The sequence below is a fragment of the Shewanella sp. NKUCC05_KAH genome (assembly GCF_019345585.1).
Taxonomy (GTDB): Bacteria; Pseudomonadota; Gammaproteobacteria; order Enterobacterales; family Shewanellaceae; genus Shewanella; species Shewanella oncorhynchi.
The window spans coordinates 1-115,343 of record NZ_JAHKQZ010000018.1 but is presented as its reverse complement, the minus strand read 5'-3'; the positions used below and the strand labels follow the sequence as shown (position 1 = coordinate 115,343).

Here is a 115,343-nt window from a genome sequence, read left to right as displayed (position 1 = left end):
GTTGCTCACAATCCTGAACGGTATAGTGGAAAAATTGTTTATTTTGGCAAAGAGAAATTAGAAGAGCTTGGGATTAATATCCCAGATGAAGTTGTATCCAACATTATTATTATTAGAGAAACTAGAAACTGTTTAGTACACAACTCCGGTGTATGGGATGATAAATCCGCGAGAAAGTTATCTAAGGCAATAAATGGTGTTGAAAATAATGAATTTCAGTTGGCAATTGGTTCATCTTCTGGGGAAATTTATAAGACTCCTGTTGGTGTCAGTATAAATACGGCGCTAAATCAGACAGCCAACATAAAATGGATGACGGCTGTACTGCAAATTTTCTATTCCGAAGTAGCACGTACCTAACAAATTGTTGCACGCGGACACGATGCAGTTGTCGAGGTTTTTGCTAAAAGAAAAGGCAGCAAAAACAGCACCAGCTTGCTCACCGGCGAATAAAGCGTTATATGGTTTCAGTGGGAACATCTATGCAAGCGGTTTTTAAACGGTTAATTAATTTAATAAGTATTATTGCTATTTTAGCTTTGGCATTATTTATTGTCATGATGGTTTCTGGATCTGTTTCTAATTGGGTCGTTTTCACAGAAGCAAATTTGATCCCACTAGCATTAGTTTTCATCTGTATTGTTGTAATTAACTATGTGGCTTTCGGTAAAATAACTATATGGCATAAGAGTATAAAATAACCATATAAAAAGTTACTCAAACGGACGCTGAACAGTTGGCTAGCACTCGTTCCTCGTACATTTTAGCCAGCAATTTCGCGCCGCTTAGTAAGGCGTTAGCTTTCTTTATACTCTAAAAAAATATATTAAGGAGTCTATGTGACTTTAGAAGAATTAGGATTTAGTAATCACGATTTGTTTTTGTTTATTATTTGCCCTATTTTAGGCGGATTAGTAGGCTTATTTAAAGGAGCTTCAAAAATAAATCCTCTTGATGGAGATGCACCTAAAGTAGGCGAAAGTGGAAAAACGTCATTAAAACAAGCAGACTGGGTAATGGGTTGGTGCATTTGGGGAGCATTAAGTGGCTTGTTGATAGCGTGTTTATTTTTAGGAGCTATTAAACCCGATCCAGGGTCATTAGGACGAGTTATGGCATTAGCTATGTTTGCTGGTTATTTAGGCCCACAACTGTGGAGTAAGCAGGAAAAAACAATGTTAAATTTAATAGATAAAAAGCTTAAAAATGTTGAATTAAATGAAAGGGACAACGACAAAAACGAAAGCTAACAAGAAAATAAACAAGGGCAAGTAACAGTTGTCTACGCTTCGCTACACAATTTTAGCCAACCATTACTTAACCTGTTATTTAGGTGTTAAATCCATAAATTATATAATCTGTGACGCATGTTGAAAGGCGCATCATAATTCACTTCTGTTCAACAAATGTTTTTATAAGTGATCGCGCGGCAGTATTATCGAACAGCAAATCTTTAAATTATCGAAAAAAATGCCAGAAATTTTAATGGATCGGGTGTGATCGCTAAATGATCGCTATCGCGTTTTTTTGCGTTTTTTGTAATGGGGTTTCGTCAGTGAAAGCCTCCAGCGCTGGCGCGGTTTTAGGGGATTGCGTTACTGCGTTTTTTTCACCCGATAAAGCGCGCAGGCGTGGCGTGGGTCTGACGGCGCGCGCTGGGTTGAAAGTGGGGGTAAATCGCAGGCAATAAAAAACCGCCCGAGGGCGGTTGATGGGAATGGGGTTCCGATAGTTACTTGGCTTCGGTTGCGACCGCCAGTTGGTAAGGCTTGAAGCGGACTATCTCTTCGCCGGCCCATTCGTTGATGGCCAGTAGTGATTGGCGAATACAATCCAGTTCGTTAGCATCAAATACCTGTGCGGCCTTGCCGGCATCACCAAAGCCGCCGGTATTGTTGGGCACAATTCCCATTAGCTGAGGCGGTACGCGGTGTGATGCCAGCTGGTCGTCACGGCTGACGTTCTTAATACTCAAAAACTCATCATTCGCGGCAACTTCTGCCACTGGGATTAATTTGATCCCATCCTTATTGCCACCTGGTGCATGCAGAAATAGATTGCGGAAGTTACCAGGGCCTTTGCTGTTTCTTAGGGATTCACGCAGCTTGTCGACGTCTTTCTCATTCACGGTTGAGTCGGTGAGGTACATGATAAATCCAGCGTGACTACCGTTCTCATAGTACCGACGCCTAAACAGGGTCGCGCTCTCGTTTAACAATGATGAGTTCATGCTAGCCACATAGTCGGGGATACCATAAACCTCTTGGTTTAGGTCTGGATCTTTTACATGAAAGATTGATGCTTCGGGAAACTCCATTTCCTCGTGAAAATTAGGTACCCACCAATACTGATTAGGTTTAATGCCTACTCGAGTATATTTAGCCGGCGAGGCTTGATACTTCAATGCTCCGCCAAGGCGATTCTTAATGACTTGCACATAGGCATTATCAAAAACCAAATAGTCGAGCACAATGGCGGAAAAGTCATACAGGCTGAGCTTAGGATGCGGGATAAAACAACTTTTTAGAATGTTGCGCTTTACCTGAATTGCGCTGGCATGATGCACAGAAGCACGATAAATCCGACTTAGGCCCGTCAAGGACAGCGGCGGCTCATAGTACTTGCCGTTAGACATGGCCTCAAGATAGTCGAAAATCTCCCGCTGGCTCAGTACCGGCATGGGGGCGCCAAAGGTAAAGGTCTCAATTCGTTGCTCTTGCGGCCCTTGCTGCTGTTGCGGTTTGGCTGTCATAGCTCGAGCCTTTCTATATTTTGCCATTAGTCGTAAATCTCCAACGTCGATGTACTGGTGCCGCTGGTATCCAGTGGCTCATTGTAAAGTGCATGCATTGCCGCCCACGCGATATCGGCGTGGCTAATTTCTTCGCTGCGAGCGGATTCATAGGTAACTTGTTTGCCGCTAGCTGTCAGGGTTTTACGGATGCTCATAAATGCCTGGGCGAGGTCGGTCCAACCTGCGTCATATTCCAAGCGGCCTTTGCTGATCACGTCATAGGCCTTGATCACCATCTGACTTTTCAGCACAGGGTTGTAGAGGAATGGCGTGACCTGTGGGAAAAACTTCTTCACCAGTTGATACACTGCCTCACCAAGACCCGTGGTATCGATACCGATAAAGGTCACGTTGTATTTATTGCAGATATCCTGAATTGCTTTGGCCTGCGCCTCAAAGTCCATCCCGTTCCAGCGGTGTTTTTCAATCACGCGGAACTTACCGCCTGGCACAGCAGGTGGGCAGATCACAATGCAACCGGCGCTATCACCTTTGCCGCCTTTGTTCGGGTCATAACCAATCCACACTTCACGGTGAGCGAGCGGTCTTGGTGCAAAGGGTTTGTAGTCTGTCCACACTTCCCACGAGTCAACCATGCAGCGCTGCATCATCACCATAGGGAACACTGACATAGTGTCGTCGATGAACTCGCACATCAGCAGGTTTGAATATTCGTCAGGGCTGTACTCTAAGTGCAGGGTATCGGGGTCGAATAAGTTGCAACCTTTACGGATAGCATCATCGACCGTAACCACTTGCCGCCATTGACCATCCTCACATCTGCGGCCATTTGCAAGAGCACTGTGGCTCACATCAATCTCAATACGATCGGCTTTAGGGCGGCCACGGTTAAACAATGTGCCAGTCCAAAACGGGTAGGCGTCGTGGGTAATCGATGACGGGGTAGATATGTAGGTTTGGCGCCATTTTGCATGGATAGCCATACCTGAGGCGACCTTGCGGAACTCTTGGAACTTGTGGATCCAGAAGTACTCATCCAAATACAGGTTGCCGTGGTACGACTGAGCCGTTCTGGCATTGGTGCCCAAAAAGTACAGAATGGCGCCATTGTGCAGCACAATCGGGTCGCCCTTGAGTTCAATGCCGGTAACATCCTTCACGAACTGAATGATGTACTGCTTAAACACATGGGCCTGCGCTTTACTGGCCGATAAGAAGATTTGGTTACGGCCCGTTACTAGGGCATCGATAATGGCTTCATGGGCAAAATAGTACGTCGCGCCAATTTGGCGAGACTTTAAGATGTTGCGTATACGCTGAGTTAAGCCTGCGGTGTACCATTCCTTTTGATAGGCAAACATCGAGCCTTGGAACGCATCAATCAGCTTTTCCAAATCCTCTTCGCTTACATGGTTCTTCACCGGCGGCTTTTTAGGTCCAGCATTGCGGTTTTGTACGTTCGGATTGAGGTCTGCCTCATTACCGCCATTGTGATAGCGAGTGATGCGCGCAATTCGTTCCAGCTGCCGACCGAGTAGGTCTATCTCCTTAAAATCCTTGCCGTCTTTATCCTCTTTGTTGATGAGCTGCAGCATGCGCATTTCAAGCGCAGAGTCCACCCTGTCAATGGGTTTGGCATCTTCCCAGGCATCGCGTTTTTTCCAACTCGACACGGTACTTTCAGGCAGTTGTAAATGCTGGCTAATCTCGCGGACAGCCCAGCCTTGCCAAAAAAGGGTTTTGGCAGATTGGCGTTGATTCTTATCTGTGGAGATTTGGGGATTCAGTTTCATGGCGCCAGTGTAAATAGCCCAATACCGAAAACCCTGCTGTTTAAGCGGTATCGGTTTCCTTATACCGCCCGAAGCCCTTGCCCATCATCGCCTTGCTCTTGACCATACAGGCAGCAGTTAACAGACCTAATTCAACCCCAAAGGGCGACAAAATGGCTAAGAAATCGAAATTTTTCCGTGTATTTACTGAAGGACATACGACCGACGGCCGAGTCGTTGAGCGTCAGTGGATCTTGGACATTGTAGAAACCTATAACACCGCAAAGTATGGCGCCCGTATTTGGCTTGAGCATATTCGCGGTATTACCCCTGACAGCGCATTTAAAGCCTATGGCGATGTGACCGCCGTAAAGGCTGAAGAAGTCGATGGCAAATTAACTCTGTTCGCGCAAATTGAGCCAACAGACGAACTGATCGCCATGAACCAGAAAAAGCAAAAAGTGTATACCAGTGTCGAGATTGATCCCGACTTTGCCAAAACAGGCAAATGTTATCTCTCAGGCTTGGCAGTCACCGATTCCCCCGCATCCCTTGGCACTGAAATGCTGGCGTTCTCCGCAACCTGCAAAGTCAACCCGCTTAACTCGCGCAAGCAACGCCCTGAAAACTTATTTACCTCTGCCGTGGAAGTGGATTTTGAATTTGAAGAGGTCAGCGACGAGCCCGGGCTATTTGCCAAGGTTAAAGCGCTGCTCGGTAAAAACAAGGCAGAAGCCAAAACCGACTTTGCCGATGTGCATCAGGCCGTTGAAGAAATCGCCCAAGCCGTTGCTCATGCTGAAACGCAATTCGGCAGCAAGGTCACCAAAGGCATGGAAGATTTGACCAAGTTGCAAACGGATTTTAATGAGCTCAGCACGCAATTCAATGCACTCAAGACTCAGCTCGAAAAAGAAGAGCCAACAGGCCAACGACGTTCACCCGCAACCGGTGGCGACACCAACATGAAAACCGATTGCTAAGGAGCAAACATGCGCAATACCACCCGTACACTTTTTAACGGTTACCTAGGCCAAGTCGCCACGCTCAATGGCGTAGAAACAGCAACCGCCAAATTTACCGTTGAACCAACAATCCAGCAGACGTTAGAAACGCGAATGCAAGAAAGCTCGCAGTTCTTGACGATGATTAACGTGGTACCTGTCACCGAAAAGTCAGGCGAAAAGTTAGGCCTTGGCGTTAGCGGTACGATTGCCGGCACGACCGACACGACCCAAAGCGATCGCCAAGCCATTGATCCAACCGATTTGGATGCGCTGGGTTATGACTGTACCCAAACCAACTTCGATACGGCGCTTCGTTACGCCAAAATCGATATGTGGGCCAAGTTCCCTGATTTTCAGGCGCGTATTCGCGATGCTATTTTGAAACAGCAAGCGCTCGACCGCATCATGATTGGCTTTAACGGTACCAGCCGTGCGGCTACCTCTAACCGCGCAAATAACCCATTGCTGCAAGATGTGAATATCGGCTGGCTGAAAAAAATTCGCCAGCATGCACCGCAGCGCCATATGGCTGAAGTGATTGAAGGCTCGGGTAAAATTGTTATCGGCACCGATTACGCCAACCTCGATGCTTTGGTATTCGACATGGTGAACAACATGATTGACCCATGGCACCAAGACGATACTGAACTGGTTGTGATTTGTGGCCGTAAGCTATTGGCTGATAAGTATTTCCCAATTATCAACAAAGACAACGTCCCCACGGAAACCATGGCCGCTGACATGATCATCAGCCAAAAACGCATTGGTGGATTAGGCGCGGTGCGTGTGCCGCATTTCCCTGCTAACGCCTTGCTGGTCACGCGCCTGGATAACTTAAGCCTGTACTGGCAAGAAGGCGCTCGCCGTCGCAGTGTGATTGATAACCCTAAACGCGATCAAATCGAAAACTACGAATCATCAAACGATGCCTATGTAGTTGAAGATTATGGTTGCACAGCGTTTGCCGAAAACATTGAGATGGGAGCATAGCCATGACATCACCCGCCCATAAACGCTTTCATGGCGTGTTAGCGGCAGCGCGGGGAACGGATTCCCCCTTAAGCGCTCGCTCCGAAAACACCTACGAACTCATGCTTATGCAGCTTACCGAGCATCGCCGCATCCTAAAAACGGTGCAGGCGCTTGCACGTAAGCTGCAGGCCAAGTCGCAGTTCTTACCTGAATATGATGCCTATATCGATGGCACCATTAAGGGCGACAGTGGCGTGCAGGATGAAGTGTTCGTCACTGTGCTGCTGTGGCATATCGACGTTGGCAACATCGACCGCGCGATAGAGCTGGCCGCATACGCGCTAAAACATGATCTGGTGATGCCAGACCGTTTTGAGCGCAATCTGGCTTGCACCATTGCTGAAGAAATTGCTGAAACTGCCGCGCGCGTGATTGAAACTGAAACCCCAGTAAAAAGTGAGCAATTAAAGGCTGTGCTTGAGCTTACGGCCGAGTGCGACATGTACGACGAAGCGCGCGCTAAGTTGCTGCGTCAAATGGGGCAAGCATTTGAAGCTGAAGGCGAGTTAACCGCTGCGCTCGACGCCTATCAACAAGCATTAGCCCTAAACGATAAAGTAGGCGTGAAGAAGTTTATCGAGAAAGTCACTCGTGATCTTAAGAACGCCGACAAACAAACAACCGAAAGCACTGAGCCGGCAACGGCAGGCAGTGCTGGTTAACCGAGCGACCCTCGCAACCCGTGCGGCGCTGGCCAAGTAGCGTTATCCAATTTCACTACTTAAGCCAGCCCACCGCACAACCTAGCCGCAAGCAGGTAAACATGAGTTTTATTGCCCCAGCCACTAGCGCAGCACCAAGCACGATTACCAACAGCCCGTTTTGGCCTGATTTTCAGTTAGCGACATTGCGCGATGCCATGCGCCTTGATGGCACAGTGACAAACGCACGACTTGAGCACGCAGTCATCAATGCAGCACTGCAGGCAAACAGTGATCTCAAGGATTGGCGCATCGGGCAGCAAATCTTGGGCTTTGACGATTTAGAACAAGTGCCAGCCGAGCAAATCAATGGCCAGAGCATCTATTTGCAATTGTATTTACGTGCGGTGTACTGCCTCACCAAAGCCAATCTCATTGAGCGTTATAGTGATTTTGATAGCACTGCTAAGGGGCTAAAGGCGGGTGAAGTGCTTGGTGATAGCGTTGACGATCTTCGCCGTGATGCACGCTTTGCCATTCGCGACATCTTAGGCGAAAGCCATGTCACGGTGGAACTGATTTAATGAGCAGCTTGCAGGCAGTGCGCAGCATAGAGGGCGATACCGTCGATAAGATTTGTTATCGATACCTTGGGGTAACGGCGGAGATCACTGAGCAAGTGCTAGACGCTAACCCGCAGCTGGCCGCCATCGGCCCTATATTGCCAAACGGTACGCTGGTACTTCTTCCTGTGCAGGTGGCCGCGCCGACACAGCCAAACTTTATTCAACTATGGGATTAATGATGAGCGAGCCAATTTCAGCGACATCAGCCACATCTGCAGTCGTCACCGCCAGCGTGCTTACATTAGTGCCAGGGGCTGAACCTGCAGTCATGATCGGCGCGTTTACCGGTGCAGTGTTGTTCATTATTTCGAATGACGCTGCGGGGAATTACCAGCGTATCGGACTGTTTATCGTGTCATTTTTGGGCGGCGTACTGTGCGCCAATTGGGCCGCCAATGCCTTGAGTGCATTACTGCCAGATGCCTTGCAGGTCAATGTGGGCATGGCGGCACTCATTTCATCCGCCTGTGTTGTGCGCATGCTGCAGTATTTTATGAAACTCACCAATAACCCAGAAAGTTGGCTCAATGCCCTGCGTGGGCTTAGGGGGAAATGATGCTGATCATCAATGCCATTATTTGCAGTTTGATTGTGTTGCGCCTGGCGTTGTTTGTACGAACAGGGCGGCATCGAATCTTCATCAGTATTTGCGCCTATCTCATCACCGTTGCTGCAGGCATTGAGGTCATTCTCACTGTGTATGGCGTCGCCACAGTGCCGAGTTATGCGGAGGTATTTCTAAAGGCCACGCTCTGCATCGCCATTTTCCAAGTGCGGGGCAATGTTGCGCATCTGCTGCAACTTAATACGAATAAAGCCGGCAGCAGGCTAGTGCGCATTCCCCGCCCACAAACATTCAAAACCAAGCATAGGTAATTGAGATGACGCTAAGAAAAGGCAGCAATGGCACGGCAGTGCGTGATTTACAACAACGGCTCAATGCCGCTGGCGCATCATTAGTCGTGGATGGTTGGTTTGGTGATGCAACCCAAAAGGCCATCGAGCAATTCCAAGACAAGCAAGACTTACCGCGCACCGGCTACGCAGGGGTAAGAACGCTGGCGTTGCTCGCCGGCGAAAGCCGCAGCAAGTTTATTCAGCACTCACAATTAGCTGATGCTGCAATCGTGCTGGGCGTCTCGTTTGCCGCCATGGCCAGCGTGGCAGAAGTGGAATCTAACGGCTTTGGCTTTTTCGCCTGTGGTAGGCCCACGATTTTATTTGAGCGGCACGTATTTTATCGCGAGCTATTAGAACAAGGCGCCGCAGCGGCAGCAGAGCTTGCGGCTAAGTACCCGAATATTTGCAACCCAGCCCGCGGCGGTTATACCGGCGGCAGTGGTGAGTATCAGCGGTTTGCTATTGCGTACCAGCTTAATCCAGAGGCCGCGATTTGCGCCTGCAGTTGGGGCATGTTTCAGATCATGGGCTTTCATTGGCAAGCCTTGGGCTATCCGTCGCCGCAGGCATTCAAGCAAGCCATGGATATTTCAGAGGGGGAGCAGCTCAAGGCTTTAGTTAAATTTATTGAGGCAGACCCTATTTTGCATAAGGCACTCAAAGCGCGTAAGTGGGCCGAGTTTGCCAAGCGCTACAACGGCCCCGCCTATAAAGAAAATGACTACGACATTAAATTAGCGCGCACACATCAGCAGTTTACTGCCGCGAGTCAGCAGCAGGGCGCCGATAATGTTGTCGCTGCTTAGCCGGTTTATTCAGCCATTTGCAGGCTATTTAATTGTCGCCGCTATCGGGATTGCGCTCACTATGGCGGGCGTGATTTATCAGCAGCAAGAGCGGCTTAGTCAGTTGCAGCAGACGCAGGGCGCAATGCTGCAATCGCTGACACAAACATCACAGTCCTATTTTGACTTAAAGCAGCTATCAGCCGAAAACCAGCAAGCGCAGGCAGAGCTGCGAACGCAGCTAGCCAGCGTGAGCAGCACTAGCCAATACCGGAAAAACAAAATCGAGGAGCTAAAACGTGAACTTAGTGATGTTAAAGCCTGGGCTGATACTTTGTTGCCTGATGCTATTCACCGGCTGCACCAGCGCCCCGCCATTAGTGGCAGTGCAGAGTACCGTCGTTGGTTGTCCACTCGTGATCCCTTGTCTGTTGCCGGCGAGCAATCCTATCAACAATCAAGGGATAAGCAGTGAGCTCGATACCTGCGAAACGGCATGGCATGACTGCGCTGCGCAAATCGATATGATCATCGACTGCCAGAATAAGCAGAAAGCTAAACAGCAAGCTAAAGACTTAAGTCAGAAAGAAGGGAAACGCCATGAATAAGCCGGCGCAGCTGCGTGAGTTGTTATCCAGTCACGTTCCCCACTTGCAACAAAACCCTGATTGCCTACACGTCTTTATCGAGAACGGCAGCATCATCGCCACCGGTGCAGGGCAAAACCTCAGTTTTGAGTATCAATTCAACTGTGTATTAATCGTGACGGACTATGCCGCCCATGCTGATACGCTTATCGTGCCGATTTTAGGCTGGTTGGCCACACAGCAACCTGAGCTATTATTGAATCCAGACAAACGCGAGACTGGCTTTAAATTCAAAGCCGAAATCATTAATCACACCACTGCTGACATCGAAATTGTGTTGGCATTAACTGAGCGAGTAAAAGTTGTTGCGGGTGATAATATGCAGCTTGAAGTGACACACTTACCTGAGCCAGTTTTCAATGACGAAGCGATTGATTGGACGCTTTACACCAATGGAATTGAAGTGCCATGGCCTCCGACGATTTAACCCGATTAAATGAGTTGTTCGATGGGCTAATACAGCAATTATCTCCTGCAGCGCGCAAGCAACTAAGCCGCGATATTTCAAGGCGCTTACGAGCAAGCCAGGCGCAGCGGATTAAACAAAACAAAGCACCTGATGGCGCAGCGTTTGAGGCTCGAAAGCCTCAGCCAACATGGGCGAAAAGGCTTGGGGCTATCAAAAAGAAACTGATGTTCCAGAAGATCATCAGGCAAAAATACTTAAAGCCTGAGTATTCAGCATCAGCAGCCAGTGTTGGGTTTACGGGGTTTATTTCCCGCGTAGCGACCGAGCATCAATACGGCTTGAGAGGGCGGATAAACGAGCGGATATCGGTTCAATATCCGCAGCGGGAGTTGTTGGGGTTCACGGTTGATGAACAGGATATGATAGAAGATATTATCGTCAGGTTTTTACTGATTAGATAGTTTTCTGTAAATCCAAGAACACGTATTTTTAAAAAATGGCTCACTCTGGTTGCTTTTAATTTCTACGCATCATTTTTTTGATTTTTCAATTCAGGATAGTTTTTACAGGCATCATTAGAACCATTGCTTTTTGCATTAAGTCTTTGACCTGTAAGTTCAATATATTTGTAGGTTATATTGGATATTGCAATAACTATCATAACAATAAATATAACTACAGCATTGTTTGTAAAAGTGTGTCCGAAATCCAAAAATCTAATGCCATCTTTCATGGTCGTAAATGCGTTACCTGTTACTTTATGCAAAATGATCGCGATTGAAGTTAAGCAAAAAAGAACAGCAGTATGAGTCATATATATAGAATATGATAGTTTTCCTAATAACTGAAAACATTTGGCTCTAAGTAGTCTAGATATGGCACCAAACTCGAAGGCAAAGAAAAACACAGTGATCATAAACAATACTGAGGAAATTGATGAACGATGATTGAATTGTGATTGCACAGCAAAGATGATCATCGACAACAACAGCAACTCCAAGCATGTACCAACGATTACACTTAGCTTAAATGTAGTTACGGTTTGCAAAAACAACCAATAGGTAAAAGCACCACCAAAGAAACAAGATACTCCGCGTAGTACCTCTGATGTAATGAGTGATGATTGCGAGTATATTAGAGAAAAAGCAATGATTGAAGTGATCGCCCAAGCAATTACCTTGTAATTATTGAAAGCAATTATCGAGCAAAAAAACAAAGCATACATGTAAAATTCAATACTGATACTCCAAGACGGATAGTTGAATGATAATGGGTCGGTGTATGAGCTCCAAGACTGTATAAGCAATAAGTTAGGGATTATTTCATTAATAGCAAAGCTATTTGTAAAAGGTATATTGTTAAATATAAATCCGCCAAACTTATAGGCAATTAATTTACCCAGTTCAAGCGTAAATATCACCAAAAACATAAATATATGTAGCGGGTATATTCTAAAAAATCTAGATCTCATGAAGGATGTAAACTTCAAATTTTTTTTATAAGCATATCCATGAGCCAATACAAATCCACTTAACACAAAGAAAAAATCTACAAAAATAGAACTACCTCTAAAAAATTGCAACTCAGTAATAGAACCTACTAAATGCATGTGAAAAACCACAACCGCAATTGCGCAAATACCTCGAAATGCATCCAGCGCCTCAAATCTTTTGTTCAATGTTTTATGCTCAAAAATTATTTTGCTTTATTATACACTTTTATTTTTGAAAAATGCGAACCTAGATTCCCAAGCACTGGCCCACTCTAAATAAATCGTAAATGATAAAATCATGGCCATTCCCTAACGGCTAGGCTAACGACACTCTGTGGCATTACTAAAATTTGGTACACAAGTTAGCTCATTAACCAATCCCCAAGTTAACTTGGCACTTATTGGGGGGCACAAATGAGTTTAAAAGATGTAAAATAATATTTTGCGCTATAACTTCTCACATACCACCCAAAGCCTTTGCGGCTAGCCATACAACTGGCAACCATAGCTGCATGAACACGACCGCTGCGATTGCCGAACTTACACGCCGTATCGATAACCTTTTACGCATTGGCACCGTTGCCGAAGTAAAGGGTGATTCGTGCCGCGTAAAAACTGGCGAGTTACTTACCCAGTTTCGCCCCTTTTTTACTCGTCGTGCCGGCACGGCAAAAACCAGCTGGCGCCCTACCGTTGGCGAGCAAGTGATGCTGTTATCGCTTAGTGGCGACCTCACAAACGCTTATATACTTCCCGCCCTTTATAGTGATGAAAACCCAGAGCCTGACGATAACGACAATCGTGAGCGCACTACCTATCCAGATGGCGCAGTGATTGAGTACGACCCAGATACCAGTTCGCTTAAGGTGACCGGCATTAAAACTGCCACCGTACAGGCTAGCGAGAGGGTGACTATTGACTGTCTTAATTCAGTATTTACGGGCAATGTGCTGGTCAAGAAAAAGCTCACAGTGGAACAGGGCGCAAAAGTTACAGGGGCGATTGACCATGCAGGCAAGCTGACTAACAACGGCGGCATGGTGATTACCGGCGGAGCAAGCATCGATGGCATCAATTTTGGCACACATAAACATGGTGGTGTCGATGCTGGCTCGGGCACGTCGGGAGGCCCGCAATGATCACGAACAAAAATTGGCAAGGTATGAATCGTTTCACCGGCCAAAGTATTAGCGAGTCGCAGCACATCAGCCAAAGTATTCAGGATATTTTAACCACGCCATTAGGTTCGCGCGTGATGCGCCGCGACTATGGTAGCGCCATTTTTGAACTTATCGACCAGCCCCAAAGCGCCGCTGTAAAGCTGCAGATTATGGCGGCAGCAGTTATCGCGCTAACCCGTTGGGAGCCGCGTATTCGCATTACTGAGATTGAAATTATCAGTGGCGGCAGCGACGGTAAAGTGCAATTCAACTTAGTGACCGACCGCATCGACACTCAACGCGCCCAATTATTCGAGGTCACATATGGCTGAGCTAATCGACTTATCTAAAGTTCCTGTGCCTGACATTATACAGCTGCTGAGCTTTGAGCAGCGCTTTGCTGCGCTCAAGCAATTACTGATAGATATCGACCCCAGCTATGAAGCTGTGGTGGCACTAGAGTCGGACCCTATCACCAAATTACTGCAAGTATTTGCCTATCGTGAAATGCACTTGGTTGCGCAAATGAATGATGCCACTCGCGGTAATATTTTAGCCTCATCAACGGGCAATAACTTGATTGCACTTGGCTCACGTTATGACCTCGCGCCACTAGTTATCCAAGTGGGAGATGCGACTGCAGTACCGCTAATCCCTGAAATTTTAGAGGATGAGCAATCCTTTAAGCGCCGCGTGCAAATGGCATTTGATGGTTTAAATACGGCAGGCAGTATCGACGGTTACATTTTTTTTGCATTGGGCGCTGATGGCCGTGTGGCAGATGCTAAAGCCGTGAGTCCTGAGCCCTGTGAAATGGTGGTCACCATTCTATCTATCGAGGGTAATGGCACTGCCAGCAATGAGCTTCTTATTAAGGTACGTGACGTCTTCGGTATGAGTGCCGATGGTTTATCCCAGTCAAATACCCCATCAAAAGTACGACCGCAGGGCGATAGAGTCACCATTCAAGGTGCGAACATTATTAGCTACAGTGTGCAAGCAGTGCTGCAACTCTTGCCTGGACCTGATGCGCAAGTGGTGTTAGCCGCAGCCAATCAAGCCTTGGCACTCTACCAAAAAGAACAGCGCCGCTTGGGGGCTGATATTACCCGCTCGGGAATATATAAAGCGCTGCATCAAAGCGGCGTCAATAACGTCAATCTGATTAGCCCATCCGCTGATGTAACCGTACTTGACCATCAGGCTGCGTATTGCACCAGCGTTACTGTTTCTATTGGGGGCGTAGGTGAATAATTGGGTTTCATCATTACTGCCACCCAACGCTTCAAAACTTGAGCGCGATATTGAAAAAGTGATAGCCAGTTCTCTAGATTTACCTTTGTCTATTGCTGATCTGTGGGATCCGTTTCGCTGCCCATTGTCTTTGCTGCCTTGGCTAGCATGGGCCTACTCAGTCGATCAGTGGGCAGACAGTTGGCCTGAGAGCGTTAAGCGCCAGGTGGTTAACGATGCTTTCGATATTCATCGCCACAAAGGCACTCCCTACGCGGTGCAGCGAGCACTTAACAGCCTAGGTATTAAAACCAATATCCTAGAGTGGTGGGAAAGTGCCGGCAGCAATGTGCGCGGCACGATGAAAGTGCTCGCGTTAGTTAACGACAATATCACTGATGAAAATGAAGGATTGATCACCGCCAAAATGCTCGCCATGGTGACAGAGGCAATTCGCGCCTCAAAGCGTGGCTCGATCCATTTTGATGTTGAGCTTGGTATCTCATTTGAAGAATCGCTTTCCATTGCCGCGGGTATTAGCCCTAGCGTTGGTATATCTGATATCGATGCTGATTCTAATGGCGTTCGCCCTGATGATGTTATTGCCTTAGCTGGCGTATTTGGAACCTCGCATCGTATCGACTGCATCGATATCGATTACCTGTTATCTCCAGTGCTACCTGACGAATTGTTATTTACCCACAGGCTTGCGGCGGTGTCGCATCAACTAATTATCTCTGAACACGAATTAACGGGAGTTGTGTAATGGCACTCACACTGCAATTTACCGAGGCTGGCCTTGCCGCTTGCTTATCAGCAAAAGACAAAGGGCTGAGAGCCGAGATCACTCACATGGCGTTTGGCTCAAACGCCTATACGCCCTCTAAAACCCAAACCAGCTTGAGTGCTGAAAAAGAACGCATTGCCATTTCTGACTATCAAGATGGCGGTAAGAGTCTGCGGATGGCTGGCGTATTTGATGGCGAACTGGAGTACGCCATCAAAGAGATAGGGTTTTACATTGGCACGACTTTGCTGGGCGTATACAGCGCACCGAACAAGACGCTGGGCTACCGAACCCCAGCTGTAAAAGTCGTGCAGTGGTTTACGTTAAATATTGAGTCGCTGCCAACCGACAGCATCACAGTGGTGGTGGGCGCTGAAAACCTGAACCTGATTTTAGACAAAGAGTTTATCGCGGGCTGCACAGCATTTTTACAAAATGCGGCGGCAGTTATTAAAAATGCTCACTGGAACATGCAACTCAGTGAGCGCATTAGACAACTAGAGGGATAATTATGAGCTCGATTGCTGAAGAAATTGCGGGGCTAAAAGTCGCGTCCGCAACACAAACTGCCGCATCACAGGCGTTATCGCAAGAAGTCGCTGGCAAGATGGCGGCTATCGATAAAAAAACTAATGACTCCATTGCTAAGGTCGAATCAACCTACGAGCAAAAAGCGGTCGGACTGACCATTATCGCCACCGACGGCTACAAAAAAGCTATCGAGCACAATTCTGGCGGTCGCAATACGGTGGTGTATGACGCCCAGGGCAATCCTAATATTATGTGCGTTATCCCACGCTTCAATATTGAAGACCTAGGGCTGGTTGACTTAAACCTTGGCACAGGGGTTCATCCTGCGTTCCAGACTAACGGCGTACCACGCGGCGAGATATTAATCGGCAAGTATTTAGCCTCAACAGCCGCGAATGGTAGCGCAGTGATTGGTGGCGTACAGCCGCGCACATCCGTTAACTACGATGTCGCAAAAGAGTTGTGCACGCGCAAAGGCGCAAATTGGCACATGATGTCTGTACATGAATGGGCTGCTATTGCGCTGTGGTCATTAGGTAATGGGACAGTACCGCGAGGCAACACAAACGATGGTCGTTCACACGAGAAAAAATGGGAAACCGCTCGGCGCTCTGATAATGGCACACCAGGGGACCTGAGCGGCACGGGTAGGACTGACACAGGCAAAGGACCCGCAACTTGGAATCATGACCATACCAATTTTGGCGTGTGTGATTTAGCGGGCAACGTCTGGGAATGGTTAGATCAAATGAAGTTAGACGATGGTCAGATTATTACAACTTTGGACAATAACCCCGCTGTGGCTGAAGCAAACTGGCATAAACACACGGCTTATTTTGATTCAGCAACTGATAATCAAGTTGGTTCTGGTAGTGCAGGAGCCCCCATCCTCAGCAATGCAGTGACTAAGCGCAACGGTCCGATGAATGATGATTCAAACGATTATCCATATCTAACAGCACCGCACTTTGCAACTATCACGAAATCGGTAAGTTATGTACCTAACGAGCTAATGCGTAAGCTGCTAATTGAATCAGCTGTTACTGCAACGGTGCGGGGTTACATTGGAGCAAGAAATTATGGCGACCGATTCCCCCTCCGTGGTGGCGGTTGGTATGATCACTCGAGCGCAGGACTGGGGGCGCTTAACTTACTCTATTCGCGCGGAATCGCCTACAGCAGCTTTGGTTTCCGTCCGGCTTTATTTGTGTAGTGTCATTTAAATTTGTGGAGTAACAACAATGAATTTTACGTATCTTTTTAATGGTGCCTTACACTCTGACGTCTCACTCGAGTATATGGAGCAACTGGGAATGAACCCCGAGCAAATTAAATCAGTGCTCGCCCAGCGCGACTTTGAGTTGTCGCAAAACATCGAAAAACGTAAGGCTGCGTATCGAGAAGAGTCAGATCCGCTTTACATGGAATGGCAATATGATGTAACAGCTGAGAGTGAACAAGCGTGGCGCGATAAGGTGGGGCAGATAAAACAACGCTACCCAATTGCAGAGGCTGAATAATTTACAACACCCCTAAGTTTTTAGGTCAATAAACGACTCTTACCACTCAAACCAGTAGCACCGCTCCGGTGTGCTCTGCAAGCTTAGCCCTGCTTAGTTTTGCAAAACCCACAGCACCGGAGCTTATTATGGATTATCACCACGGGGTCCGCGTCATTGAAGTCAATGATGGCACCCGAACTATTCGTACAGTATCAACCTCAGTCATCGGCATTGTCTGCACCGCTAGCGATGCTGATGCAACACTATTCCCGCTAAACACCCCAGTGTTGCTAACCAATGTCATGCAAGCCATTGGCAAAGCTGGCACCTTAGGTACGTTAAAACCCACACTCGAAGCCATTGCCGCTCAAGTGAATACACTTACCGTTGTGGTTCGTGTTGAGCAGGGAGCGGATGAAACAGCCACAACGGCGAATATTGTCGGCACTGTAACCCCACAAGGGCAGTACACAGGCCTTAAAGCATTGCTGGCTGCACAGTCTTTACTTGGCGTTAAGCCTCGCATTGTTGGCACTCCAGGATTAGACACCTTGCCAGTTGCAACTGAACTTGCTGCGACCGCTAAAAAGCTGCGCGCCTTTGCCTATATCAGCGCTTATGGCTGCGCCACCAAAGAAGAAGCCGTGGCTTACCGTGAAAACTTTGGCGACCGTGAAGTGATGATCATTTGGCCTGAGTTTGTTGCTTTTGATACCGTTGCCGCCGCAAGTGTAAACGCGACCGCGACCGCTCGCGCATTAGGTTTACGCGCACGTATCGACAAAGAAGTCGGTTGGCACAAAACCCTATCGAACGTCACCGTTAACGGTGTTACCGGTTTAAGCAAACCCGTGTATTGGGATTTGCAAGATCCTTCTACCGATGCTGGCTACCTAAACAGTAATGAGATCACCACCTTGATTAACCAATCAGGTTTCCGTTTTTGGGGCTCGCGTACCTGTTCGGAAGATCCCTTATTCCAGTTTGAAAACTACACCCGCACCGCGCAAGTGTTGGCTGACACCATTGCTGACGCACACATGTGGGCTGTTGATAAGCCAATGACCCCAACATTGGTTAAAGACATTATCGAAGGTATTAACGCTAAGTTTCGCGAGTTAAAAGGCCTAGGATATATCGTTGACGGCCAAGCGTGGTACAGCGAAGACGTTAACGACGTCAGCACGATTAAGGCCGGTAAGTTGTATATCGATTATGACTACACCCCAGTGCCTCCGTTGGAAGATTTAACCTTCCGTCAAAAAATTACCGACCGTTATTTGGTCGACTTCGCGTCCGCAGTCGCTGCGGCCTAAGGATAACCCATGGCGTTACCAAGAAAACTCAAGCACCTCAACCTATTCGGTGATGGTCAAAACTGGATAGGTGTGGCGGAAGAATTTACCCCCGCCAAACTAAGCCGCAAATTTGAAAAATACCGTGGCGGCGGCATGCCCGGTGCGGCTGATATCGATATGGGGCTGGATGATGATGCCTTAGGTGTTGAATTCACTTTAGGCGGCTATGAAGCCCAGCTCGTTAAGCAGATGTCGGCCAGCAAGATTGACGGTGTTCAGCTGCGTTTTGCGGGTTCATTCCAGCGCGACGACACCGGTGAAGTGCAAGCCGTCGAAATCGTATGCCGTGGCCGTTACAAAGAGCTTGATCGCGGCAGTTACAAAACCGGCGACAACAGCCAAACCAAAGCCACTATGACGTGCACTTACTACAAAGAAACGGCAGGCGGCGAAGTGCTTGTTGAAGTTGATACCGTTAACGGCATTGAGATCATCAATGCCGTCGACATGATGGCAGAACACCGCAAAGCCATCGGGTTATAACTCGGGCTTAAAGCATCAATACCAATCTTAGCCCGCAATACATAGCCGTATGCGGGCATTTTTTAATTAGACAGAGGGCCTAACAATGACAGTCACTATCACTCATAAAGAAGTCACACTCGATCAACCGATTGCACGCGGCAAAGAGTCCGTTACCAAAGTCACCTTGCGCAAACCTAAAGCTGGCGAACTGCGAGGATTATCGCTATCTGATTTGCTCAACCTTGACGTTAACGCTATCTCGACAGTACTGCCTCGTATCAGTTCGCCAATGATCACCAAAGATGAAGTACTCAACATGGACCCTGCTGACTTAGTGCAGATTGGTGGAGAAATTAGTAATTTTTTGGTGCCGAAGAAGTTACAGATGGACAGTCAGAGCGAGAGCGACAGTCAAGCCTCCCTGAGTGCATAGATGACACCATGGCGGATATCGCCATTATCTTTCATTGGCCGCTATCTGAGATGGCGGCAATGGACATCGATGAGCTTCTAGGCTGGCACGATAAAGCGCTGGATAGATGGGAAAGAATTAACAAGGTTAAGCATGACTAAAAAATTAGAGATGAGCGTGTTATTGGCGGCAGTGGATAAGATCACTGGGCCATTAAAAAAAATGCGCCAAGCCAGCGGCATAACCGCCACTCAATTAAAAGAGACGCAAGACCGAGTTAAGTCTCTTAATAAGCAGTCTGCTCAAATCGATGGTTATCGCAAGGTGAGCCGCAGCCTTGGTATTACTTCAAATGAGTTGGCCAAGGCACAAAAGGAGGTGAAACGCCTTGCGCTTGAAATGCAAAGCAGCCAAGCGCCAGCTAAAGCACTGGTTAAGGAATACGAACAAGCCAGGGCGGCAACAGTTAGGCTGAATACTCAGCATAAAAACTTAACCATTAGCCAGCACCGGCAGCGCGAAGCGCTTCGTGCTTCAGGTATCGATACCCGTAACCTTTCCAAGCATCAACGCACGCTAGCCGATGATCTTTCTCTGGCGAACAAACACCTCGAACAGCAAAAGCGCCGTTTACAACAGGTTTCAGAGCAGCAAAAGAAACTCAACGCAGCACAAGCCAGCTATCAAAAGAGCAAGGCATTGCAGGGCGACCTTGCCGGAAAAGGCGCTGGCATGGTGGCCACTGGTGCGGCCGTTGGTGCTGTCTCTGCAATCCCTATCATTGAGTTTTCAAAAGCAGAAACCGCCGCCACCGGGCTCAAAGTATCGATGATGGGCGCGGGCGGAGTTGTGCGTAAAGAGTTTGCCGAAATCAATGCGCTAGCAACTCAGCTCGGTAACAAACTCCCAGGTACTACTGCCGACTTTCAGGACATGATGACAACCCTTATTCAGCAAGGTATGTCATCAAAAGCAATTTTAGGCGGTCTAGGTGAAGCGACCGCTTTTTTAGGCGTTCAAATGAAGTTGCCATTTAATGAGGCGGCAGAATTTGCGTCTAAATTACAGGATGCCACTGGCACAGCAGAAAAAGACATGATGAGTCTGATGGACGTGATTCAACGTTCATATTATCTCGGTGTTGATAAAAACAATATGCTGCAAAGCTTTACTAAAATGGGTGCCGCACTGCCGATTCTGAGAAAAAAAGGGCTTGAGGCAGCAAAACTACTGACTCCGCTGACCGTCATGGCTGACCAAGCAGGGTTAGCGGGCGAGGTTGCAGGTAACGCTTATGCCAAAGTATTTAGACTCTCAATGGATAAGTCAAAGGTCGGTATTGCTAACCAAATGCTTGAGGGCATGGGCGTTAAACTCGATTTTACCGACGGTAAAGGTGAGTTTGCTGGGCTAGACAACATGTTCAAACAATTAGAAAAAATCAAAGGGCTGAGCACAGAAGACCGCCTACCCATTCTCAGCACTATATTCGGTAACGATGGAGATACCTTATCAGTGCTTAATCTAATGACTGACAAGGGCATTGCCGGCTACCGTGAAACCGCCGCAAAGATGGAAGCGCAGGCATCACTGCAACTCAGGGTGAATGCGCAACTAAATACCCTGACCAACCTATGGGATGCCGCCACAGGCACTTTTACCAACGCGCTTGTTAACGTAGGCGAAGCAGTAGCACCAGAGCTTAAGCAGTTGGTTAACTGGCTGGGCGAAATGGCCGAAAAGCTCGGCACATGGATAAAAGCCAACCCCGAACTCACTGGAACTCTATTTAAAGTCGCTATGGGCGTGGGGGCGCTAGCTGTTGCTGGCGGTACGCTGACGTTAATGCTTGCGGGTATCTTAGGGCCGATCGCTTTACTCAAGTACAGCACATCCGTGCTGGGCATTAATTTGATGGGGGCTGTAGCGCCAGCAGGATTACTAACAACAGCCTTTGGAGGATTATCTAAAGGTGTCACAGGGATAATTGGTAAAGCCACTAATTTTAAAGGCGCATGGGCAGGTATCGGTGCGCTATGGAAACAAAGCGATCCTAAAAATACCTTGCCAGCTTTTAAACAAGTTGCTGCAACACTCGACCGGTGGAATGGCTCATTAAAGCGCATTGGGCCACGCTTTTTTCAGGCTAGATCTGCAACGGTGGCATTCGCTAAATCTCAGTGGCTAGCCGTAGTCTCGGGCTCAAAACTGGCAGCGGTCAATGCAGGGATGGCAATCAAATCGACTGCGAGTGGCATACAGAGTTCCACTGCGGCAATGCGGGCTTATGTCCAAACTCATGGCAAAGTGGGCACTTTGTTGAATGGCTTTAAAGCCAGCGCGCGAGGAATTGGCCGCGTACTACTTACCAGTGTCACGTCACCGCTTCGCCTCGTTGGGCAAACGCTGCTATTTGTTGGCCGCGCCGCCTTACTTAACCCTATCGGCTTACTGGTAACGGCCATCGGTTTGGGGGCGTTGGCCGTTTATAAATATTGGCAACCCATCAAAGCCTTTTTTGTCGGATTTTGGCAAGGGCTGCAAGAAGGGTTAGCGCCTGTAGCGGAAGCACTTGGCCCTGCTTTTACTGCACTAGGTAGCGCATTAATGCCGCTTAAGCCAATTTGGGATGGCATCGCCAGTGTGCTCGGTACTGTTTGGAAATGGGTAACAGAGTTACTTACCCCGATTAACGCCACCGCCGCCGAGCTTGATAATGCCACCGGCGCAGGTAAGCGCTTTGGCTTATGGCTGGCTGACATCATTAATTTCTTCCCACAAGTCATCGGCAATTTTATGAGCTTTGGCGCCAACATTATGGACGGCGTAATAAACGGCGTCGTGAGTAAAGTTGGCGCACTGAAAGAGGCTATATTCGGTGCAGCCAATGGTGCGATTGATAGTTTTAAAGACATGCTCGGCATTGCTTCACCCAGCAAAGTGTTTGCGGTAATGGGCGACCAAACCATGCAAGGCTTAACCGTTGGCATTAGTAGAACCCAGCAGGAGCCGATAGCCGAAGTAAATAAACTTAGTAAACAACTGGCAGGCACTGCCTTTGTGCTGGGAATCTCAGCGTTGCCAGCTGCGGCCATGCCGAATGATGTAACTAACCTGCTGTCGCCAGTGCCCAGTGCTAACCGTGAGATCATTGAACAGCTGTCGCCGGCTAAACTGAGTCAGCCAGAGGATATTGTGCGCCAGGTGCGCGAGGAATATCTGGGCACATCATTGCAGGCAATCCCAGACCAAACCCGCACCATTCGGGATGAATACCAAGGCGCTGATTATTCGGTGCCGGATGCAATCCGTTTGGTAAAAGAGGGTGAGCTACCAGCCAGAAAAGCGAAGAGTGACGACTTAACGCATAACGGCAGCGACTTAGCGCTTAACAGCAATGGCTTAACGCATAACGCAGCGCCAGATAGGTTAAGCGCCGGCAGTGCCTTTGCGCAGCGCCAAGCGCCGCAGCCTCAAACTGTTCACATCGATGCGGGTATCCATGCACCCATTACCATCCACGCTACCGCTAATATGGATGCGCAGGATGTCGCGCGCCTAGTCGGCATCGAACTAGAAAAGCGTGAACGATCCCAGCAGGCACGCCTGCGCAGCAGCCTAAAGGATCTTAACTAAAGTGAGCCAACCATTATGATGATGACACTCGGTTTTTTTGTATTTAGTCGGCGAACTGTGCCGTACCAAACATCACAGCATGACATGGTATGGCGCCATCCAACCAATAGTCGCGTAGGTGCGCGGCCGTCAGCGCAGTTCTTGGGGGTTGGTGATGAAACGCTAACGCTATCTGGTGTGCTAATGCCCGAAATCACCGGCGGAGAGCTAAGCCTTGAGGCGCTGCGTAAAATGGCCGACACAGGTAAAGCCTATCCGCTTATCGAAGGGCGCGGCACTGTGACAGGCTTTTTTGTAATCGAGAAAATAAGCAAAGGCCGTAGCGAGTTTTTTAGTGACGGTGCGGCTAGGAAGATTGAATTTACAATTGAGCTGAAACGGGTGGATGAAAAGAACACTAGCTTAATTGGCACTGAAAACCTCATCGGCATGGGTATCAGCAAGCTAATAAGGAAGATTTTGTGAACCTACTCGAGCAGTTTAACCCGCTGGCATCGAGCGACCAGCCAACGCCAGACTATCAAATATTGGTCAATGGTAAAGACATCAGCCCCAAAGTGAAAGCGCGGCTTATGTCGCTGCGCCTGACTGATAATCGCGGTTTTGAGGCCGACACCGTTGAAGTGCAACTCGATGACGCCGACGGTGAGCTGGCGATGCCACCCAAGGGCGCAACCATGCAAGTGCGTATTGGTTGGAAGGGGAGCGCACTGGTTGATAAAGGCACTTACATCATTGACGAACTTGAACACAGCGGCCCGCCAGACGCCATAACCATCCGCGGCAAATCAGCCGATATGCGCGGCACTTTGCAACAAAGCCGTGAGCAAAGCTTTCATAAACAAAGCGTGAGCAGCATTATCGATGTCATCGCAGCGCGGCATCAGCTAAAGGCTAAAATCAGCGATAACTTAAAAATGGAGTTTATCGATCACATCGACCAAGCCAACGAGTCCGATGCTAATTTTCTAAGCCGCCTTGCCGAACAGTTTGATGCCATAGCAACGGTAAAAAATGGCAACCTGTTATTTTTACAGGCGGGTTTAGCCCACAACGCCAGCGGCATCGCGCTCGACCGTGTAGACATTACCCGCCAATCAGGCGACAGCCATCACTTTGGCGTAGCCGATCGCGATGCTTACTCAGGCGTCGTGGCCTATTGGCAAAACGATAAAGCCGCCAAGCGACAGACTGTTAAAGCTAAAAAGCCTTGGCAAAAGAGTAAGCAAAAAGCTGAGCCTGAGCAGCCCCTAGACCAAAACGGCGCGCCAGTAGCTGTGGGCGAAAAGGAGATCATGGTTGGCAGTAACGATAACGTCAAAACCCTGCGGCATACCTATGCCAACAAGCAGAACGCCGAGCGCGCAGCGCGTGCCATGTGGGACAAACTGCAACGCGGCGTAGCTACATTCACCATCACCTTAGCCATGGGGCGACCGGAGCTATTCCCTGAGCTGCCTGTTAGCGTCAGTGGTTTTAAACCGCAAATAGATAACAGTGACTGGCTACTCACTCGCGTCGAGCACAACATCACCGACACGGGTTACACCACAGGGATCGAGCTAGAAGTAAAAAACAGTGAAGTGGCTGAGGTTACCAGCGGCGAAGATGAAACAGGTTAACCGTCAAATGTATCGAGCACAGACGCCAATAACTATGTTGGCTACAGCGGAAGGTAAAAATTTTGCAAAGACACACAATATGTTGTGTATATAACCCTATAGCCACCCTTTAGAATGGTTGTACGCAGTGACAATAAGGAGTTAACCATGACCTCGCATAAACCATATAAAACCAACACCCATAAAGAGGCAGTGTAATGGGTTGCGGTGCAGGCATGACCTGCCCACATTGTGACAGCCGCGCACTACAGCGCCGAACTCGCGCTATTACGCCGCTCACCCGTGAGAAAACCTACCGCTGCAATAACGACGAATGTGGTCACATATTCGTTAGTATTGAAGAAATCCAGCGCACCGTCGTACCGCCACGCATTCGCCGTGAAGGGATAAACCTGCAAATGAGCAGAATATCCAAGCCACAAGTAGAGCCAAGCCGAACAGAAGCTAACCCAGCTCAGCTATAACCAGCAGTAAAAACAAAAAGCCCACATCAAAGTGGGCTTTTCAGTATATAGTTTGTAATTACTTTCAACACGCGATAGCGCGTTCTTCCTCATATGATACTTCGGTTTCAATTGCTTTTTTCATCGCGTCCCGCGCAATTGCCTTCATCTCTGCTTCGATGAATCGCTCTAAAACGCGTCGAATTAGGGGCTGATAACCACCGAGATTGTTCACCTGAGCGATGTTCTTTAAATCTTGTATCATTGATTTCTGCAGTCTGATTGAGATCATTTGCAAAGCAAGCATATCGTCAACAGACTCAGAGGTTACATCTTCAGCAATTGCTGCAAATTGTTCGTCATTGCCGAGCAATTCGTTATCCCAATTATCTGTAGAACCTTCGATTTTTTGAGTCTTGTTACTCATGACGGCACTCCTATTTTTTGGATCTGCTGTAATTAAGTTTAGTACAGGAACTAGCATTCTTTAGCTATACGGTAATAAATATCTATAGCCCTAGGTGTGGACGGCTCATAAGCCGTCTTAATTTCAATAACATCATCTCTTTGGACAAAGCACACTTTCAACTTACGGCCTAAGTCCGTTTCAGAAATAAACCATTGGGTTATTGGATCTGTTAGATGCTCTTCTCTTGTATCCATTAAAAAAGAGTGAGTCCTATTGAAAAAGCATTCAAATATTTCTTTATTCGAGACATTATGCTTATCACGAAGCTTTAGCCTAACCGCGGTTGACATTATAAATCGCAATTAATTGTCCTCTTTAGTCCTATCAAGACCGCCTCAGTCACCGTGAGCGCTCACTATACACAAGCAAAAACCCATTGTATATACACTGTGTATATACAATGGGTTTAAAGTCGATCATATATTCGATGTTAGTTAATCTTCTTTAAACTTGTCATGCAGCTTATGCGGGAACAGCTGTGTATAAACTTGCCATAAAATATTCAGGTTTCTATGCCCTGTAACCTGAGCGACTTCCTCAATCGAATATCCCTTTTCAAACAGTCTACTAGCCCCTTCGCGGCGGAGATCATGGTAACGCAAATCAGTAATACCGAGTTCATTACGAACACGCTGAAAGCCAGCCGTCACGGATGTTGCGTTATAGGGGAAAATTAAGTCATCAGAAACAGGTTGGCGCATAACAATGTCAAACGATCCACCAAGCAAAGGCACAATCATATGGTTGCCTTCCTTTTTTCTTGGATCCTTTCTATCACGGACTAAAATCGTTTTATGGTCTTTATTTAAATCGACCCATCTTAATTTACATACTTCGCCAATGCGCATGCAGGTCAAAATACTGAAATCCAGCATGTCGATAAACGGGATGCGATTAGCCCCGTTTGGGCGGTAGCTCATTCGCTGCTCAAGCCCTTCTTTTAATCGTTCAAGCTCATTCTCTGTTGGTCTACGGGTTCGCTTTTGGCTTTTACCCACTAACCCCATTTCAATGAGAACAGGCACGGCCTCTTCAAAAACCTGAAAGTTAGCATCAATATTCCAGACGGGGGCGGCTTTTTTCATCACACTACGCAGGTAAGCAATATCGTGATAAATCGTCGCGGGGCCTGCGCCAGCCATACGCCGATTTTTACAGTGCTCAATTAAATCGCTGGTCTTTAAATTGTTACTTCTTACTTTTGAAATATCGCAGTCAATCAGCATGCGAATAACATATTGCTTGGTGCGGCCGGTTCTTGACCACAGGTCAGCATCTTCAAAAAAACGGTTAAGTAACTCACCGATTAGAATCGCTTTATTCTTTTGCAGTACAGAATCATTTTCAATTGCATCACATCGGGTTTTGCCCCAAGTTCTAGCAACTTCCTTTTTACTGAAAGTTTTAGACTCACGATGTATAATTTCCCCACTTTCTTTAACGCGTATAGTGCAACGGTAGCTAAAATCCCCGTTCGCCTTTGCGCGTTTCTCAATAGTAAATGACGCCATAGAATGAGATTAACCTTAATTCGTCCTACCCCAAAAAGGGGCCTATATGGGGCACCATATAACGAAATTGACGGCAATTACAAGCAACTAGAAGTAACTCAAGATAAACGATGAAAATTGAAAACCACCACTTAAAGCCATGTACACCAACGAAATTGCTTGATAGAACATTTTCCATTGCGCCCATGTTGGATTGGACGGACCGTCATTATCGTTATTTTGCACGTTTGATGTCGGCTAATGCTTTGTTGTATACGGAAATGGTGACAACAGGAGCGATATTGCATGGTCGCGGTGATTACTTGGCGTATAATCAGGAAGAACATCCTTTGGCGTTGCAGTTAGGTGGCTCTAATCCCTTAGATTTGGCTCGTTGCGCTAAACTCGCTGCTGAGCGTGGCTACGATGAAGTTAACCTCAATGTGGGTTGTCCTTCCGATCGAGTGCAGAATGGTCGCTTTGGCGCGTGTTTGATGGCGGAACCTGAGTTAGTGGCTGAGTGTGTTGACGCCATGAAACAAGTCGTTGATATTCCTGTGACTGTGAAAACGCGTATCGGAATTGATGAACAAGATAGTTATGCGTTTTTAACCCAGTTTATTGATGTGGTCAGTGCAAAAGGGTGTACGGATTTTACTATCCATGCGCGTAAGGCGTGGCTTCAAGGGTTAAGCCCAAAAGAGAATCGCGAGATCCCGCCGCTCGATTATGAGCGTGTGTATCAACTTAAGCGTGATTATCCTGCACTTAATATTGGTATTAATGGCGGCGTAACAACTCTCGAGCAAGCACAAATGCATTTAGTGCAGCTCGATGGAGTAATGATGGGGCGCGAGGCTTATCAGAATCCTTATATTCTGGCGCAGGTGGATCAAATATTGTGTGGCAGTCAAAAAGCAGTGATTAGCCGCGAGGCTGTGATTGAGGCTATGTTGCCTTATATTGAAGCGCATTTGCAGTCTGGTGGGCGACTTAATCATATTACTCGCCATATGATCGGGTTATTCCAAGGCTTACCGGGTGCCCGTGCGTGGCGTCGTTATTTGAGCGAAAATGCCCATAAAAACGGCGCTGGGATAGAAGTGGTAATGCAGGCTTTTCAGAATATTCAGGCTGAAGTTGTAGAGTAATTCCACTCGACTTAAAAGATGGTGAAATTTACTAATTTGAGTAGTATTTTTCACCACTTGTTATTTTCCAATCCATCCCTATATCTCATCTTGTCCACATAAAATTTTTTAAAATGATTAAAATCATAATCTTAATAATATTTTTATAAGTTGGCACGCAGTTTGTAATACTCCTTTCGTCAAGTTAATTAATCGAAAGGGATGCCATCATGTTTACGTTAACCATTAAAAAATCAGTACAAATGAGTGTGTTATTAGGCGCGTTAGTCGGTAGCGTTGCAGCACACGCAGAAGCCGCACCAATATCAGATGTTGTGGGAACTATTGAGCAAACATTAACTGCGCAGACACAAGAATTGTTCGTCAGTGTAAAGCGTGAATTTGTGATGTCATTGCAAACACAACTGGCTGAAAGTATTTATGACTTCAACAGTCAACTTAGCTTAAACGCTGAAAATAAAGGTGAATCGGCAGGTGCCGATGAATATAGCGCTAAGTAAAGGATCTGCTTATGTGGTTTGTAGCACCTTTGATGACATTGCTACTGTTACCTGTAATTAGTCTTGCGTTGTTTTCAGGCATTATTTGCTGGTTTCAGTGGCATAGTGTTAGTGATAAATAAGTTAGCGATGAACTGAGTCGAGGTTTTAGATGAAACGATTAAAAGTGCGTATGGAGAGTCCAGAGCGGTTAGTGTGTGGTGTTGCTGCTGGCATGGCGTGGAAATTTGATTGGTCTTGTTTTTGGACTCGTGCGGTGTGGGCTGGTGCAGTTGTATTTATGCCAGGTGTGAGTTTGTTAATTTACTTTGTTTTAGCATTGTTAGTTGACCAATGGAAAAAACCAGCCTAAGCATGCAGTGATGGCTTGTGTTGATGAGCTCATAAGTGGCTTGTTTTGATTTAAAATGATGCAGTTAAACCTATCAACAAGAGGGTACTTTGACCCTCATGCGACATGTATGTGCATAATGCCTTGCAGGCTACTTTTTCAAAAAAGCCTGAAATCTGCTTTTGGCTTCATCACTTTTTAGCCTAGCGCTAAATTGTTCAAGTTCTTGGTGCATTTGGTGTTGTACACGATTTTTATGCGGACGCATTAATTGACGTGTGATTTGTAGTGCTTGTGGCGGTTGATTGGCCAATTTTTTTGCCTGAGATAGTGAATAACTGAGTAAATCTTCATGGGCCACAATTTCGTTGATCATATTGAGTCTATGGGCCGTCTCGGCATTAAAACTTTCACCAAGTAGCAGTAACTCAGCCGCTTTTTGATAACCAATGAGTTCTGGTAAGAGTAGGCTAGCCCCCGCTTCTGGCACGAGAGCCAAGTTGACGAAGGGAAGTTGAAATTTCGCCGTGTTGTCAGCGTATACCAGATCGCAATGTAGCAGTACGGTTGTACCTATACCGACGGCGGCACCAGAAACAGCAGCCACCAGAGGTTTTTTGAGTTCGAGCAGACAAAATAAGAAACGTACTGCGGGATGATTTGGCCCTAAGTCACTATTTTTCAAAAAGTCAGCAACATCATTGCCTGAGGTGAAACAATTATCTTGGCCATGGAGCATAAAGGCACGAATGTCGTTGTCTGCTTCACCTTCGATCAGGTATTCTGTCAGTTGTTTATACATATTAAGATCAAGTGCATTGCGTTTATCAGGGCGATTAAAGCTAATAATACGCACGCCCTGATCATCCTGAACCTGTATATGACTCATGGGTTGTTTCCTTTACGACGACATTGGGTAGACATGGAGTTTAAGACATTGAAACCAATATTCAAACAGCTGTTTAATTGTCTAGTTTTATCTTGTGCATCATTTTCAGCGTTGGCGAACGTAGTCATGACTGAAGGTCATATACGCGCCATGCCTGAGACAGTACCAAATACTGCCGCTTACTTTACGCTTGAAAACCACACAGATAAAGCGATTCGTCTTATCGGTGTCAGTACGACTGTGGCAAAGGATGCCCAATTACACACGATTATCGAAGACCAAGGCATGGTGAAGATGCGCCATGTTGAAGGTTTTGACATCCCCTCCCATGGCACATTAACGTTAACGCCGTCAGGGGATCACGTCATGTTGCTTGGCTTAAAAGCGCCATTGGTGTTAGAGCAACAAGTTGAACTGCAATTAGAGTTTGACGGTGGCGAGAAAATGGCAATTACCCTGCCTGTTAGTAAAGCAGTAGAAAACGCCGCAGAGCAAGAGCATCATCACCATCATTAAGGAGTCGCTTGATGCAAATTACATGGAAAAAAGTTACCGGGGTCGGTTTATTTTTAGTATTAATCGGTTATGGCGTGAGTGTATGGTGGAGTATCGAACCGGATCCGATTAGCCCTCAACAATTAACAGCATCCAATAAGAATATTGTTGGGTACGCTACCACTACATCGCTAATCCTCACTGTCGAAAATTTACTCGATAAGCAAGGTGGTTGGTTATCAAACGATGTGATGCCACCTTCCATCTTCATGGATAACATGCCCGCATTTGAATATGGTGCTTTGGAGCAAGCCCGTGATTTAGCCTTGATTATGCGTAAAGAGTTTAGCCGCTCACAGTCACAATCTGCGGCGGACAAAGATTTAGGCGAAGCCCAATCTAAGCTCAATATTGACCACACTAGCTGGTTAGTACCCAGTGCCGAAAGCGAATATCGCGATGCAATCAAATTGCTGAAGCTTTATCGTGCCCGCATGATGGACCCAAATAATCAAGATGCACAGTTTTATGCCCGTGCTGACAACCTTAATGAATGGTTGAAAGAAGTGCAGAAACGTCTGGGTAGTATGTCGCAGCGTTTATCTGCCAGCGTTGGCCAAGAGCGCTTAAATACAGATCTAGCTGGTGACAATTCGGCGCGTCAATCAACCCCAAATTTGACCAGCCATCAGGTAAAAACCAGTTGGTGGAAAATTGATGATGTCTTCTATGAGAGCCGTGGTGCTTCATGGGCGTTGTTGAACTTTATGCGTGCTGTTGAAGTCGATTTTGCAGATGTCTTAAAGAAGAAAAATGCTGAAGTGAGCCTAAGACAGATCATTCGTGAACTGGAAGCGACTCAGCAAACTGTCTGGAGCCCTGTTGTGCTTAATGGCAGCGGTTTTGGCTTAGTCGCTAATCATTCATTGGTTATGGCTAACTATGTATCCCGTGCGAATGCCGCGGTGATTGATTTAACGAACTTGCTATCTCAAGGTTAATTATGAAAAAAACTCTCCTCGCCAGTGCGGTATTAGGATTCTGTATGGCCTCATCTGCCCAAGCGGCAACTGTGGTTGGTTTTACGATTGGTGGTGATTACTGGCGCGCCGATACTAGCGGTACTTTTGCTGATAAAGGTCAACCACAACAAACATTTGATTACAGTTCATCTGCTCAAGGCAGTTATTGGATTGCAGTTGAGCACCCATTGCCATTTGTCCCTAACATTAAAATCCGTGAAAATAGCCTAGATCAGAAAGGCAGCATGTCTGGTGCTGATTTCAACTTCAATGGTCATGATTTTAAAGGTAATGTGACTGCTTATACTGATTTGAGTAACACAGATTTCGTGCTGTATTACGAAATATTGGATAACGACATAGTGTCATTGGACCTTGGTGCTGCATACAAGTTAATGAATGGTTCACTGCGTGTTCAAGACCCTGGCCATCCAGAAGAGAAAGATGTCGATAGTGGTATTGTGATGGGTTATGCCAGTACGCATGTGGGTATGCCTGGCTTAGGCTTGTACGGTTTTGCTGATTTGATGCAGGGCGTTAATGAGTCAAGCGTGCACGACTATGCTATTGGTTTAGGTTGGCAATTTGATGGTTTGGCCGTCGATACCCGTGTGCGTGTAGGCTACCGTGAATTTTTATTCGATGTGAGTAATTTCTCGGGTGTGAGTGCTGATACTAAATTTAAAGGTTATTTTGCGGGTGTTGAAATCAATTTCTAATTTTGTTGATTTTAACTTTTAAGCATAAAAAAACCGCCAAATGGCGGTTTTTTTATATTTAATGACTGAGAGCGTTGTTACTGTGCAATCAAGCCATTATTGATGGCGATAACATCATCTTCATTCAATGTACCCGCAGCTTGCTTTAGTGCAACAACTGAGTTGATGTAGCTATAGCGCGCATCGGATAATTTACGTTTTGAGTCGTACAAGTCACGGGTACGGTTCAAAACATCAACGATAGTACGAGTACCCACTTCGAAACCCGCTTGAGTGGCTTTTAGGGCACTTTCTGATGAAATAACAGATTGCTCATAAGCTTTGATTGAGCTGATAGAAGCACCTACGTTGTTGTAGTTATTACGAACGTTTTTCACTACACCACGGTAAATTTGCTCAAGCTTTTCACTTGCTTCAACATACTGGAATTGTGCTTCATTAACTTGTGAGCTGACTTTAAAACCTTCGAAAATCGGAATGCTTAAGTTGACACCAACGCTGACATTATCAAAATCAGGTTCGTTGAGATTACCCATTTTTTGCTCAAGACCTTTGTTGTAACCGGCATTTAAGCTTAAAGACGGCATGTGGCCTGCTTGATAAAGCTTAATGGTCTCTTGGGCAATATCTTTACCAATACGTTGAGTCATTAAATCAACACTATTGGTTTCAGCAATTTTTAACCATTCGCTAGATGACGTTGGCGCTGGCGTAACGGCTGAGAAACGGTTGGTATCTAGCACATTAATCGTCTTGTGATCGATGCCAGTGATTTCACGTAAGGCTTCATAACTATTGGCGAGCGTGTTTTCGGCTAAAATTTCAGTGGCTGAGGCTAAGTCATATTGCGCTTGAGCTTCATGCACATCGGTAATCGCGGTTAAACCCACTGCGAAACGTTGTTTAGTTTGTTCAAGTTGACGCTCGATTGCGCGTTTTTCTGCACCTTGGAACTCGTAGTTGTCTTTCGCCGTTAATACATCGAAATAGGCTTTAGTGATACGAGTAATCAAGTTTTGTAATGCTGAAGCATAAGCGGAATCAGCTTGAGAAGCGGCTTTCTCAGCAAGACTTAAACCAACCCAAGCACTGTGATCATAGATGACTTGATTTAATTTCAGGCTACCTACTAGACCACTTGCATCATCCTTCGGATCATTCCAAGCTTTGTCATAACCGACGTTTGCACTAATGGTTGGCAACAGCGGAGCGCGGTTTTGCTCGATTTTCTCAAACAAACCATTACGCTGGGCTTGGGCTTGCAATACGAGCGGGTCGCTGGTCAGTGCTTGCTGATAAATTTGCAACAAATCATCTGCTTGCACCGCTGAAGTGGAAGCCGCAAGTGTTAATGCTGCGCATAAATTATGGATCTTAAATTTCATTTGCTGTCCTTATTAGACAAAATCCCCCCACGGAGGAATATTTTAACTTCGTTTAGACTAAGTAATGCCTTTACCAAGGCGGTTTGCGCTTCCCGACGCTTCCCGATACAGCTAAAACTTAATAACCTAGAGTCTAAGAACTCTGACACTTTCAAGTCAAATTCGAAGTGTAACAGATTTTATTTTAAAAATGTGCTCAAATTGCCTTGATTATAAGCGCAAATTTAACTTTTAAGGATAGAGTATGAAACCCCCTGTTTTTTCGCAAACGGATATTGAGATCTTAGGAAAAAAATCCCTTTATCAAGGTTTTTTCTCAATGGACGAATACACTTTCAAGCATAAATTATTCGCTGGTGGCTGGAGTAAGCCTGTCACTCGCGAAGTGTTTGAACGGGGTCATGCTGTGGTCGTCCTTCCCTATGATGCCAAGCAAGATAAAGTCGTACTCATCGAACAGGTACGCTTTCCTGCATTAGCAACCGCTAAATCTCCTTGGCTTCTTGAGTTAGTCGCGGGTATGATTGCGCCCGCAGAAACGCCTCTGGATGTTGCACACCGAGAATTAATGGAAGAAACTGGCTTAATGGCTAAGCAAATACACAGTGTAAATAGCTATTTAGCGAGCCCAGGTGGTAGTACAGAACGTTTCTATTTCTATTGGGCTGATGTCGATTCAAACGACGCCCGTGGATTGCATGGATTAGCTGAAGAGCACGAAGATATTCGATTGCATGTCATGAGCCGCGAGCAAGCTTATGAGCGAGTGGTTGCGGGCGAGATTGATAATGCGTCGACCGTTATTGGATTACAATGGTTACAATTAAACTATCAGCAACTGGTTTAAGTTGGGATGAATTTGGCTACTTCGAGTCTAAAACGGCGCTATAAACCCAACGTCAGTGATTTTTTAGCACTGTGCGGGCGTAATTATGGCTACATGTTGAAATGGTTACCGTTAGAGATAGCTATCGGTGAGTCATGGCGACTCGAAGGTGAGTTTGGTATATTAGTAGTGCGAATTTTAGAAAATACCAAATATACTCAGCTAGTTGAGATATCTCGTCCCATCGAAATCAAGGAGTTTATCAATACTCCCAAGGTGTTAGTGAGAATTTATCACGATGCTAAATTAGCAGAAGTGTTAACTGGCCAACAGATTTACCAATTACGCCCAGTGTATGATTATCCCAATGTACGCATGTATCAAAGTGATGAAAAGTACCAGGTGAATGCATTCCTGGAAGAGTTATTAAAGATTGGTTACCAACACAGTGTCGTGTGCCAGTCTTAGAATTGGGTATTCAATGTGCTGAAAGAGGCTGTCTCTTACTCCATAGCTGAAGGGGAAAGCGTGCGTATCGTGCAAGTCACAGATCCGCATCTTTTTGCCGATCCTGAAGCTCAGCTATTAGGAGTTAATACTAGCAAAAGTTTTGCTGCCGTATTAAATACGATTAGAGCTGTGGACTATCCTGCTCACTTGATGCTCGCCACGGGCGATTTGAGTCAAGACTATTCGGCTGAGTCCTATCAGCAATTTGTGAAAGCAGTCACCCCTGTTGGCTTACCTTGCCATTATCTTCCTGGAAATCATGACGATCCACGGATCATGTATCTGCACATGCAGGGTGAACAGATTTTTGGGCAGCAGCGTATTCTGGCGGGAAACTGGCAAATCCTCATGTTGGATTCAACCGTGCGGGGAAAGCCTGGCGGCAATATGGCCGAGACTCAGTTCGAATTAATTGATGAAGCCATTGCCGCACATCCTGAATGCCATACTTTACTGGTGATGCATCACAATCCCATCGTTGTGAATTGTACTTGGTTGGATCAGCACTGCATGGACAATGGCGCCGAGTTTATCGCGCGAGTGGCAAAGTATCCGCAGGTCAAAGGATTGCTCTGGGGACATGTGCACCAATGTATTGATACCCATCATAATGGGCCCCATGGCACGTTGCAGTTGATGGCGACACCTTCCACTTGTATTCAATTTAAGCCGTTATCGCCTTATTTTGCCTTGGATGGCGTTCAACCGGGTTATCGTTTGCTGGAGTTGAAAGCCGATGGTAGCATCAACACTAAAGTGTATCGCGTACCGGGTAACCATTTTTCCCCCGACAACAACTCTAGCGGTTATTAACGCGAATAGCCGCAGCCTGAGGAAATATGCTGCTTTATATTCACGGTTTTAATAGTTCTCCATTTTCAGATAAAGCTGTGATGACGGCTAAGTACATGACGCTGCATCATCCTAGTGTGGTCTTCCATCAGCCCCAATTACCCAATACACCTAAGGCTGCGATGGTGCTCTTAACCGCTTATGTTGAGGCTGCGATTGATGCCAAAGAGCCATTAGCTTATATAGGCTCATCTTTAGGTGGGTATTTCGCCAGCTATTTAGCCGAAACCTATGGTGGCAAAGCGGTGTTAGTTAATCCTGCGGTAAAACCCTTTGAGTTGTTCGATGAGTTTATGGGGCCGCAATTCAATCCTTACACTGAACAGCATTATCTTGTCTTACCTGAGCATAAGTCTGAAGTCGCTGAATTTAATACGGCTGTGATCCGCAATCCGGATCGTTTTTTGGTATTATTGCAGACAGGTGATGATGTGCTGGATTATCGCGAAGCGGTCAATAAGTATCATCACTGTCAATTGCGAGTTGAAGCGGGTGGTGATCACAGCTTTGTTGGTTATGAGTCGCATCTGCAAACTGTAAGCCAATTTTTACACTTACCTTGACAAACTGACATGCCGAGCCGCAACATGGCCGGATATAACAACCTATAGCGTGCCCTATGACAAATCAATACACCTCTGACGCCATTGAAGTTCTCAACGGACTCGATCCTGTTAAACGCCGTCCAGGTATGTATACCGACACCTCCAGACCGAACCATTTGGGCCAAGAGGTCATAGATAACAGTGTCGATGAGGCATTGGCAGGTCACGCGACAAAAATTGAAGTTGTTCTACATACAGATAACTCCCTCGAAGTCACTGATGATGGCCGTGGTATGCCAGTGGATATCCACCCAGAAGAAGGCATTCCTGGGGTTGAGTTAATTCTGACCAAATTGCATGCCGGCGGTAAATTTTCGAATAAAAACTACCAGTTCTCCGGTGGTTTACACGGTGTCGGTATCTCGGTGGTCAACGCTTTGTCGCGCCGTGTCGAAGTCACGGTTCGCCGTGATGGCCAAGTGTATGACATCGCTTTTGAAAATGGCTTTAAAGTTGAAGATTTACGCCCAACAGGGACCTGTGGCCGTCGTAATACGGGGACTCGAGTGCATTTTTGGCCCGATGCGAGCTATTTTGATTCGGCTAACTTCTCAAATTCAAAACTGATTTATCTGCTTCGTGCTAAAGCGGTACTGTGCCCAGGTTTACGGATCAAATTCACCAATAAACAGACAAACGAAGTCCATGAATGGTTCTATGAAAGCGGCCTAACTGATTATTTAAAGGCGGCTATCGGTGACAATTTAAGATTGCCAGATGAGCCGTTTGTCGGCTGTTTTAAGGGCCAGCTAGAAGCCGCAGATTGGGCGATTACTTGGTTGCCAGAAGGCGGTGAATCCATTGGCGAGAGTTATGTAAACTTAATTCCGACTCCGCTCGGTGGTACCCATGTGAATGGTTTCCGCCAAGGTTTATTGGAATCGATGCGCGAATTTTGTGAGTTCAGAAATTTAATTCCCCGTGGCATTAAACTTTCACCTGAAGATATCTGGGATCGCGCCGCGTTTATATTGTCGGTGAAGATGCAAGAACCGCAATTCGCTGGTCAAACAAAAGAAAAGCTTTCTAGTCGCCAATGCGCTGCTTTTGTGTCTGGCGTTGTGCGTGACGCATTCTCACTCTGGTTGAACTCAAATACCGAATTAGCTGAATCCTTAGCCGAAATGTGCATTAATAATGCCCAGAGTCGTTTAAAGGCCGCCAAAAAAGTGGCCCGCAAAAAGGTGACTTCGGGACCTGCACTGCCGGGTAAGCTGACAGACTGTAGTGGCCAAGATCCGATGCGCGGAGAGTTATTCCTCGTGGAAGGGGATTCTGCGGGTGGCAGTGCTAAACAGGCCCGCGATCGTGAGTTTCAAGCCATCATGCCGCTGCGTGGAAAAATCTTGAATACCTGGGAAGTCGATGCTTCGCAGGTGTTAGCTTCACAGGAAGTCCATGATATTTCGGTGGCGATTGGTTGCGATCCCGATAGCAGTGATATTTCTGAATTACGTTATGGCAAGATTTGTATCCTTGCGGATGCCGACTCAGACGGACTGCACATTGCTACCTTGTTATGCGCGCTATTTTTGAAGCATTACCGTATCTTAGTTGAGCAGGGTCATGTGTATATTGCTATGCCGCCGTTGTTCCGTATTGATATCGGCAAAGAGGTTTATTACGCCTTAGATGAGGCAGAAAGAGCGGGTATTTTAGACCGTATTGCCGCTGAGAATAAAAAGGGTAAGGTACAAGTCACCCGCTTTAAGGGCTTGGGTGAGATGAATCCTTTACAACTTCGTGAAACAACGATGGATCCAAACACCCGTCGTTTAGTACAGTTGACGATAGATGACATCGAAGAAACGGATGCTTTGATGGATATGTTGCTCGCTAAGAAGCGTTCGCCGGACCGTAAAAACTGGCTTGAAGATAAGGGTGACATGGCTTTACTTTAATGTTGTGCACTATTGCCGATAACAATAAAACATAGGCATAAAGAAAATTACAATGTTGTATATTAAAACTAATAATTATAATTGCTTAAAGGTGTTTTCTGCCGGTTTTACGCTCTTAGCGAGTGTGACGTTATTGCTCTGCAATAGCGCCTTTGCGGGTTCCCAATCGATCATGATTACCGTCGCTAAGGGGTTTGGTTTATCGCTTTATGCCTCGGATATTGGCGATGCTAAGCAGATGGCGATGGGGGCTAATGGCACTTTATTTGTCGGTTCCAATAAGAGCGGCACTATCCATGCTCTCGTTGATAGTAATCAAGATGGTCGTGTCGATAAGCGCTATGTGATAGCTAAAGGGCTTGAATCACCCGATGCGATTGCATTCCGCAATGGTGACTTGTTTGTCGCCACTGAAAATCAAATAGTGCGCTTTGTTGATATTGAGCAAAGATTGCGCCGCCCGAGTCGACCCAAAGAGATTTACAGTGACTTGCCTTACTCAGAGAAGAAAAGTTCTCGGGCAATTAATTTTGGTCCAGATGGCCGTTTATATGTGTCTATTGGTGCGCCCTGTAACGTCTGTGAAGCGCCAGTGCCTTACAGTAGCATCATAGCGATCAATGTCGATACAGGTGCGAGTGAGCAAATTGCGGCTGGTGTGCGTGATGCAAGTGGATTTGATTGGTCGCCAATAGACAAAAAATTATGGTTTGCCGATCAAGGCCGTGATTGGATGGGGGACAACTTGCCACCCGATGAGATTAACCGCATCGATGTGATAGGGAGTCATTATGGCTTCCCTTATTTACATGCCAGTAGTGTTGTTGAACCCGCCTATGAAAAACCGAAAAACTTAAAAATCACTCTGCCAATGTATGAGTTGCCAGCCCATGTTGCACCCACGGGACTTGCATTTTATCGCGGCAGTCAATTTCCCGATATTTACCATAATCAGTTGTTTGTCGCCGAAAATGGCTCGTGGAATCGTTCGAGTAAAGTTGGCTATCAAGTGGTGATGTTGAAGATTGAAGATCAAAAAGTGGTGAGTCGTGAAACGGTTGTTAGTTTCCTTGACGGTGAATTTCCCGTTGCTCGACCCTTTGCGCTGTTATCGGCATCCGATGGTGCTATGTACATCTCCGATGATTTAAAAGGTAACGTGTATCGCTTGTTTTATAAGGGCGATAGTACTGAAGAAACACAGGAACTAGAAGAAAATGAGTGACGCTATCAAGTTAAGTCTCGATGGGGTAGAGCAAATGCCATTGCGGCGCTTTACCGAAGAGGCTTATCTGAACTATTCCATGTACGTCATTATGGACCGAGCCCTGCCACACATTGGTGATGGACTTAAACCGGTACAGCGTCGAATTATCTATGCGATGAGTGAGTTAGGTTTATCGGCTCAATCTAAGCATAAAAAGTCGGCCCGTACGGTTGGTGACGTATTAGGTAAATACCATCCTCACGGCGATAGTGCCTGTTATGAGGCTATGGTATTGATGGCGCAGCCATTTTCATATCGCTACCCGTTAGTCGATGGCCAAGGTAACTGGGGTGCCCCCGATGATCCTAAGTCATTTGCGGCTATGCGTTATACCGAAGCACGTCTCTCTAAATTCTCTGAAGTGTTACTCAGTGAACTGGGACAAGGTACGGTTGAATGGGGTGCTAACTTCGATGGCACTTTGAAGGAACCTAAAGTACTGCCTGCACGTTTACCGCATATCTTACTCAATGGTATTACTGGTATTGCCGTAGGTATGGCGACGGATATTCCGCCGCATAACGTGAGAGAATTAGTCTCCGCCTGCGTAGCATTGCTCGATGATCCTAAGCTTGAACTCGAGCAATTGATGGCCTTTGTACCAGGCCCTGATTATCCAACTGAAGCCGAGATTATTACCCCGTCTGCCGATATTGCAAAAATTTATGAGTCGGGCCGTGGGTCATTAAGAGCACGTGCGGTTTACACTGTCGATGGCGGTGAAATCATCATCACGGCGCTGCCGCATCAAGCCAGTAGCGGTAAAATCTTAGAGCAAATCGCCGGTCAAATGCAGGCGAAGAAATTGCCTATGGTGGCCGATTTACGCGATGAGTCGGATCATGAAAACCCAGTGCGTCTTGTGGTGGTGCCGCGCTCCAATCGCGTCGATTGCGATCAACTGATGGCGCATTTGTTTGCCACCACGGATTTAGAAAAGAGCTTTAGAGTTAACTTAAACGTGCTGGGTCTCGATGGACGTCCGCGAGTTAAAGGGTTGAAAACCTTATTAACTGAGTGGTTAGAGTTCCGCGTTGATACGGTTAAACGTCGTTTAGAATATCGTTTAGATAAGGTGGTATCGCGGTTACATATACTCGAAGCCTTAATGATCGCTTTCCTCAACATTGATGAAGTGATCGAGATTATTCGTTTTCACGATGATCCTAAAGCCGAGTTGATGGCCCGTTTTTCACTCAGTGATAAACAAGCTGAATCGATCCTCGAGTTAAAGTTACGGCATTTAGCTAAGTTAGAAGAATTTAAGATCACGGCCGAACAAAATGAGCTTGAAGCCGAACGCGAAAAACTGGAGCAGTTATTGGGCTCAGAGCGTCGCTTGAAGACGTTGATCAAGAAAGAATTAATTCAAGATGCGCAAACCTATGGCGATAATCGTCGCTCGCCAATCGTATTGCGTAATGAGTCTAAAGCATTAACTGAACAAGAGTTAACGCCGACAGAAGCCGTGACTGTTGTCTTATCTGAAAAAGGTTGGGTGCGTTGTGCTAAGGGCCACGATATCGATCCTTTGTCGCTCTCCTATAAGTCTGGCGACCAATATCTATGTAGCGCGATGGGACGTAGCAATCAGGCCGCAGTGTTTATTGATTCGTCTGGGCGGGCTTTTGCGACTGATAGCCATACTCTGCCATCGGCCCGTAGCCAAGGTGAGCCTATTACGACTCGCTTCAATATGGCACCTGGCGAAACCATGCAGCATGTGTTGATGGGTGAAGAAGACCAATGTTACTTGTTAGCAACGGATGCGGGTTACGGTTTTATTTGTTCATACAACGATATGGTGTCGCGCAATAAGGCGGGTAAAGCCTTGCTGAGTCTACCAACAAACGCTAAATCATTAACGCCTAAGTTGATCGACCGCACTAAAGAAATGTCACTGCTAGCGATTACAAACGAAGGGCGGATGTTACTGTTTTCGCTAGAAGCGTTACCGCAATTATCCAAGGGTAAAGGTAATAAAATTATTGGTATACCAACCGAAAGAGCCAAGAATCGCGATGAACTTATGACGCATTTACAATTAGTGCCGAGTGATACGCCGGTTACCTTGTGGGCAGGTAAGCGCAAGCTCACACTGAAGCCAAGCGATCTTGAGCATTATCGAGGTGAACGTGGTCGTCGTGGTGCAAAATTGCCTAGAGGATTACAACGTGTCGATAGCGTTGAATTAGGTGACGGTGGTGATGCTTTAGCGAGCATCTAATGCTTTGTAATGGTTGCAATGCTGTAAAGAATTAAATGGGTTAACTAAAACCACCTCAGTTTGGCTTAGGTGGTTTTTTATTTTTTGCGTTTTGGATTAGATTATGAGACATAAAAAACCTACTGTATTACTACAGTAGGTTTCTATTATCTCTTAGGTAAGAGATTAGAAGTCGTAACGTACGCCTACAGAGAATACGTTGTCATCTTGTAGATCTGTTTTAGCATTAGCAACAGTAAAATCACCACGGTACATAGCGTATTGACCATAGATCATAGTTGATTTCGCTAAGCGATAATCAGCACCAATGTTGAAGTTTTGGAAATTGATGTCATCAGCACCTTTTACGCCGCCCAGTTTAGTGTAAGCGCCACCTAAACCAGCTTCATCAATGCCGTATTCAGCCTTCAGGTTTACACCGTTCAGATCATAAGAAACGTTAACAAAGTAAGTGTTACCTTCGATGTCATTGTTCACAACATCTTCAGAGTTTTGGAATAAACCACCAACTTTGAATTGACCGAATTTTGCTTGGCCAACTAAACGGTATGCATCAACACCAGCAATGCCTTTGTTATAGGCTACTGCAGCATAGTAATTCTGCTCTTTAAACTTGCTGTCACCTAGAGTTGCGCTTAATGCATATAGGCTTTCAGAAGTCTTAGCTGTAGTGTCGTTATCATCAAATTGATAGTTAGCGTTTAATGTCACTAAGCCTGCAATTTTTGGTGAATAGTACCAAGCACCATCGGCAGTACGAGTTTGGGCACTGACTAAACGGTCGATATCGGCGTTAGTGTTACCGAAAATATCCACAGCACCTTCGGCTTGTTTGAATACTGAGTCATTACGACCCACTAACACAGTACCAGCGTTAGTTTTTAAACCTAAGAAAGTGTTACGTGCTTTGAAAACATCACCTGCACCAGAAGTGTTTTCAACTTGGAATTCCATTTGGTAGATAACGTCAAAGCCATCAGCAATTTTTTCTGAACCTTTAACACCTAATAGAGAGAAGTTGTTTTCTAAATAAGTACCTGCGTTATTCTCATCGGCATAGTTTGCTTCTAAGCCGTTAGTACCTGATTGTAGAGTGGCACCTGTGTCAGTATGGGTTAGAGCAAGCTCTAAACGACCATAGAAGCTTGGGCCTTCGGCTAGCGCACCGAATGAAGCCAATGCCAATACTGATGCAACTGATGCAGAGATGAATGTCTTTTTCATGTTTTGTGCTCCCTCGAACCTAAGTTCTTATCCATTTTTCATGGTTTTTGTGTGGTTTAACGCATTTGCTACCTGAGTCGGTAACAAAGTTGCCGCCGATTTTTACAGTTTTACGACTCGCAGGCTGTGGCGCAGATCATGTTTTTGGCTCTCCTTGCCTATATTCGGGCCATTTCTGGGATCTTTCCTTATATCTTGACTGCAAATTTACCTGAAAGGGGTAAAACTCTATTTTTCACTTACTACTTAAGTGGTAGGTAAGGCGGATTGCCTTAGATAGTGCGTCGGCGAGGGTAACTGTAGCATATACTAATGCTGTAGCAAGTCTGTCATATTGGTTATAGATTTGTGTTTGGGGGCGATATCTAAGCAGAAAAAGCGGCCGAAGCCGCTTTTTTATCAATAAATAACCTTGGGGTTAGTTGATTAATCTATTTAAAAATCAACGCGTAAACCGACAGTAAAGATGTTGTCATTCAGGTCTTGCTTTACATCGGCCAACATAAGATCACCATCGAAGCGCGTGTAGTGACCATAGACCATAGTCTTAGTGCTCAGGCGGTAATCTGCGCCCACACTGAACTGTTGCAGGTCAACATCACGGACCTGTTCTAGGCCACTGTTGTCTTGGTCACCAACATAACGGCTCACGTACTTGCCTAGACCTGAGTCATCTTTGCCGTACATCATCTTTAGTTTTAAGTCGCCAATTAAGTAGGCCGCGTTGACAAAATAGGTATCGCCTGAGAGATTGGCAAACTTATCATCCACATGCTCACTGTGTTGATATAAGGCACCTAAGATTACGTCACCGAATTTAGCTTGGGCTACACCACGATAGGCTTCAACGTTATCAATACCATCACTATAGGCGGCAGCGACATAGTAGTTTTGTGCTTTAAAGGCTTTATCCCCTAAGGTGGCGCTCAGAGCATACATTTGATCTTTGCTATACACGTCGTTGCCATTGCTATCCACTTGGTCATAGTTATCACTCATCAGATAAGTGGCATTAAGCGTCACGAGATCGGCAATTTTAGGTGAATAGTAAGAAATGCCATCGGCGGAGCGTGTTTGGCCTGCAACCAGTAAGTCGATATCAGCATTGGTATTACCGAAAAGATCGAAGCTACCTTCAGCTGCTTTAAATACGGTATCGTTACGACCCACTAAAGCCGTACCTGCGGCACTTCTGATACCTAGGAATGTATTACGGGCATTGAAGGTTTTATTTGAGTTGTCAAAGTTTTCGACACCAAATTCCATTTGATAAATGATGTCAAAGTAAGGGCTTACAGCTTCAGAACCTTTTACGCCTAACCAAGAGAAGTTGTTTTCAAGAACAGTGCCCTCCTTTTGGTTTTGAGTTGCATAACCTGTGTCTGAATTGGTAATGGCAAGATCAGCATGACCATAGAATTCAGGGCCATCGGCGAGTGCTGTGAATGAATAGAGTGTGAGGCTAGAAATAATAGCCGTCGTCAGTAGATTCTTTTTCATCTTCATTTTCCTGTGCTTATCGCTGTTATATGCATTGATAACTTCAGTATCTATGCATGCTGTTGAGCTTTTATGCGGCAAAGTCTGCACAGACTTGAAATGATAAAGTGTGATCTTGATCAAGTTTCATATAAAGGATGGCTTATTCAACATATTGTTTTACAAGTGAAATACATGTTTTTATTAAGTCGATTACCAAATGACTCGGTGGTAAATGATGGGCCTTTGCTTTTATTACACTCATTTAGTATTCGTATCCCTTTGCATCTAGTGTTTGGTGGCTGAGGATCTGATTTCGGTTTATGTCGATATCGTTTAGAATCCACGGCACATTTCTGGTGTTGCTATTAAGCTGCCCCTGTTGGCATCCATTCGATGCTAGGGCAAGCGCTCCTGCTGTTATTGGGTAATATAAGGTAAGTATTTATGACTGAGGCCTATCTAAATCGATTTGGCGGAATTGGCCGTTTGTATGGACAAAAGGCGTTGGCTAAATTTGCCACATCCCATGTGATGGTGATTGGCATTGGTGGCGTCGGTACTTGGGCGGCAGAGGCCTTAGCGCGGAGCGGCATAGGGCAGATAAGCTTGATAGATTTAGATGATATCTGTGTCACTAATACTAACCGACAAATACATGCTCTTAGCTCCACCATCGGCGGTTCTAAAGTTGCTGTGATGGCACAACGGATCCGTGAAATTAATCCTGATTGCCAAGTGAATGAAATTGAAGATTTTATTACATTAGATAATCTAGGCGAGTATTTGCTTGGAGCTAAAGAGGGGGGCAATATTGATTATGTTATTGATTGTATTGATGCCGTTAAGCAGAAGGCTGCGTTAATTGCTTGGTGTAAACGTCAAAAAATTAAGATAGTGACAGTGGGCGGTGCGGGTGGACAGACAGATCCGACGCAAATTCAGTTAACTGATCTCGCTAAAACCTACCAAGATCCTTTGCTAGCCAAAGTGCGTAATATTTTGCGCCGCGAGTATAACTTCTCTAAAAACGTGCAACGCCGGTTTGCTATCGATGCTGTTTTTTCCAGTGAGCAGTTAGTGTATCCCCAAGCCGATGGCTCAGTGTGCGGTACTAAAGCGGCGGCTGATGGCAGCATGAGGATGGATTGTGCTTCTGGTTTTGGGGCTGTGACTATGGTCACTGGGACATTTGGTTTTGTGGCGGCAAGTCGCGTATTAGCGCGATTGGCACAGCAGGCTCAAGAGGCGGTTTAAACTCTTAACCTAGATTCAGTCAAGATATCACCGCTTTCAAGGGCGGTGATGCCCCTTCAATATTATGTAATTTCATTAGGTTATACCTAGATATAAAAATCTTGTTGATTATTGACTGGTTCACATTGAGTGTATGGAAATTTAATATCAAATTGTGGGCCGCCTAGTTTTGAGTCTGCGCGATAACTCATAGTGCCTTTCAACAGTGTTGCGGCATTAAAGGCCGCTGATAATCCTAAGCCAGTACCACCTTTATTACGATTTGTAGTAAAGAAGGGTTCGAACATGTGCTCAGCAACATCGGCTGGAATGGCTAAGCCATTATTTTGAATGCTGATTTGAATTGATTCTTCATCCAAAGTCGCATTAATGTGGATAAGATTGTCTTCATGTCCTTGGAATGCATGGGTAAAGGCGTTCGAGAGAATATTACTAACAATTTGATTTAACAAACTGATATTGGTTTTGATATTGAGTGTAGGCTCCACGTTGATCTCCGTTGAGGCGTTAACATTGGGATGCATAATTAATGTCGACTCTAGGATTTCATGTAGCTGCTGGTTTAGATTACAGCATTGGTGTTCTTCATGACTGCGATCGATGGCGATCGTTTTAAATTTTTGAATTAAACTACTGGCTTTAGTGATATTACGGACAATGAGTTCACAGCTTTCTTGGTACTCATTAAGTATTTCATTTATCTCATCTAATGTAGCTTGATCGCTGTGGATCAGATCGATCAGTTCTTCAATATGGCTGAGCTGCGCACTCGCTGCCGTCAAACAAATGCCAATTGGGGTGTTTATCTCATGTGCAACCCCTGACACGAGTCCACCCAAGGCCGCCATTTTTTCTTGCTCAACTAAAACCTGTTGTGCTCGTTTTAGTGCGCTAAGGGATTGTTCTAACTCTAGTGTTCTTTCTTTAACTTGTCTTGCTAGCTCTTCTTTATAGCTACGTTCGAGCTTGAGTAGCCGCTCTCTATCTTCTAAGGCTATTTGCAGTTCCGTCTTAGAATTCTTTAAGGCGCTAAATGAGCTTCTAAGTTGTACTTGCATGCTATTGATGGAATCGGCGACTTGTTTGAATTCATCAATTTTTTCATGACGGTCAAATTGTAGTGGCTCATATTCATGGTCTATGTCGATATTTTTGCAGTATTGGCTGAGTTTATCTAAGTGTTTAGTAATGTTGAACCACACTAAAAATAGAATAAACCCAGCCACTAAGAAGGTTTTAATGCCATTAGAAAGCAGAATGATAATGGCCTTATCATACAAGCGTTGATAGATAGCATCGACATCGACTTGTATTTCGAGTGTGCCGACATTGATGTTTTCAGTCGGTGATTTATAGACTAAAGGAAAGGTTTTATCTAAGGAGTGTTCTTGTTTCTGCTCGCCTGCATTCCATGCTTGGCCGCTGTCATCTTTAATCGAAATATAGTTAATATCGGGCAGCTGAATTAGCCCATTGAGCTGAGTGTTAATGAGCCGCTCGTCAATAACCCAAATACTGGCGGCGAGCACATCTAAGTTCACCTTTTCCATGTTGGAAAATACTCTATCGATACGCACGACATCATTGCGATAATCACTGATCAACTGATACGCAGTGGTGATTAAGGTGATAACAGAACTAAAAAGTACAATAGACAGGGTAAGGTGCCTGCCTATGGGGCTTTTGATAAGTTGGCTAAAGAATGTCAGCATCTTAAATTTTCTTTATGCAATAGCGGCTTGAGATGCTTATAAGCATAGACCTACAGATCCAGAAAGTGCATTTTCTCGCAGATAAAATCAACGAAATATGTCTTCATTTGTGGCATTAAATTTGCTTATTAGCCGATAAGTTCAATTTTTTGTCACTGGGATAGCACTATGTTTAAACTCAAGCTGGATTCAGTTAAGTTTTTTAGCCCGAAGAAAATGATGTTTAGAGTCATGCTGTGGCTTATGGTGAGTTGTTCTGTCTTACTTCTTATTCCTCCTAATGTGCTGGCAGTGCTGGCGCTCGATAAATTTGTGCCAGAACATGCACAGTTTGTTGGATTAGGTCTAATCGTTTCTATCGCTTATTTTTTGAGTCAATTAATTAACTTAGGCTTAGATGAGTCTATCCGTCATTTAAGTGATAAGCGCGTTATTGAGACGATTGAAGCTAAAGTGAATCTACTTGATCCCGCTGAGCGAGCTTTAGTGAGGGAATTCTTTCTTCAAGGCGCCACGATTTTGACTCTGCCGCAAAATGAACCCGCTGTAAAAAGTTTAGTGAATGCCTGCATCTTAGAAAAGCTCGGTAACGAGCGCCATTATGCGATTCAGGGACCGACCGCCGACTATAAGATTGCCATGAAAGCGCGTATGTACCTTAACCGTGATGTGCTGCGTTTGCCAGCAGGTGAGCCGAGCCAAGAAGAAATGCAGTCGTTGATTAAGGCGCGTCCGCAATTTTTGAATGGATTAGTACAAAACAGAAAACACGCAGCATAGGCGTGTTCTACCTCACTCGGATGAGTGCTAGCTATGGTTTAGTTAGCATTTTTAACATGCGAGACAACAAAAAATGGGGGTGATAAAACCCCCTAGATTTTGCATTTATACAAGAAACATGAAGAACAACTGGAGCAAAAACTATGGTTTCGGTGCCGACTTCACAATGAACATCCAAGTGATATAAGACACTATCCCTATTGTGCTAAAGATAACGATCATTGAAAGTAAGCCTATGGGGTTACCAAACATCAGATCTAACCAAAATGCCATGACTGAAATCCTCTTTCCTGTGAAGTCCTCGCTAAATTAGCGGTATTCGATAGCTAAAATACTGATCTCGATCAATAAAAAATCGACATAGGAATACAAAGTTATAACCCTTAGTTAACTCTGTGATCTTGGTCAAATTTAAGGGTATGCTTAACAGTGACGAGTTCAAATAATTTAGCTTTGTTTCTTCTTCCGTTAGCGTCTAGGATTAACCTATTCAACTCGATCGATATTCAGTTAACGCGCTATTCCATTTATTCGTTCTTGTTTTTATATGAAGGCGCGATATCAGTTTTTTAAAGGAGTAAAAAATGGATTATAAAAAAAGTCACAAGGATTCAATGGGATATAATTCTATCTTTGCGCCACTATTGTTGCTGATTTATCCCCTCTATTGTTTGGTGATCACAGGGCACTTTGTTGCCATTTTGTGTTTAAGCGTGCTCGCCGCCATTTTAATGTTCAACATCAATAAATTAATCCGTAATTTGAGACAACTTGAGCGTGCAGCACACCACTTAGGCGAGGGAGATTTGAGTTATCAATTGGAAGAGAAAGATGCGGGTGTGTTCATTAAGGTAGTACATAACATTAATCGCATGGGTGAGGATGTCAGCCGTACGATTTTGTCTTTATCTGATACCTGTGAAGGGATGAAAAAAGTCGCCTCGGATATCAAGGTTATCAGTGAACAGGCAAAGCAAGGCGTGTTAGAGCAAGAGCATCAAACTGAACTGGCAGCCAGTGCAATGACACAGATGGTTTCAAGTGTACAAGCCGTATCGCAAAATGCGGTGAGTGCTGCGCAGGCAGCTGATATTGCCCAAAGTTCTGCTAAGCGCGGCGATCAAATCATGAATGGCATAGTCACTAAAATTGGCGCTATGTCGCAACAGATCCATGATACTCGAACCGTGATCGAGCACTTGGCCGCCGACAGCAACAATATCAGTAGCATTATTGAAACCATTTCGCAGGTGGCCGAACAGACCAATTTACTCGCCTTAAATGCTGCCATTGAAAGTGCGAGAGCGGGTGAACATGGTCGCGGTTTTGCTGTAGTCGCCGATGAAGTGCGTAATCTCGCTAAACGAACATCCGAAGCCACGGTTGAGATCCAGCAGCAAATCGCCGCATTACAAAAAGGCGCACAACATGGTGTTGAAGTCATGTTGAAAAACGTGGCGATTGCCGACGAAACGGCTGATATGGTTGATCAAGCTCACAGTGCACTCGGGCAGATTGTCGCTCAGGTGGAGACCATTACCGATATGTCCCACCAAATCGCCACGGCATCGGGACAACAACATACAGTAGCAGAGGAAATTAATAAAAATATCAGTGTGATGGCTGAGCTAGCCCTGAGTAATGCCTCCCACACCAACAACACTAACTTATCGAGTTTGAAAGTGTATAACATGTCGCAGGAAATCGGCTCCTTGCTGCATCGGTTCCATGTGAATGCGGCATTTTTTAATTCGAGTCAGGCGCAAAATAAACTCTTTGTGAAATGGGGGCCTGAGTTAGACATAGGAATGCCTGAGATCAATCGTCAACATCAGCGCTTAGTCTCATTGATCAATGAATTACACCGCACATTAAATGAAGAGTATGGACTTGAAGCCATCAAACGAATCGTGCAAGGGTTAGTAGATTACACCGCCAATCACTTTGCCTATGAAGAGGAACTTTTTGCGCGTTTTGGTTACCCTCAAACTGACAGCCACAAGGAAAAACACGGCAAGTTAGTTGGGCAAGTACTTGATTTTCAAAAGCGGGTTGTTAGAGGTGAAGATGTTGCCGACGAATTAATGGCTTTCTTGAAAGCTTGGTTGGTAAACCATATTCAAAAAAGTGATAAAGAATATACCGTTTTTTTATTATCCCATGGCGCAGAATAACCCCAAGAGCATGATTTTTGAGCGGTTAAATGCAATTTGTATTAAAGTCGCGGCAAAAGACTTGCCATTGTCATAAGCAAAGGTATAATTCCCAGCACTTAGAGACAGCCAGTTGTTTTGATTGCTTCTAAGTGCATATTTGATATGCCAGTGTGGTGAAATCGGTAGACACAGGGGATTCAAAATCCCCCGCCCTTAAAAGCGTGCCAGTTCGAGTCTGGCCACTGGTACCAAATCCTTCTGATGAAGGAACTAAAACCGACCTAGAGTCGGTTTTTTTGTGCCTGAAATTTGGTTTTCGCTCGGTGCTCTAGGTTGAGCTAGTGGGATTCGGCGATATCCATTTGCGTCATAGTCACGCCTTTGATTTGTGCATAAATCGCTTTGCCATGAGTGAGTTGCAGTTCGTCGCAGGCCCAAGGGGTGATGTTGGCCCAAAGTTCATCACGGCCTAAGGCGATTTTTAATTGGATTTGCTCGCCGTTATCACTGGGGTATAACTCTTTAATTTCTCCCTTTAGCAGGTTACGGATACTTGAGCCTTTGGGGATCTCAGTGCAAACCGAGACATGATTTGCCTGAATACGCACTTTGAGTTTCTTTGCCGTTTCAGCCAGATAGCCACTTACCCACAAATAGTTTCCATCATCCATCACGAGTCGCGTCATGGGGTAGTCGGGATGTCTGTCGGCGACCTTTGCACTGAGGAGTGAGCTGAGTTCCTGCAATGGCACCCAAGGGCGCATTTGCTCGCTATTCCACACTTCACTTAAGGCGCCTTGGGCAATCAATTTTCCCTGATGCAGCACTAGCATATAATCCGCCAGTTGTAAGATCTCATCTAGGCTGTGGCTCACATACACTATCGGCAGTTTTAGTTCCTGCGATAAGGTTTGCAAGTAAGGTAGTAACTCGCGTTTACGGGGTAAATCGAGCGATGCCAACGGCTCATCCATCAACAGCATATCGGGCGATGTCAGCAGGGCACGGCCAATGGCAACCCGTTGTTTTTCACCGCCCGATAGCGTGCTGGGATAGCGACTGAGGAGTTTTTCAATTCCCAGTAACTGCACAATTCTATCGAACAAGACTGGGTTAGCTTTACGCACACCATAGTTGAGATTGCCCTTTACGCTATAGTGCGGGAACAGTCGTGCTTCTTGAAATACATAGCCAATTTGGCGCTTCTCTGGGGGAAGGTTCACTTTGCCTTGTTGATAAAGCAGTTTGTCGCCGAGGCGGATTTCACCGCTATCTGGGGTCGAAAGCCCGCCAAGTAGGTTCACGAGCGAGGTCTTACCCGCACCCGAGCGGCCAAAAACGGCTGTCACGCCTTGCAATGGCAATTGGGTATCGACTTTCAGTTGCAGTTGTCCGAGTCGTTTTTCAATATTGATTGTTAACATACGCTTGCCGTCCTCTGCAGGGCTTTTTTACTCAGCCATTGGGAGGCGAGTAAAGACGCGAGCGCGATAACGATCGAGATAATGCACAGGCGCATGGCCTGATATTCTGCCCCTGGGGTTTCAATAAAAGAGTACATGGCGAGCGGAATTGTACGAGTTTCACCGGGAATATTAGAAACGAAGGTAATGGTCGATCCAAATTCCCCTAGGCTGCGGGCAAAGGCGATAATCATGCCCGACACTATCCCTGGAGAGGTAAGCGGCAGTGTGATGGTGAGAAATACCCGCCATCGACTGCTACCTAAAGTGCGTGCGGCCTGCTCGAGTCGAATATCAACGGTTTCAAAGGATTGGCGTATGGCTCTGACCATCAGAGGGAATGACACTATCGCCGCCGCGAGTGCCGCACCGCGCCAACTAAAGCTAAAACTGATGCCAAACCAATTAAATAACCATTGGCCGATAAAGCCTTGGCGGCCCATGCTGATCAGCAAGAGGTAACCCACTACCACGGGCGGTAACACCAGTGGTAGATGGAGCACACTGTCGAATATAGCCTTGCCAGGAAACTCGACTCTGGCCAGCACCCAAGCGCATAAAATACCCAAGGGTAAACTGGCGATAACGGCAACGGATGACACCTTTAAACTGAGTAGTAGTGCGGCAATTTCATAGTCGCTTAAAAGAGAGCCACTTAGCATAGAGCCGCTTAAAAATGAGCCGCTTAACAAAGAACCACTCAGCACCCTAATTCACTCCAAAGCCATATTTCTCAAACACATTTTTTGCGCTTGGGCCCTGCAGATACTCATTGAACGCTTTGGCGCTTGCGGTCGATTCTTGTTTGACTAAGGCGATAGGGTATTCAATTGGGCTGTAACTCGTTTCTGGGAAGGTGCCAACGATTTTGATCTTTTGGGCGACTTTCGCATCGGTTGAATACACTATGCCAAGCGGTGCTTCACCCTGTTCAACCAAAGCTAGGGCGGCACGGACATTGTTAGCACGGGCGAGTAAGGGCTCAGCAGCTTGCCACAGCTTGAGGTTTTCGAGGGCTTGCTTGGCATATTGTCCAGCGGGTACATGATCTGGATCGCCAACAGCCATACGACTGCCTTTTAATGCGGTTTTAATATCCCAATCGCCATTGAGCACGACTTCTGTGATGGGACTATTTTTCTCGGCAATCAAGACTAAGGTATTTTTTAACAAGGTTTTTCGGCTGTTAACATCGACCGCTTTAGCATCGACCAGATAATCCATCCACTTTTGATTCGCCGAGACAAACAGATCGGCGGGCGCACCATTGGCGACTTGTTTTGCCAGTGTTGAGGAAGAGGCGAAGGAGAATATCACCTTAGTATTGTGTTCCTTTTCATATTGCTGGCCGATTTCGTTAAGTGCATTGGTGAGCGATGCCGCTGCAAAAACAGTCACTTGCTCATTGTCTGCCGCAAAAATTGGGCTAGATGTCAGTACCATTGTGAATAACGAAGCCGTGGTAAAACGCAGTAATTGCTTAAGGTGAATGGATTTCATTGTGTTCCTCCGTGATAAAAAGTTATCGTTATATATCAATCTATATATCGATCATTCAAGCCCTAAGCAATCAATTAGTGATCTGTGTGCGGTTTCTTGCGGATTAATGGCATTCATCCGCTGAAATATCTCGGCAATCTTATTGGTATCCTCAAGACGATGAAGGACAATAGGACTTAAGTCAGACTTGGGTGTTGGATAGACGATGGATTTACATGCATTACTTACGCTTTCCCTCGGGGATAAGCCCTTCGCCAATCCTAGGCGGATAAGCCTGCTTGAGCAGGTTGCCAACACAGGCTCGATTAGCCAAGGCGCCAAGCTTGCGGGGATCAGTTATAAAGCGGCGTGGGACGCGATCAATGAGATGAACACCGTCATGCCGGAACCCGTAGTGTGTAGCGAAAAGGGCGGCAAAGGCGGTGGCGGCGCTAAACTCACCAAATTTGGCGAACGGTTGCTTAAGGTGTATTCCATCACCTCCCAAGTACAAGAAATGGCTTTGGCTGCCTTGCTCGATGAGTCCGTCGATATGCACAGTTTATTGGATGTGATGGCGCATTTCTCCCTCAACACCAGCGCCCGCAATCAGTTAACGGGGCGTATCAATAGCATTGATTCATTTGGATTAAATGACAAAATCAGCGTGACCTTAGCGGGCGGACAACAGATTCAGATTTCAGTGACCCATTCGAGCCGCGAACGCTTGCAGTTAGCCCTGGATAAATCTGTGTTGTTACTGTTTAAAGCCCCCGCTGTACTGGCGACGACTCATGCCTGTGAAGTGGATGGGCAAAATTGCCTAAGCGGTCGTTTGCTGAGCGTGACTGAACTTGGCGATAAGGCCGAATTAGCCATAGATATTGATGGCAAAGACATCATCTATTCAGTGATGCCACTGACTCAAATGCAGGCGTTGGCTGTCGGCGAGCCATGTTTCGCCTGTTTTGATGCCACGCAGGTGATTCTTGCCAGCATGAATTAGTCGAATTGAATAATTAATTCGATTAATCATTGGGTTATTCACTGGGGATGGCCAGTAACTTGGCGTTATTGTTGTCGAATGGGATCGTTCGTTTTTGTATTTAAATCAAGAGTTGACCCAAAGGGGGAGCAACAGCAATCCTTTCTTGGATCTCCTTTGCCAAACAACGTCCATGTTTAACTGTCAGTTCACCATCTCAGGCTCTCGTTCGTAACACTGCTACACAGCACAGTCGCTTATCTATTCATCAACACTGATAGCTTCACTAACTTAACTCATTTAGGACGGCACATCGATAGCCTTGTTGGTGTAACAGGCATTTTTGTGCGTAGGGTTATACGGAGAAATGCAGTAATTACAGCGGCACTTCCAAGCAAACACGGTGAAGAAACTGAATGTGTTATCGACAGTCAGGATGGGCAAAGAACTGTTACGGCGACGGCATGACTATTCCATATCAGCAGATGACGCGCTTTGTGCTGCGAAGAAATAGGCGAACTCTCATTAATTCATGGCTGTTGGGTTATGAATTATTAGGGTATCCTACAGTGCTCTGCTTATATACCCTCTTTCGCGATTAACAGTGTATTAAAATGTAAGCTCTGGCTGTTCGGCTACTACACGTTTTTGCGAAGTTTTATTGATACAGTAGATTGCCTTGCTAAATCTTCAAGTGTTAATCATTGTGCTAGCAATGACTCTTGAGTTTCTTTAATTTTGGCCGTTTCCCCTACATCCTTTAATATTTTTCAGTTACTTAGGGTTTTCAGTGTGGTAGCGATTTTTAGTTATAGTATTAGCTTGGATCATTTTTATCTCCTCAAGTTAAATAAGTTGGCATCAAAATATTACCTCAGAAAAAGAGTTATAAAGGTTTAAAGTTAAAGGTGAAAGCGTATCTATGATGAGTGTCATGATTCTATAAATACATCACTAAAACACTTTTCCTAAAACAGTAACTTGCTTTAACTCTTAGATGAATTGAACAAAAAATTGACCAGCTTGAAAGGTGTTAGAGTAATTAGCCTGTACATGATAGATTAAAAATTAATTTAATAATGGTTAAAGTGTAATGTTTATAGGGTTAATAGTTAGCTATTATATGACTCTCTTGGCTTTAATAGTTTGTTTTATATCCAGGGTAAATGTTAATTATCTTATTGTAAATAATTGCTGATGAATGTGAGAGTGAAGAGCTATAAATAATGGGTAAGTCTGAACTTAGATAATTAACTACTAAAATATGCCTAAACGACTGGCCATACGTTATAAATTTTATCAAATAGCAACTATTCTTTATTTTGGTTAAATGATTTATTGTTGAGTAACCCGATATCATTTTTTGCAAAAGCTTCTCTACCAACTATACTAAAGCCCAACCAGTAAAAATGTCGGCCATTACCATCAAATGTTTTGTATCCGTTAAGGTACACATGTCCATATATAGAATAAGCTCTCAATCCTTTAGTAGCATCATTCCTTAAAGTTATGAAGGAAAACTGAGTTACCTGAGAGAGAAAAACTAATCCTGTTGCTATTCAATTTTTATTTTTATACATTAAACTTGCACCATGATTACTATTTTTGTATAACTATTTTAACTGATTAATTCATTATTTCTTAAATATTAAACGGGTTTTAATGCTGTTAAATCATTTTTCATCGATGGTTTTAAAAACTTTTTATGATTTTGAGTATTAGAGTCTAGGGACGTATATGGCATTTAGTCATGGAAAAGTGATCAATATTTTAGTGGTCGATGATCATTCGTTGATTTTTGATGGATTACGGGGCTGTTTAGCGCCTTATCCTGAACTTAATCTGATTGGCTCGGTTGAAGATGGGCTTGCGGTATACGAGAAATGCCTCAAACTCAGGCCAGATCTGGTCTTTATGGATCTTAAATTACCCGGAATGGGTGGATTGGACGTGATCCGTCAGCTCAGACAACGTTGGCCAGAGATGATGATTATTATGTTAACGGCGACGATTGAGGAAAAAAGTGCACGGGAAGCGCTTGATGTAGGCGCCAATGGCTATGTATTAAAAAATAGCCCTAAGAGCACACTATTAGCGGCAATTAAGTGTGTGAGTAAGGGCAAAAACTTTATCGATCCTAGTTTAGATGAGCAGCAAATAGCCGCTTTGAGTGGAGTGGTCGATGGGGATATCCCTTTGCTGACCCCCCGCGAGCAACAAGTGCTAAAACTGATCTGTGAGGGGCGCCGCAACCGTGATATTGCTGAAGATTTAGTGATTGGTTTAAAAACGGTAGAGACTCACAGAATGAATTTAATGCGCAAACTTAATGCGCATAACGTCGCCGAGTTAATGCATTGGGTACAAAGGCTCGGACTATAAAGATGGATGTGGCGCAAGCACAGTTTGTGCTGTGCTTGCACTTTTAGTCTAAGATCAACTTTCAGCGTCTAATGCGTGAATTAAATTATCGAGTGCGCTAAATTCTGCTAGGCTCAAACATTCTTTCGTTTCGAGTGCTACCTCTAAATCTGCCGCTTCATTTGCAATGTTTTTTTTACCTGCTAAGCCAGCGCTACCTTTGATGGTATGCAGTACATCACTCAATTCTTTCCAAGCTTGATTCTCTATATGTAACTTGGCCTGATGTGCCATATCGGCCAGATGCACGGCGAGTCTATGATTAAGATCTGTATGCGAAAAATCAATCATAGGCGCATCGATTTCATTGTTTATCACGAGCTGCATATCACGATCTAACTGCATATCAGCCGCGGCTTCGAGTGCATGGTTAAGTTGCTTCAATGACACTGGTTTGGTTATATAACTATTCATACCCGCGGATTCTATTGTGTCATGCTCTTTAGGATTGGCGTTGGCAGTGAGTGCAAAAATTGGGCAATCACCATCGAGAATATCTTCACTATTGCGCCATCGTTGTGTTGTTTGATAACCGTCTAGTCCTGGCATGCGAATATCCATAAGGACAAGATCGAAGATATGTCGAGTACCTTTTTCTAACGCGGCTTCACCACTGCTAACGGCAATGACTTGTTGTCCTAATTCAAGCAACATTTTACCTATGATATCGCGATTAGTTTCGACATCGTCGACTAAGAGGATCTTTAACCGCCAAGGGAGAAGTGTTGGGGTATGCTGACGTTGCTTATGTGGCAGGTTGTGGCGAATTTCAAAGAGCCTCTGCCATAAACGAGCCGGCAAGTGAGCCAGTTCAGGAGATGCTAATGCCGGATTATCCCCTTCAATGGGGCAAGCTCCCCAGAGTGTGAGTTGTGGGTGTAAGGCTAAAGGAGCGACAATCACCGTATTAGGCAAACATAGGGGCGCAGTTGGATCAACTAAGGGTAAATCGAGAATAAAGGTACTACCTTCGCCCAAAGTGCTAAACATTGTGAGTTTGCCTTTCATTTTGCTAGCGAGTTTAGCTGAGATAGGTAAACCAAGCCCTGTGCCCGATTTATGATGGCAAGTTTGTGCAAAAGGTTCAAAAATACGCTGCTGATCTTGAATAGCAACCCCCCCCCCCGTGTCTTCCACACTAAAATACAGATGCTGCTTAACCACTTCGATACGTAATAAAATCTGGCCAGCTTCGGTAAATTTAGCCGAATTACCGAGCAAGTTAACCAGAATTTGCCTGACTCGCAGAGGATCCAGTAGTGCTTTCTCGGCGACATTAGCATTGACTAAGCATTTTAGGGTGATGGGTTTATTCACGATCCGAGATTGGATGGTGATCATTGCATCATCAGCCAACTTCAAAATGGGGTAAGACTGTAAGTTCATTTCAATTTGGTCGGCTTCTATACGGGAAAAATCCAACAAATTATTGATAATGGCGAGTAAAGAATTGGCACAATTATATGCGGTATCACGCAAATCCATTTGCTTAGGTGTCAGTTGGGTATTACGTAGTAATTCGAGCGACCCAGTAATACCATTCAATGGAGTTCGAATTTCGTGGCTGATAGTTGTTAGATGCTCGGTTTTACGTTCATTGGCCTTTTCTGCTTCTTGCTTAGCCAAGGCTAATTCATTGGTACGAAGGGTGACTTTTTGCTCTAACTCGTCATAGCTTTCTTTTACTGTATCGAGAAGATGATTATAGGCTTTCGCAATTTGTCCCAGCTCGTCATTACGATCCTGTGGTAGTCGGTGTTCGAAGGTCGACTGACTGGCATTATTGATGATATTTACGAAGTTTCTCATAGGTTTACTAAGGTTAATCTTTAATATATTCAGCAGGATAGTTGCTGTCAAAACTAAGACCAACAGAGCGCATGGCAGCTCTTTAAAAAAAGGTATTAACGCCATATCTTTAAGATAGACATCTGAAATTAACGTGATGTGCTGCCAGCCTGGCCCATGAATATGCTCTTTTATGACATAGTAATCGCCTAATGGGTGTGCGGTGTTCTTAGCATGTGGGTGGTCATGACTAAATTCATCTTTGAGTTTCACGAGTATCGACGGAGTTAAGGTTAAGGTAGATTTAGAAAATAACTCCCCCTTTGGTGTCATGAAAAAGCTAATGTCCCCAGGTCCTAAGGCATTATTTAGTGACATTGCTGACGCTAAATTGATACTAAAACCGACTTGTGGGGATAGGGGATCCTGTGGGTCACTCGAGTAACTGAAACTTAAGTGGTAGTCCTCAGAATTCTTGTCCTTGAGCGGTGTTCCCCAACGATAACCTGTAGTCGACGCTTGCACTGAGAGCTGTTTTATCTCGCGTAGACGAATTTGAAAATATTCATCATTGGCATCGGATGCTGCATAAATCGTAATACCTTCGTTAGGTTTCAAGATGAAAGTATCTAAATATCTGTGTTGCCCAGCACTGCCAAATGTTTGCGCGACCCACATGGTCAAAGTATCGTCATGGCTTTTCGCTTGGAATGGAAAATAATGAGACACAATTTCCTGGTCATTCACTTTGTCTATTGAAGCGAACTGTTTGAGCTGTTTATCGAGCTGGCGCACATCATAACTGGCATCGGTGAAAAGTGTATTACTCACCTCGGCCCGTAATCCGCTGAGCTCACTAAAGGCAACTAAGGAGCGTTCGAGTGTATGGCTGAACGTGTTGTTATAGGATAGATATTCCATCATCAGCCATAGAGCTACGAGCACTGACATAAAGGAGACTGTGAGCTTAGTAACTAAGGAAAACTTCCATTGGATCTTCATCTATGTTCTCTGCTCATCTTATTTCGGCCTTTGTCAGTTAAAAATACGCTATTCATCTTGTTCTTGCATGAACTTCGAAATCCATTCGAACCATTTTCTCATCTTAACCACATTAACGGCCAGTGCTATCAGGTGAATAACTGAGGCTTGGTATTTTTCATCTACCTACCTTAAGTAGTTAAGGTGTTCACCTGATGGGCGCTAGGCTTAGACACTTACATACTGATCCCATGAAAGTGAAACAGGGTGTAAAAATGCTGACGAGATTGATTGAAAGTGGCTTCTTGGCTAGCCAAAACGTCGAAGGAAACACGACTTGGACCTTAGCCGAAAGACAAGCCCTCGTTCTCGAAACTGACACCTCTGTATCTATTGCAATAGTGCTAGCGATTTCGACCGATATTGCTGTGGATTGGCTAACACAAGCAACGCTCGCATTAGCCGCTAGTGATCACGCCTTAGATTGTGGCCTTCAGCTTAGAGGTGAACTCTGGTTGTTATGGCGTTATTACGATGAAATTCAAGATGATGAAGCTTTATCTCAAGGGATTGTCATGCAACTTGCTATAGCGAGGTTTCTCGAAAAGAGCCTGCTTAAACCTGTTGATAGCAATCGAGCTTCACTTATCGGGAGGACAGTATGAAAAAACTACTCAGTCTACTGTTACTTTGTCAGATTGGCCTAGTTCAGGCTGCACCACTGACAAACATTAAATGGCAAGGTGAACCTTTTGTAATGATCAGTCGAGGCACTGCGCTAGCCTCCGTCATCCAAGACTTTGCCAACAATTACGGCGTACCAGTCATTGTCAGTAACAAGGTCAACGACAACTATATCGGCCAAATCCAAGAACAAGATCCTAAATCCGTTATTCAAGATCTGACCCGTCGCTATGGCTTAGTTTGGTACTACAACAACGAAGTCTTATATGTTTACAAAGCCAGTGAAATTAATAGTGAAGTGCTACCGTTAACTAGCTTATCCGCGACTAAGGTCGACCATTACCTGCGCAGTGCAGGAGTGTTAGATAAGGGGGTCTGTAACATTAAATCTATGGCAGGGATCAGTGGCTTACAAGTCACAGGTGTACCCGAATGCATTAACAGTGTCACCAAACTTACGGCACAACTTGATGCCAATGCTAAACAAACCACAGAAAACCAAGAAACGGTTAAAGTCTATCCACTGAAATACGCATCTGCCACAGACTCTATTTATGAATATCGTAGCCAACCTGTGAGTATTCCAGGATTAGTCACGGTGCTAAAAGAAATGGATCAAGGTACACAAGTCGCCAATGCAGTGGCGGGTTCTGTGAGTAATATTAGCGGTCCAGTCTTTGCCGCTGATCCTCGTCAAAACGCCATCATAGTCCGTGGAAGTGCCCGTGATATGGCCACTTATGGCTCTTTGATAAGACAACTCGATACTAAGCCCACCATGATTGAAGTGTCTGTATCGATATTCGATGTGGACGCCTCTGACTTTAAACAGTTGGGCATAGATTGGTCGGCGTCAGCCAAATTAGGGGGGGGGTCCGTCAGTTTCAACAGTGGTGATAGCAGTGACAATTTTTCCACTGTCATAGGCAATACAGGCAACTTCATGATGCGCCTCAATGCACTAGAGAAGAACTCTAAGGCCAAAGTGCTCTCACGTCCCTCTGTGGTTACGTTAAACAATGTGCAAGCAGTACTCGATAAAAACGTGACATTTTACACTAAGTTGGAAGGGGATAAAGTCGCTAAATTAGAGTCAGTGACCACTGGTTCTCTATTACGAGTCACACCAAGATTGATTGATGAAGTAGGTCATCAGGCTGTGATGTTGGATCTCAATATTCAGGATGGTCAACAGAGCCAAGCAGTGAGCCGTAGTGAACCATTACCACAAGTGCAAAACTCCGAGATCTCGACTCAGGCGACGCTGAAATCGGGGGAGAGTCTGTTACTCGGCGGCTTCGTACAAGATAGAGATGAAACGACCCAGAACAAGATCCCGTTACTAGGCGATCTACCATTACTGGGCGGTTTGTTTAGAAGCACAGATCACCACACTCAAAGCGTGATGCGTCTGTTCCTGATCAAAGCGGAACCCGTTAACCAAGGAGATTAATATGTCTTCAGGATACAAGCTCTTATGGTTAAACGGTCCATTGCAAGGACGAGAGTTATCTTTGCCTCTTGGTAACTTAAGCATCGGACCCGATGGTGATGTGTTAGCCACACTTGAACACGTAGAACAAGTGGATTTATTGATCGATGAAGCGGGGGTTCGGCTGCAGTCTTGGGTACCGACTTGGATAGCTGGACAGCCTATAAGCGAAGTCAATATGTTGCCATTGGGGCAAGTTATTGAACTCGCTGGTGTGGGTATCCTCTTAGGCCATTGCACCGATGAATTACAGCAACAGGCAATACCATCACATTTTCAAACAAAGGCAAAGAAGTCGTGGTGGTTACTGGCGACAGTTTCAATGCTCTCTATGGTGCTATTAGCGACAGTGTTATTAGCTCCTGCAAAGATGCCTATCGCCGAGTTGACACAAGCACAATGGTTATCGCAGCAGCTGCAGACCGACGGTTTAAACGGAGTTCAAGCCCATTGGTCAAAAGATGGCGTGGTGACACTGAGCGGCTTTTGCCAAGATTCACAACGTATGGCGCAGTTTCTCGGTGATATCAAAGGACAAGGTATTTTATTTATAGAGCAGACCACTTGTGGCGATCAGTTGATACGTAATGTCAAAGATGTCTTAGTCCAAAATGGATTTGCCAATGCCCTTGTGACCTTAGGTAGTGAGCCCAGCAATGTCATTATCTCAGGCGCCATTCAGTCAGGGGAGCGCTGGGATAAAGCGGTGTCTAGCTTGAATAACTTGCCCGGACTTGTTAATTGGCAAGTTAGCAATCAGGTTGACAGTCAGCTCAAACCGTTAATCTCCGCATTGCGAAACAAAAATTTACTGGTTGGTCTCATGATAGAGCGGATCAATGATGCCATCGTCATGACAGGTAAAGTCAGTGAACAACAACAGCAACAGATTATGACTGTTGCGCAAGGATTAGAACCAACGCATGCCAATGGATTGAAGTTAGTATTTCAAAATATTCCAGTACAAAACGAACTTAATCATTTATTAAATGCTTCTGTGGTGACCTATGGTGGTAATGCACAGTCTCCATTCATAGAGTTATCGAGTGGTGTTCGGTTATCAACGGGTAGCAAATTAGATAATGGTTATGTCGTGGAATATATGAACATTCATGGATTAGATCTCAGTAGAGCCGGTGAGTTAATTCATGTACCACTTATTTTTTAGGAGGCATTATGTCAAGAATTACACAGCTTGAGGATGATATTAAATCACATAATTACAAACAGGAGGCTTACCATAATAGACTAGCTAAAATGCGCAGTAATATCTTATCTGGTAATAGTGGAACAATTCTATTGTTGGATGAAGCTATCAATTCGGCAGAAATAGTTATAGACACACTTTTTTCACGTTATAAAAAATAGCTTTAAATTTTAATTTAGTGGTTTGACCAGTTTTGTTTTATTCCCATCGTTTTTAGGTATCTTCAATACATAATAGTATTAATATATAAGTCAAGGGGTTAGTTATGGATATGTTCAGCGATATAAAATCAGTTATGCAAGATCTTCAGCAACGTAAAGCAGCACTTGGAGAACATATTAAAGAATTTCAAGCGCTACAAGAAGAAATAAATCTTCTAGTTGAACGTTCTGATAGGGATCCTGAAGCATTAGCTAAGCTGATTAAGTTAAAGAATGCATTCCCTAGTGGATTTGAATCACAGCAAAATACTGTTATGAATAAAGTCAGTGAATTGGAACATCATTTCAAAAGTCTCGAAACACAATTTAATTTGTTAGGTAAAATAGAATCTGGCGAGGTTGATAATGATATTGACTCAACTTCTAAAGAAAAGGTGATTGACAAGGTTAAAAAAGTTAGAAGTTATATGTAAGTTCAATAAAAATCATGCTTAATTTAAATAATCAATGAGGTGTTATTATGGATATTTCAAATGTAGGTAATCAAGGCACTAGCATTATTAACTCTCAACAACCTGAAAGTGTCAAAAATCAAATTGCTTCACGCGGTGATTCAGTACTCTCAGGGGGAATTGCAGTCTTATATATGTTTATGAATCTGCTTTCTGAATTAGCCGATGCCAAATACAGTCAAATGCAGCAAAAAGCTGATGTTTCTCGTCAAGCGCAAGATATGGCAAATCAGGTTGATGAGGTCATTGCAAACGTCTCCAAAGATGGTGATAAAGCCGTAGGTAAACTTCCTGATGATGTCGTGAAATACATGCATGACAATGGTTTCACCATAGATGGTATGACCATCGATAAGTACCTAGCCAAGAATGACCCCGACGGTAAAGGGTTAGATAAAGGTAAGTTACAGGCGGTGAAAGCGGCGTTGGAATCTGTATCTAACCGTGCCTCTGACTTCGTTTCACAATCTCAGCTACAGCTGCAAAAAATTATGCAGACTTACAACGTTACCGTCAGTTTATTAAACAGTATGCAAACCATGCTAGCGGAGATGAACAAGTCGATTGCACAAAACATTCGTTAATTTAGTGCGATATCGTTTTTTGTTGGAGGTCATCATTGTGGAAATTACAAATGTAGCAACTCAAGGTACCAGTATTACCAACAGTCAAGCGTCGGATGAGGTGAAAGCTCAGATAGCGTCTCGCGGAGATTCAGTGCTCTCTGGAGGTATTGCAGTACTGTATATGTTTATGAATTTGTTGTCAGAATTGGCCGATGCTAAGTATGGCCAAATGCAGCAAAAGGCCGATGTGTCGCGCCAAGCTCAAGACATGGCGAATCGCGTCGATGAGGCGATAGCTCAAGTCGCGAAGCAAGGGGATAAAGCCACGGTAAATCTGCCTGCTGATGTCGTTAAGTATATGAGTGACAATGGCTTTGAAGTTGATGGCATGAGTATCTCTGCTTATCTCAGTCACAATGATCCCTCCGCTGTTTATTTGAAAAAGTTACTAGACAAAATTGCCGCAGCTGGACCAGAAGGAATGCAATCGGCGAGTTGGCAAGATGTGATCAGTTATATGGATGAACACGGCATCAAGGTCGATGGTCAGCGTTGTTGTGATTATATCTGGGGTCTTCCCGAAGTCGGACAGCAATCATGGCAAAGCATCAGTAAGGTACATATGCAACAGATTGCCAATGCCCTTGGCGCTGCTGGAGGTCTAGATAAAGGTAAGTTGCAAGCGGTGAAATCGGCTTTGGAATCGGTCTCAAATCGTGCCTCTGACTTTGTCTCCCAGTCACAATTGCAACTGCAGAAAATTATGCAGACCTATAACGTGACCGTCAGTTTACTCAATAGCATGCAGACCATGTTGGCCGAGATGAATAAATCCATCGCCCAAAATGTCCGTTAGGGAGTCAGTTATGAAACAGGAAGAATTTGAAGTAATTGAACACTTTCTGCAACGGGGAGGCTCACTGCGTATGTTGGCTGACGTCGAGCAAAGTGACTTGAATGTGTTGTACCAATACGCGTTGCAGTTAATGGCTTGCCGTGATCAACAGGGGGCGAAGCGGATCTTTTACCTCTTAATGCGCATAGACCAATGGAATTACGACTACTGCTTTTCTCTAGGAATATGCTGCCAGCAGTTACACGAACATGAAGAGGCCATTTTCTGTTTGGGCCGGGCAGGGATGATCAAAGTCGATAATCCGTTACCCGCTTATCATGCTGGTTTGAGTTACTTGGCGTTAGGTAACCATGATTATGCCCAGAGAAGCTTTAACGCCAGTCTACGTTGGTGTGAAGGCCACCCCGAGAGCACAGGGATTGCCGCCAGTGCACAGCGCGGGCTAGCCACACTCGCTAAGGAGAATTCCCATGTCAATTAACAGTGTGACAGAAAGAGGCCCTGAGAATGTGTCGGCCAATTATGCTAGCGCCCAGGCGCATGCTGTTAGCAAAGCAAGTTTGCCCGACTGGTCCATGCCTGTGACGCTCACTCAAACTGAGCATAAAGATCAGCATCAAGGTCCAGTCACAATGAAAGATGCACAAAGGGCATTGCAGCGTATTTTAACGCCCTTTTTTACCCCAGATCCTAAGACGGGCACTGTTGGTGGATTGGGATCATTGAATTCATTAGAAAAAGCGTCCATGGATTCCATGGTCATGATGGCTGCGAATCTCAGTATTTCGACCTTCGCAGACACAGCAAGCTCGGCCATGAAAGCTAGCAAGATAATGACCGATACTCAAGAGTTCCTGCGCGATAAAAAGGTGAAGGAATATCAAGAGCAACTGACAAAAGCCATCGAGCAAGCTGATAAGGCCCACAAGGGTGGAATTTTCGGAGCCATTTTCGACTGGATTGTCGGAGCGGTTGAGGCCATTTACGGTGTAATTAAGTTGGTCGAAGGCGCCTTACGCTGTGCGGTTGGTGATGTTGCGGGGGGCGCATTAGAAATTGCCGGAGGTGCTGCCTATCTCGCTGCAGGGGTTGCTGGCATGGTTAAAGCCGCGGCAGAAACCGCCATCTTATGTGGGGCAGATAAAGATAAATGCCAGAGCGTAATTGATGTGGCAGGCAAAGTGCAATTAGGTTGCGAAATAGTGGGCATGGCACTGGATATCTTCCAAGCAGGTCGGGCAATTTCAGCGACACGTTCAATTGCCAAAGGTACAGAAACGGCGATGAAGGAAGCGGCTCCTAAACTCGTTGATGGTATTACTAAAGGTTCTACCGAAGCGGTCACTAATGTCGCGAAAGAAGTTGGTAAGCAAGTTGCCGAACAAGTTACTGACCAGGTTATGGCCAACTTAGGCAAGGGTTTAAAAGAAGCCGCTGAACAGGGGGGACGTAAACTTGCCAGTGGTCTGATGGATGCCTTCAGTAAAGAGGCGATTGAGCAACTCGTGACTCGATCTGTCGAAGAAGTCGGCAAACAGGCTATTAAGAAAGGCGTCCAGGTCACTGCCGAGGAAATCACTAAGCAAGTGGTGAAAGAGGTTAGCCATGAAGTGATTAAAACGGCAATCAAGGCATGTACTTTTACGACCTTAGATGTGATCCGTGCGACCGCTGGTGCAGGAAAAGCGATTACCGATGGCAGCATAGCCGTTGAGAAAGCCAAACTGCAAAAGCAAATTGAAGAACTGATTTTAAAACAGAATTTCTTAGAGTTTTGCTACGAGTGGTACGACAAAGCTAAAGAACAGCAAATGAAAACTGTAAAAGATCTGATTGAAAAACAAGGCGACAGCTTAGACGGTGCCAGTAAGGCGATCAGTCAGAGTGGCGCACTACAAGCCCGTATCGCAGGTTCAACAGTATAAGTGAGGTTTACCATGACAGATATCAACATTATTTCGGGCCAAGGCCACACTCCAGCGCCCGTTAACACAGACAAGACTGATCAACTGAATGACAACTGTGCCAGTGACGGTATGGATGCTATCTCGCAAATTAATGATCTTATGCTGAAATTGGCCGAGATGTTTAAAAAATTACGCAACGTATTACAGGACTACAACGTTAAGCAGCAACAACTCGGTTGGGACGTACAAATTGCCTCTATGGACGATAAACGTTCCGCCATTGATAAGGCCTGCGAAGCGAGTATCTGGACTGGTGTATTAGAAATCGCCGGAGGCGTGATAGGTATGGCTGGGGTTGGGTTATCGGGCAAGTTTGGCGATGCTGCGACTCACATGAGTGGGGCGTTTAGCAAAGGGATTGAAGGCACAGGCAAAGTGGTCGGTGCCAATATAAGCAAAGAGGCTGAACTAGAGCGCACTATCGGTGATTTTAAGGCGAGTAACGCCCAGAGCTATATCAAGGGTGTTAATGATCTGAATGATAAAGCAAAGCAAATTTCAGAGCAGATGCGCTCCTTGATCAAAGAGCTCGTCGAATTGCACGGCCGCATTAGCTCGGCAGTACATAACTAGCAGTGCTTCTATTCAACATCATTAAGTGTTAGGTCGAACCGGCCTAACACTAAGGAGATCAATATGGATAGTGTAAGTCAATATCTTGCCCGTCAAGGGGTGACAGTCAGTCCTGCTTATTTTGAAAACAGCCAGTTTGAATGGGGAAAATGTTGGGATAGTCCCCATTGGTCGATGGTGTATCGCGTCGACGAAAACACCCTGACCATTTGTGACTTTTGCAGTAAAGGCAATACTTCGGGGGTCAGCAGTGCGGTTTTACAGTTAGTGGAACAATTACGTGATTTAAGGCGAAGTCTGCCGGATATTCAGCAGATCCGCGGCATGGTAATCCATGATGCAGGTAGGCCTGCACAACGTCTCGCTCGTCAGGCACTGAGAGAGGTATTGCTCAAACAAGGCGCCAAGGAAGTTAATCAGAATGGCGAGACTTGGTTGGTGTACTAGGGCAAACAAAAGCCGTTCATGAGCATGGTCAATTAAGAGGTAAAGATTATGACTGTCGAAGTCGCATTAGGTAGGCAACATACCTATCACTTTAACGAGAGCCGCTTAGAGCGGGTTCTCACCGCCAACACTTTAGATGAAGCGGGGAAAATGGGCTTACTGGACAAAATTCTTGATTGGTTTCGTGGTGGCGTGAAACTCGAAGCGATACAAGCTTTATACCAGCAAGTAACCCAGCCTGGCGTGCTCACTCCTTCCCAAGTGGCACAAAGGTTTTGTGCATTACGTAATTTAGCGGTCGATCAACATCAAACTAAATTTAAATTAGCTCTAGGCGACAATGGTGAGCAATGGCGTATGTTGCTAAGTATTGGTGGCCGTACAATTTATCAAACGGATAACCGCGATATAGACACACATTTCTATCAAGTTGCCGCAGTGAAAACCACAATAACGGCCAGTGATGACTTACGAAAAATGGCCTCTTCACTCACGCTGGAAAAGTATATTGAAGGCAATATTCAATGTATGTCTGACAATCAAGCTGTACAACAAGCCTTGCGAAATAGCTTGACAGATCCTCGCTTTAGCAGCGAAAAGTTTACTGGAATTCTCCCTAATGATAGCGAAGCTGCGACCTTTGTCGCTCAATTTGGCGATCTTCAGTGGACCTTCTCTAATCGCGCTGAAACAAATGGTGAATTTCGCGGCGGTTTACTTAAAAATGCTTTATCTTCAAGTGATTATAAAAATATTGGCGACTTGGTGGCTAAAGGTTTTATGAGCTGTGAGGATAATTTTCTGCGTTATGCCGTCACACCATCTCGTTACGAATTACTTAATTACGTTACTGCTCATGGCATGGAGGATGAAGGGCTAATACGAGTGCTATATCAGGCCAAAGTAGGTAATACCAATTTAGGGGCTCTTTATGGTTTACCCGCCCCCAAAGATGCACCGCAACTAGACAATTTCGATGATTTTGTTTTATGCGATGAGGATATTAATCTTGGCGAATCCCAAGCGGATGTTTATGCCGATGAAGCTACATTCTACCAAGGTATAGGGCAGCACCAAACCACCACCATAGGTGATAACTGTTATAAATTACTTCAGTTGGATATCAATGAAGGCCTGCATTATCTCGCGACTAAAGCTAACCCGTATAAATTTCACGGAGGCATGCAGAACGCGTTCGACTACCTTGTTGGACGCAACTCAGGTGCGATTGCATTACGTAATTGTATAACATGCGCTAAGGCTGTCGATGTCAATATGGGACTCATGTTGACTCGACAAAATGATAGCGTCGTTCCGCTCAAGTTTTGGGAAGCGATAGACACGAGAGCGGGTGTTATCAGTCAAGTTACGGCTCAGAGCCAAACGATAGGGTTATCGCCTGAACAGTCTGTCTCATCGTTATTATTTAGCGCCTTGCCTCAAGGAAAGCGAGCCATAGTCACTGTCCCTGTCAGTGGGGGAAAAGATTCCCATGCCATGAATTTTTTTCACTTCGATTCGGGTAAATGTTTTTTGGTCGATGGACAAAATGGTAAAAGCTATGATCTTCAGCACCCTGAGGATCGCACCGCGTTAGATAGCCAATATAATGCTCAGGGCCGAGACCTAGCACCTATCACACTCCATACCACAGGAGACTTGCCGAAATTTTAAGTAGATAAGGCATTCAATCGGATAGTTTACGATTTTCTCGTTATTCAGATACAGGATAGCAATCCGATTTAAGACACTTATTCGTGAACATTTACCTAGCCAAAAACGAGTGAGCATCATCTTTTTTTTCATACTAATGGATAGATTTTCGCATTGTCGAGTGGATCCCCGTAAATGCATTTAAATTGAACCGCTAAAGGCACCTCAAATGATAAATAAAGAGATTGAATTAGATTTTGAAAAGCTTGAAGCAGCCTGCAAGTTAGCCTTAGTCGAACAACAGACCTTAGCTGAGCAAGCTGGCTTAACGAGTCAAGATCTCGAGCTAATTTACCTATCAGGTACGAGTAAATATCAGGCAGGCTTACCCGCAGAAGCGATTGTCGATTTTACCTATTTGGTCATGCATCAGCCTTGGGATAGACGTTTTCATCTTGGACTGGGGTCTTGCCTACATTGGCTAGGTGAATACCAGCATGCCTTGACCTTCTATGGTTATGCACTCGTGATGGATGCCTGCTCTCCCGACGCGAGTTTCCGCATTGCGCAGTGCTTTCTGAGCTTAGATGATGACGCCTCGGCAATCGAAGCGTTACAGATGGCTATCTCACAGAGCTACAGTAAGCCAGAGCACCATTTTGTGGGGGAGCAAGCACAGCAATTGCTTAGTGCTCTCAATAATCAATAGACAATAGGATTTGCAATCTTCATTTATATTATTGAAAGAGGTTTATTATGAATGAGTTAACACATGTTCCTTTATCATCCCCGACTTTAAGTAGTTTAGATTTAGTCAGTTCGGCCCGCGCCTTGTTAAAAACACAATTAGGCAGTTTTGATCCCAAACAAGTGCCCCTGAGCTCTGAAGTCGACGGTAAGGTCACTGATATTCAATCCAAGGCACAACTGACTCGGGATGAAGCTAAAGTGGCTGCCGATGAGGCTAAAAAAGTGGGGGTAGATCTGGCCAAGTCCGGCTTTTTTAGTAAGCTCGCTTCGGTGGCTTTTGCTGGTATTGCGCTTGGCGTGTCTATCGCTGCCACAATACTCACGGGGGGGGCAGGGGTTCCCTTATTGATAGCCTCTGGCGTTGCTTTTACCTTAGCGGTCGCCGACGCGGGTTGTGCTTTTGCTGACTGGCGTAGTAAAGCGGCTGGGGGAGAAGGACTCGCCATGGGCAGCGATTCCATTGCTAATGCGCTAAATATCTTGTTAAGCAAGATGGGGGTAAATGATGATAGAGCACAGTGGTGGGGCAAAGCCGTTTCCATTAGCTCAAGAGTTGCGCTAGCAGTAGGCACTTTATGGAGTGCGGTGGTATCTCCTCCCTCTCTTCCCGCGCATATTGCTGGCACAGTTAATATGGTGAATATGGCCCGTAGAAGCGCCGAACCTGTCGTAGAAGGGGTTATCGGTTTAGTGAACCATACCTCGACCAAGGTACTGGATAAGTTAAAAGGCACTTCTCAAAATAAATCATTCGAAGCAGAAGTGTCTAGCGTAAAAGCATACCAACTGCGTCAGTTACAAGCCTCTGCCCTTACACAGCAAGGCAATATGAAACTCAGTGAGGCGCAGTTAGCACTGAAAGAGAGCCAAGCCAATGAAAAAACGGCGCAATTTGATGCTGAAATCCGTATGAAACAGAGTGAGCGACTCAGAGGAACTAATCAAACATTACAGCAACAACTTGCAGAGAAAGAGGGATTGCTACTGCAGAGTCAAAATCAATTTGAGCAACTACAGTCACGCTTCGATAAATCCAACGTTCAACTATCAGGCGTGATGCAGCAGCTACAAATGCTACAGCAGCAATTAGCAGAATTACAGCCTGCGAGAGCTAGAAATAATAGCTTTAGCTAAATCAATAACAGTTCTTAAACAATATAGCGAGGAGACAATATGTTAAGCAGTAACGCCTTTAACGCTAGCATAGCGACTGGGTTAGGCCGTTTTTCTCCCTCAGAGAACGCAAGGCAAGCAATTCGGTTATCGCCAGATCAAGCGATAACTCAAAGACAAGCGATTAAAGACCAACACATTACGCAATTATCTGATGCACTATGGCTTAGCAGAGACGGGGATACTGTGGTGGCAAAAGCATGTAAATCCGCGTTTAATGCCCTGGGAACGCAAGCTGATAAGCAAGATGCCGCTAAGCAGCACATCTTATGCTATGCAGCCCTAAAGTTAGACAAATTGATCCAGCATGGCAGTTATCTTGCGAGTCCTAAGGTGAACAAACAGGTACTGGCTGATATCGCTACTATGCTCGAAATCGATAGACACAGTGCAGGCAAGAGTGCCCTTGAGAGCACCGCAAGGGTCCTAGTCGATAGAGTACATCTCGATCGAGTAGAACACGTAGATCCCGCAATAATGACCGCAGTTAGAGATAGATTAGTCTTAAAAACACTCCATTGTTTGACCGAGAAAATGAATCGGGTCGTCGATAAACATATTGAAAAAAAGGGCTTATACGGAAAAGAGGGCCATAGTTTTAGTTCTGCACAAATTGACCATAAAGTGTATGACCTCCTGCTAATTCATAAACAAGTTCAACGGGGTCAAGATCTTAATGCATTACGCAGTGGCTTAGTCTGAGTCATTACGGACCGTCAGCAAGGATGCTGGCTAGTATATCAATCGTTTTCTTTTTTAGTCGTTCCTTCGATTCTTATCCCACGGGTTAGTTTCTCATAAGTCGTTGTTGACGCAGCTGCATTTAAGCGAATTCAGATCTCAGGTTAACACCTGATGTCAACCTATCCGCTCGCGTTTCACAATGAATCATAGTTTGCAGTAAGGGTTAATCCATATGAGTGCAATACAAATAATTTTGTTTCGACAGCCAGGGAAAATCCACTATCAGGGTGAAAACCTAGCGGTCGGCAGTAATCAGTTAGTTGTAACCACTGAGGAGGCAACAGCTTCTGCTTTGAGTCGTGACAATTGGATGAGCATCTTTTGTTATCCAGGTGAGCTACACGCATTATTTCACGAAATTGCCGATCTGATTGGCCCGAGTGCTGAGATGAATCGATTTCAACCTGAATCAACAAAAATACTCCCTGTATTTGATGAGTTAAGCAATGTCATTGAACAGTTGAAAGGTAATCATAATTTATTGATTAAGTTTATTTTTATGTACTGTCTTGGCATGGATAACCGTTACTTTTCCGGTTTAATGCGTTACTTCTTAGCCCATAACGACAAGATGCTGAGCTATCTTGAGGGCAATTTTATGCAACCTTGGCCAGTCACACGCTTTGCCGAAAATTTAGGCATTGAAGTACGCCGACTCAATTTCTTGTTTTATAAAAACTATGGTGTATCGGCAAAGCAATGGTTGTTAGAACGGCGCTTAAGTTATGCCCGTCAGCAACTGATAGTGACTGAGAAAAAAGTCGCCGATATTGCCTTAGATAGTGGTTTTAGTAATCACGCACATTTTACCGAATCGTTTAAGAAACGTTATTTATGCAGCCCAACCGTACTGCGTGCAACCTTTGTATAAGGAGGTCCCATGGACTTAAGTGCCATAGTTAATCAATTGTCTCAGCTATCGACGCGCTCAGCTCAAGAGGTACAGGCCAAGATGTCTGCAGGCGATTTGACCGATCCCGACAAGATGATCAAAGCCCAATTTGCCATGCAGCAATACTCTAACTTTGTCGGCTATGAGAGTGCCATGATAAAAGCGATTAAAGACATGATCCAAGGGATCATTTCTAAGATTTAACCCCCTTCGATTGCAAGGATAAATTATGTTAACCAGTGCCGATAAACAACTGTTAGTAGAGGCTGCTATTGCTGCCTCAAACCATGGTCTAACATCGCAAGCCTATGCTTTGCTAGCCATTTTTCCTCAACTGATTAGTGATGATGAAGACAGACATATTTGTGCCAGCCTTATTTACTTTGGTTTAAATGAAAATACTAAAGCATTAAGGGAATTAGCTTCTTGTCAGACTGAAGCAGCCCAAGGATTAAGGTTTTTATTTTCAGGTTCAGGCCCAACAGCTGGGCGGAGTGAAATTATTTCACAGATGTTACGTGGAGGTTCCAATGGAAATTCATAGCCTAAGTCAGCTTGCTAAAGTCACCCAGCAAGCCAGCAAAACTACAGAAGCAGACCCTAACTTAGCAAGCCAGTTTTCACAATTAATGCAATTAGGGGGATCGGATATAAGTCAGGCGGTGAACATAGCAACTCAGCCACAGGCTTCGGGTTCATTACAAGGTGTGATACAGAGTGCTGAAAGTCACGGAGTCGGCCACTCACCCTCTCCAGAGGCCATGTTAGGCGGACAGCTTTTGATGGGTAAAGCCATAGTTGAGGTCGATCTGGCGGCAAAGACTGCGGGCGCCGTCTCCCAATCCATAAACAAATTGGTGAATATGCAATGAAACATTTTAAATGGTCAATATTGTTGCTCGTCGTCGCATTGACTGGATGCAAAGTCGATCTCTATCGAGATCTTCCACAAGATGAAGCGAATCAAATGGTCGCCCTGTTGATGCTTAATCACATAGATGCCAGTGCTGAAGCGGATCAAAAATCAGGTAATGTGTCCTTAAAAATAGATAAAGATCAATTTATCAATGCCGTTGAATTACTGAGGCAAAATGGCTTTCCTAAACCTCATTATGCCAATATCGAGGATTTGTTCCCTTCGGGTCAGTTAGTGACTTCACCCGCCCAAGAGGAAGCGAAAATGGGTTATCTAAAAGAGCAACAACTTGAGCGTACCTTGTCGAGTATGGATGGGGTGATTAGCGCTAGGGTGTCTATTGCTGAACCAGCACCCGACTCAGGGCGTCAGATTGCACAGACTAAGTCGGCCTCCGTATACATTAAATATTCACCTCAGGCTAACTTAACAAATACGGAAAATCAGATTAAGAGCTTAGTGCAGAATGCCGTTCCAGGACTGAGTTACGACAATATCAGTGTCTTTTTGCAAGCTGCGAGTTATCGCTATCAAGCAATTACCCAGCCCACTAGCAGTAGTTCATCTCAATTTTTCGCCCAGGTCGAAGCGTACAAGTTACCATTAGTGATCAGCTTATCTGGAATAATGCTACTCAGCATAGGCGGTATGTGGTGGATGAGACGTAAGTAACCATAACAATTGTTGTTTCTGGAGGAACTATGGAGGACTTGACCCCTAATCTACCACTAATACGGGTCGAAGCTACTGGCCAAAACAAGTTAAATCGAGTTGTATCACCAGCATTATTGGCCTTCAATCGTCTCGTTTGGCAACCTGTTGCGACTATGCATCCGAGCTGGTGGCAAGAATTACAATTAACTCTTTGGCAGGCACAGTATCAAGCGGGTACCCGATTAGCGCAGCGAATCGAAGCAGTTGTGGTTTCCCGTTATGGTTTGGCAGGTCAAGATTTACCAAAGGAATTTAATGAGCTCGAGGCTAACCTGTTAGCCTGCCGGCATAAACTCAGTGCCATAGTGACGGCGTTGGGGCTCTTTCTCCTCAACCGCCCTGATTATGTATCATTACGTGAATATCGTGATGCCTTGCATCAAGAGTTAAGCCACGCACAAATTCAACAAATTTGGAATTTGTGGCCCCAGAGGCCCCAACTTACAACATATGCCTATCGAGACGAAGTGACTGCGACAGAGTTAGTTGGCGTAGCCCAGACCTGCGCTATTAACCTGATAGGACAATTATGGGGAAACAAACCGTTCTGGCGGGCATTAGCCTTGACCTTACCTGTGCAAGCAACATTGCCATGTAAAGCGGACTCCCTAGCACCTATTTCCTTAGATATTCCTCGCTGGTTAATGAGATTGGAGCGACTATTATGAACCCATTTTTAATTGAGGTACGCCCTTGCGAGCTCCGTCGTGAAGGCCATCATTTGATCAGCGCCACAGCGTTACATCGGGCGAGTGAGTTAGCGGATATGGAACACTTAGTTCGTACGCGAATTGCCAAAGCACTCAAAAAAGCCCGCCGTCAACGCGATGCCGCGCAAACTCGTAGTGAGCAGATACTAGAGCAAGCACAACAGGATGCCCAAGCGCTTAGCGCACAGTGGCAACAGCAAGCTAAAGCTGTGGCCATCGATGAGGCCATTAGCTGGCATTATAACGAAGCCCAGTTAATTCAATCGCTTACCGATAAATTACATGCCAATATTGCCGAGCAAATTAAAAAAGTGCTGACGACTTGGATGCAAGAACATGAGTTGTCTGCATTTCTAATCAAACGGTTATCCGATCAAGTCTGTGAACGAGTAGGGCAAGGTGCCTTAACACTGCTGGTTTCAAATGATGATTTTGCCGCGCTAGCCAAGGCATTCGATGGCCGTATGACAGTGCAAGTATCAGCGGAGTTAGTCTCTGGACAGGCCGAATTAAGTTCTTCGACTATGACAGCTAAAATTGATCTTAATGAACACTTACAGCAATTACTGGCGGCGTTTGTCCCCGAACCATTAAAGGGCGTTGGCTAAGGAGCTTATTATGGTGCGTATCGATGGTGCCAACGCAGTGGATTTTCATAACACAGCGAGTGTTAACGAAACCCATGGACAAGTGTTTCCGGCAAACAATGTAACAGACATGGCGGCCGCAGAATTAGCGGAAGTGCGTTCTGAAGCATTGGAAGAGACCATGGAAGGATTAAGTCTCGGATTAAGCAGCCATTTGAAAAAGTTAACCTCAGGTAAAGAGCCAACAGATCCCCGATTTACAGCACTCGAGCAGTTACTGCAACAACTAGGAGACACGCAAGCAAGCACAGTCAATAAACTGGCCGAACAGTTTGCGAGCTTAGGCGATGGTGATGAGATCCTCTCGCAACTTAAACAATTGGGTTTAGACAGCGGTAACATGATGCTATTAATGATGGCGCTAGTCATGTCAGGAAAATTAGGTCAATCCGCCCATAATAAGCTACGCAAATTACTGACAGAATTACTCTCGCAAGAAGGAGCTGAAATAGCATTATTTGCCGCCCTTGAAGGCGTTGCACTCGATCATGCTGGTCTGCAAGCCTTACAACAACTTTATCAACAAGCGGTTCGAGGCGATGCCGGCCTAGCCAAATGGTTTGAATTACTTCAGCATCTTCCTGACCGCCGTAAGCGGATCCGTGTGTTGCTTAGAGCACTATCTGAACCTCTGAGCGATCAGCACAGCGGGAGAAATATGGTCAAGATAGCAGCAGCGGTAGATGACTTACGTCGATTGCTTATTTTTCTTACGATAGAGGAACATTGCTATATGCTCGCCCGTGCGACTCAGCTTGATGGTGAACAAGTGTTAAAAGTCACGTTACAACTGACAGAACAAGCTTGGGTGTATCCCCAATGGATAGATGAACAAATACGACTATTACCTTTAATGTCTGCAAGACGATTGGGATTTCTGCGGCGCTGGCGGGAACTGCTGAGTATTATTCCTCTGGCATGTTTTCGCGATCCAGAACAGAAAGAACATATTGAAGAGGCCATGTTGGGCTTACTCGATGACTGGTGTGATCAGGAATAATGAGCATCTGCTAATGTTAGCGTAACGCAGAACTCAGGCAACTGTGATGATATTGCAGGAAAGATCTACATTCAGACCATGTGCAATACCTATACTGTCCATTCGTTGACGCATGGTTGCTTGATTGACCTGCGAGATTTTTTGCCGCATAAGACTCGACACTGGCCCGTAATACAACAGGTATTTAAGTTAGAACTCGATTAGTCTCAGGTGTACACCTGATATTCATTCCTCCTGACTCAGGACAAACTTTCATCAAGGTCACACTTTCACCAATTGAGGGGACGCTAGATGAATGTACATGACCAATTACTAGCTCAGCTCGGCCTAGCACTCGGTTTACCATTAGTGTTTGATGCTAATGGACAATGTCTGCTAATGCTAGATCAAAAATTAATGATCTCTATACGTTACGGCGATGCGCAATGGACCTTTTATTGCATGCTCGCTCAGAAGCCGCAGCTGACTGAAAACCACTATTGGCAAGCTTGTTTGCAATTGAATCTCAAACTTGCCGAACAAGGTAAGGGCTGCATCTGCTATGAGCCTCAGTCCGATGCTTTGTTATATTTAACATTTATTCCTATGCCAGCCAGTTCCCCCCTGCTCAGCGAATTTCTCGGTGACTTAGTCGACACGTATCAAGCTCTGCAGAGCCATGTTGAAACCGAAATGACTGGGACAACCTCATCAATAAATACCATAAATCTTAGTGCGGGGGGGCAATAATATGGCCTTAGATATCAGTGCATTTAGTCATGCGGCTAAGCTTGACGGCCGTCTTTCCTTAGTCGATACCCCCGAGGGTATACCGACGATTATAGTTGCCAAAGAAGGCTTTAAAGAAAAATTACTTAGCATGCTGAGCCATATTCCTTTACTCAAAAATACCCAAGCGGTCCAAGATTATGTCAATGGCTTGTCACTCGATAATAAGCAAGTGTTGGGCGTGTTCTTGCAGGCATTGGCGGTAAGATTTGGTCATGATATTGCACTGGATATGGTAGATGCTGTCGATTTGTCCGGTCATACTCCATTAACTCTGCGCACGATCGAGCAACTCACCGAACGGTGTGAAGCATTTATGCCGCTCCCTCCTTTAAACATATGCGAGACTAATGAAGATACGCTCAAAGTTCTTGCTTTACCTTCCCAGAGCGGGATTGAGTCTAAATCGTCGGAGAAGCAAACACTCAGCCCATCAGTGCTTAAACCTTCAGCAGAACCTATATCCGTCGATAAAGACATCAGGGGAACGGCTTTCCATATTTTAAGCCAGCAGCTTATTACGCCACAGGATATTTTACACACACAGAATCAATGCCTTAAGCAGTTGTTAACTACACCAGTACCTCAAAAGTTAACTATGCCGACCACTCAAACTTGGCTGGCGTCTTGGGTGTATTCAGAACCTGAACCCATTAAAACCTTACAACAAGCTATTAAAAATTATAATCAAGTACTTAGCGACACTCAGCTAGTGACATGTATACAGAACTTAAATCAGAGTCGAGATCCCTTGATTAGCAGCGATGAACTGACTGCAATGCGTGATCATGTCAAATTTGGGCTAGTGCAAATTAAGCAGGCTTTAACCCTAGTCGCTGAATTGAAAGCTAATTTGTCGGTGGAGCAGAGCAGTGTTCTGTCGCCGCTACTGGCCGAAGTCAAGCTGGGATTATCGCAATATGATGTGTTTACGGCGGCAATGCAGACATTTGAGCAAGCCTTATTAGCATCGACCCCGATGCGCCTAGCCTTATCTGAGTTTCATGCCCAGCTTCCCTATTCACTACAAAACAAACTGACAGCGGATACTTTAGTGAGTAGTTATCAACTGTTTTCCCCTTTAATGCAAAATGAACTCAGTCAGACAGAGAGAGTTGAATATATAGCGGCAAGCTTAGTTTCTATGCTCAATGAGGAGAACATCAGCGAAGTCTCAGGGCAAAAAAAAATAATGCCAGAGATCAAAAGCTTAGTATTGCTTATTAACCAGTTTGTGCTAAACCCCATACAAGAACCTCTATCCATGAGTTCGTCATTTAAGACTCCATTTGAAGCGCAACAGGCCGAAGCCGAGCAACATCTAATCCAGCTAGAACAAGCACAAACCTTACTGGCCGACTGCCTTACTCGGGCCAGTAATCTTAGCGAACAAGCGCTAATCGCTGTCGGCAAGCAAGTGAAAATCGAAGATCATTTAGCTGCAGTGAAACAGGCTGGAACCCAACTCAGTACTATATTGTATAAGGCTATCAACCCTTCTGGGGAAGAGGTTCATTTCGAAGATCTCACCGCAACATTACTGTATCTTGGCGGACAAGAATATGTCGAGAAAGGCAGTCGTTTACAGTTCGATGAGCCTGTTAACTTTGATGATCTCGACCTTGAGCAGACACTAAGAAATGAGCTCGATAGCTATACTTTAACACCTCAAGTGGCAAGTTTAGCGCAGCAAGTTCTACAAACTCAGCATCATCTTAATTGGTTCGAGGGAGTGAGCTCCATCAGCTTTAGCCCAAATAATTCGCAAGATATTTCGTTGTTTGATGATGTTAACAACCTGCAACTAGTCTCACAGATTGAGCAAGATCAAGCTCGTTATCACAGTTTTCTGACCGAACGTCTTGCCTTGTGTAATGATTATCACCGAGCCGTGACTGAGTTGCTGTCGGCTGTTCCCTCTGAGACGGTGCGCAATCAGCTAACCCAAGAGCTAGTGCAAATTAGTGCGGATCAAGATGCGACCCGAACTTTAGTTGAGCGACTCAATCGACTGCAGAGTGCACAAGATGTGCTAGTGATAGCGGGAAATAATGTCGCTAAATTGTCAGCGTTAACCCAGCAACTCGCGCAAGTTAGGAGGGAAACAAATGCTGAACGTGCCGAGGTCAATTTAAGTTATTTTCTTAGCCATCTTTCTGAATTACAAACTAATAATGAAAAAGTGCGCGCCTTAACTCAAGAGCAGCATCTTTTATCGGCTAAACTGGAAAAATTGACCGCACATTTACAGCAGTTATATGGTGAAGGGCTAGTACTCACTTTAGCCGAACCTGAGGCAAGTTCCCCTGAACTGCGAGCTTTTCACACTGTGACTCGCCAGTTAGCCGAAGTTAATCGCTCTATTGAAGATCTCGATGATGCCTACCAACATGGTTTGTTACAGCTGAAAAAGGCCACAATTGCAGCAAAAAATAATGGCGGCTATCCAGATCAGGGGGGGATGGCGAGTGGGCATGCATGGCAAAGTTGGTTAGTGCAAAAGTTTGTCGGCAATTGGTCTTCCCAATATCGTCCAAGTTTAGAAGAACTTATTTTATCTAGACAGTTGGCCAAAAATAACATGAGCAGTGTCGCGGAGGCTTATCTCGCTTTAGCATCAAGTGTTAAAGACTCGAAAGCTAGCGTAGCAAATGTGTCAGTTTTAACCTCGCCTCAAAACATGATGGCTGCACTGGGCGACCTGCATAATTGGTCGATGGCACATCCGATCGAGGCACGTGAGCTCGCAGGCAATTTAACTCAAGCCTACAATATTATTTTGGCCAACCCAGGGACTTTTGGAATGGAACTGGTTAACACTGTCACCACAGTGTGGCAAACCGGGACGGTACAAAACCAAGTGCACGATATTCTGCAAGGTAAGAGAGAAGAGCTGCCGGATAAAACGAATTTCGCTATGACACCGCAAATGATTGCGTTATTACACATGGCACAGTTAGCGCCGTATATTGCGGGTGGGGCGAAAGGGGCTGCTAATACAGGCATAGGTGGGCCTTTAGTAAGCGGTGTATTTGGGATGATGTTTCCTGGCGCAGGGATGGCTACACCTGTCGTCGGCTTAGTTGGCGGCGTCCTGCAAACTTGGTCAGAACGTCAGCTTGCCAATAACATGCGTGCGTATCGTAGCAGTGAAGTTATGGTGAATGCTTTAATTAAAGGCATGCAGGCAGAAGGCGGACTTAGTGCTCGTGGCGAGGCCATCGCTGGTTATATGCTACAGCGGCAGGCCCTGCAAGATGTTGGTACAGTCTCCCGTGATTGTTTTGAAGTAGGTAAAGTCGGTGCAGTTAAGCGTGCACTCACAGATATCGTTAATTGGTGGAAACATGCTTCAACGGGAGCCAAAGTCTTTGCTGTGGTGACGACACTTGTGGTTGCCTCTGTGGTATCGGCGGGAGCGATCGCGGCGGCATTGTTTACCTTAGGGACTGGTGGCGTTGGAATAGTGGCAGCTGTGGGGCTTGGACTGGGAGGATTAATGGCAGGCGCCTATTTTTCCAAGGCTGTGGTGTCGACATTGCAAGGGGCTAATTTTTTAGGCATGGCCGATACTGCCCGCGCGGCCGAGGCTGAAATGACAGAAAAACGAATTGAGCAAGCGTTCGCGCAATTGGGTCATACTCCCGTATCTCAAACTTCAATAATTAAGACAATTGCCCACAGCGTATCAGGCACCCCAGAAATCCCCAAATCGATGGCGGATGTATTGGGGCTTGAACAACACCAAGCCGCGCTAAAAGCACATTTACTGCCGCAATTAGTCGGCCTCGATAGTGATGCACAGCAGGCGATCTTTGTTCAGAGCATGCAACAATATGCCAATGATAAAAGTCACGAAATAGAAATTAATCAAGCAATAGACAGGGAGAAAACAGTCGAGCGGGCTATGAAATGGGTTGCTGAACTTGACATAGTACCAGCACAATTACAGCAATGTATGGAAGAAATCGATGCGGCCTTATTGATGGAGAACTCTTCTCGATAATCCATAGTGGTTGAATCGCTGTTGACTTAGTACTTGCGGGTATTCAGGTGTTCACCTGATACCCGCTTTTTATTGTCTGGGAGATGATAAGACCGAGAGTTAATGCTGGAGAAGCGATATGGATTTACTACTAATGCGCAACCTCGAACAATTTTTTCGGTTAGTGAATCGCTGGCCTGTGAAGCTTGAGGAACGCATTGAATGCCATTGGCCTCCACACGGAGTGTTACTCGAGTGCCATCAAGGACGATTATTGATGACGACTTGGTTGCTTAACACTCCCGCACGTGATCTCAAACCTTATTTATCACGTTGGCATCCAGAAGCTTTTGCGGGCAGAGTTCAGCGATTGTTCATCGTCAAAAACCGTTTAATGATCAGTTGCCTCTGTCCATCGACACACCAGGGTCATGATTGGTACCACTTGTACCAACTGCAACAAAAATTCCTAAATCGTATGCTCATAGGAGGTCAATGATGAACCTCATCAGTCGTTGGTTAAGTAAAGCCGCAGGGCGTCACGATATCATCTTAAGTGCCATGTTAATGGTAGCTGTATTTATGATGATCTTGCCTCTACCGACACCTTTGATCGACGTATTAATTGCCTTAAACCTTGGCTTGTCCATAGTGTTATTGATGATCGCCATATACATCCGTGACCCTTTAGAGTTCTCAGTATTTCCATCCCTACTATTGATCACAACCTTATATCGTCTGGCACTTACTATCAGTACCAGTCGTTTAATTTTGCTGCAGCATGATGCTGGAGATATTGTATACACCTTCGGTAACTTCGTGGTCGGCGGCAACTTAGCGGTCGGAATTATTATCTTTGCCATCATCACCATAGTGCAGTTTATCGTTATCACTAAGGGGTCTGAGCGGGTGGCGGAAGTGAGTGCACGTTTTTCCCTCGATGGTATGCCTGGTAAGCAAATGAGTATCGATGGTGACATGCGTGCTGGCATCATTGACGCTAAAGAGGCAAAGCGTCAACGGGCACAAGTTCAGAAAGAAAGTCAGCTTTATGGCGCGATGGACGGCGCGATGAAGTTTGTAAAAGGCGATGCCATAGCCAGTATTATTGTCATTTTAACTAATATCATTGGTGGTATCGCTGTCGGTGTCATGCAGCACAATATGTCGGCTGCCGAAGCATTAAATACCTATGCAGTCTTGTCTGTCGGGGATGGTTTGATAGCCCAAATACCTTCGTTACTGATTTCAGTCACTGCAGGCTTAATTGTGACCCGAGTTCCTGGAGAGCAGAGACAGAATTTAGCCAACGAATTAGTGATGCAAGTAGGGCGTCAACCTGCATCATTGCAAATGGCCGGGATAGTCATGTTCATCTTTGCTTTAATCCCTGGCTTCCCAATTTTAGTCTTCGGCACACTCGGTTCGGTCGTTTTAGGGGCTTCATTGTGGTTGAAGCGTCAGCAAAAACGAGCAAGTGCTCAAGGAGAGGAGAGCCATTTCACTGAAGCAGGCAAAAGTGACACGGCCAATGTCGACAATATGGCACCAGGGGCTGTACCACTGATTTTATATCTTGGAGCCGATGTGCCTATCCATGGGGTTAAAGAGGCTCTGCAAAAACTGCGTTGGCAATGGTTTGAACAATTAGGCGTGCCATTACCGGAAATCCAATTACAAATAGCGAAGAAAGGCAGCCTAGGTTGTTGTGATGTGCTCTTGTACCAAGAATCTGTATTGCAATTGCAGCTAGTACCACAGGAAGCCCTTTTGATTGACTCCATCGCAACGATTCCATGCCGTGTCGAGTCCATTCCTTTTAGTAATCAAAGATTGCATTGGATCAAAGGTAATGCGCTTGAACAGGCGGAAGCCCAAGGTTTAGCTGTTTGTCGTGATGAGCAAATTCCCGCTTATGTGATGGGTAAAGTGATCGACCGCTATGCAGGGGAGTTTATTGGTGTACAAGAAACCCGGTATTTAATGGATGCTATGGAGGCTCGTTACGGTGAGCTCGTCAAGGAACTTCAACGCCTCTTGTCAGTAGGAAAGGTCGCCGAGATCCTACAACGCTTAGTTGAAGAGGGGATTTCGGTGCGCGATTTACGAACTATTTTTGAAACCTTAGTCGAATGGGTGCCAAAGGAGAAAGACATCATCATGTTAACTGAGTATGTACGGATTGCGCTTCGCCGTCATATTCGCCGCAAGTTTGCTACCCCACAAGGTTGGATCGCTGTGCTCATGGTTGGAGAAGGAATTGAAAATGTGATCCGTGAATCGATACGACAATCGACTGCTGGCTCTTATTCGGCCTTGGACATGGCACAAACTCAGCAAATATTAACCTGCATTCAAGAACAGCTGCCACCGGAACAAACCTGTGTACTGTTGACCTCGCTCGATGTGCGTCGTTACCTGCGAAAAATCGTAGAACGCGAGTTATTTAGCACACCCGTTTTGTCGTTTCAGGAATTAGGCGACGATGCAGAAATAAAAGTCATAGGCCAAGTGGACTTAGTGGGTGAGGTACTCGATGCCGCACTGGCAAGCTAATGGAGGCGATAGATGAAATTACCCAGTAAAGAAACACTTTATGCACAACTCGAACCTAGTTTATTCGCCACTCAGAGTTTGTTGCCTGTTCCATCGGTTCGCTATTTCGGCAAAGTTCAAGAAGTGGGGGCCACACTCGTGCGTGCAACTTTGCCCGGTGCACATCAAGGAGAGCTTTGTCTCATTGGTAATCGCCTCAGCGCCGAAGTCGTTGCGGTAAAAGGCGATGAAGCCCTGTTATCGCCCTTCGACGTTACGGCGGGACTATGCAGTGGAGAATTAGTTGAAACCTTAGGCCATGGGCATCAAGTCCCCTTAGGTCAAGGCTTGCTTGGTCGAGTGGTCGATGGCCTTGGTGCTCCTATGGATGGCTATGGACTGACTGCAACGTCATTAAGGCCTAACCAAGGTTCTGCACCTAATCCATTATCACGACAACTTATTGATACTGTCATGCCCATGGGGATCCGCGCTATTGACAGCGCCCTCGCCTGTGGCATCGGCCAAAGGATTGGTATTTTTGCCGCAGCAGGAGGGGGAAAGAGTACCTTACTTGGCATGATCGCCGCGCACTGCCAAGCGGATGTGATTGTACTAACCTTAGTCGGCGAGCGTGGTCGTGAAGTCCGTGAGTTTATCGAATATAACCTCACGCCAGAGGCAAGAGCACGCACTGTGATGGTGGTTGCTACATCGGATCGTCCTCCGCTTGAGCGAATGAAAGCCACACTAACGGCAACGACTATTGCTGAGTACTTTCGCGATCAAGGTAAGAATGTGCTGTTGATGGTGGATTCACTGACCCGATTTGCCCGCAGTGCGAGGGAAATTGCGTTGGCGGCTGGCGAGAGCCCAGTGTCTAGCGGTTATCCTCCAAGTGTCTTTGTCAATTTATCGGCCTTAGTCGAACGAGCTGGCCCCGCTGCCAAAGGTAGTATCACTGGCATATATACCGTACTGGTTGAAGGGGATGATATGAATGAACCTATCGCCGATGAAGTTCGTTCCTTACTTGATGGACACATAGTGCTATCACGTCGACTCGCTGGAGCGGGCCATTACCCTGCAATTGATATCAATGCCAGTGTCAGCAGGGTAATGGATCAGATTGTTAGCCCTGAGCAGCGGTGTCATGCCGCCAAGATGCGCCAGTTACTGGCATTGTATCAAGAGGTTCAATTACTCATCCGAGTGGGTGAATACGTGCAAGGTGAAGATCAAGAAACCGATGAAGCAGTGGCTCGCCATCAGGATATTCAGCAGTTTTTGTGTCAATCAGTCAATGAATTCAGTCCCTATGAAGAGACACTACAAAAATTGAAATTATTGCTTTTAAGCCATTAATGGGAGGAACTCAAGAATGAACCCATCCCAACTTACAGCGAAAGATGAGCAATTATTACAGCGATTACTCGCAATTCGTAGTGACAAAGAAGCTAAATTGCGCCGAGAGCTAGCCTTACATAGGCAAAAATTCAGGGAGCTACTTGATAGGCAAATCCTCATCAATCTCGAGCGGCAAGCGCAAACTAATCGGCTGCGTCTGCAGCAGATGCCAGAACAAATATTAACTCCAACTGAGCTAATCACTTTTAAATTGACCTTAATGAAAGAATACCAAAAAGAAAGAACATTAGCCGAAACTGCTGAGATGTTGGTAATAGAAAAAGAGCAGTTGGAGTCCACTATGGTGCATATGCAGCAGGCGATTCTTCAGTTAGTTAAATCCCAACAAAAACTGCAGGAGGTTGTCGATGAATAATCCTATGGCGATAGTGCGAACATCGAAAATATCTTTCCCCAGTGTCGAAGCCAGACAAGAGTCGGATCCAGAAATGCGTCGCTTGTTTAACCGTTATTTCTGCGGTCAACAGGAAGATGACAACACTCTATCTACCAAAGATCGGCTTACCGCTAAGGCACTACTCAGCCGCGATGGTGGTGTGTACCGACAAGGAGCGGCCGAAGTAATCCGGCAAGGTGAGCAACTATGCTATCGCTTGCTCAATGGCCCTATGATGGGATTAGTGATCCAAGCCTGTTACCAACCACGAGGAATTCAATTGCAGTTGTTTCCTAAGACAGCGCGTCAATCGGAACTGCTCGCAAGACTCTTACCTCAACTCAGCGAGCAACTACAAGGGCGACGCTTTGCTATTCATTTAGATCTTATGCCAACCAACACAGCAGTGACGAGGTAGATGAATGAACATCAATAAACTGATCAATGCTAGCCAAGTCATAGGACGTGGCCTAGCACAGCAAGCTTGCCAAATCGAACTGACGCGTATCGGGGGCGATGGAGTATTCTGGCAAAGACGCAATGCTCCATCAGGATCGGGTCTGTGGTGTTCTAAACAGGATTGGCAACTGTGGGTAACCGCAGTGACTGGTGTAACTTCCTCGGCTGAGATTGCTTGTGATTTATTGCCCTGTGTTAGTGCGGCAGCATTTGATGTAGCGGGTGAATGGTTGGTCGATTGCCTCGAAGAAGTCCCTAAGCCATTTGGATTGGTGCCAGATATTTATCCCGTGCTAACGCTTCAAACTACGCAATTGGAACAGGGCGACGAGGGGAGTGCCACTCAATTGGCTTGTGTCTTAGTTGATTGGCCGCAAGAGGACTGGCAGAGCCAAGTTGAGTCATGGTCAGCATTCTCTGGTAAAACGGTGGATGTTAGTTTGAGTTTAGTGGCCGGTTTTGTGCCCCAAATAACGTCTACACCTGACTTACCCGAAATAGGCGGGGGGTTATGGCTCGATGGTGATGTGCAAATCGAGCAGGGGGAAGCGCTGTTATGGGCGGATGGACCGTTGGCTAAGATCAAGTTCATCACCCCTATTGATGGTCCTCAAGCACAACTCGAAATTGTGTCTTTATTGCCTAAGATGGACGCTATTCAGCCCCCTTTGATCGCCGATATTGGTCGAGTGAGTCTGCCTCTGGCTAAGCTCGGCGCTATGATGACGGGTGACAAGTTAACGCTGGAGGTTACGCTGAATAATCAAGTGCGTTTAGGACGGTTCAGTCATCAGTACGGTCAAGAGCTGTACCAAACTCTGGCAAGTATTCATCTCCTGCGTGGAGAGTCGGGATTACTCGCACAAATCGAGGCTCTAGTATAAGGGGAATTGTGTTGCTTTTACGGATATGTCAGCGGTTTTTAGTTAGCTAAGGTCTTCACCTGATACAGGTCAATCACAAAGCGCGCCATGATGGAACCCTAGCCACAAAGGAGGTTTCCATGACCTTACTCGACCATCCAATCCAATTGATCATTATGTTGTTTTGCTTGTCACTGCTGCCGCTGTTCGCCGTGATGGGCACTTCATTCTTGAAATTGGCAATTGTGTTCTCTATGTTACGTAACGCCTTAGGGATCCAGCAGATCCCACCCAATATGGCAATTTACGGCCTCGCATTAATTCTCACTCTGTTCACCATGGCACCCGTGGGGATGGCAATCAATGACAATCTAAAAGCCACTCCTATAGTGTTCGATGCACCCAATGTATTTGAGCAAATCAACACTGAAGCCATAGCACCCTACCGCGCATTTCTCGAAAAAAATACCAGCAATACTCAGATTGAATTTTTCGCCAATATTGGCCATAAGGTCTGGCCCGAAAAGTATCAGCAAGTGCTGACCAAAGACTCACTGTTAGTGATGGTGCCAGCCTTTACTATGAGTCAGCTCATAGAGGCATTTAAGATAGGTTTACTCATTTATCTTCCCTTTGTCGCAATTGACCTTATCGTCTCCAATATTTTACTGGCAATGGGCATGATGATGGTGTCCCCCATGACGATAGCCCTACCGTTCAAATTGTTGATTTTTATCTTGATGGGTGGATGGGAAAAACTGATCAGTCAACTAATGATGTCATTCTCATGAGTGAAACTATCATAGTACATTTCACCTCTGAACTACTGTGGATGGTGTTACTGCTGTCGCTACCTGTTGTTATCGTGGCCTCAGTTGTCGGAGTTTTGGTTAGCCTTATTCAAGCCCTAACCCAAATCCAAGATCAAACATTGCAGTTTCTGATCAAACTCATCGCCGTGTGCGTGACACTTGTGGTCTGTTATCACTGGATGGGTAGTTCACTGTTGAATTACGCCAGCATGGCTTTCGATCAAATTAGCCAAATGGGGGGGTAGTGATGACAACTCTGCTACCCAACCTATTAACAGCACAGCTTCCGGTGTTGGCACTCTGTATGATGCGCCCTTTAGGCATGATGCTGCTATTACCCTTATTTAAAGGGGGGGCAATGGGGAGCGCATTAATCCGTAATAGTCTGATTTTAATGTTTGCTTTACCTACTGTGCTGGCAATGGATGAAATGCAGCCGATACTGCAGCAGGCCGACACTTGGATGCTCATCAGCCTATTTGGCAAAGAAATTATTGTAGGCATGTTACTCGGTTTCTGTGCCGCCATTCCCTTTTGGGCCATAGATATGGCGGGATTTGTAATTGACACAATGCGGGGGGCATCCATGTCGACTGTACTTAACCCATTGATGGGACTGCAATCATCGATTTATGGCATGCTGTTTACTCAAGTTCTTACTGTGCTGTTTTTAGTCTCGGGTGGTTTTAATTTTCTGCTAACTGCACTTTATCAGTCATATCAACAATTACCCCCAGGATTTAATTTAACGCTAAGCCAGCCCTTGATGGTGTTTATAGCCCATGAGTGGCAATTGATGTGCCAACTATGTCTCAGTTTTGCCATGCCCGCCATGGTGATTATGATCTTAGTCGACGTAGCCTTAGGGCTAGTAAACCGCTCGGCGCAGCAGTTAAACGTTTTCTTTTTGTCTATGCCCATTAAAAGCGCTTTGGTCTTACTGTTATTGATCTACAGCTTACAGTTTGCTTTGTCCCATTACCTGCAGACCATTTCTGGGGTAGAGCAGCACGTAGATATTTTGTTTGGACTCTTAGCAGGGCACTAGTGCCCCTGGTGGATATGACTTATGGCCGAGAAAACAGAAAAACCCACAGAAAAACGTTTACGAGAAGCGAGAAATCGCGGCCAGGTCATTAAAAGTGCTGAAATTGTCACAGGGTTACAGATGGCGATCATTCTCGGTTACTTTCTCTACGAAGGGCCTGCACTCGTCCAAGCCATTATGGCGTTAATCGACTTAACCATTCACGCCATCAATCTTCCCCTTGAAACTGCGGCCGAGCAAATCGTTGGTACCTTCGCCATGCTGGCATTACGTTTTTTAGGTGGGCTGACATTAGTACTCGTGTTTACCATAGTGGTGGGGAACTTAGTCCAAACAGGTCCCGTTTGGGCGGCTGAGTCTATAATGCCGAGCATGGATAAACTCAATGTCATGAATAATGCTAAGCAACTTATTTCACTGAAAAGTCTGTTTGAGCTCGCTAAAAATCTCGTTAAAGTCACAGTGCTGAGTTTAGTGTTTTACTATCTGCTCCATCGTTACGTTAACGCCTTTCAATACTTGCCTTTATGCGGAGAAGCCTGCGGTATCAGTGTGATTTCGACCATGATCACTTGGCTCTGGGGCAGCTTTTTAGGATGTTACTTAATATTTGGGATCGCTGATTATGCATTTCAACGATATAGCCTAATGAAAGAACTCAAAATGTCCAAAGATGATACCAAACAAGAATACAAAGATTCTGAAGGAAACCCCGAAATGAAACAAAAACGCCGCGAAACCCAGCGAGAAGTGGCGTCTGGTAGTCTTGCCAGTAACGTTCGCAAAGCCACAGTGGTTGTGCGTAATCCAACCCACATTGCCGTGTGTTTGTATTATAGTGAAGGTGAGACGCCGTTGCCTAAAGTGCTTGAAAAAGCCGAAGATCACATGGCCTTACACATAGTGGCATTAGCTGAGAAAGCTGGGGTGCCAATTGTCGAGAACATTCCATTGGCCCGCGCCTTATTTAAACACGTTGAGGCAGGAGACGTGATTCCAGAGAGCCTATTTGAACCCGTAGCAGAGCTTTTACGTCTAGTGATGACAATATCCTATGATAATATGGAGTAACAGGTCTTACTGTAATCAAATAGAATCCTTGATGATAATTGTCTCTTACGAATCCCATAATGAATCTATGAAATTCAAATAAGTAGCCACGCATAATATTGTTTGAAGTAATCAATTTTACCAAAATATTACTCTGAATTTGCACTAAGTTAGGTTTACGCACGCCGCTGAGAGATAGCACACTGCAAGTGTGGGGTGAAACTCCACGACGTTGATTTTTATTGAAAAAAATCAAATGAAGTCTGTATCTAGATTCGTTTGAATGGCTGAACTACCACAAGTGGCACAGTCATAGAATGTAGACAACAACAATTTATCACCTGACGATTTGGTATCGCACTAAATTGGCATGGCAGTCTAAGCACCACTCAATCGTGCTTTCCTTGTCAATTTCTACACAGATATTTGCAAATCTTTACCTGTTAACGACACTTCCTTCGTCTACTGTCTTTGGCTAACTCTATATACTGTTGGAACAATTTCAGTTCCTTAGCAAGATGAATGCTTGCTGTCTTTAGCATTGATGGACACGACAATACCGATGAAAAAATCCTCAAAGCGTAAATTGCTGCTCGCGTTAAGCGGCTTAATACTCCTTAGTGGCGGTGCTTATTTTATGTGGCATAAGCCTGAAACAGCACCTACCTATGTAACTGAAGCGGTGCGCCGTGGCGATATCGAAAACTCAGTGCTGGCCAATGGCATGTTGCAGGCATCCAAACTGGTGAGTGTGGGCGCACAGGTATCGGGGCAAATCTTAAGTTTGCCGCTGGCACTGGGTGATGAAGTAAAGAAAGGCGATTTGATTGCTCAGATTGATAGCCTAGCGCAGCAGAATAATTTGAAGGATGCCCTCGCATCACTCAAGAGTATCAATGCTCAGTTCCGTGCTAAACAGGCGCAGATCCGCCAAGCTAAATTGGAATTTAGCCGCCAGCAGCAAATGCTTGCCGATAAGGCCAGTTCTCGTGCCGATTATGAAGTGGCCGATGCTAATCTAACGGTTTATCAAGCCGAGCTTGAGCAATTAGAAGCGCAAAAACAACAGGCTGAGATTAACGTCGACAGTGCCAGAATCGATTTAGGTTATACCAAAATTACCGCGCCGATGGATGGCACTGTGGTGTATTCCGCGGTGGAAGTGGGGCAAACCGTTAACGCTAATCAAACAACACCGACCATAGTTGAAATGGCGCAGCTGGATACCATGACAGTTAAAGCGCAGATTTCCGAAGCCGATGTTGTCAATGTCCATCCGGGTCAAGCCGTGTATTTCACTGTCCTTGGAAAACCGAATCATCCCTACCGCGGCGTTTTGAGGGCGATTGAACCTGGGCCGATTTCGATGGATGGCGACGATAGCAATATGAGCTCTAGCGACTCAGACGCCATTTATTACCATGGTCTGTTTGATGTAGAAAACCCTGACCGCACCTTGCGTATCGGCATGACGGCGCAGGTGTCTATAGTGTTAGCTAAGGCCGATGATGCGCTATTAGTGCCTGCGCAGATATTGCGTATAAAGCCGAGGGAGAAATCCGCGGCGCCAGAGGCTAAGCCTGTCGAGCGTAAAGCTCGCAGCGGCCCGCAATATCAAGTGCCTGTATTAGTTGATAACCAAGTGCAATATGTGGATGTCACTGTGGGGATTAACAACAAAATCAATGCTGAAATCACCGCGGGTTTGAAGGAAGGCGATCAGGTTGTGCTTGGCATGCCGTCTTCCGATGATGGCAGCAGTAAATTACGTCGCCCACCTAGCGTGAGGTTTTAACAGTGACAACGGCATTACTTGAAATTTCAGGTTGTTATCGCACTTTTCAGGCGGGTGAGCAGCAACTCACTGTGCTGAAAGATGTGAACTTGTCGATTGGCCGTGGCGAGATGGTGGCGATAGTTGGTGCTTCTGGCTCGGGTAAATCGACCCTAATGAACATTCTTGGTTGTTTAGATAAGCCGTCAAAGGGCGCGTATTTTATCAACGGCCAAGATACCTCGACTATGGACGTTGATGAGTTAGCACAGCTGCGCCGCGAGCACTTTGGTTTTATCTTTCAGCGTTATCATTTACTGGGCGATTTGACCGCCATAGGCAACGTCGAAGTGCCTGCTGTGTATGCGGGTAAAGAACGCACGGTTCGTAAAGACAGGGCCGAGCATTTGTTAACGCGTTTAGGCCTTGGCGACAGGCTTGACCATAAACCCAATCAGCTCAGTGGCGGACAGCAACAACGGGTCAGTGTGGCGCGCGCTTTGATGAATGGCGGCGATGTGATCCTTGCGGATGAGCCAACAGGTGCACTTGACAGTCACAGCGGCGAAGAAATGATGCAGTTGTTGCAGGAGCTGCACAGCGACGGTCATACCATCATTATCGTGACCCACGATATGCATGTGGCCCAATATGCCGACCGCATTATCGAAATCAAAGACGGCGTGATCATCAGCGATGAGCGCAGTCAGGATAAACAAACGGCTAAGCCACAAAGCTCGACGTCGCAAAGCTCAACGTTACAAAATACGGCGTCACAAAAGCCTAGCGGTGCAGTGGCAGCAAAAGATGGCTCGCGTGCGCGGGTGGCTTCGTGGGACAGATATGTCGAAGCGCTTAAAATGGCGCTGGTGGCGATGTCGACCCACAGGTTACGTACCTTCTTGACTATGCTCGGGATTATTATCGGTATCGCCTCTGTGGTTTCTGTGGTGGCCTTAGGTGAAGGCTCGCAGCAGGCCATCCTCAAAAGTATCAGTTCGATGGGGACTAACACGATTGATATTCGCCCCGGTTCTGGTTTTGGCGATAGACGCTCGGCGCGGGTACGCACCTTAACCGCAACGGACGCCAATGCCCTTAAAAATCTGCCCTATGTTGATAGCGTGACGCCAAGCATTGGCTCTACTGCAACGGTTCGTTTTGGTAATAAAGCGGTATCGGCATCGGTGAATGGTGTGGGACCTGAGTTTTTCCGTGTAAGAGGGTACGAGTTAGCGCAGGGCCAATTTTGGGATGATGCCAGTGTCGCATCGCTCGCCCAAGATGCGGTGATTGATGACAACACCCGTAAGGAGCTTTTTCCTAACAGCGCTGCCGACAATAACTCGGCGATAGGGCAAGTAATTTTCCTTGGAGATTTACCCGTACGTATCATAGGTGTGACTCAACCCAAAGAAAGTGCTTTTGGTAACAGCGATGCGCTTAATGTGTGGGTGCCTTACACCACAGTTTCTGGCCGTATGGTGGGTAAAAATTATTTGGATGGTATTACCGTTCGACTCGATGAAACTGTGCCGAGTAACGCGGCGGAGCAGGGCATTATCGCGCTGCTTAAAATGCGCCACGGCACGCAAGATTTCTTCACTATAAATACCGATACCATTAGGCAGAACATCGAAAAAACCACTGCGACCATGACCTTACTGATCTCGGCTATCGCGGTGATTTCCCTTGTCGTTGGCGGAATTGGGGTGATGAACATTATGTTAGTGTCTGTGACTGAGCGAACCCGTGAAATCGGTGTTCGTATGGCCGTGGGTGCGCGCCAGAACGATATTTTGCGCCAGTTCCTTATCGAAGCCATTTTAGTGTGTTTGTGTGGTGGCACCTTAGGCATCGCCTTGTCCTACTTAATTGGCGTGGTGTTTGCTCAAACGGGGGGCAGTTTCCAAATGATTTATTCTACCACCTCCATCGTTGCTGCCTTTGCCTGCTCGACCTTAATTGGTGTGCTATTTGGTTTCTTACCCGCCCGCAATGCGGCGCAGTTAGATCCCGTTGACGCACTAGCCAGAGAGTAATAACACCATGAATAATAAACTATTTAATCGACCATTTTCGCCTCGTAGCTGTGCTATTGCTGTTTGCACGGCTTTGGGATCAGCTCTGTGCATAGCCCTGTTGAGTGGTTGTAGCAGTGTTATGCGTTCAGACTTTGAACCACCTGCACTGGCTATTCCCGAACAGTGGCAAAACACCACAGTGAATGAGCAAGTGAGAGTTGATCCTTGGTGGCAGCAGTTTCATCAGCCCGAGCTCGATAAGCTAGTCAGTCAAGTGTTGAGCACTAACAATGACTTAACCCTAGCGACCTTAACGCTGCGTAAGGCACGCTTGCAGGCAGGACTAACGCGGGATGATCTATACCCACAGTTATCGGCAAACCTTGACGCTTCCCGTAATCAGCCACTTGAGGGTGGCGATGCGACTAAGAGTTATCAAGCAAAATTGTCCGTGAGTTATGAGGTGGACTTGTGGGGCAAAGTGTCGGCCAATATCGACCAAGCTCAATGGGCGGCGCTGGCGAGCGCCGAAGATAGAGAAAGTACCACCCAAAGCCTAGTGGCGACCACTGCATCCTTGTATTGGCAGATAGGTTATTTAAATCAACGGATTGATTTAAGCCAAAAGAGTATCGAGTACAGTCAGCAAACGCTGGCATTAACCCAAAGGCAGTATGATTCTGGGGCCGTGACGCAAGTGAATGTGCTTGAAGCTCAGCGCAGTATGGCGGGACAAGAGGCTGCCCATAGCCAGCTTATTCAGCAATTAACTGTGGCTAAAAATGCCCTCGCGATATTACTCAATCAGGCACCTGCAGCTGTTCCTGCGCAGAGTTTAGCCTCAGGGGAGACTTGGGTTGAGATTAAGCAACTCCCCGACGTGGCTGTGCCGGACGTTAGTGTGGGCGTGCCCGCAGATTTGTTAGTCAGACGCCCAGATGTGAAGGCTTCCTTGTATCAACTGCGCTCCGCCTTGGCGAGTAAAGACGCTACCTATGCGAGTTATTTCCCCAGCCTGAGTTTAACGGGTGGTATTGGAGAGTCGACCTCAGAGTTAAAAGAGCTGTTACGCAATCCTGTTGGTAGCTTAGGCGCGGGGCTTGTCTTGCCCTTTTTGCAGTGGAATCAAATGCAAATCAATAACGACATTGCCGATATCGATTATCAAACCGCTGTAGTGAATTATCGCAAGACGCTCTATTCCGCCTTTGAAGATGTTGATAACGCAATTTCGGCTAAGCAACAATATCGCTATCAAGGGGAGAAGTTGGCGCAGCAATTTAGCGCCGCGGCGGCCGTTGAAGCCATTTATGAGAGCCAGTACCGCAATGGTGCTATCGGTATTCAGAATTGGATTGATGCCCAAGAGAATCGTCGCAGCGCCGAGGCGGCTTTACTCGAGAATCGCTATAACCAACTCACCGCCCAAGCGACGCTTTATCAAGCCCTTGGTGGCAGCGATATCGCCCCGCCTTTGGCAAAGGAATAACGCACGGTTGTAAAAGCATCACAGCGCGACAGAAAAATAAAAAACCGCTATTAATAGCGGTTTTTTGTTGGGCAAGTGCAAGTGTAGGCACTCGTGCTAGTGCCTTTGCGCTGCGTTTAGCCGTTAAGCCACATTAGCTGCGTAATATTTGCAGCGGCAGACTGAGCATATCATCGCCGGTTCCGGCTAAGTGCCAGATGATGCCGACTAAGGCGCCAACCGTGAGCAAATACCAAATAACCGAGAAGATTTGCCCGTATCTGTCTAATGGCAGCAAATGGCTTTGATGGCGAGTTCGCCACTCGAAGATGATTTCTAAGCTGCCGATCAACAACAAGAAGCCCAATAGCGCTAAGCCTAAGGTGTAGCTGATATACACTCCGAAAGCGGCACCGGCGGCGCAGGCGACCAGCCCCATGATGCTGTTCATCGAAAAACTAATGCTCTTTAAAATATGGCCGCCATCGAGTGGCAAAATAGGCAATAAATTAAATAGGTTAAGCAGCGCATTAAAGGCGGCAAGGCCAGCAAAAAACACATTGCCCGTTGCGTGGTAAGCAATCAAGGAAGCGATGGACATCAAGAGCCCAAAGGTCGGTCCCATGATAGAAATCACCACATCTTGCCAACGTGTATTAATTTTCTCATCGGAGAGCGCGAGTCCGCCCATAAAGGGAATAAGGTAAATCCCTTTGGTTTTCATCCCAAAATATTTCATTGCGCGAATATGGCCATATTCGTGAAATACCAAACAGGCGATAAGTGCGAGGGCGAATTGGAAGGAGAATAGCCAAGAATAAGCGGCAACACTGGCGCCCGCTAACACTACCTTTATGACTTTAGCGCTTTTTAACAGCTTAAAGCCGAGGGAGGCGAGTCCTATCATGCTGATTTTTTGCTGCTTAACGATGGGCGTTTCTGGTGTTTGGCGTTCGATATCTTTCTCTGTCCGTCGCCCTTGGTCGATAATCTTGTCATCCATCAGCAAGCAGTAATCGAGGCGGAAAGGCTGCCAAACGAGATCGGTTTCGAGGCGAACTTGGATTTTAGCTTCTGTTATGGCGATGGCTTGCTCACCACTTTCTGTCACCAATGGGCTGCTGTGGTGGGTGAGCTCAAAGACATGGACTTTGAGGCCGCCATTATCGACGGAAGCTTCTTTTTGTGAGACTAAGGTGTTGTCCCAGTAGAGTTGTTGCCAGCCCGCGAGCGAGCCTTCTAAGCGCAGTTGTTTGCCTAAGCAGTCAATCTTAAGTAGTTCCAATTTCGGTTCCATCTATTTGTATATTTAGTGCCAACTTAAACGTCATCCCTTGAGTCGACGCAGAAAACGGTTATTTTGGAGTGCATCTTAAGCGCTTTACCGTCTGGCTTAGCGCTGTTGCACCGCGGCAAATTATGCCTGTGAATTGATTATGAGGATATTAGCTTTTAAGGTCATATTGTTTTTTATTGATTAACTGAGTCATTGATAGCCATTTATTATGGCTTATCATGTGTTTGCTGTTTATTCATCGAGGGTACGAACAATTTCGATTCCTTGGGCAATTGTCGTGAAAGCCAGTTTAGCAACACAACATTGTCCTAGTGCTTGGGCATGATTTTGAACCCATTTGATAAATTCATTGAGTGGTAAATCCTGTTTTTGGCGCAGTAATCGAGGTAATTCGCCAACAGGATCTTCATGGATTTTTTGTGGACAGGCACTGATAAGGTATCGCTGCCCTTTGGAGTCTAATAATTGATCGGTTTCGATGAAGTGATGCTGATAGAGACAGGCCAGTTCGAGCCAATCTCTTTGATGTTCTAGGTAAAGTAATTCGTCATTTTGAGTCAGTTTTACAATCGCTGGCCATTCAATACTCGACATCTTAACGCTAGTCATTTCAGATCCTTAGGAAGTTTAAAATGGGCTCTGAGGTATTCTCTGAGATCAATCGGCGGCAGTAGACAAGGATTAGGATTTAGCAAGAAGGTGACTTGGCATACTGCTGCGTGCGTTTATCTGTGAGCAGTATGCCATGCTTGGAGAAGATAGATAGAGGCCAGAACGAGTTCAGAAGTTTGGCTACCGAGCGAAAGCCGCCTTAGCACTGGCTGAGCGGGCAATAAGTTAAGAACCCTAGTGAACCTTATGTGCTCGGTGCAGCTTTGGCTTTGGCGTTATAGTCAAAGTTAATCTCTTGATTAACATTGGCAATACAACAAGTGCCGTGTTCACGTGCCGTACGGTGATTTGCTGGACCTATATGCAGCTCAACGTTAAGGAATACGTGTTTAAGCACTTCGATGCGGTATTTTTCGTAGTAGCCTTCGACTTCTTGTTTAAATGTATCGAATTCAAGCTCTTCACGGGTACGTTCGTCCATGATGCGATTTTTTTCATCAAGCATCATCTTGATTTGCTCAATCATAACCGCGTCAGCTTGCCATTCTGACTTGGGGGGCAGTTTATTGAGGCGAGCCTCGATATCTAAACTGGCGACGACCATAGCTTTAACGCTCTCATCGAGTAGCTTGAGATCTTGCTTGAGTTCAGCCTGTCCCATTGCGCAGTAAACGTCAGTTTTAGTCCCTGCCGTTGCACCTATGACAACCGCCGTGATGCCTTTTTCAGCGTGTGCAACTCCGCCAACCAGATCACCACGACGACCGCTAGGATCGCTGACCGTTAAACTGCCGGCGGTTTTGGTATTACTGTGCAGCAACTGTTTAGTGACTAAGATATTACCTTTGGCAACTAATTGAGAATATTGCACAAATTGGGCGCTGATCTGCCCTTGAGAATAGATATTGGTAGAGTATTCATTGGCTTTAATCTGGCGGCCAATGATGCCTTTACTCACAGTGACATCGCCTTCTGCTTCAAGGGTGGCGGAGTCCACAAACCCCATCACGGTAATATCGCCTGAGCTTTTAACTATCATGCCCTCGTGGACATCACCTGTGATTAAAATACTGCCCTTGAAGGTGACATGGCCTGTGCTGATGTCGACATCTTTAAGTTGCAGTACATCATCGACATTCATACCTGTACGGGTTTCGACGGGTTGCCCCGGCACTGTGGCGATCAGCTTATTGGGATCTTTGGGATGAAAAGCTGTGCCTGTACCCGCTTGAAGCACGGCATCCTTACCTGGTTTTTGTTTAAGGACTTCGCCCTTGATGTTGTAGCCCGGAGTGCCTTCGGTGGCTAAATGTTTAACCATCAAGAGATCATTGGCTTTAACAACGATCATTGCGCCTAAATTGCGCATATCGACACTGCCATCTTCGCGCTCTTGTGGCTGAAGCAAGCGTTCCCGCGCAAGGAATACTTTGCGTTCTAGTACCGCATTGAGTCCATTAACAGGGGCTTTGCCTTGGGCTATTTCACTTTGGCAGATTTCCCCTGGCTTGAGTGTGCTGAGTTGCTTTAGTAGAGCTTGAATTTTGAGTTTGCTTAGCCCCATGCAGACGTTGTTTTTTTTGAGATGAGTGAGGATCTCTGGCAAATCTATCTGTTTACCACCCCATGCTGCGGTAAGTTTAAGGCTGGCTTGCATTTTATCGGGACTAATCTCGATAGCTATGCTGCCATCACGACGTTCGGCCAAAGTAGTATAGAGCTCAAATTTTCCATCGTCTTGATTACAAAGAGAGTTGATTTTAGCGACGGTTTTAGCAATGGCTGGTTCTAGCGGAAACAGGGCGACGAATTCAGGTAAAGACAACAGGCGCATTATGTCTTCATGGGTGACTGGACCATGGACATTAGGGATCAGGCGCAATTCAGCTTTTGTCTTATCGCTGTTTAGCTCTATGAGTTCAGGGTCCAGCATAGGGGCATTCCTAGTAATTGCGTTTTATTCTTGTTAAGAAGCTGTTTTGAGTATAACAGTAGAAACTTAGGGTAAAGAAGCCTTTTTGGCTGCAAAATCAGCAAATGTTGTCATTTTGTTGTTAATGGTCTATGAGTGAATTTTAAAATAGTTTTTTATAAAAAATTGAGTCTTATAATCAGTGTTATCTCTGGTTTTATAGCAAAAATCACTGAATAAACCACAACTTATATTGATTTTGGGTTTAACCATTATTTTGATGTTTTAAATCGAATCCCTATGTTAGGAACGGCTGTTGAGTGACTATAAGTGGGGGATTGTCAGAATCGCTGGCATGCGGCAGATCACAATATTGAATTTTGTAACACGATGAAAGTGAGGTTTTATCTGCAAACAAACAGGGATTGGGATAAGAGTGAGTGGCTGGTGTTGCCAATAACGCGCTTCAGCGAAAGCATCTGCGCGTTATTAATCAAACATCTATTTGTGCTGGAAGTAATACAACTTGTACTTGTTGTTGTCGGCAACCACTTTCAATTGGCCAAATTCGGCGGCGATAATATCGGAATAGGGCAGGTGGCGATTGGCGACTATTTGCCAAATACCATTATGTTGTAATTGCTTAGCACTATCGGTGACAAAGTTCTGCGCTATGCTGGTGGTGCTGGCGAGGCCATCATGAAACGGCGGATTAGAGATAATGCCGTTAAATTTTCCTGTGGTTTGCGCGAGCCCATCGGATGGATACACTTTGGCTGTCATGCCATTGGCCGCCAGGGTGAGTTCACAAGAAGCTAACGCCATGGCATTAATATCAACACATTCTAGGGATAGGCTCGGTTGTGCTTTTAGTAGAGCGGCGGTGATCACGCCTGCGCCGCAACCAAAATCGAGCACTCGACCCGAGAGTGTTGGTAGGTGTGACAATAATAATTCAGTGCCGAGATCTAACCGTTTTTCGCTAAATACCCCGACTAAATTACAGATACTGATCTCGCCTTGCGGCGTTGTGAGTTGATACTGACTGACCCAGTCGCTAAGTTTCATTGCCGGGGCGCTGCCCTCTAAATGGCTACCAAACAGCAGGCAGTGGCGGGCGTTATCGAGCTTCATCCCCGTCGTAAAATACTCAGGCAAGAGTTTAACTAAAGACTTAATCCCGCCTTTGTTTTCCCCAACCACTAACAGTTGGCCGTTAGGCACAAGATTGCTGGCGGCGAGGTTAAACAGATAAGGTGCGAGGGGTTTAGCCTTGGGGAAATAAACGATAACAGTATCGTACTTTTCTGGTTTAATTGGGTCTTGATGTGGCAGTTCGTGGCCGAAGTAGCAACGCAGTTTTGAATTCGCGTGCGGCGCTAAGTGTAAATAATGGTGATAATCCAAGGCGAGGGCATCGACCGAGGCCGCGACATCGAGCAGGGCTTTTGGCAGTAGATCGGCTTCATGATTGAGCACTAACACCTTATGTTGGCTTAGGCTGTCTTGATTACGAATAATGACTTGCGATGGATTAGTTAACACAGTTACAGGCACCTATAAACTTAAGTGTGGGCATTATACCCGTTATTCACGCCCGAGCCAGTTTGCATCGAATCACTGCGCTAAGACCTAATAAAATCCCTAATAAAAAGACCCAATAAAAAAGGCAACTGCATTATGCGGTTGCCTTATGTGATTGCCTTTAATGAAAGGAATCGATTAACGCTTAGCTCTTAGGTTTCTTCGGTTTTGGCAATAAGCTGAAAATCTTATTGGCGATATCAGTATTGTCTTGATGGCCGTTAAACAGCTCAGATGCGGGACCTGCGGCAAACACTTGTACGTCTGTGCCTGTGTGACCGTCGGTTGTCCAACCTGTATCAGTTCGCTTATTAATAACATGGCGAATTGCAACCGCGATGGTTTCTAATCCCTGCATTCTGGCGACCGTTAATTTTGCGATTTCTTCTTCGTTGAGCTCAAAACCTAAACCGCGGGCGAGATCGGCCTGCCATTGTTCACCGCTGATGGCGGCTAAGGCTAATGTGTCGGTACTGGCTGAAATGTTGCGTAGGATTTCAGGGTTCCAGTTGTAGTTTCCATCGACGCCAATCGATAGGCCGCCGGTATTATGGTCGGCGGTGATCACCATCAGGGTATCAGGATGTTCACGCACAAATTGCTCAACCACTTCAATGGCATTGGAGAATTCATCCATCTCACCCATAGCAGTGGCGATGTCGTTATTGTGGCCCGCCCAGTCGATGAGGCTTCCTTCGACTAACAGTACAAAACCTTGGTCATTCTGCGACAGTAAACTGAGCGCTTTTTGGGTTAAAGTGCTGAGTTTTTTCGCATCTTTTTCATCAATTGCCCAAGGTAATTGGACTTCGGCAAACAGTCCCAGCACTTTAGGCTGGGTGATGCTGGCGAGATCTTCAAAACGAGTAATATGTTGATAACCTTTGGCTTTAAATTGCGCTAATAGCTCAGGGGTAAAGTATTTTTGACCACCGCCTAAGAATACATCGGCGTTAGTTTCTAGATAGCTGAGTGCCAAAGCATCGTAGTTTTTACGGCTTTCGTTGTGGGCCAAAAAGGCGGCTGGCGTGGCGTGGTTGATTTGCGACGTTACAGCCACACCTGTGCTGAGGCCAAGGGATTTGGCTTTTTCGAGTATGGTCGGCAGCGGTTGCTTTTGGGTATCGACCGAAATCGCCCCATTGTAAGATTTAACGCCAGTGGCGAGCGCAGTTGCTGCCGCGGCTGAGTCGGTAACATAACCACTGACACTGGCGGGATAAGTGCTCGCCATACCTACAAGTAAACGGTCGAATACGGTTTGTTCGACTTCCTCTGTGTCAGGATTATCTTTGTAGTAACGGTAAGCGCTAGTGTAAGACGGTCCCATACCATCACCTATCATGATGACAATATTTTTTGGGCGCGACGGTGCTTTCGTTGGACCTGTTTCTATGTTGGCCCAAGTCGGAGTCGATAGTAATAAACCTATGCCGAGTAACAAGAATGGCGCTTTGGTGAAACTCATATCACATCCCTAGAAAGTGGCTAGGCGCTTGTGATGTCAAAGCGCCTTAAATCAACAAACTCGTTGGTAAATTTTTATGCTTTGGTGTTAATGCGTGCTTCAATAGCATCCATTAACATGCCGGTGATGTCGACATTAAATGCTGCTTGGATCTCACGGATACAAGTTGGACTAGTTACGTTGATCTCAGTCAGCTTGTCACCAATGACATCGAGGCCGACAAAAATCAGTCCACGTTTTTTAAGCTCTGGACCAATGGCGCGGGCAATTGCCCAATCGCTGTCGGATAAAGGTTGAGCCACACCGCTTCCGCCTGCCGCTAAGTTACCACGGGTTTCGCCTTTCATTGGGATACGCGCCAAGGCGTAGGGCACAGGCTCACCATCGACCACTAAAATGCGTTTATCGCCTTTGGTTATCTCAGGGATAAAGGCTTGCGCCATGGCATATTGTTGGCCATAGCTGGTCAAGGTTTCTATGATGACTCCAAGGTTTGGGTCGTCCTGCTTCACGCGGAAAATCGAGGTGCCACCCATACCATCAAGTGGCTTAAGAATAATATCGCCCTTCGCTTGGTGGAAAGCGCGGATACGTTTGGCATCACGGGTTACGATCGTTTCTGGCGTGAATTCGCTAAACCATGCGGTAAACAGTTTCTCGTTAGCATCACGTAAGCTTTGCGGCTTGTTAACGATCAACACGCCTTGTTCTTCGGCGCGTTCAAGCATGTAAGTTGCGTAGATAAACTCAGTATCGAATGGCGGGTCCTTACGCATTAAGATCACGTCGAGTTCGCTCATCGGCGTGTCTGTAGCTTCGCCGAGTTCAAACCATTTGCTCGCATCATTGAAAACAGTTAACGGACGCATATTGGCCATAGCCACACCGTTGACCATGGCAAGATCGGCCATTTCCATATAAAACAGCTGATAACCTCTTTCCTGCGCGGCCATTAACATGGCAAAACTGGAGTCTTTCTTAATGTTGATCTCACTGATGGGGTCCATCACTATGCCGAGTTTTATCATTAATCTGTTCCTTATTTGTCGCCGTTTGCAGGCAAAAAAGCATTTATTGGATAATGGGGGGCCATACCACCGCTGTGTGCGGCTGTGGACGGTCTAGCCTAAATCACCAAATCTGAGTTGCAGTGCCGTAATGGCGGTGAGCGAGGCGGTTTCGGTGCGTAGCACTCTGGGGCCAAGCAACACATCGGTAAATTGATAGGTTTCTGTCATGGCGATTTCTTCCGCCGACAAACCGCCTTCTGGGCCAATTAATAGTCGCACGCGGGTATGGGCCAAATCTAAGCCATTGATACCGTGTGCGGCACGTGGATGCAAATTGAGTTTAAGCGCTGAGGTCGGCTCACTGCACCAATCGTGTAAGTCCATCGCTGGGCGAATCACGGGCACTTGGCTGCGTCCCGATTGCTCACAGGCGCTCACGACGATCTTCTGCCATTGCTGAATTTTTTTCTCTAGGCGTTCGCCGTTGAGTTTCACACCGCAGCGATCTGAAAACAGCGGCGTAATAGTATTGACGCCAAGCTCGACTGATTTTTGAATGGTGAACTCCATTCTATCGCCACGGGAAATCACTTGGCCTAAGTGCAAGTTGAGTGGCGACTCAGATAAATTGGCCTCACAGGAGAGCAGTTTTACTGTGACATGCTTCTTACCTGCGTCAACAATTTCAGCAAGATAATCATTGCCATCGCCATTAAATAGACTGATATGTTCGCCGTTGCCCATGCGTAGCACCTTGCCGATATGGGCCGCGCCATCTTCGTCTAAGTTCAACTGTTGATTGATGGCTAATGGCTGAGGTTGATAAATTCTTGGGACTCTCATTGTCGACCTTATTCGGCTAATTGTTGACGCTGTGGTGGCGCATTACAGGCATTCTGCACAAAGGGGTTATGGTTACCTTGGGTTTGCGCTATGGCGTTATCACGTTTGCACTCAATAGTATCAACTGGATAGGTTTTATCCCATGCCTTAAATAATTTTAATTGGCTAGAGGCGATTTTAAGACCATAGGTCTGCTGCATATAGAGGTAGGTTCTGGCTATCTTACCGCGGGTATTCGCGGGAGGTTGTGCTTGACGATTCTTAAAGTCGACTACCATAGCACATTGGCCATATTGGTCAGCCTTACCGTTCCATTGGCTAAATCGGAAGTTGCTGCGATCGCCATTGACCTCACCAATTGCGGGTACCAAATTATGCATGTCCGATTCCATTTTATTAAATTCATTACTGTTATCGGCACAGTTTTTACGGCCGCCCTTTTGCCAGCATTGGAGTTGATGGCCAAATTCCCAGGCGGGGACTATGTGTTCCCACTCGATACGGTTGGCGCGGGTTTCCTGTTTACGGACTTGATAACCACAGCTGGCGAGATCGGGTTTCCACGATTTACCTTTGATCTGAATTTCACAGCCACAGTAAAAGCTGACTGCGGGCAGAGTACTTTGGCGACTGCCTACGTAGAGCGCCTGTGACTTGGTTTTTGCTTGGCTGAAACTGCTGGGATGTGACACTGAGGCACTTGCGGGCACAGATAAGGTCGCCGCCCAAGTGATTAGGCACAACAAAAGTCGCCGTGAATTAACGGTTAAAGAAGCTATGTTCAAAATTTATCCCAAAATAACAAACACTACGCGAGCCTTTGGCTCGTCTTTTATGGCGTGATGGTAAGGGAAATATCGCTGTTTATGCAAATTGAGTCGTACTTAGGTGGGAGTTTTGTTTGCTGAAAGTCGCTAGAACGCAGTTAAATGGGTCTTACAGCGTTTACAAATATAACGACTTTCACCACGCAACACCTTGTTATGGCGGCGAATACTCAGTCGAATCGGTCCACAGGCGCAGCGATACTCAACATCGCGACTCGTAACTGAAGTGGTATTAAAGCTATGTGTGGTACTCGGATTGACCTTAAATACCGTTAACATCAAAGATTGCCATTCTTTACCGTGGGGCTTGGTTTTGCCAAAAAGCTGAAAACACAGCAAATGACAAATTTCGTGGGGGACGACCTCAGTCAGAAATGCCTCGCTGTTTTCGCGTAGCAATACAGGATTGAATCGCAAGCGATTCTGTTGCAGATGAGCTGTACCCGCGCTCTTACCCCTTAGACTAAATTGAGTGACTGGGCGTGGAAAAGTGCGCTTAAGCGATACCTCGGCCTCTTGATAACAAGCTTCAATTCGCTCTAGTACTTGAATTTGTAGTGACGAGAGTGCGCGTGATGAACCGGTGAAAATATGTGCCTGAGCCGGATTTGGTGCTGGTGGACTCGTTATCACCTGCGACTTATCTTGGCTTTGGCCCAAGGCTGCGTACGTCGACCTTGACAGTGGTGCAAGTGCTTCACTGCTGCGACGGCGTAAGGCATTGAGTAAGTCAGCGGGTTTCAGCATAGGGTTAGCGTTGGATCTCGTCGGTTAAAGATAAAATTGAGTGCTTAAAACTTATCGGTGATTAAGCCTGCCTAAGCGTTCACATCAGAAGCGTTCACATCATAGCGAACGCTATCTGACAATGCTAGTTTCAGCCTGTTTCAGGAAATGTGACTTGGCTATAAACTCGCTGCCGCCTGCATCACCATAGTGCGTACTTGTTCGACTATGGCTTGCTCAGTATCTGCGTCATAGCCTTTGACTCTTGGTGTGTGAATGTGGCCGACCTTGGCATGGCTATTAAACTTTTGCTGCAAGACTATGGCACGATAGGAGATTTCATTAGAAAGATAACCGCCGCCAGAGCCTTCGACTGAGGTTTCGTTTTGCAGTTCGTTTAATGACGTCGCGCTAAATTCGCCGCGGGCAAGGGTAGTGACAGTATGGTTATCATTGACTTTCCATTGACCATCTTTGACTTGCATAGCCGAAACAGGCAGTGAAAATTCCACAAATTCGGGGCCGATAAAATCTTTACCATTAAGCTTTGGGGCAACGGGTGCGGTTTTCGTGCCGCCAGTGAGTACGTTTTGGTTATCGGGCGCCGCTGCGCTGCGATTTCGCCCAGGGAAACGTTCGATATCAAAATCAGTTCGGCCCATGCTAACGGTGAATACAAATTGGGTTTTGGGATCGCGATAAATCGGGCTCAATAGCGACTCGATAAGTCCTTGATCAAAATCTGCAAAACGTACTGGCACCATAGCGGTTTCTATTTGCGCCGTTTTACCATTAATATCAAAGCGAAAACCATCCAAGGCGAGGGCAACTAGACCGGAAGGATTACTCTGGGTGATATCTTTGTCGAGGAAGAAAGGATCGAAACCCGTGAGAAATATTTTGATTTGGACATCATCACCATATTGAATATCGCTAAAACCCCGTGAGGCTTTTTCAACCGCACTCATTAATATGTCTTGTTGCCAATCGGCCATTTTAAAGTTGGCGCTGGTGGTTTTTAGACTATTAAGCATGGCAAGGCGAGCCCAGTATAAAGGTCGGTCGTCAAAATGCCCTGACTGCACATCGCGGACAGCTTGTTGCCATAATCTGTGTCCTTGGCGTGCCGCTAATTGGGTGGCGTCAACTTCGTTTTTCTTTGAGCTCAGCTGAGCCAGACCATCGTCAAGAGCTTGATAGCGAGTGACTACGTCGCCTATGGTTTTTTCGGCTGTTGGTAGGCGGGAAACTTCAACATCACCAAATAACTGCACGGCACTGGCTGTAGTCATTAAGCTGGTGGTGAGGATGAGTGTTAACACTGGCTTTAACATGTTTGGCTTCCCTGTAGTGATTAGACGTTATTCATTGGAAATAATGATTATTTTTTTCGTACGGATAGGCTCTTATGCCAAAAAGTATGCACTACAAGCTGAGGGTAATAAAGTTAAGCTCAGTGATCTTCGTCATCTTATGTCAATATCTTCTATCACAAATCATATGGCGCTAGCATTAATCCATCTGCAACAGTGCAATAGGGTCTAGTTTGCCTCTTTTTTGCCACAATTGGTCAGCAGTTTGCTAGGGCTTGCCAAAACCCTAAGTGATAGCCTTAATCACTTTTTTAGTTCATTGGATTGTTTGTTTTTCTACAAGGAGACTTTATGCGTTTGTTCACCATATCGGCTGTGCTGGTGATGTCGTCTATTTTAGTGTCGTCAAGCTTAGTGGCGCCGACTTTTGCATCTACTACAGCTAAGGAGTGGCAAGAAACCCGCAGTTGGGATGCCAGTTTTACTCAGCACCAAACTAAAGGCGTAGTGGTGTTATGGAATGAAAACAAGCAACAGGGATTCACTAATAATCTTAAACGTGCCAATCAAGGTTTTTTACCTGCATCGACGTTTAAGATTCCTAACAGTTTGATCGCGCTAGAGCTTGGCGTGGTGAAGGATGAGCATCAAGTCTTTAAGTGGGATGGTAAAAGTCGAGATATCGCAACTTGGAATCGTGATCATAACCTTATTACTGCAATGAAGTATTCGGTTGTGCCTGTCTACCAAGAGTTTGCTCGCCAAATTGGTGAGGCGCGTATGTCGAAGATGATCGCCTCGTTTGATTATGGTAATGAGGATATTTCGGGAAATTTGGATAGTTTTTGGTTAGATGGTGGCATACGAATTTCGGCTACGGAGCAAATCGATTTCCTACGTAAGCTTTATCACAACAAGATACACGCTTCTGAGCGCAGTTTACGTATTGTTAAGCAAGCCATGCTGACTGAAGCGAATTCTGACTATATTATCCGTGCGAAAACCGGCTATGCAGTCAGAGCAGAACCAAGCATTGGCTGGTGGGTAGGTTGGGTTGAACTCGATGATAATGTATGGTTTTTTGCGATGAATATGGATATTCCCGACGCCGCAGGTTTACCATTGCGTCAAGCCATTACTAAGGAAATCTTAAAACGGGAACGCGTTATTCCTTAGCCCATGCTAGGTCGCGTAAGCATAGCGTATCTAAACCTTGCGAGAATTGCGTATGAAGTGGCCTACTTGGCTGACATCAATCGTGATACTGAAAGCCTAGACTCAGATCTAGGCTTTTTTATTGGACTTTCTTGAAACAGGTTTCCTGATGCGACGGGAAACGTTAACCCATTAGGGATTGCAGGCTTTCTTGGCTGCTGAAGCGTTTTACAAAGAAATCTAAGAAGACACTGATGTTGGTGGCCAGTTGGCGTCGGCTCGAATAAACCCCGTAAACCTTAAAAGGTTCAATCGGCCACTCCTGTAAAATCGGTACTAGCTGTCCATTAGCAAGTTCAGTCTTACAGGCTGAATTGGATAACATGGCGATGCCAAAATCATCTATGGCTAATTGCTTCACCATTATCGGGCTGTTGACCCTCACTTTACGCTGAAAGTTAGCCATGGTTTTACGCGAACCTTTACCCAGTGGCCAAATTGGTGCTGAGCGAGAAGTCCCCAATAAAATCCCACTGTGCAGGCTGAGTTCCTTTGGGGTCGCGGGGGTGCCTTTGAGTTTTAAGTATGCAGGGCTTGCCACCAAAATTGGCTGGCGTTCAAACAGTAATCTTGCGACTAAGTCCGACGATTGAAGTGGGCCATATTTGATGGCTATGTCATATCCTTCACCGACTAAACCAATATCGTTGTCGGTAAACTGGACATCCAATTCAACATTGGGATATAAACGCATAAATCCGCTACAGAGGTTAGCGATAAGTTCTTGGCTAAATGACACTGGGATTGCAATGCGTAATGATCCTGACACATCATCGTGAGTATTCTCGATAACTGCCTTGGCCGCTTCTACCTCATTGCGAATCGAATCACAGTGTTGATAAAAGAGTGCCCCGATTTGGGTCAAACTCAAATTACGGGTGTCGCGCTGTAGTAATCGCACGCCAAGTTGTTCTTCTAGCTGCGCGATTTTGCGACTTATGGTGGATTTTGGGTGGCCGGTTTCACGTGCAGCTTGGGAGAATCCCTTCGCTCTAACTACGGCTGCAAATAGCATCATACCGTTTAAATCTGGCATGTTATTCCCACTGTCTCATATTTGGAACAAAGCGTCCTATGCAGTTTAATGGCATTTGACGGGATAACAAAGTTATATTTATTGGCTAAAAATTTTCAGAGGCTAAGCAGAGGATCTTTTGATGACCAGCAATAATCAGCCCAAACACATGACTCAAGCCCAAACGCCCGATCCGCTTTTTTTACAGGCCGAGCATTTGGCAAAAGATTTTTCTCTGTTTCCTAAGCACAGTAAACAGAGTTTATCGGAAGAAATTAAAGGTCTTTTAAATGAGGATGCTATTCAAGCAAACTTAAAAGACTTGGCATCTTTAGATGTCGACGGTTACGTTGCTAAAGTGATCCAGCCGACCCAAGATAAAGGTCGTCCTGGTGCAAAACGTATTATTGCCGATCTTAAAGGTCGTTTGATTACGGAAACTCACTTGGGCTCTTTTTACAGTGCTGAGGTCGAGCTGAACTTTGGTTCACGCACTCGTCGTATTGGCTTTATTGCCCAAGAACGCACTACCGCTAACGGTGCTTGGATGCCTGAGCATCATTACGCCGCTTGTAAAGCAATTCGTCATTTCGCCGAATTGTCTATGCCTATTATCTATTTAATTGATACCCCAGGGGCGGATGCTGGCGAAATCGCTAACAGCCAAAACCAAGCGCATTCAATTTCTAAAGCCATCGCAGAAAGTGCCAACGTTGACGTACCGACAGTCGGTATCGTAATTGGTGCTGGTTATTCTGGTGGCGCAATTCCATTAGCGGCGGCGAACATTCTGTTGTCGTTGCGTGACGGTATTTTCAACACGATCCAGCCACAAGGTCTGCAAAGTATTGCCCGTAAGTACAACTTATCTTGGCAAGAATGTGCGAAATCTGTGGGTGTATCACCAGAAGAGCTTTATACCTCAGGTTGTATCGACGGTATCATCGACTTTTCACCAGGCGATCGCGACGAGCGTCAGCACAATCTGCGCCGCGCTATTATTAGCAGCGTAGAAGCGGTTGAGCGTGCAGCGATGAATTTTGTGCGTGAATCTAAAGATTTACGTGAGCATTATGATCGCAGTTTAACTCGTTTCCTTAATCCATCTAAAAACTTGATGGCTTTGGAACTGAATGCAGAATTGGCTGTGGCAACGAGCCCGACCAGTCACCATAACTTGTTCGGTAGCGCCTATCGCTATTTGCGTTATTTAACGCTACGTAGCCGTATCCATTCTATTTCTCAAGAGCAATATGGTCGTCTGTCACGTGCTAGCGTGCCAGAAGGTGATCTGTTGGCACGTATTCAACAGGAACAAGACCGTGTGTTCCAAGCTTGGTTGTCTAACCCTGACAAGCTAGTTTATGACGAAGATTTGAATAAATTGTGGACTAACTTTGTCGCTAAACGTGACGAAGTCTCTACCGAGCGTAACATGCTGACACGTTTGATTTTGGGTGAGCCAAAAGAGAACTATAAAAAAGCACGTAAGGCGTTGTTATTCAACATCAGCTGGTCTTTGTATCATCGCTGGAAGAGCAATGCGGCTAACAACTTTAAAGGGCTGATTCAGCACTTAGAAAGTTTGCCAAAGTCTGTTACTCAAGCTAAATGGCCTGAGCTGAATCAGCTGACTGTGCTGGATGTGGTGGTAAATGAAGAACTGCGTGAAGACTTTATTTGGCAATGCCATAACATTCTGATCTTCAATGCCTTGTATGACAACGTTGTGGGCAGCTTAGCGTCAATCGCGAAAGAAGCCATGATGTCGAAGAGTTTGTCACGTAACTCAGTGAACAACCTGTTGCACAAGTCAATTGACCATGCATTGTCGACGCAAGATACCTCGAACGACAAAGCTAAGTTCTATAAGTGGCTCAAGTATTTTATGGGTCAATCGAACCGCGCCGATTTGTTGGTGCGAGTAGAGCAGTGGAAGAGTGTGGGTTTCCCACAACTTAACGACAGTCTATTCGTGGTACTGACTTACTTCTTCGAGCGTTTACTGCCTGAGTATTTCGATAGTGAAAGCGATACCAGCAAGTACACTGGCGCGATCAACCCTGTGCGTATCGGTCGTCGTAAGGACTTCTGGAACCGCTTGACCATGGGTTATCAAGATCTATTGATCCAAAAAGTGCTACGTGACGAAAAACGTAAAGGCAACATGACTTGGGAAAATGTGGTGAAGCAGTTCTTTACCCATTTCGAAGAGATCAACGGCGACAAAATGTCGGCTAACTTGCTCAACTTCCCAGGCTTCCGTTTATCGATTGAAGACGCATTAGATAAAGGCATTCGCCCATGTGGTTTGATCACAGGTATTGCTGACTTTAAAGAAAAAGGTCAAAAAGTGCGTGTGGGTGTGGCTGTGTCTAACACCGCATTCCAAGCGGGTGCATTCGATATGGCCAGTGCTGAGAAATTCTCTGCACTATTAATCGAGTGTGCTAAGCGTAAATTACCCGTTGTGTGCTTTATCAGTTCAGGCGGTATGCAGACTAAAGAAGGCGCCGCGGCGCTATTCTCTATGGCTGTGGTGAACGACCGTATCACGCGCTTTATTCGTGATAACGAATTGCCAGTACTGATGTTTGGTTTTGGTGACTGTACCGGTGGTGCGCAGGCGAGTTTTGTGACTCACCCATTGGTGCAAACTTACTATCTGTCTGGTACTAACATGCCATTCGCAGGTCAAATGGTGGTGCCAGCGTACTTACCATCAACGGCAACGCTGTCTAACTACTTGTCAAAAGTACCTGGCGCAATGGCGGGCTTAGTCCATAACCCATTCAGCGACAATTTAGACTCTCAGTTAGCGGGTATCGATCCTCTGATGCCAATGCCTTCGGCAAAAATTAACGACGTGATCATCAATGCACTGTCGACCTTAGTGGTTGAAGCTACTGTTGAAGAAGAAGTGATCGTGCAGAACGATCCACGTAAGTTAATGAAGCCAATTAACAAAGTATTGGTTCACGCCCGTGGTTGTACAGCTGTAAAACTTATTCGTAAGGCGCATGACAATAATATCAATGTGGTATTAGTGGCGTCTGATCCAGATATGACGTCAGTCCCCGCGGACATGCTCAAAGAAACCGACAAGTTAGTTTGTCTCGGTGGTAACACATCGGATGAAAGTTACTTGAACGCATACTCTGTGCTGAAAGTAGCCGAATATGAACAGGTTGATGCATTGCATCCAGGTATCGGTTTCCTATCAGAAAGCCCGCAGTTTGCTGCATTGTGTGTGAATAACGGTGTTAACTTCGTCGGTCCTAGCGTGCATTCAATGACGACTATGGGTAACAAGTCGAACGCAATTAAGACATCGCAAGCGCAAAACGTACCTGTTGTGCCTGGTTCGCACGGTATTCTGACCAATGCTGAACAAGCCGTAAACGTGGCGAGCGAAATTGGCTATCCAGTATTGCTTAAAGCGGTACAAGGTGGTGGCGGTAAAGGTATTCAGGTTGTAAAACGTCCTGAAGACATGATTGGTTTATTCCAAAAAACTGCAACCGAAGCAGCTGCAGCCTTTGGTAACGGTGACTTGTACTTAGAGAAATATGTGACATCACTGCGTCACATCGAAGTGCAGTTACTGCGTGATAAGTTCGGCAACGCGAAAGTATTAGGTTTGCGTGACTGTTCGGTTCAACGTAATAACCAAAAAGTGGTCGAAGAATCTGGCTCAACTATGTTGCCGGATGAGCTGAAGCGACAAGTGCTGGCTTATACCCGTGCCTTAGGCGACGCGACCGATTACATGGGCGCAGGTACCGTTGAGTTCATCTATAACTTAGATGCAAACGAAGTCTACTTCATGGAAATGAACACGCGTCTGCAGGTTGAGCATCCTGTTACGGAAGCGACTTCAGGTATTGATATCGTTAGTGCGCAGTTTGATATTGCCGCTGGCCGTTCAATTGCAGCGTTAGAGCCTAAAGAAATTGGTTATGCGATGGAAGTACGTGTGACGGCTGAGAAAGCGGCGCTCGATAGCCATGGCATACTGCAGCTGATTCCTAATCCGGGCAAGATCACTGAGTGTGTGTTCCCAGATCATCCCGATGTGGAAATCATTTCGATTGCTGCGCCAGGTAAAGAAGTATCGCCATACTACGATAGCTTGATTGCGCAAATCATCATGCGCGGTGAAAACCGTGAGGATGTGATTGCCAAACTGTACGAATACTTAGACAGTGTAGTGCTGAAAGGCATCGCGACTAACATTCCGTTGCTCAAGCTGATCTTGAAAGATGGTACTTTCAACGAAGGTGTTTACGATACTAACTATCTGCCACGCTTAATGGCCGAGCTCGATATTCCTGCGTTGATCGCAGAAATGGAAGCTGCCGCTGAAACTGTGGAAGTAGACACTGAATCACTGCGTGTTGGCGAAAGTAACGAACTGAAAGTGTTAGCCCAAGGCGCAGGTATCTTCTATACCTCTTCTGCACCGGGTGAAGCGGACTTCGTGAAAGAAGGTGACATAGTCACCGTTGATCAAACACTAGCACTAACAGAAGCGATGAAGATGTTCTCGCAAGTGACCTTAGCTGGCTTTAACCGCCAGAGTGCGATTCTGTACCCTGAAGATAAGAAGTATCGTATAGAGCGCATCCTGAACAGCAATGGTCAGCAAGTGTCTCAAGGCGACTTACTGTTCGTGGTCTCGCCTGTTGAAGAATAAGCTCAGCGTTTAGCGCCATAGCTGAATGAGACAATACCCGCCATTGGCGGGTATTTTTTTGCTTCTAAATTATTGCCACTAAATTTCCTGTCACTAAATATAGGTAAGCAAACATGCCACTCTTAATGTGCATGACGTCTTTGATAAATCAACTTAGCTTTAATAGATAAGCATATCGCTAACAAGTGGCCAATCTCAGCTCTGTGCAATACGACCTGTATCTCTGATTAAGTCGGCAAAGAGTCTCTTTAATCTATCGTTTGCCCATTTATTAGAACAAGCTGCATCAAGAATCCACCTCTGGCCTCGAGAATCAACGGAATCTCCATGCTTTATTCGTAGTATATAGAGGCTCATCAAACCTCATTTTAAGTTGAAACTGAGTCTAAAATGAGCTGTGTGTGGATAACTTTGGGGGTAAGTGGTGGGTATGATGTGACTAGATTAGATAATTAGAATTAACTGCAAATTTCCTTAAAATAGGGGTTGCACAAAATCTCCTGCTGCCTATAATGCGCATCCACTGACACGGCAGACAGCGTTAAGCAGCCTGATGTGACGGTTCATCGATGAGTTTACTGATTGATGAGTGTTGAGAAAGTTTGCAAAACTCCTTGACGCGAAACGGGAAATGCGTAGAATACGCAGCCCTAGCCAACTGGAAGCGTTCGGCGCTCAGTGTGGTACTCACCTTCTCTTATGAGGTTGAGTTGCTCTTTAACAAGATAAAACAAGAAATCTGTGTGGACACTCACAGGTGTTGAGTTAATCGAAACTGCTTAACCTTCGGGTTGGCAGTCAAAAATTTAAATCAATGTAACAATGAGTGTTCATAGTAATATGTACAGTTTGTTTCTGCTTTTAAGTGGGAACAAAAAATCAGAATTCATTGAGCCGCTGAAGTCGCAAGACGGAAGCAACAAAACTTTAATTGAAGAGTTTGATCATGGCTCAGATTGAACGCTGGCGGCAGGCCTAACACATGCAAGTCG

113 protein-coding genes, 1 tRNA gene, 1 rRNA gene and 1 pseudogene (1 of these 116 running past the window's edge) are annotated in these 115,343 nt (G+C 45.7%); 90 read left to right on the top strand and 26 right to left on the bottom strand.

Features of this window, described 5'->3' with window-relative positions:
* From KO533_RS16475 to KO533_RS16465, 3 genes are all read left to right on the top strand, one after another.
* On the top strand, positions 1-360 hold the 3' portion of the coding sequence (locus tag KO533_RS16475) for a hypothetical protein (RefSeq protein ID WP_219255182.1). 327 nt of this gene lie to the left of the window's left edge; the window shows 360 of its 687 coding nt (coding positions 328-687); its start codon lies beyond the left edge, outside the window; the stop codon is at positions 358-360.
* A 122-nt stretch (positions 361-482) separates the two neighbouring features.
* Positions 483-701 carry a hypothetical protein gene (locus KO533_RS16470; protein ID WP_219255180.1) on the top strand — a complete coding sequence of 73 codons (219 nt, stop codon included), beginning with the start codon at positions 483-485 and terminating at the stop codon, positions 699-701.
* A gap of 138 nt (positions 702-839) precedes the next feature.
* On the top strand, positions 840-1,250 hold the full coding sequence (locus tag KO533_RS16465) for a hypothetical protein (protein WP_219255178.1): 411 nt from the start codon (positions 840-842) through the stop codon (positions 1,248-1,250).
* Between the two features lie 482 nt (positions 1,251-1,732).
* Here the strand turns inward: KO533_RS16465 and KO533_RS16460 are convergent, their stop codons facing one another.
* On the bottom strand, positions 1,733-2,779 hold the full coding sequence (locus KO533_RS16460) for a phage portal protein (protein WP_219255176.1): 1,047 nt from the start codon (positions 2,777-2,779) through the stop codon (positions 1,733-1,735).
* Positions 2,779-4,542, bottom strand: coding sequence for a terminase ATPase subunit family protein (locus KO533_RS16455; protein ID WP_219255225.1), 1,764 nt, complete (start codon positions 4,540-4,542; stop codon positions 2,779-2,781). Before KO533_RS16455 ends, KO533_RS16460 begins: the two co-directional genes overlap by 1 nt.
* Positions 4,543-4,700: 158 nt before the next feature.
* Between KO533_RS16455 and KO533_RS16450 the strand changes: the two genes are divergently transcribed.
* From KO533_RS16450 to KO533_RS16400, 11 genes are all read left to right on the top strand, one after another.
* The gene (locus KO533_RS16450) at positions 4,701-5,510 is read left to right on the top strand and encodes a GPO family capsid scaffolding protein (RefSeq protein WP_219255174.1); all 810 of its coding nucleotides are present in this window, start codon (positions 4,701-4,703) and stop codon (positions 5,508-5,510) included.
* 9 nt (positions 5,511-5,519) lie between these two features.
* Positions 5,520-6,524 carry a phage major capsid protein, P2 family gene (locus KO533_RS16445; RefSeq protein WP_219255172.1) on the top strand — a complete coding sequence of 335 codons (1,005 nt, stop codon included), beginning with the start codon at positions 5,520-5,522 and terminating at the stop codon, positions 6,522-6,524.
* A 2-nt stretch (positions 6,525-6,526) separates the two neighbouring features.
* Entirely contained in the window at positions 6,527-7,228 is a 702-nt protein-coding gene (gpM, locus tag KO533_RS16440) for a phage terminase small subunit (protein ID WP_219255170.1), read from the top strand.
* Between the two features lie 101 nt (positions 7,229-7,329).
* Positions 7,330-7,791: a head completion/stabilization protein gene (locus tag KO533_RS16435; protein WP_219255169.1), complete on the top strand. Its 462-nt coding sequence runs from the start codon at positions 7,330-7,332 to the stop codon at positions 7,789-7,791.
* Positions 7,791-8,009, top strand: coding sequence for a tail protein X (locus KO533_RS16430; protein ID WP_119978193.1), 219 nt, complete (start codon positions 7,791-7,793; stop codon positions 8,007-8,009). Before KO533_RS16435 ends, KO533_RS16430 begins: the two co-directional genes overlap by 1 nt.
* A 2-nt stretch (positions 8,010-8,011) precedes the next feature.
* Positions 8,012-8,389 carry a putative holin gene (locus KO533_RS16425; protein ID WP_012197334.1) on the top strand — a complete coding sequence of 126 codons (378 nt, stop codon included), beginning with the start codon at positions 8,012-8,014 and terminating at the stop codon, positions 8,387-8,389.
* Positions 8,386-8,709: a phage holin family protein gene (locus tag KO533_RS16420; RefSeq protein WP_219255167.1), complete on the top strand. Its 324-nt coding sequence runs from the start codon at positions 8,386-8,388 to the stop codon at positions 8,707-8,709. The genes KO533_RS16425 and KO533_RS16420 overlap by 4 nt, the downstream gene beginning before the upstream one ends.
* A gap of 5 nt (positions 8,710-8,714) precedes the next feature.
* Positions 8,715-9,539 (top strand): N-acetylmuramidase family protein, encoded by an 825-nt coding sequence (locus tag KO533_RS16415; protein WP_219255165.1) that lies wholly within the window; start codon positions 8,715-8,717, stop codon positions 9,537-9,539.
* Positions 9,523-9,993 (top strand): Rz-like lysis system protein LysB, encoded by a 471-nt coding sequence (gene lysB, locus KO533_RS16410; RefSeq protein WP_219255163.1) that lies wholly within the window; start codon positions 9,523-9,525, stop codon positions 9,991-9,993. The genes KO533_RS16415 and lysB overlap by 17 nt, the downstream gene beginning before the upstream one ends.
* 125 nt (positions 9,994-10,118) lie before the next feature.
* Positions 10,119-10,592: a phage tail protein gene (locus KO533_RS16405; RefSeq protein ID WP_219255161.1), complete on the top strand. Its 474-nt coding sequence runs from the start codon at positions 10,119-10,121 to the stop codon at positions 10,590-10,592.
* Positions 10,574-11,035, top strand: coding sequence for a phage virion morphogenesis protein (locus KO533_RS16400; protein ID WP_219255159.1), 462 nt, complete (start codon positions 10,574-10,576; stop codon positions 11,033-11,035). Before KO533_RS16405 ends, KO533_RS16400 begins: the two co-directional genes overlap by 19 nt.
* 62 nt (positions 11,036-11,097) lie before the next feature.
* Here KO533_RS16400 and KO533_RS16395 read toward each other — a convergent pair whose 3' ends face one another.
* The gene (locus KO533_RS16395) at positions 11,098-12,252 is read right to left on the bottom strand and encodes an acyltransferase (RefSeq protein WP_219255157.1); all 1,155 of its coding nucleotides are present in this window, start codon (positions 12,250-12,252) and stop codon (positions 11,098-11,100) included.
* Between the two features lie 326 nt (positions 12,253-12,578).
* Between KO533_RS16395 and KO533_RS16390 the strand changes: the two genes are divergently transcribed.
* From KO533_RS16390 to KO533_RS16320, 15 genes are all read left to right on the top strand, one after another.
* Entirely contained in the window at positions 12,579-13,205 is a 627-nt protein-coding gene (locus tag KO533_RS16390) for a phage baseplate assembly protein V (protein WP_219255155.1), read from the top strand.
* Positions 13,202-13,558: a GPW/gp25 family protein gene (locus KO533_RS16385; RefSeq protein WP_219255154.1), complete on the top strand. Its 357-nt coding sequence runs from the start codon at positions 13,202-13,204 to the stop codon at positions 13,556-13,558. Before KO533_RS16390 ends, KO533_RS16385 begins: the two co-directional genes overlap by 4 nt.
* Positions 13,551-14,480, top strand: coding sequence for a baseplate J/gp47 family protein (locus KO533_RS16380; protein ID WP_219255152.1), 930 nt, complete (start codon positions 13,551-13,553; stop codon positions 14,478-14,480). The genes KO533_RS16385 and KO533_RS16380 overlap by 8 nt, the downstream gene beginning before the upstream one ends.
* On the top strand, positions 14,473-15,225 hold the full coding sequence (locus tag KO533_RS16375; RefSeq protein WP_219255150.1) for a phage tail protein I: 753 nt from the start codon (positions 14,473-14,475) through the stop codon (positions 15,223-15,225). The genes KO533_RS16380 and KO533_RS16375 overlap by 8 nt, the downstream gene beginning before the upstream one ends.
* Positions 15,225-15,755 (top strand): hypothetical protein, encoded by a 531-nt coding sequence (locus KO533_RS16370; RefSeq protein ID WP_219255148.1) that lies wholly within the window; start codon positions 15,225-15,227, stop codon positions 15,753-15,755. The genes KO533_RS16375 and KO533_RS16370 overlap by 1 nt, the downstream gene beginning before the upstream one ends.
* Before the next feature lie 2 nt (positions 15,756-15,757).
* Complete coding sequence (locus KO533_RS16365) at positions 15,758-16,990, top strand: SUMF1/EgtB/PvdO family nonheme iron enzyme (RefSeq protein WP_219255147.1); 1,233 nt, start codon at positions 15,758-15,760, stop codon at positions 16,988-16,990.
* A 28-nt stretch (positions 16,991-17,018) separates the two neighbouring features.
* A complete protein-coding gene (locus tag KO533_RS16360) occupies positions 17,019-17,297 on the top strand; it encodes a hypothetical protein (RefSeq protein WP_219255145.1) in 279 nt (92 codons plus the stop codon).
* 125 nt (positions 17,298-17,422) lie between these two features.
* Positions 17,423-18,595, top strand: a complete 1,173-nt coding sequence (locus tag KO533_RS16355) for a phage tail sheath protein (protein ID WP_219255223.1) — start codon at positions 17,423-17,425, stop codon at positions 18,593-18,595.
* Between the two features lie 9 nt (positions 18,596-18,604).
* Positions 18,605-19,120 carry a phage major tail tube protein gene (locus tag KO533_RS16350; protein WP_219255144.1) on the top strand — a complete coding sequence of 172 codons (516 nt, stop codon included), beginning with the start codon at positions 18,605-18,607 and terminating at the stop codon, positions 19,118-19,120.
* An 85-nt stretch (positions 19,121-19,205) separates the two neighbouring features.
* Positions 19,206-19,535 carry a phage tail assembly protein gene (locus tag KO533_RS16345; RefSeq protein ID WP_212601396.1) on the top strand — a complete coding sequence of 110 codons (330 nt, stop codon included), beginning with the start codon at positions 19,206-19,208 and terminating at the stop codon, positions 19,533-19,535.
* An 8-nt stretch (positions 19,536-19,543) separates the two neighbouring features.
* On the top strand, positions 19,544-19,675 hold the full coding sequence (locus KO533_RS16340) for a GpE family phage tail protein (RefSeq protein ID WP_212601397.1): 132 nt from the start codon (positions 19,544-19,546) through the stop codon (positions 19,673-19,675).
* The gene (locus tag KO533_RS16335; RefSeq protein WP_219255142.1) at positions 19,668-23,150 is read left to right on the top strand and encodes a phage tail tape measure protein; all 3,483 of its coding nucleotides are present in this window, start codon (positions 19,668-19,670) and stop codon (positions 23,148-23,150) included. The genes KO533_RS16340 and KO533_RS16335 overlap by 8 nt, the downstream gene beginning before the upstream one ends.
* Positions 23,151-23,165: 15 nt before the next feature.
* On the top strand, positions 23,166-23,615 hold the full coding sequence (locus KO533_RS16330; RefSeq protein ID WP_219255140.1) for a phage tail protein: 450 nt from the start codon (positions 23,166-23,168) through the stop codon (positions 23,613-23,615).
* Complete coding sequence (locus KO533_RS16325; protein WP_219255138.1) at positions 23,612-24,772, top strand: phage late control D family protein; 1,161 nt, start codon at positions 23,612-23,614, stop codon at positions 24,770-24,772. Before KO533_RS16330 ends, KO533_RS16325 begins: the two co-directional genes overlap by 4 nt.
* A 197-nt stretch (positions 24,773-24,969) precedes the next feature.
* Positions 24,970-25,236: an ogr/Delta-like zinc finger family protein gene (locus tag KO533_RS16320; RefSeq protein ID WP_219255136.1), complete on the top strand. Its 267-nt coding sequence runs from the start codon at positions 24,970-24,972 to the stop codon at positions 25,234-25,236.
* Between the two features lie 64 nt (positions 25,237-25,300).
* Here KO533_RS16320 and KO533_RS16315 read toward each other — a convergent pair whose 3' ends face one another.
* Both KO533_RS16315 and KO533_RS16310 read right to left on the bottom strand, forming a co-directional pair.
* On the bottom strand, positions 25,301-25,642 hold the full coding sequence (locus KO533_RS16315) for a hypothetical protein (RefSeq protein WP_219255134.1): 342 nt from the start codon (positions 25,640-25,642) through the stop codon (positions 25,301-25,303).
* A gap of 476 nt (positions 25,643-26,118) precedes the next feature.
* Complete coding sequence (locus KO533_RS16310; RefSeq protein WP_219255132.1) at positions 26,119-27,195, bottom strand: site-specific integrase; 1,077 nt, start codon at positions 27,193-27,195, stop codon at positions 26,119-26,121.
* Between the two features lie 110 nt (positions 27,196-27,305).
* Here KO533_RS16310 and dusA point away from each other — a divergent pair, with 110 nt between their 5' ends.
* The 3 genes from dusA (at position 27,306) to KO533_RS16295 (ending at position 29,177) form a co-directional block, all read left to right on the top strand.
* On the top strand, positions 27,306-28,325 hold the full coding sequence (gene dusA, locus KO533_RS16305) for a tRNA dihydrouridine(20/20a) synthase DusA (protein ID WP_219255130.1): 1,020 nt from the start codon (positions 27,306-27,308) through the stop codon (positions 28,323-28,325).
* Positions 28,326-28,534: 209 nt separating this feature from the next.
* Positions 28,535-28,825, top strand: coding sequence for a hypothetical protein (locus KO533_RS16300; protein WP_173246873.1), 291 nt, complete (start codon positions 28,535-28,537; stop codon positions 28,823-28,825).
* A 151-nt stretch (positions 28,826-28,976) separates the two neighbouring features.
* Entirely contained in the window at positions 28,977-29,177 is a 201-nt protein-coding gene (locus KO533_RS16295; protein ID WP_113941528.1) for a PspC domain-containing protein, read from the top strand.
* Between the two features lie 130 nt (positions 29,178-29,307).
* Here KO533_RS16295 and KO533_RS16290 read toward each other — a convergent pair whose 3' ends face one another.
* A complete protein-coding gene (locus KO533_RS16290; RefSeq protein ID WP_219255128.1) occupies positions 29,308-30,045 on the bottom strand; it encodes an enoyl-CoA hydratase in 738 nt (245 codons plus the stop codon).
* Positions 30,046-30,078: 33 nt separating this feature from the next.
* Here KO533_RS16290 and KO533_RS16285 point away from each other — a divergent pair, with 33 nt between their 5' ends.
* The 3 genes from KO533_RS16285 to KO533_RS16275 are packed head-to-tail and all read left to right on the top strand — an operon-like array spanning position 30,079 to position 32,281.
* A complete protein-coding gene (locus tag KO533_RS16285) occupies positions 30,079-30,561 on the top strand; it encodes a copper chaperone PCu(A)C (protein WP_113941529.1) in 483 nt (160 codons plus the stop codon).
* An 11-nt stretch (positions 30,562-30,572) separates the two neighbouring features.
* The gene (locus KO533_RS16280) at positions 30,573-31,541 is read left to right on the top strand and encodes a DUF2333 family protein (RefSeq protein WP_105251468.1); all 969 of its coding nucleotides are present in this window, start codon (positions 30,573-30,575) and stop codon (positions 31,539-31,541) included.
* Positions 31,542-31,543: 2 nt separating this feature from the next.
* Positions 31,544-32,281 carry a TIGR04219 family outer membrane beta-barrel protein gene (locus tag KO533_RS16275; RefSeq protein ID WP_028761742.1) on the top strand — a complete coding sequence of 246 codons (738 nt, stop codon included), beginning with the start codon at positions 31,544-31,546 and terminating at the stop codon, positions 32,279-32,281.
* Between the two features lie 77 nt (positions 32,282-32,358).
* On the opposite strand, the gene tolC is transcribed toward KO533_RS16275, so the two are convergent.
* A complete protein-coding gene (gene tolC, locus KO533_RS16270; RefSeq protein ID WP_219255126.1) occupies positions 32,359-33,666 on the bottom strand; it encodes an outer membrane channel protein TolC in 1,308 nt (435 codons plus the stop codon).
* A 244-nt stretch (positions 33,667-33,910) separates the two neighbouring features.
* On the opposite strand from tolC, the gene nudF reads away from it, so the two are divergent.
* The 7 genes from nudF to parC are packed head-to-tail and all read left to right on the top strand — an operon-like array spanning position 33,911 to position 41,854.
* Complete coding sequence (gene nudF, locus KO533_RS16265; protein ID WP_028759445.1) at positions 33,911-34,513, top strand: ADP-ribose diphosphatase; 603 nt, start codon at positions 33,911-33,913, stop codon at positions 34,511-34,513.
* A 6-nt stretch (positions 34,514-34,519) separates the two neighbouring features.
* Positions 34,520-34,960, top strand: coding sequence for a DUF1249 domain-containing protein (locus KO533_RS16260; RefSeq protein ID WP_105251470.1), 441 nt, complete (start codon positions 34,520-34,522; stop codon positions 34,958-34,960).
* Between the two features lie 15 nt (positions 34,961-34,975).
* Complete coding sequence (cpdA, locus tag KO533_RS16255; RefSeq protein ID WP_105251471.1) at positions 34,976-35,815, top strand: 3',5'-cyclic-AMP phosphodiesterase; 840 nt, start codon at positions 34,976-34,978, stop codon at positions 35,813-35,815.
* A gap of 26 nt (positions 35,816-35,841) precedes the next feature.
* A complete protein-coding gene (locus tag KO533_RS16250; protein WP_219255124.1) occupies positions 35,842-36,417 on the top strand; it encodes a YqiA/YcfP family alpha/beta fold hydrolase in 576 nt (191 codons plus the stop codon).
* A 56-nt stretch (positions 36,418-36,473) separates the two neighbouring features.
* Positions 36,474-38,360, top strand: a complete 1,887-nt coding sequence (gene parE, locus KO533_RS16245; protein WP_219255122.1) for a DNA topoisomerase IV subunit B — start codon at positions 36,474-36,476, stop codon at positions 38,358-38,360.
* Between the two features lie 52 nt (positions 38,361-38,412).
* Positions 38,413-39,585 carry a PQQ-dependent sugar dehydrogenase gene (locus tag KO533_RS16240; RefSeq protein WP_219255119.1) on the top strand — a complete coding sequence of 391 codons (1,173 nt, stop codon included), beginning with the start codon at positions 38,413-38,415 and terminating at the stop codon, positions 39,583-39,585.
* A complete protein-coding gene (gene parC, locus KO533_RS16235; RefSeq protein WP_219255117.1) occupies positions 39,578-41,854 on the top strand; it encodes a DNA topoisomerase IV subunit A in 2,277 nt (758 codons plus the stop codon). The genes KO533_RS16240 and parC overlap by 8 nt, the downstream gene beginning before the upstream one ends.
* A 165-nt stretch (positions 41,855-42,019) precedes the next feature.
* On the opposite strand, the gene KO533_RS16230 is transcribed toward parC, so the two are convergent.
* Both KO533_RS16230 and KO533_RS16225 read right to left on the bottom strand, forming a co-directional pair.
* A complete protein-coding gene (locus KO533_RS16230) occupies positions 42,020-43,078 on the bottom strand; it encodes a porin (RefSeq protein ID WP_105251476.1) in 1,059 nt (352 codons plus the stop codon).
* A 435-nt stretch (positions 43,079-43,513) separates the two neighbouring features.
* Complete coding sequence (locus tag KO533_RS16225) at positions 43,514-44,578, bottom strand: porin (RefSeq protein WP_113941534.1); 1,065 nt, start codon at positions 44,576-44,578, stop codon at positions 43,514-43,516.
* 426 nt (positions 44,579-45,004) lie between these two features.
* Here KO533_RS16225 and tcdA point away from each other — a divergent pair, with 426 nt between their 5' ends.
* A complete protein-coding gene (gene tcdA / locus KO533_RS16220) occupies positions 45,005-45,814 on the top strand; it encodes a tRNA cyclic N6-threonylcarbamoyladenosine(37) synthase TcdA (protein WP_219255115.1) in 810 nt (269 codons plus the stop codon).
* Between the two features lie 86 nt (positions 45,815-45,900).
* Here the strand turns inward: tcdA and KO533_RS16215 are convergent, their stop codons facing one another.
* Positions 45,901-47,526, bottom strand: a complete 1,626-nt coding sequence (locus KO533_RS16215) for an ATP-binding protein (RefSeq protein WP_168826667.1) — start codon at positions 47,524-47,526, stop codon at positions 45,901-45,903.
* 168 nt (positions 47,527-47,694) lie between these two features.
* Here KO533_RS16215 and KO533_RS16210 point away from each other — a divergent pair, with 168 nt between their 5' ends.
* Positions 47,695-48,306 carry a superinfection exclusion B family protein gene (locus KO533_RS16210; protein WP_105251480.1) on the top strand — a complete coding sequence of 204 codons (612 nt, stop codon included), beginning with the start codon at positions 47,695-47,697 and terminating at the stop codon, positions 48,304-48,306.
* A gap of 141 nt (positions 48,307-48,447) precedes the next feature.
* Here KO533_RS16210 and KO533_RS16205 read toward each other — a convergent pair whose 3' ends face one another.
* Positions 48,448-48,579, bottom strand: a complete 132-nt coding sequence (locus KO533_RS16205) for a DUF3149 domain-containing protein (protein ID WP_105251481.1) — start codon at positions 48,577-48,579, stop codon at positions 48,448-48,450.
* Positions 48,580-48,890: 311 nt separating this feature from the next.
* Between KO533_RS16205 and KO533_RS16200 the strand changes: the two genes are divergently transcribed.
* Entirely contained in the window at positions 48,891-50,480 is a 1,590-nt protein-coding gene (locus KO533_RS16200; protein WP_219255113.1) for a bacteriohemerythrin, read from the top strand.
* 146 nt (positions 50,481-50,626) lie between these two features.
* Positions 50,627-50,713: transfer RNA gene (locus tag KO533_RS16195), tRNA-Leu, on the top strand.
* An 87-nt stretch (positions 50,714-50,800) separates the two neighbouring features.
* On the opposite strand, the gene modC is transcribed toward KO533_RS16195, so the two are convergent.
* Genes modC through modA form a run of 3 tightly spaced genes read right to left on the bottom strand, consistent with a single transcriptional unit; the run spans position 50,801 to position 53,425 of the window.
* On the bottom strand, positions 50,801-51,886 hold the full coding sequence (gene modC, locus KO533_RS16190) for a molybdenum ABC transporter ATP-binding protein ModC (protein WP_219255111.1): 1,086 nt from the start codon (positions 51,884-51,886) through the stop codon (positions 50,801-50,803).
* Positions 51,880-52,617 (bottom strand): molybdate ABC transporter permease subunit, encoded by a 738-nt coding sequence (gene modB, locus KO533_RS16185; RefSeq protein ID WP_131525893.1) that lies wholly within the window; start codon positions 52,615-52,617, stop codon positions 51,880-51,882. Before modB ends, modC begins: the two co-directional genes overlap by 7 nt.
* Before the next feature lie 16 nt (positions 52,618-52,633).
* Positions 52,634-53,425 (bottom strand): molybdate ABC transporter substrate-binding protein, encoded by a 792-nt coding sequence (gene modA / locus KO533_RS16180; RefSeq protein ID WP_131525882.1) that lies wholly within the window; start codon positions 53,423-53,425, stop codon positions 52,634-52,636.
* 205 nt (positions 53,426-53,630) lie between these two features.
* Here modA and KO533_RS16175 point away from each other — a divergent pair, with 205 nt between their 5' ends.
* From KO533_RS16175 to KO533_RS16165, 3 genes and pseudogenes are all read left to right on the top strand, one after another.
* Positions 53,631-54,410 (top strand): TOBE domain-containing protein, encoded by a 780-nt coding sequence (locus KO533_RS16175; protein WP_219255109.1) that lies wholly within the window; start codon positions 53,631-53,633, stop codon positions 54,408-54,410.
* A 295-nt stretch (positions 54,411-54,705) separates the two neighbouring features.
* Positions 54,706-54,947: pseudogene (locus KO533_RS16170) on the top strand (IS4 family transposase); the annotation flags it as partial.
* A 1,179-nt stretch (positions 54,948-56,126) separates the two neighbouring features.
* Entirely contained in the window at positions 56,127-56,771 is a 645-nt protein-coding gene (locus KO533_RS16165) for a two component system response regulator (RefSeq protein WP_131525039.1), read from the top strand.
* Positions 56,772-56,825: 54 nt separating this feature from the next.
* On the opposite strand, the gene KO533_RS16160 is transcribed toward KO533_RS16165, so the two are convergent.
* The gene (locus KO533_RS16160) at positions 56,826-59,600 is read right to left on the bottom strand and encodes a two component system sensor kinase (RefSeq protein ID WP_168826752.1); all 2,775 of its coding nucleotides are present in this window, start codon (positions 59,598-59,600) and stop codon (positions 56,826-56,828) included.
* A gap of 254 nt (positions 59,601-59,854) precedes the next feature.
* On the opposite strand from KO533_RS16160, the gene KO533_RS16155 reads away from it, so the two are divergent.
* The 38 genes from KO533_RS16155 to KO533_RS15970 all read left to right on the top strand — a co-directional run bounded on the left by KO533_RS16155 (position 59,855) and on the right by KO533_RS15970 (position 95,854).
* Positions 59,855-60,244 carry a hypothetical protein gene (locus KO533_RS16155; protein ID WP_247651579.1) on the top strand — a complete coding sequence of 130 codons (390 nt, stop codon included), beginning with the start codon at positions 59,855-59,857 and terminating at the stop codon, positions 60,242-60,244.
* Entirely contained in the window at positions 60,241-61,716 is a 1,476-nt protein-coding gene (locus KO533_RS16150; protein ID WP_131525041.1) for an EscC/YscC/HrcC family type III secretion system outer membrane ring protein, read from the top strand. Before KO533_RS16155 ends, KO533_RS16150 begins: the two co-directional genes overlap by 4 nt.
* Position 61,717: 1 nt before the next feature.
* Positions 61,718-62,923: a type III secretion system inner membrane ring subunit SctD gene (gene sctD / locus KO533_RS16145; RefSeq protein ID WP_173246832.1), complete on the top strand. Its 1,206-nt coding sequence runs from the start codon at positions 61,718-61,720 to the stop codon at positions 62,921-62,923.
* A gap of 8 nt (positions 62,924-62,931) precedes the next feature.
* On the top strand, positions 62,932-63,123 hold the full coding sequence (locus tag KO533_RS16140) for a hypothetical protein (RefSeq protein WP_219255108.1): 192 nt from the start codon (positions 62,932-62,934) through the stop codon (positions 63,121-63,123).
* 104 nt (positions 63,124-63,227) lie between these two features.
* Complete coding sequence (locus KO533_RS16135; protein ID WP_219255106.1) at positions 63,228-63,596, top strand: hypothetical protein; 369 nt, start codon at positions 63,228-63,230, stop codon at positions 63,594-63,596.
* A gap of 47 nt (positions 63,597-63,643) precedes the next feature.
* Complete coding sequence (locus KO533_RS16130; RefSeq protein ID WP_006081435.1) at positions 63,644-64,219, top strand: secretion protein EspA; 576 nt, start codon at positions 63,644-63,646, stop codon at positions 64,217-64,219.
* A 37-nt stretch (positions 64,220-64,256) separates the two neighbouring features.
* Positions 64,257-65,057, top strand: a complete 801-nt coding sequence (locus KO533_RS16125; RefSeq protein ID WP_168826761.1) for a secretion protein EspA — start codon at positions 64,257-64,259, stop codon at positions 65,055-65,057.
* 10 nt (positions 65,058-65,067) lie between these two features.
* Entirely contained in the window at positions 65,068-65,538 is a 471-nt protein-coding gene (locus KO533_RS16120) for a SycD/LcrH family type III secretion system chaperone (RefSeq protein ID WP_028759293.1), read from the top strand.
* A complete protein-coding gene (locus tag KO533_RS16115) occupies positions 65,528-66,982 on the top strand; it encodes a type III secretion system translocon protein (protein ID WP_219255104.1) in 1,455 nt (484 codons plus the stop codon). The genes KO533_RS16120 and KO533_RS16115 overlap by 11 nt, the downstream gene beginning before the upstream one ends.
* A 12-nt stretch (positions 66,983-66,994) precedes the next feature.
* A complete protein-coding gene (locus KO533_RS16110; RefSeq protein ID WP_028759295.1) occupies positions 66,995-67,597 on the top strand; it encodes a pathogenicity island effector protein in 603 nt (200 codons plus the stop codon).
* A gap of 63 nt (positions 67,598-67,660) precedes the next feature.
* The gene (locus KO533_RS16105; RefSeq protein WP_173246826.1) at positions 67,661-68,044 is read left to right on the top strand and encodes a secretion protein; all 384 of its coding nucleotides are present in this window, start codon (positions 67,661-67,663) and stop codon (positions 68,042-68,044) included.
* A gap of 48 nt (positions 68,045-68,092) precedes the next feature.
* Positions 68,093-69,718 (top strand): hypothetical protein, encoded by a 1,626-nt coding sequence (locus KO533_RS16100; RefSeq protein ID WP_219255103.1) that lies wholly within the window; start codon positions 68,093-68,095, stop codon positions 69,716-69,718.
* A gap of 208 nt (positions 69,719-69,926) precedes the next feature.
* Positions 69,927-70,406 (top strand): SycD/LcrH family type III secretion system chaperone, encoded by a 480-nt coding sequence (locus KO533_RS16095; RefSeq protein WP_173246820.1) that lies wholly within the window; start codon positions 69,927-69,929, stop codon positions 70,404-70,406.
* Positions 70,407-70,453: 47 nt separating this feature from the next.
* Complete coding sequence (locus KO533_RS16090; protein ID WP_219255102.1) at positions 70,454-71,581, top strand: hypothetical protein; 1,128 nt, start codon at positions 70,454-70,456, stop codon at positions 71,579-71,581.
* Between the two features lie 39 nt (positions 71,582-71,620).
* Positions 71,621-72,322 (top strand): hypothetical protein, encoded by a 702-nt coding sequence (locus tag KO533_RS16085; RefSeq protein WP_219255100.1) that lies wholly within the window; start codon positions 71,621-71,623, stop codon positions 72,320-72,322.
* A 214-nt stretch (positions 72,323-72,536) separates the two neighbouring features.
* On the top strand, positions 72,537-73,235 hold the full coding sequence (locus tag KO533_RS16080; protein ID WP_012197144.1) for a helix-turn-helix domain-containing protein: 699 nt from the start codon (positions 72,537-72,539) through the stop codon (positions 73,233-73,235).
* Positions 73,236-73,244: 9 nt separating this feature from the next.
* Positions 73,245-73,460, top strand: coding sequence for a type III secretion system needle filament subunit SctF (gene sctF / locus KO533_RS16075; protein WP_012197145.1), 216 nt, complete (start codon positions 73,245-73,247; stop codon positions 73,458-73,460).
* A 25-nt stretch (positions 73,461-73,485) separates the two neighbouring features.
* Positions 73,486-73,800 carry an EscG/YscG/SsaH family type III secretion system needle protein co-chaperone gene (locus KO533_RS16070; protein ID WP_012197146.1) on the top strand — a complete coding sequence of 105 codons (315 nt, stop codon included), beginning with the start codon at positions 73,486-73,488 and terminating at the stop codon, positions 73,798-73,800.
* Positions 73,787-74,128, top strand: a complete 342-nt coding sequence (sctI, locus tag KO533_RS16065; RefSeq protein WP_131525054.1) for a type III secretion system inner rod subunit SctI — start codon at positions 73,787-73,789, stop codon at positions 74,126-74,128. The genes KO533_RS16070 and sctI overlap by 14 nt, the downstream gene beginning before the upstream one ends.
* On the top strand, positions 74,125-74,844 hold the full coding sequence (sctJ, locus tag KO533_RS16060; RefSeq protein WP_219255098.1) for a type III secretion inner membrane ring lipoprotein SctJ: 720 nt from the start codon (positions 74,125-74,127) through the stop codon (positions 74,842-74,844). Before sctI ends, sctJ begins: the two co-directional genes overlap by 4 nt.
* A gap of 29 nt (positions 74,845-74,873) precedes the next feature.
* Positions 74,874-75,554, top strand: a complete 681-nt coding sequence (locus KO533_RS16055) for a type III secretion system domain-containing protein (protein ID WP_173497238.1) — start codon at positions 74,874-74,876, stop codon at positions 75,552-75,554.
* Positions 75,551-76,204, top strand: coding sequence for a type III secretion protein (locus tag KO533_RS16050; RefSeq protein WP_012197150.1), 654 nt, complete (start codon positions 75,551-75,553; stop codon positions 76,202-76,204). Before KO533_RS16055 ends, KO533_RS16050 begins: the two co-directional genes overlap by 4 nt.
* Before the next feature lie 10 nt (positions 76,205-76,214).
* Entirely contained in the window at positions 76,215-77,243 is a 1,029-nt protein-coding gene (locus KO533_RS16045) for a TyeA family type III secretion system gatekeeper subunit (RefSeq protein ID WP_219255096.1), read from the top strand.
* Positions 77,244-77,534: 291 nt separating this feature from the next.
* Positions 77,535-77,972: a chaperone SicP gene (sicP, locus tag KO533_RS16040; protein WP_173246799.1), complete on the top strand. Its 438-nt coding sequence runs from the start codon at positions 77,535-77,537 to the stop codon at positions 77,970-77,972.
* Between the two features lies 1 nt (position 77,973).
* Positions 77,974-82,017, top strand: a complete 4,044-nt coding sequence (locus KO533_RS16035) for a type III secretion system effector BopA family protein (RefSeq protein WP_219255094.1) — start codon at positions 77,974-77,976, stop codon at positions 82,015-82,017.
* A gap of 118 nt (positions 82,018-82,135) precedes the next feature.
* Entirely contained in the window at positions 82,136-82,495 is a 360-nt protein-coding gene (locus tag KO533_RS16030; RefSeq protein ID WP_012197154.1) for a type III secretion apparatus, read from the top strand.
* Positions 82,492-84,552: an EscV/YscV/HrcV family type III secretion system export apparatus protein gene (locus KO533_RS16025; protein WP_269319663.1), complete on the top strand. Its 2,061-nt coding sequence runs from the start codon at positions 82,492-82,494 to the stop codon at positions 84,550-84,552. The genes KO533_RS16030 and KO533_RS16025 overlap by 4 nt, the downstream gene beginning before the upstream one ends.
* A gap of 12 nt (positions 84,553-84,564) precedes the next feature.
* Complete coding sequence (locus KO533_RS16020; protein ID WP_028761718.1) at positions 84,565-85,896, top strand: EscN/YscN/HrcN family type III secretion system ATPase; 1,332 nt, start codon at positions 84,565-84,567, stop codon at positions 85,894-85,896.
* 16 nt (positions 85,897-85,912) lie between these two features.
* The gene (locus KO533_RS16015) at positions 85,913-86,314 is read left to right on the top strand and encodes a hypothetical protein (protein ID WP_012197157.1); all 402 of its coding nucleotides are present in this window, start codon (positions 85,913-85,915) and stop codon (positions 86,312-86,314) included.
* Positions 86,307-86,753: a hypothetical protein gene (locus KO533_RS16010; RefSeq protein WP_168826782.1), complete on the top strand. Its 447-nt coding sequence runs from the start codon at positions 86,307-86,309 to the stop codon at positions 86,751-86,753. The genes KO533_RS16015 and KO533_RS16010 overlap by 8 nt, the downstream gene beginning before the upstream one ends.
* A gap of 4 nt (positions 86,754-86,757) precedes the next feature.
* Positions 86,758-87,678 (top strand): hypothetical protein, encoded by a 921-nt coding sequence (locus KO533_RS16005; RefSeq protein ID WP_219255092.1) that lies wholly within the window; start codon positions 86,758-86,760, stop codon positions 87,676-87,678.
* Positions 87,679-87,797: 119 nt separating this feature from the next.
* Complete coding sequence (gene sctR / locus KO533_RS16000; protein ID WP_012197160.1) at positions 87,798-88,448, top strand: type III secretion system export apparatus subunit SctR; 651 nt, start codon at positions 87,798-87,800, stop codon at positions 88,446-88,448.
* Positions 88,445-88,714 carry a type III secretion system export apparatus subunit SctS gene (sctS, locus tag KO533_RS15995; RefSeq protein WP_012197161.1) on the top strand — a complete coding sequence of 90 codons (270 nt, stop codon included), beginning with the start codon at positions 88,445-88,447 and terminating at the stop codon, positions 88,712-88,714. Before sctR ends, sctS begins: the two co-directional genes overlap by 4 nt.
* Before the next feature lie 2 nt (positions 88,715-88,716).
* On the top strand, positions 88,717-89,517 hold the full coding sequence (gene sctT, locus KO533_RS15990) for a type III secretion system export apparatus subunit SctT (protein WP_028761721.1): 801 nt from the start codon (positions 88,717-88,719) through the stop codon (positions 89,515-89,517).
* 21 nt (positions 89,518-89,538) lie between these two features.
* Positions 89,539-90,588 carry an EscU/YscU/HrcU family type III secretion system export apparatus switch protein gene (locus KO533_RS15985; RefSeq protein ID WP_131525061.1) on the top strand — a complete coding sequence of 350 codons (1,050 nt, stop codon included), beginning with the start codon at positions 89,539-89,541 and terminating at the stop codon, positions 90,586-90,588.
* A gap of 541 nt (positions 90,589-91,129) precedes the next feature.
* Positions 91,130-92,362 (top strand): efflux RND transporter periplasmic adaptor subunit, encoded by a 1,233-nt coding sequence (locus KO533_RS15980; RefSeq protein WP_168826787.1) that lies wholly within the window; start codon positions 91,130-91,132, stop codon positions 92,360-92,362.
* A gap of 2 nt (positions 92,363-92,364) precedes the next feature.
* The gene (locus KO533_RS15975) at positions 92,365-94,383 is read left to right on the top strand and encodes a MacB family efflux pump subunit (protein WP_219255090.1); all 2,019 of its coding nucleotides are present in this window, start codon (positions 92,365-92,367) and stop codon (positions 94,381-94,383) included.
* Between the two features lie 7 nt (positions 94,384-94,390).
* Entirely contained in the window at positions 94,391-95,854 is a 1,464-nt protein-coding gene (locus KO533_RS15970; protein ID WP_219255088.1) for an efflux transporter outer membrane subunit, read from the top strand.
* A 133-nt stretch (positions 95,855-95,987) separates the two neighbouring features.
* Here the strand turns inward: KO533_RS15970 and KO533_RS15965 are convergent, their stop codons facing one another.
* From KO533_RS15965 to KO533_RS15920, 10 genes are all read right to left on the bottom strand, one after another.
* Positions 95,988-97,130, bottom strand: a complete 1,143-nt coding sequence (locus KO533_RS15965) for a site-2 protease family protein (RefSeq protein WP_168826794.1) — start codon at positions 97,128-97,130, stop codon at positions 95,988-95,990.
* 231 nt (positions 97,131-97,361) lie between these two features.
* A complete protein-coding gene (locus KO533_RS15960; protein ID WP_028759298.1) occupies positions 97,362-97,739 on the bottom strand; it encodes a DUF4144 family protein in 378 nt (125 codons plus the stop codon).
* A 247-nt stretch (positions 97,740-97,986) separates the two neighbouring features.
* Positions 97,987-99,675 (bottom strand): FapA family protein, encoded by a 1,689-nt coding sequence (locus KO533_RS15955; protein WP_219255086.1) that lies wholly within the window; start codon positions 99,673-99,675, stop codon positions 97,987-97,989.
* Between the two features lie 480 nt (positions 99,676-100,155).
* The gene (locus KO533_RS15950; RefSeq protein ID WP_173246778.1) at positions 100,156-101,199 is read right to left on the bottom strand and encodes a methyltransferase; all 1,044 of its coding nucleotides are present in this window, start codon (positions 101,197-101,199) and stop codon (positions 100,156-100,158) included.
* A 184-nt stretch (positions 101,200-101,383) separates the two neighbouring features.
* On the bottom strand, positions 101,384-102,706 hold the full coding sequence (locus tag KO533_RS15945; protein ID WP_219255084.1) for an alkaline phosphatase: 1,323 nt from the start codon (positions 102,704-102,706) through the stop codon (positions 101,384-101,386).
* 74 nt (positions 102,707-102,780) lie between these two features.
* The gene (gene gshB, locus KO533_RS15940; protein ID WP_219252129.1) at positions 102,781-103,734 is read right to left on the bottom strand and encodes a glutathione synthase; all 954 of its coding nucleotides are present in this window, start codon (positions 103,732-103,734) and stop codon (positions 102,781-102,783) included.
* A gap of 93 nt (positions 103,735-103,827) precedes the next feature.
* Entirely contained in the window at positions 103,828-104,559 is a 732-nt protein-coding gene (gene rsmE / locus KO533_RS15935) for a 16S rRNA (uracil(1498)-N(3))-methyltransferase (RefSeq protein ID WP_173246769.1), read from the bottom strand.
* Between the two features lie 8 nt (positions 104,560-104,567).
* Positions 104,568-105,347, bottom strand: coding sequence for an endonuclease EndA (gene endA / locus KO533_RS15930; RefSeq protein WP_219255221.1), 780 nt, complete (start codon positions 105,345-105,347; stop codon positions 104,568-104,570).
* Between the two features lie 126 nt (positions 105,348-105,473).
* Positions 105,474-106,133 (bottom strand): SprT family zinc-dependent metalloprotease, encoded by a 660-nt coding sequence (locus tag KO533_RS15925; protein WP_173246764.1) that lies wholly within the window; start codon positions 106,131-106,133, stop codon positions 105,474-105,476.
* Positions 106,134-106,291: 158 nt separating this feature from the next.
* Positions 106,292-107,446 carry a hypothetical protein gene (locus KO533_RS15920; RefSeq protein ID WP_173497250.1) on the bottom strand — a complete coding sequence of 385 codons (1,155 nt, stop codon included), beginning with the start codon at positions 107,444-107,446 and terminating at the stop codon, positions 106,292-106,294.
* Positions 107,447-107,776: 330 nt separating this feature from the next.
* Here KO533_RS15920 and blaOXA point away from each other — a divergent pair, with 330 nt between their 5' ends.
* Positions 107,777-108,601, top strand: a complete 825-nt coding sequence (gene blaOXA / locus KO533_RS15915; protein WP_105251500.1) for a class D beta-lactamase — start codon at positions 107,777-107,779, stop codon at positions 108,599-108,601.
* 163 nt (positions 108,602-108,764) lie between these two features.
* Here the strand turns inward: blaOXA and KO533_RS15910 are convergent, their stop codons facing one another.
* A complete protein-coding gene (locus KO533_RS15910; RefSeq protein ID WP_105251501.1) occupies positions 108,765-109,676 on the bottom strand; it encodes a LysR family transcriptional regulator in 912 nt (303 codons plus the stop codon).
* 121 nt (positions 109,677-109,797) lie between these two features.
* Here KO533_RS15910 and KO533_RS15905 point away from each other — a divergent pair, with 121 nt between their 5' ends.
* Both KO533_RS15905 and KO533_RS15900 read left to right on the top strand, forming a co-directional pair.
* Positions 109,798-114,351 (top strand): biotin carboxylase N-terminal domain-containing protein, encoded by a 4,554-nt coding sequence (locus tag KO533_RS15905; protein ID WP_105251502.1) that lies wholly within the window; start codon positions 109,798-109,800, stop codon positions 114,349-114,351.
* A 928-nt stretch (positions 114,352-115,279) separates the two neighbouring features.
* Positions 115,280-115,343 (top strand): 16S ribosomal RNA (locus tag KO533_RS15900); the annotation flags it as partial.

Bases quoted from the DNA above. Each gene is read 5' to 3' on its own strand.
- KO533_RS16470 (WP_219255180.1), top strand. From the start codon at position 483: ATGCAAGCGGTTTTTAAACGGTTAATTAATTTAATAAGTATTATTGCT.
- KO533_RS16460 (WP_219255176.1), bottom strand. From the start codon at position 2,779: ATGGCAAAATATAGAAAGGCTCGAGCTATGACAGCCAAACCGCAACAG.
- KO533_RS16450 (WP_219255174.1), top strand. From the start codon at position 4,701: ATGGCTAAGAAATCGAAATTTTTCCGTGTATTTACTGAAGGACATACG.
- KO533_RS16445 (WP_219255172.1), top strand. From the start codon at position 5,520: ATGCGCAATACCACCCGTACACTTTTTAACGGTTACCTAGGCCAAGTC.
- gpM (WP_219255170.1), top strand. From the start codon at position 6,527: ATGACATCACCCGCCCATAAACGCTTTCATGGCGTGTTAGCGGCAGCG.
- KO533_RS16435 (WP_219255169.1), top strand. From the start codon at position 7,330: ATGAGTTTTATTGCCCCAGCCACTAGCGCAGCACCAAGCACGATTACC.
- KO533_RS16430 (WP_119978193.1), top strand. From the start codon at position 7,791: ATGAGCAGCTTGCAGGCAGTGCGCAGCATAGAGGGCGATACCGTCGAT.
- KO533_RS16425 (WP_012197334.1), top strand. From the start codon at position 8,012: ATGAGCGAGCCAATTTCAGCGACATCAGCCACATCTGCAGTCGTCACC.
- KO533_RS16420 (WP_219255167.1), top strand. From the start codon at position 8,386: ATGATGCTGATCATCAATGCCATTATTTGCAGTTTGATTGTGTTGCGC.
- KO533_RS16415 (WP_219255165.1), top strand. From the start codon at position 8,715: ATGACGCTAAGAAAAGGCAGCAATGGCACGGCAGTGCGTGATTTACAA.
- lysB (WP_219255163.1), top strand. From the start codon at position 9,523: ATGTTGTCGCTGCTTAGCCGGTTTATTCAGCCATTTGCAGGCTATTTA.
- KO533_RS16405 (WP_219255161.1), top strand. From the start codon at position 10,119: ATGAATAAGCCGGCGCAGCTGCGTGAGTTGTTATCCAGTCACGTTCCC.
- KO533_RS16400 (WP_219255159.1), top strand. From the start codon at position 10,574: ATGGCCTCCGACGATTTAACCCGATTAAATGAGTTGTTCGATGGGCTA.
- KO533_RS16390 (WP_219255155.1), top strand. From the start codon at position 12,579: ATGAACACGACCGCTGCGATTGCCGAACTTACACGCCGTATCGATAAC.
- KO533_RS16385 (WP_219255154.1), top strand. From the start codon at position 13,202: ATGATCACGAACAAAAATTGGCAAGGTATGAATCGTTTCACCGGCCAA.
- KO533_RS16380 (WP_219255152.1), top strand. From the start codon at position 13,551: ATGGCTGAGCTAATCGACTTATCTAAAGTTCCTGTGCCTGACATTATA.
- KO533_RS16370 (WP_219255148.1), top strand. From the start codon at position 15,225: ATGGCACTCACACTGCAATTTACCGAGGCTGGCCTTGCCGCTTGCTTA.
- KO533_RS16365 (WP_219255147.1), top strand. From the start codon at position 15,758: ATGAGCTCGATTGCTGAAGAAATTGCGGGGCTAAAAGTCGCGTCCGCA.
- KO533_RS16360 (WP_219255145.1), top strand. From the start codon at position 17,019: ATGAATTTTACGTATCTTTTTAATGGTGCCTTACACTCTGACGTCTCA.
- KO533_RS16350 (WP_219255144.1), top strand. From the start codon at position 18,605: ATGGCGTTACCAAGAAAACTCAAGCACCTCAACCTATTCGGTGATGGT.
- KO533_RS16345 (WP_212601396.1), top strand. From the start codon at position 19,206: ATGACAGTCACTATCACTCATAAAGAAGTCACACTCGATCAACCGATT.
- KO533_RS16340 (WP_212601397.1), top strand. From the start codon at position 19,544: ATGGCGGATATCGCCATTATCTTTCATTGGCCGCTATCTGAGATGGCG.
- KO533_RS16335 (WP_219255142.1), top strand. From the start codon at position 19,668: ATGACTAAAAAATTAGAGATGAGCGTGTTATTGGCGGCAGTGGATAAG.
- KO533_RS16330 (WP_219255140.1), top strand. From the start codon at position 23,166: ATGATGATGACACTCGGTTTTTTTGTATTTAGTCGGCGAACTGTGCCG.
- KO533_RS16320 (WP_219255136.1), top strand. From the start codon at position 24,970: ATGGGTTGCGGTGCAGGCATGACCTGCCCACATTGTGACAGCCGCGCA.
- KO533_RS16315 (WP_219255134.1), bottom strand. From the start codon at position 25,642: ATGAGTAACAAGACTCAAAAAATCGAAGGTTCTACAGATAATTGGGAT.
- KO533_RS16310 (WP_219255132.1), bottom strand. From the start codon at position 27,195: ATGGCGTCATTTACTATTGAGAAACGCGCAAAGGCGAACGGGGATTTT.
- dusA (WP_219255130.1), top strand. From the start codon at position 27,306: ATGAAAATTGAAAACCACCACTTAAAGCCATGTACACCAACGAAATTG.
- KO533_RS16300 (WP_173246873.1), top strand. From the start codon at position 28,535: ATGTTTACGTTAACCATTAAAAAATCAGTACAAATGAGTGTGTTATTA.
- KO533_RS16295 (WP_113941528.1), top strand. From the start codon at position 28,977: ATGAAACGATTAAAAGTGCGTATGGAGAGTCCAGAGCGGTTAGTGTGT.
- KO533_RS16290 (WP_219255128.1), bottom strand. From the start codon at position 30,045: ATGAGTCATATACAGGTTCAGGATGATCAGGGCGTGCGTATTATTAGC.
- KO533_RS16285 (WP_113941529.1), top strand. From the start codon at position 30,079: ATGGAGTTTAAGACATTGAAACCAATATTCAAACAGCTGTTTAATTGT.
- KO533_RS16280 (WP_105251468.1), top strand. From the start codon at position 30,573: ATGCAAATTACATGGAAAAAAGTTACCGGGGTCGGTTTATTTTTAGTA.
- KO533_RS16275 (WP_028761742.1), top strand. From the start codon at position 31,544: ATGAAAAAAACTCTCCTCGCCAGTGCGGTATTAGGATTCTGTATGGCC.
- tolC (WP_219255126.1), bottom strand. From the start codon at position 33,666: ATGAAATTTAAGATCCATAATTTATGCGCAGCATTAACACTTGCGGCT.
- nudF (WP_028759445.1), top strand. From the start codon at position 33,911: ATGAAACCCCCTGTTTTTTCGCAAACGGATATTGAGATCTTAGGAAAA.
- KO533_RS16260 (WP_105251470.1), top strand. From the start codon at position 34,520: ATGAATTTGGCTACTTCGAGTCTAAAACGGCGCTATAAACCCAACGTC.
- KO533_RS16250 (WP_219255124.1), top strand. From the start codon at position 35,842: ATGCTGCTTTATATTCACGGTTTTAATAGTTCTCCATTTTCAGATAAA.
- parE (WP_219255122.1), top strand. From the start codon at position 36,474: ATGACAAATCAATACACCTCTGACGCCATTGAAGTTCTCAACGGACTC.
- KO533_RS16240 (WP_219255119.1), top strand. From the start codon at position 38,413: ATGTTGTATATTAAAACTAATAATTATAATTGCTTAAAGGTGTTTTCT.
- parC (WP_219255117.1), top strand. From the start codon at position 39,578: ATGAGTGACGCTATCAAGTTAAGTCTCGATGGGGTAGAGCAAATGCCA.
- KO533_RS16230 (WP_105251476.1), bottom strand. From the start codon at position 43,078: ATGAAAAAGACATTCATCTCTGCATCAGTTGCATCAGTATTGGCATTG.
- KO533_RS16225 (WP_113941534.1), bottom strand. From the start codon at position 44,578: ATGAAAAAGAATCTACTGACGACGGCTATTATTTCTAGCCTCACACTC.
- tcdA (WP_219255115.1), top strand. From the start codon at position 45,005: ATGACTGAGGCCTATCTAAATCGATTTGGCGGAATTGGCCGTTTGTAT.
- KO533_RS16215 (WP_168826667.1), bottom strand. From the start codon at position 47,526: ATGCTGACATTCTTTAGCCAACTTATCAAAAGCCCCATAGGCAGGCAC.
- KO533_RS16210 (WP_105251480.1), top strand. From the start codon at position 47,695: ATGTTTAAACTCAAGCTGGATTCAGTTAAGTTTTTTAGCCCGAAGAAA.
- KO533_RS16205 (WP_105251481.1), bottom strand. From the start codon at position 48,579: ATGGCATTTTGGTTAGATCTGATGTTTGGTAACCCCATAGGCTTACTT.
- KO533_RS16200 (WP_219255113.1), top strand. From the start codon at position 48,891: ATGGATTATAAAAAAAGTCACAAGGATTCAATGGGATATAATTCTATC.
- modC (WP_219255111.1), bottom strand. From the start codon at position 51,886: ATGTTAACAATCAATATTGAAAAACGACTCGGACAACTGCAACTGAAA.
- modA (WP_131525882.1), bottom strand. From the start codon at position 53,425: ATGAAATCCATTCACCTTAAGCAATTACTGCGTTTTACCACGGCTTCG.
- KO533_RS16175 (WP_219255109.1), top strand. From the start codon at position 53,631: ATGGATTTACATGCATTACTTACGCTTTCCCTCGGGGATAAGCCCTTC.
- KO533_RS16165 (WP_131525039.1), top strand. From the start codon at position 56,127: ATGGCATTTAGTCATGGAAAAGTGATCAATATTTTAGTGGTCGATGAT.
- KO533_RS16160 (WP_168826752.1), bottom strand. From the start codon at position 59,600: ATGAAGATCCAATGGAAGTTTTCCTTAGTTACTAAGCTCACAGTCTCC.
- KO533_RS16155 (WP_247651579.1), top strand. From the start codon at position 59,855: ATGCTGACGAGATTGATTGAAAGTGGCTTCTTGGCTAGCCAAAACGTC.
- KO533_RS16150 (WP_131525041.1), top strand. From the start codon at position 60,241: ATGAAAAAACTACTCAGTCTACTGTTACTTTGTCAGATTGGCCTAGTT.
- sctD (WP_173246832.1), top strand. From the start codon at position 61,718: ATGTCTTCAGGATACAAGCTCTTATGGTTAAACGGTCCATTGCAAGGA.
- KO533_RS16140 (WP_219255108.1), top strand. From the start codon at position 62,932: ATGTCAAGAATTACACAGCTTGAGGATGATATTAAATCACATAATTAC.
- KO533_RS16135 (WP_219255106.1), top strand. From the start codon at position 63,228: ATGGATATGTTCAGCGATATAAAATCAGTTATGCAAGATCTTCAGCAA.
- KO533_RS16130 (WP_006081435.1), top strand. From the start codon at position 63,644: ATGGATATTTCAAATGTAGGTAATCAAGGCACTAGCATTATTAACTCT.
- KO533_RS16120 (WP_028759293.1), top strand. From the start codon at position 65,068: ATGAAACAGGAAGAATTTGAAGTAATTGAACACTTTCTGCAACGGGGA.
- KO533_RS16115 (WP_219255104.1), top strand. From the start codon at position 65,528: ATGTCAATTAACAGTGTGACAGAAAGAGGCCCTGAGAATGTGTCGGCC.
- KO533_RS16110 (WP_028759295.1), top strand. From the start codon at position 66,995: ATGACAGATATCAACATTATTTCGGGCCAAGGCCACACTCCAGCGCCC.
- KO533_RS16105 (WP_173246826.1), top strand. From the start codon at position 67,661: ATGGATAGTGTAAGTCAATATCTTGCCCGTCAAGGGGTGACAGTCAGT.
- KO533_RS16100 (WP_219255103.1), top strand. From the start codon at position 68,093: ATGACTGTCGAAGTCGCATTAGGTAGGCAACATACCTATCACTTTAAC.
- KO533_RS16095 (WP_173246820.1), top strand. From the start codon at position 69,927: ATGATAAATAAAGAGATTGAATTAGATTTTGAAAAGCTTGAAGCAGCC.
- KO533_RS16090 (WP_219255102.1), top strand. From the start codon at position 70,454: ATGAATGAGTTAACACATGTTCCTTTATCATCCCCGACTTTAAGTAGT.
- KO533_RS16085 (WP_219255100.1), top strand. From the start codon at position 71,621: ATGTTAAGCAGTAACGCCTTTAACGCTAGCATAGCGACTGGGTTAGGC.
- KO533_RS16080 (WP_012197144.1), top strand. From the start codon at position 72,537: ATGAGTGCAATACAAATAATTTTGTTTCGACAGCCAGGGAAAATCCAC.
- sctF (WP_012197145.1), top strand. From the start codon at position 73,245: ATGGACTTAAGTGCCATAGTTAATCAATTGTCTCAGCTATCGACGCGC.
- KO533_RS16070 (WP_012197146.1), top strand. From the start codon at position 73,486: ATGTTAACCAGTGCCGATAAACAACTGTTAGTAGAGGCTGCTATTGCT.
- sctI (WP_131525054.1), top strand. From the start codon at position 73,787: ATGGAAATTCATAGCCTAAGTCAGCTTGCTAAAGTCACCCAGCAAGCC.
- sctJ (WP_219255098.1), top strand. From the start codon at position 74,125: ATGAAACATTTTAAATGGTCAATATTGTTGCTCGTCGTCGCATTGACT.
- KO533_RS16055 (WP_173497238.1), top strand. From the start codon at position 74,874: ATGGAGGACTTGACCCCTAATCTACCACTAATACGGGTCGAAGCTACT.
- KO533_RS16050 (WP_012197150.1), top strand. From the start codon at position 75,551: ATGAACCCATTTTTAATTGAGGTACGCCCTTGCGAGCTCCGTCGTGAA.
- KO533_RS16045 (WP_219255096.1), top strand. From the start codon at position 76,215: ATGGTGCGTATCGATGGTGCCAACGCAGTGGATTTTCATAACACAGCG.
- sicP (WP_173246799.1), top strand. From the start codon at position 77,535: ATGAATGTACATGACCAATTACTAGCTCAGCTCGGCCTAGCACTCGGT.
- KO533_RS16035 (WP_219255094.1), top strand. From the start codon at position 77,974: ATGGCCTTAGATATCAGTGCATTTAGTCATGCGGCTAAGCTTGACGGC.
- KO533_RS16030 (WP_012197154.1), top strand. From the start codon at position 82,136: ATGGATTTACTACTAATGCGCAACCTCGAACAATTTTTTCGGTTAGTG.
- KO533_RS16025 (WP_269319663.1), top strand. From the start codon at position 82,492: ATGATGAACCTCATCAGTCGTTGGTTAAGTAAAGCCGCAGGGCGTCAC.
- KO533_RS16020 (WP_028761718.1), top strand. From the start codon at position 84,565: ATGAAATTACCCAGTAAAGAAACACTTTATGCACAACTCGAACCTAGT.
- KO533_RS16015 (WP_012197157.1), top strand. From the start codon at position 85,913: ATGAACCCATCCCAACTTACAGCGAAAGATGAGCAATTATTACAGCGA.
- KO533_RS16010 (WP_168826782.1), top strand. From the start codon at position 86,307: ATGAATAATCCTATGGCGATAGTGCGAACATCGAAAATATCTTTCCCC.
- KO533_RS16005 (WP_219255092.1), top strand. From the start codon at position 86,758: ATGAACATCAATAAACTGATCAATGCTAGCCAAGTCATAGGACGTGGC.
- sctR (WP_012197160.1), top strand. From the start codon at position 87,798: ATGACCTTACTCGACCATCCAATCCAATTGATCATTATGTTGTTTTGC.
- sctS (WP_012197161.1), top strand. From the start codon at position 88,445: ATGAGTGAAACTATCATAGTACATTTCACCTCTGAACTACTGTGGATG.
- sctT (WP_028761721.1), top strand. From the start codon at position 88,717: ATGACAACTCTGCTACCCAACCTATTAACAGCACAGCTTCCGGTGTTG.
- KO533_RS15985 (WP_131525061.1), top strand. From the start codon at position 89,539: ATGGCCGAGAAAACAGAAAAACCCACAGAAAAACGTTTACGAGAAGCG.
- KO533_RS15980 (WP_168826787.1), top strand. From the start codon at position 91,130: ATGAAAAAATCCTCAAAGCGTAAATTGCTGCTCGCGTTAAGCGGCTTA.
- KO533_RS15970 (WP_219255088.1), top strand. From the start codon at position 94,391: ATGAATAATAAACTATTTAATCGACCATTTTCGCCTCGTAGCTGTGCT.
- KO533_RS15965 (WP_168826794.1), bottom strand. From the start codon at position 97,130: ATGGAACCGAAATTGGAACTACTTAAGATTGACTGCTTAGGCAAACAA.
- KO533_RS15960 (WP_028759298.1), bottom strand. From the start codon at position 97,739: ATGACTAGCGTTAAGATGTCGAGTATTGAATGGCCAGCGATTGTAAAA.
- KO533_RS15955 (WP_219255086.1), bottom strand. From the start codon at position 99,675: ATGCTGGACCCTGAACTCATAGAGCTAAACAGCGATAAGACAAAAGCT.
- KO533_RS15945 (WP_219255084.1), bottom strand. From the start codon at position 102,706: ATGAGTTTCACCAAAGCGCCATTCTTGTTACTCGGCATAGGTTTATTA.
- gshB (WP_219252129.1), bottom strand. From the start codon at position 103,734: ATGATAAAACTCGGCATAGTGATGGACCCCATCAGTGAGATCAACATT.
- rsmE (WP_173246769.1), bottom strand. From the start codon at position 104,559: ATGAGAGTCCCAAGAATTTATCAACCTCAGCCATTAGCCATCAATCAA.
- KO533_RS15925 (WP_173246764.1), bottom strand. From the start codon at position 106,133: ATGCTGAAACCCGCTGACTTACTCAATGCCTTACGCCGTCGCAGCAGT.
- KO533_RS15920 (WP_173497250.1), bottom strand. From the start codon at position 107,446: ATGTTAAAGCCAGTGTTAACACTCATCCTCACCACCAGCTTAATGACT.
- blaOXA (WP_105251500.1), top strand. From the start codon at position 107,777: ATGCGTTTGTTCACCATATCGGCTGTGCTGGTGATGTCGTCTATTTTA.
- KO533_RS15910 (WP_105251501.1), bottom strand. From the start codon at position 109,676: ATGCCAGATTTAAACGGTATGATGCTATTTGCAGCCGTAGTTAGAGCG.
- KO533_RS15905 (WP_105251502.1), top strand. From the start codon at position 109,798: ATGACCAGCAATAATCAGCCCAAACACATGACTCAAGCCCAAACGCCC.